This window comes from Paenibacillus algorifonticola, from assembly GCF_050481745.1.
Taxonomy (GTDB): domain Bacteria; phylum Bacillota; class Bacilli; order Paenibacillales; family Paenibacillaceae; genus Pristimantibacillus; species Pristimantibacillus algorifonticola_A.
The window spans coordinates 1-115,343 of sequence record NZ_JBCNGR010000033.1 but is presented as its reverse complement, the minus strand read 5'-3'; the positions used below and the strand labels follow the sequence as shown (position 1 = coordinate 115,343).

Here is a 115,343-nt window from a genome sequence, read left to right as displayed (position 1 = left end):
TTATTGTCCTTGCTGTCCTGTGGTTTGTTCAATATGATCCACCTCCGAATTTTGATTCAGATGACCCGCAATCATTTTTCCGAACTTTGCGTCAGTTACCGCCAGTACGACTCGGTCCAGCTTTCCTATAGCTTTTCCAAGTTGATCGCGGTCGAACGCTTCGGCGAGCTCTACCCCATAGGTGCTGCATTTATCTTGAAACTTTTTTTTCGTATTTGGAGATGCGTCACCTGCAATAATAACGAGATGCACCTCTCCCTTACGTACCGCCTTGAGCACGATTTCATCGCCAGTAACCAATTTTCCAGCCCGCATGGCCATGCCGAGCGAGGACAAGCCTTTATTCATCTTCATCGCTGACCCGCTCCTTTTCTGCCAGAAACTCTTCCTCTACCGCAATGAAATCCTGTTCAAGCTGGTCGTAAATGGCTACGCCAACAGGTTGCTTCAAAGCACGATCCAGTGCTTTTGTCTTTTTGGCCAGCTTAAAGCAGCTGACTTTCCCGCACAAATAGGCGCCCCGACCGGCTTTTTTGCCAGTAAGATCAATTAGAATCTCCTCATCAGGCGTTCTAACGACCCGAATAAGCTCTTTCTTCGGTTTCATTTCCTGGCAGGCTACGCATTTGCGCAGCGGCACTTTTCTCGGTCTCATCGCACATCCCCCCTTTACCCGTTGATGAACGCAGCCGATATATTAGTTAAGCCAGATCAATGGAAACCGAATCTTGCGGCATAACTGCCGTCATCGTTTTCGGACGACCGTACTCCTGCTCAGCTTGCGATTCACTCTTAATGTCGATTTTCCAGCCAGTCAGCTTCGCCGCTAGACGAGCGTTTTGCCCCTTAATCCCGATTGCAAGCGACAGCTGATAATCCGGTACAATAACACGGGCCATTTTTTCCTGCTCAAAAACGATAACTTCAAGCACTTTAGATGGGCTCAGCGCGTTCGCAACGTATTCTTCGACATTTTCAGACCAGCACACGATGTCGATCTTCTCGCCTTTCAGCTCGCTAACAATCGTCTGCACACGCATTCCTTTCGGACCTACGCATGATCCAACAGCGTCAACTTCGTCATTGCGCGAAAAAACGGCAATTTTCGAACGGAAGCCTGCTTCGCGCGCGACCGAGCGAATTTCAACGACTCCATCGTAAATTTCCGGAACTTCTAGCTCAAATAAACGCTTAAGCAGACCTGGATGCGTACGGGACAAAATAATTTGCGGACCCTTAGTCGTATTTTCTACTTTCGTAATATACGATTTCACGCGGTCTCCGTGCTTGAACTTATCGGTTGGCATTAGCTCTGTCAGCGGCATAACCGCTTCTACTTTACCCAAATCGATAAAAAGGTTGCGAACGTCCTGGCGCTGCACGATACCATTCACAATATCCTCTTCTTTGTCGATAAAAGCATTATAGATCAAGCCGCGTTCAGCCTCGCGAATACGCTGCGTCACGACCTGCTTCGCGGTTTGCGCTGCAATACGGCCAAAATCACGAGGCGTCACTTCAATGTCCGCCACATCATCGAGCTGGTAATGCGGATTCACTTCACGCGCCGCTTCTACTGTAATTTCCAAACGGGGATCAAGCACCTCGTCCGTCACCGTCTTGCGGGCATAAACTTTAATAACACCCGTATAGCGGTTAATATCGACACGCACATTTTGCGCAGCGTTGAAGTTCCGCTTATAGCTTGAAATCAGCGCTGCTTCGATCGCATCAATCAGCACTTCTTTGGCTATCCCTTTATCCCTCTCTATTTCCGATAATGCTTCAATAAAATCCATGCTCATTGGAACTCTGGTCCCCCCTTCAATAATAACAAACGTTGTTTTTTAAGGTGTTAAAAAACGATAGCGAGGCGTGCTCCCGCCACTTTAGAATAAGGAATGGCATGCTCTTTCTTGCCGACTTTGACTACAAGCTCTTCTCCATCGAATGAAATGAGATCACCTTCGAATTCCTTGGATGCGTTAATCGGCTCATAAGTCGTGATGTACACGTACTTGCCGACGGCTTTGCGCACATCTTCGGCTTTCTTAAGCGGCCTTTCGGCGCCAGGCGACGACACTTCAAGAAAATAAGCATCCGTTACCGGATCGTTCTTGTCCAGCTGTTCACTTAAAAATTCGCTAATACGGCCGCATTCGTCAATATCAATGCCGCCTTCCTTGTCTACTGAAACCCGGAGGAAGAAGTTGCTTCCTTCCTTGACGTACTCAATATCAACAAGTTCAAATCCATTTTCGCTTAGAAACGGTGTTACCATTTCTTCCACGACGGTTTTGATTTTGGAAATGCTCAAATTGCTGCTACCTCCCGTTCGGTCCTAACGATTGATTTGGCCTTTCAGACCCTTAAAGACCCGAAAACAAAACGTAAAGAGTGGGTTTCCCCACTCTTCTGCATCAAACGCTTATCAACATCATTGCCACGAAAATTATAACATAACCGCATAAGTAGTGACAAGAAAACTTTTCAAGTTGAAATGCTGTACAAATGCCGATATACCTCGTTTTAGAACAACGACAGCTGGTTCGATTCCGGCAATCCCCGGAAGCAGCCCATCCCGCTTAGCACCTCGACAATCGTTTTACTTGCCTTCGATCTTTGCTGGAAATCCTCAATCGACAGGTACTCGCCATCATTACGGGAAGCGGCAATATTGCGTGCGGCATTTTCGCCAATACCCGGAATCGCCGCAAACGGAGGCACGAGCGAATCGCCATCGACTTGAAATTTTGTCGCATCCGAACGGTACAAATCAATCGGTTTAAAAGAAAAGCCGCGCGCTGTCATCTCAAGCGCCATCTCGAGCAGCGAGATGCTCGCTTTCTCCTTAGGCAGCGCAGCAAAGCCTTTTTCTTCAATTTCAATCAGCTTGCGTTTGATCGCATCATATCCTTGGCACAAAATTTCAAGATCAAAATCCTCGGCGCGAACGGTAAAGTAAGTCGCATAATAAGCAATTGGATAATACAGCTTGAAGTAGGCTGTGCGCACCGCCGAAATAACATAGGCCGCGGCATGCGCCTTCGGAAACATATACTCTATGCGCAAGCAGGAGTCAATGTACCACTGCGGCACCTTGCAGCGTTTCATCTCTTCGATCCATTCGTCGGAAAGCCCCTTGCCCTTACGCACGCTCTCGGTAATTTTGAAGGCCAGACCCGCATCCATGCCCGCCTTGTAAATTAAATAAAGCATAATATCATCCCGGCAGCCGATAACGGTTTTGATATTGCAGGTGCCCTTTTTAATGAGCTCCTGCGCATTGCCTAGCCAAACGCCGGTTCCGTGCGACAAGCCGGAAATCTGCAGCAAATCGGCAAAAGAAGACGGCTGCGTCTCCTGAAGCATTTGCCGAACGAACTTCGTACCCATCTCTGGAACACCGTACGTGGCAACAGGTGTGCGAATTTTCTCCGGAGAAACATCAAGCGCTTTGGTTGAATTGAACATGCTCATCACTTTAGGATCGTTCATTGGGATCGTTGTTGGATCAACCTCAGTCAAATCCTGAAGCATCCGCATCATCGTCGGATCATCGTGTCCGAGTATATCGAGCTTGAGCAAATTCGTCTCAAAGGCATGATAATCAAAATGGGTCGTCTTCCATTCTGCATTTACGTCATCGGCTGGATATTGAACAGGTGTGACATCCTCTACCTCGATATAATCCGGCACAACGACGATACCGCCCGGATGCTGGCCCGTGCTGCGCTTAACGCCCGTAACACCGGCAGCCAGTCTGGAAAGCTCGGCACCGCGCCATTTTTTACCGTTCGCTTCTTCATATTTCTTGGCAAAGCCGAAGCCCGTTTTCTCCGCTACCGTACCAATCGTCCCAGCCCGGAATACCGCTTTTTCCCCGAACATGATCTTCGTGTAATTATGGGCAATCGGCTGGTATTCGCCAGAGAAGTTAAGATCGATATCGGGAACTTTATCGCCTTTGAAGCCAAGGAACGTTTCGAACGGAATGTCCTGGCCTTCGCCCTTTAGTGGCTCTCCGCATTTTGGACAAGTTTTGTCGGGAAGGTCAAAGCCGCTCGGTATGCTGCCATCAAGAAACCACTCGCTATGCTTGCACGCTGGATTTTTGCACATATAATGCGCTGGCAGAGGATTAACCTCGGATATGCCGAGAAACGTAGCTACGACGGAGGAACCAACCGAGCCCCTGGACCCGACCAAATAACCATCCTCATTCGATTTCTTCACCAACCGCTCGGAAATTAAATAGTTGGCAGCAAATCCGAATTTGATAATCGGCACGAGTTCTTTCTCCAGACGGTCTATGACGACTTGCGGCAGATCCTCGCCATAAAATCCTTTTGCTGTATTGTAGCAGGTGGTGCGGATTTCCTCCTCCGCTCCCTCCATAATCGGCGTAAACAGCTCTGGCGGAAACAGCTCAAACGGCTCAAAGCGTTCGGCGAGCTGCACCGTATTGGTCACAACAACCTCATACGCCCGCGCTTCTCCAAGGAATGCAAATTCCTTAAGCATCTCATCGGTCGTACGGAAGTGGGCATCCGGTTTGCGCATGTCTTTGAGCGGGCTAAAGCCCGTAATGCCATGAATGGCAATGTCACGGAACAGCTTATCCCGTGGATTCAAGTAATGGACGTTGCCTGTTGCAATAACCGGCTTGCCCAGCTCATCGGCAATTTGGCACACACGGCGGTGGGCTTGCTCGATTTCAGCACGGCTGCCAACGAGCCCTTTATCCACTAAATGCATGTAAAAATCAATCGGCTGAATTTCCAGCACATCATAGAACCGCGCGACTTCCACAGCTTCCTCATAGGACTTGTTCAGCACCGTTTCGTAAAACTCGCCTTTTTCACAGCCGGATATGACCAGCAGCCCTTCGCGCAGCTCCACAAGCTTCGTCCGCGGAATGCTGGCTACCCGCTTAAAATGCTCCGTGTGGGAAAGCGACACAAGCTTATATAAATTTTTCTTGCCGACCGCATTCAGCGCATAAATACAGCAGTGAAACGGGCGGCTGTTCGATAAATCGATACCGACATAATCATTTAATTGATGAAGGCCTGTCACATTGCGTTCTGCCGCATCGCCAATCAAGCCGAATAATACGCCGCCCAAGGCAATGGAGTCATCAATCGCCCGGTGATGGTTTTCCAGACTGATTTTGTATTTAGCTGACAGCGTATTGAGACGATGGTTTTTCAGGCTTGGATGCAAAAATCTCGCCAGCTCCAGCGTATCGAGGACCGGATTTTTAATTTCTGGCAGTCCCAGCGATTTGCAGTTAGCTTGCAAAAAACCAATATCAAAGCGGGCATTATGGGCAACGAGTACGGTATCGCCAATAAATTCAATAAATTCACGCAGCTTTGGTGCAAGCTCTGGCGCATCCTGCACCATTTCGTCGTTAATATTCGTCAACTGCTGAATATGATAAGGAATTTTTTCATGCGGATTAATGAAGGTCGCGAACGTCGCTATTTCTTTGCCATCTTTCATTTTCACGCCGGCAAGCTCGATAATTTTGTTATTAATGACCGAAAGTCCCGTCGTCTCGATATCGAAAACGATGTATTCGGAGCCAGCGAGCGGCTGCTCCCGCGGATTAAGCACCATCGGAACTGCATCATTTACCACGTTAGCCTCTAAGCCAAATAATAGCTGAATGCCGTTCTTTTTCGCAGCTTTCGCTGCTTCCGGGTAACATTGCACGTTGCTGTGGTCAGTGACCGCCATTGCTTTATGTCCCCATTTGGCTGCCATCTTTACATAAGCATCAATGGGAGCCACCGCATCCATCGCGCTCATCGTCGTATGCAGATGAAACTCTACCCGCTTCTCCTCCGCATTGTCTTTGCGGTCTGCGGGTGCATGAACCTCATGCAAATCATTCGGCATCATAACAAGCTCCGGCTCCTGCATAAAGCGGTCATATTCGACTCTGCCTCGCGCCTTCACCCATTTACCGTTGGACAATAGATCCAGCACTTTGACATCATCTTTTGTTTTGGCGAACATTTTCAGGGACAAGGAATCGGAGAAATCGGTCAAGTTGAAGGTAAAGAGCGTGCTTCCGTTGCGCAGCTCCTTCTTATCCAGACCGAATACGGCGCCCTGCACCGTTATTTTCTTCTCTTCCTCGCGAATGTTCATCAATGGAACCGGCTCTTCGCGAATGTCATATCCGACCGCCAATCTTGCCGGCGGCTCGCCATCATCGCCCAATTCCTCAGCTGCGGCGCTAGCCATAATTTGCTGAATGACCTCGCGTTCCTCCGCTACCCGCCGCTGCTCGAACTCTTCGTAAACTTCTGCTTTCGCTTCGCCAACGGCAAGCTTTACTTTGTAGCTTCGGCTGAATTGCCGCTCATAAAAGCGGGTAATTTCTTCATCCATCCGTTTTTTGCGCGCCAGCTCCAGCCCCATTTCGTCCAGCATCAGCAGCGTAATAACATCGCCTTCCGTCGTAATCGTCGCTTTGAGAAGCCAACCGTTAACTGAAGCGATTTCCTGCTGCGCCCACTCTTTGAACAGCGGCCAATATTCGCGAGCAAGCTCTTCTGAAGAAAGCTGCTCATCGTATATAAATTGGAAAGAGGTATCGGCAATATGGGCAAACTTTTGCTTAACCGCTTGGCATAATCCACTATAGGCCTTATAAGGAACCAAAGACGTTTTGCGTATGCAAAACGTCCACTTGCGGTTGTTTTTGGCGACTACAACCTGATCTATATAACCATCCTGAAAAAAGGATTGTATCATTTCCTGCGGTAATTCCGACTGCTGCAGCAGCAGCTCAAAGCGCTGCCTTTTGTTGTCGGTTTGGCTCATGATTTTATCCACTCCTAACGCTCGCTGGCTTATTTTCGGTATTGCTTGGGGAGAGATATGGATCGGCTCGGTTAAGGGGGATCGGCGCTGCGTGAAAGGTTTGGCTTACGATCGCCATTGCCCTTGGAATTGTTAGAATAAACCGCTCAGCGGTACAATTCCAAGGACAAAAGCGAACGCTCCGCTTCTCCAGCTCAAACCTTTCACTCCGCTTGCCCCTTAACCTCGCTCTCCCCCACCGCAAAAACCGTTGTATAAGCGCTCGCTAAACCAGCACTTCTCATAGAAGCAGGGAAATGGCTGATTCCATTTCCCTGCCTTGAAATTGCTTTGAAATTAGCATAACACATTAAAACTCAATGCAGAACAAAAAAATACAAATTAAAATTAAAGAAAAAACGAAAGATTCTGTTGCGTACAATGCTCTTCAATCATTCGAACGAAGATGCTCTGTTGCTACAGGAGCGCCCGCTCTAGTAAGCGCGAGCGAAAACGACTGTATGCTCGGCGGCGTCGCCGCAAACGAGGCAGGTACTCTTTTTCTCGGCAGGCTCGAATGGAATGTTGCGGCTTGTTGCTCCCGTCTCTTCCTTGACCTGCTTCTCGCATGCTTCCGAGCCACACCAGCCCGCAAGCACAAAGCCGCGCTGCTCCTCTTGCGATGCCTTCATTTCATCCAGCGTTTCTACCGAATAAAAATGATCCTCGCGGAACTGCTTCGCTTTCTCAAACATTTCATTATGGATTTGCACAAGCATCGCTTCTACTTCAGCGACAAGATTAGCCTGCTCGACTACCTTCTTCTCGCCGCTAATGCGGGATACGAGTACAACTTGTCCATTTTCCATATCACGTGGCCCCAGCTCCAGACGAAGCGGAATGCCGCGCATTTCATATTCATTGAACTTCCAGCCAGGGCTTACGTCCGAACGGTCATCCACCTTGACGCGAACACCCGCTTTTTTAAGCTCGGCATACAGCTCATCTACTCGGTGGGCGACTTGGTCGCGTGTTTTTGCTGGACCAATAGGGATCATAATCACTTGTGTTGGAGCGACTTTAGGCGGCAAAGCAAGACCACGATCGTCACCATGCACCATAATCATAGCACCAATGAGACGGGTACTCACACCCCATGAGGTCGTGTGGGCGAATTGCAGCTGATTTTCACGGTCCAAATATTTAATATCAAATGCTACCGCAAATTTCGTTCCTAAATAATGGGAAGTCCCCGCCTGCACGGCACGGCCATCCTTCATCATCGCTTCAATCGAATACGTATCTACAGCGCCCGCAAAACGCTCCGAAGGCGTCTTTTGTCCAACAACGACCGGAATTGCCAGGAATTCCTCAACAAAGTCACGGTAAATGCCCAGCATTTGCATCGTTTCTTGACGAGCTTCCTCTTCATTCTCATGCGCTGTATGGCCTTCCTGCCATAGAAACTCGCTTGTGCGCAGGAACGGCAGCGTGCGTTTCTCCCAGCGGACTACATTCGCCCATTGGTTAATGAGCAGCGGCAGGTCGCGGTAAGATTGAATCCATTTGGCGTACATATGCCCAAACATCGTCTCCGAGGTTGGACGAATAGCAAGGCGCTCCTCAAGCTTCTCGCCTGCTGCTTCCGTTACCCAAGGCAGCTCAGGATTAAAGCCCTCGACATGCTCCTTTTCCTTCTGGAAAAAGCTTTCTGGAATAAAGAGCGGGAAATACGCGTTGCGATGTCCGGTTTCTTTAAAGCGGCGGTCCAGATCACGTTGAATATTTTCCCATAGCTCATAACCTTCCGGGCGAAAAATAATACATCCGCGCACCGGCGAATAATCCATAAGCTCGGCTTTTTTAATGACATCAATATACCATTTCGAGAAATCCTCGCTTTGCGGCGTAATTTCCGAAACAAATTTTTTATCTTTAGACATAAAAGGTTAAGACTCCCCTCGCACCAATCGCAAAATATCGTTATAGGTTACTACCAGCATCAGCAGCATAATGAGCGCAAAGCCGACGAAATGAACCATGCTTTCCCGGTTTGGGTCAATCGGTCTTCCGCGCAGCGCCTCCAGCCCGAGAAAAATAAGTCTGCTTCCATCCAGTGCTGGAATGGGCAGCAGGTTGAAAATCCCCAAATACAAGCTCAGCATGGCGGTCCATCGCGTCAATTCGGCGATGCCCTGCTTGGCAATTTGACTGGTTACCTCTGCTGTACGCACAGGCCCGCCCAAATCATCCAGCTTAAAATCACCGGTTACGAGCTTCTTAAAGCCTTCAAAAATGATAACGGTCATCTGCTTCATCAGCTTGCCCGCACCCGTTACCGTTTCTGTAATCGTTGCCGAGCGCGTCTTGTAAGCAGCAGTGATACCGACTTTACCGACTCCTTGGTCATCCGGAGCTGGCGTCAGCTCGATCTTCTGCGCTACGCCGCCACGCACAATGTCCATTTGAATCGGCACGCCAGGCGAACCGCCAATAATCTCAATCATTTTATCATAATCCGTACCAATTGGCGTACCATTAATCGCTTGAATCATGTCGCCGCTTTGCAATTGGGCCTTTTCTGCCGGCATCCCCTTGCTAATCGAATCCACGAGCAAATTTTCCGGTGTACCCGCGAGTTGAATATAAGCGCCGCACAATACAAACGCAAGCACAAAATTCATAAACGGACCGGCAAAAATAGCCCGTGCCCGCGCAGCTACCGATTTGCTGCCAAACTGTCTGTCCAGCGGGGCAATTTGTGTTTCTTTGCCTTTGCTAATCATCAATGCTTGTGGATGCAGCGCAAAACGTTCCTTCTCGCCTTCAATGTCGAGCGTAACAAACAAATCCCTTTCCAGGTCGATCTGAGTCACTTCGCCGCGAATGACGCCGCTGCGCTCATCAAGACGGTCCAGGTACAATCTCGTTACCTTATCCCCTTTAAGCTTGATGGCAATTGTCTGCCCAGAGGCAACATCCACAATTTCCGGGTCCTCGCCTGCCATACGGACGAAGCCACCTGCCGGAACGAGGCGAATGGTAAATCGCGTCTCACCGCGCTTAATGGAAATGAGCTTAGGTCCAAAACCAATGGCAAATTCCCTAACCAATATCCCTGCTCGCTTGGCAAAATAATAGTGGCCCCATTCGTGGATAGTCACGATTACAAAAAACACGAGCACGGTTAATAAAACAATCTGAATCGTCTCCATATAGAGCCTCCTGTTCGTAACGGCCTGTACATAGATTATCATTATTCTCCTACCCGTTACAAGAGAACCGCGAGACAGCGCACAAGTTACACAGTAGCAGCCATTCTCCGTGCCCAGCTGTCGACTTCATCGATAGCTTCAAGAGTATCAACCACCGTTACTGGATGGCGAGTGAGCACCTCCTCAATCGTGCGCTCAATATCCAGAAATTCAATTTCGCCAGCAAGAAACCGGGCCACCGCTACTTCATTCGCTGCATTATATACCGTTGGCGCCGATTGTCCCGCTTTGCCGCATTCGAAAGCGAGACGCAGGCACGGATACCGTTCAAAGTCCATCTCTCGAAAATGAAGCTTGCCAATCGCAGCCAAATCTAGCCGACCGGTCGGCGTTGGATAGCGATGCGGATACGTTAGCGCATATTGAATCGGTACACGCATATCAGGCAGTCCAAGCTGCGCAATGACACTATGGTCAGTAAACTCCACATAAGAGTGAATGATACTCTCTGGATGAACAAGAACATGGATTTGATCATATGTAACATCAAACAGCCAATGGGCTTCAATAACTTCCAGCCCTTTATTAGCCATTGTGGCAGAATCGATTGTGATTTTAGCACCCATGGACCAATTAGGATGATTCAGCGCTTCCGCCACCGTAACGCCTTTCAATTGCTCGCGTGTGCGATCGCGGAATGAGCCACCTGAGGCAGTCAGCGTAAGCTGGTTAAGCGATCTGCGATCTTCTCCATTCAGGCACTGAAAAATAGCCGAATGCTCGCTGTCGATCGGTATAATCGAAACACCCTTCTGCCTTGCCCGTTCCATTACAATATGCCCCGCCGTTACGAGCGTCTCTTTATTCGCAAGGCCAATCATTTTGCCTGCTTCAATGGCAGCTAGCGTTGCAGGGAGCCCTCTGCTGCCCATAATCGCCGTAACGACAATATCGGCTTCCGTCTCTCCAGCAAGCTCAATTAAGCCCTGCTCGCCATAAATGACCCGAGTTCCCGCAGGCAGCGAAGAGGCAACCGCTTCAGCCGCTTCCTTCGTTGACAAGCAAACGATGGATGGCTTGAAGCGGATCGCCTGCTGAATCAGCAGGTCCGTATTGCTGCCCGCCGATAAGCCGACAACCTGAAAACGCTCCGGGTCGTTTGCAATAACATCCAGCGTTTGCGTGCCAATGGAGCCTGTTGAGCCAAGAATCGTTATTTTTTTCATCTCAATCTCCTCTGACACTCGGATTAGACATGTGCTTGTTGCATCTCTTACAAATTACATGGGGAGCAGACCAGAGAGCACGATCAACGGAAATACGATAATCCAGCTGTCGCAGCGGTCCAGAACACCACCATGTCCAGGCAATATGCGGCCTGTATCTTTGATATCACGTACTCGTTTGTAAGCGGATTGAATTAAATCGCCAAACTGTCCTGCTACAGCGGCAAGCAGCCCAATAAGCAGCGCTTTGCCAATTCCGATGACGTCGGGGAAGAAAAAAGCTCCGATAGCTGCAACAATAAGCGACAGCACAACGCCTCCGAGCGCCCCCTCAATCGTTTTATTCGGACTAATGGATGGCCAGAGCTTGTTTTTGCCAAAAGCCTTCCCGGCAAAATAGGCGCCAATGTCTGAGGACCATATGCAGCCAAGCAGCAAAAATGTCCAAAACAAGCCATGATCATCCATCTGTCTTACCGCATTCATCGCTCCAAAGCCCATGCCAACGTACAGCGCACCAAGCAGCATAAGCGCCGCATGATCGATTGTTGTTTTGTTTTTGGTCAAAACCGTTAAAGCAAGCAGCAAAAAGGCCAGCACCCACGTTACAAACATGAAGGATGGCGTTTCTACCCCAATTAAGTTCCATGGTAGCACAAAAAACAGCACACCCGCGTATCCGAGCAATGAAGCCGGATGAGCCCAAGCTTGGCCGTTCATCTTGACATATTCAGTAAAGCCTACCATCGCGAGCAATACGAGCAGACCAGCATATAGCCAGCTTCCCGCTACTGCAAGCGCAATAAAAAATGCGCCTGCTACTACTCCCGTCACTATTCGCTGTTTCAATGTATAGGTCACACTCCGTTATCGAAGCTTATAGTCCGCCATATCGCCGTGCGCGCCGCCCATACTCCTCAATCGCCTCTTCGAAATGGGTCTCTGAAAATTCAGGCCAATAGACGTCCGTAAACCACATTTCGCTATAGGCAAGCTGCCAAAGCATAAAATTGCTTAAACGCAATTCTCCGCTCGTGCGAATCAGCAGATCAGGATCCGGAAGGTCGCGGGTCAGTAAATGCGAACTCATCACATGATCATCTATTTGGTCACAGGTGAGCCGTCCTTCTTGCACATCCGCTGCGATCTCCTTGATCGCTTCAAGCATTTCCTTGCGGCTGCCATAGTTTAGCGCAAAAGTAAGTACGAGTCCCGTATTATTTGCCGTCTTGCTCATTGCTTCGTCCAACGCTTTTATCGTAAAGGACGGGAGATCCTCCCTGTGTCCCATGACGCGAACCTGAACATTTTTTTGCATCAAATCGTCTATTTCAATTTCTAAAAATTGCTGAGGGAGCTTCATTAAAAAATCAACTTCGTCTTTAGGCCTTTTCCAGTTTTCCGTCGAAAAAGCATAAAGCGTTAAATATTTAACGCCGAGCCGGTCTGCTGCCATCGTAATGCGTCTGACCGCTTTCATCCCGGAATGATGACCCGCTATTCGCGGTAATCCACGGTCTTTGGCCCAACGCCCGTTTCCATCCATAATAACAGCAACATGCTTAGGCACGTTGTCCAATCGTGGCGGCGCTGCCGGACGTGGGGACGATTTGCTAAATTTAGCCCAAAGTCGACTGATCATCTTCGTTCCTCCAACCCGGATTTAACAAGCGTAAACGGCTGCCACCGTACCTTATAGAAGATAGAAGACAGCTTGCGTTTCGCGATGATATATAAGGCATTTTAAAAAAATAAAAGTCTTATATTTAAACCAAACCCCACCTAACGGAGGGGCTTTAGTGAAATTATACTTCCATAATTTCTTTTTCTTTAGCTACCAATACTTTATCCACTTCTACGATAAAACGGTCAGTCAGCTTTTGAATGTCATCTTGATGACGACGGGACTCATCTTCTGAAATGTCCGTTTTCTCCAGCTTCTTCACATCATCATTCGCATCGCGACGGATGTTGCGGACAGCTACCTTCGCTTCTTCACCGAATCTTTTCGTCATTTTGACAAGATCGGTACGACGCTCCTCGGTCAGTGGTGGAATCGAAATACGAATCGTTGAGCCGTCATTAGCTGGCGTCAAACCAAGATCCGATTTCATAATCGCTTTTTCAATAGCAGCAAGAGAGGTTTTATCCCACGGCTGAATCATCAGCGTCCGGGAATCCGGCGTGTTAATGTTGGCCAGTTGTGCAACTGGTGTCAATGCGCCGTAATATTCAACTTGCACACGATCAAGCAAAGCTGCTGATGCGCGGCCTGCACGCAGGCTGGCCAAATCGCGGCGCAGTGCACCGATCGCTTTCTCCATACGTTCTTCGGCATTTTTCTTAATAGCTTGAGGCATTATTTCGCACTTCCTCTCACAATGGTGCCAATTTTCTCGCCCAGCACGACCCGCTTAATATTATCCTGCTCAGTTATTGCAAATACAACGAGCGGTATATTGTTGTCCATGCATAGCGAAGATGCTGTCGCATCCATAACACCAAGATTTTTATTTAATACTTCCATGTAAGTAAGCTCTTCAAACTTAACTGCAGTTGGATCTTTGAATGGATCAGCAGAGTATACGCCATCCACTTTGTTTTTAGCCATCAAAATCACTTCTGCTTCAATCTCAGCAGCACGCAAGGCAGCTGTTGTATCTGTTGAGAAGAACGGATTGCCTGTGCCAGCAGCGAAAATAACGACGCGTCCTTTCTCCAGATGGCGAATAGCACGACGTCTAATGTACGGCTCAGCGATTTGCTGCATTGCAATCGAGGATTGTACGCGGGTTGGCACTTCAATTTGTTCCAATGCATCCTGTAGAGCAAGAGAATTCATAACTGTAGCCAGCATACCCATGTAATCCGCCGTTGCGCGATCAATCCCTTTGGCAGTTCCTGCAATTCCGCGCCAAATATTACCGCCGCCTACAACAATGGCAACTTCAACACCGAATGCTACAACTTCCTTTACCTGCTCAGCAATAGAAGCAATTGTCGAAGCCTCAATACCGTAGCCATTGTTTCCTGCCAACGATTCGCCGCTAACTTTTAATACTATACGTTTAAACACGGGTTTTTCCAACGTCGCTTACCTCCATGAATGAATCTAAAGCTCTTAGATTGCATCCGGTTATCATAATATAAAGTTTCTCCGCTTACGAAAGCAGGCGAGGCGGACGCCCCGCCCCGCCTTTGCGATCGGTTTACAGTTTAGCTTGCGACATAACTTCTTCTACGAAGTTATCAACTTTTTTCTCAAGACCTTCGCCCAGTTCATAACGAACGAAACGACGGATTGAAATGTTTTCACCAATTTTGTTGATTTTATCGTTAAGAAGCTCGGAAATCGTCTGGTCTGGGTTTTTGATGAACGATTGCTCAAGCAAGCAATATTCTTCATAGTATTTGGAAATACGGCCTTCAACCATTTTATCAACGATTTTCTCAGGCTTGCCTTCGTTAAGTGCTTGTGCACGCAAAATTTCGCGTTCTTTTTCAAGCTCATCGCCAGGAACTTCTTCGCGGCGAACGAATTTAGGGTTTGCAGCAGCGATTTGCATCGCGATATCTCTTGCAAACTCACGGAATTGATCTGTTTTAGCAACGAAGTCTGTTTCACAGTTAACTTCAACTAGAACGCCAATACGGCCGCCAGCGTGAATGTAGGATTCAACAACGCCTTCTGTTGCGATACGACCAGCTTTGTTAGCTGCAGCAGCAAGGCCTTTCTCACGAAGGAATTCAATCGCTTTCGTGATATCGTTGTCTGTATGATCCAAAGCTTTTTTACAATCGAGCATTCCTGCTCCTGTTCTTTCGCGAAGTTCTTTTACTGCGCTCGCACTAACTGCCATTTTGAGCCCTCCTGAAGGTTTCGATTTATTTAATTAGGTATTCGTGAAAAAAGGGCGGTGAGAGGCTTTCACCTTCTGACCGCCCTTCGCCTAATAGCTTACGTTTATTGAATTAAGCAGTTGTTTGCTCACCTTGGTTAGCTTCAACAATTGCATCAGCCATCTTGGACGTAAGCAATTTAACCGCACGAATTGCATCATCATTACCAGGAATGACATAGTCAATTTCGTCTGGATCGCAGTTTGTATCAACGATACCTACGATAGGAATTCCAAGCTTGCGTGCTTCAGCAACAGCGATACGCTCTTTACGAGGATCGATGATGAACAAAGCGCTAGGCAACGATTTCATGCCTTTGATACCGCCAAGGAATTTTTCCAAACGGTCTTTTTCTTTGCGAAGAATAATAACTTCTTTCTTAGGAAGAACTTCGAAAGTGCCGTCCTCTTCCCATTTCTCCAAAGTTTTCAAACGGTCGATACGTTTTTGAATCGTTTGGAAGTTAGTCAGCGTACCGCCGAGCCAACGTTGGTTGATGTAGAAGTTGCCGCAACGCTCAGCTTCTTCCTTAACGGAATCTTGAGCTTGCTTCTTCGTGCCGACGAACAGCATAGTGCCGCCCTCTGCAGCGATCGAGCGAACGAAGTTATAAGCCTCGTCAACTTTTTTAACTGTTTTTTGCAAATCGATAATGTAAATTCCGTTTCTTTCAGTGAAGATATAACGATCCATCTTCGGGTTCCAACGACGAGTCTGATGACCGAAGTGTACCCCAGCTTCAAGTAGCTGTTTCATGGAAATAACCGCCATTTCTTCAACACCTCCTGATAATGGTTTTTTTGTAGTGCCCTCCGCCGACGTCATCTTTCGCTAAAACTTCCACTTAAGTAGAAGCACCGTTAACAAAATTAATCAGCGTGTGTTTTTAACACCGTCAATTAATATACCATAACTGCATGCCGTACGCAACAATCTCTGGGTGAAAATTACCGCTTTCCGCCATTTTATTGCGATTTAAAAGCTTTTACTTCCTCTGGTGTCATCGGCTGTGTCGTAATAGTTGTAATTACTCCCTCAAGCGAAGGGATCCCGGTAAACAAAAAATAACCGGCGCGAACCAGTTTCTTTTCTTGCTTCATTTTGCGGATAAATGCCGCTTTATCACTAATCAGCTGCTCCTTGGCCAACAGCTCAGACGCCGCAGTCAAATTCGTTCCTGCCTGTATGCGAACCATTTTGCGAATGGTATTCTCATCCGTGTCCGCAGCGGCTGAAGAATTATCCGTTGGCACTGCTGATGCCTTTGGGGAAGCTGGAGCGGAGGCTAGCGGAGCAGCGCTTTCAGAAGGCGTTTGTTTAGGCGAAGCGGTTGGTGAAGGCACTGCCGCTGCTTCGCTTTCTTCCTTTATGCTGCCCGTTGCCCGCTCCGCTTCAATAATCGCATCGACTTCACTTTGCGAATATATCTTTTCCTCTTGCCCAGCATCTGCATTGTCGCGGTTACTGAGCTTTTGCTGGCTGGATTCGCCAATCATCATCATTTGGAGCAATAATGCGCCGATAATAATGCCAAGGCCAAGCCCGGTTAAAAAAACGCGGTTTTTAAACACGGGCACCCTCCTCCTGTTTCGCAAGCTGAAGGATAAGCTGAACCTCGCCCTTGTTCATGTTCATTTTTTTGGCAATTGCCTCAATAGACTTGCCTTGCTGATGAAGCGCAAACAAATCGGCATAACGCTCTTGAATCGATTGCTTTACTGGCGAAGCCGGCTCTTCCGGCTCTTCCAGCTCTTCAGGCTCTTCCTGCAGCACAGCTGGAATGGGTGTAATGGGAACGTCAACCTTGACCGGTATCACCTGGGCAGCTTGTACCGCCACTGCGGAAGCCTTCTGCTGCTCAAATAGCTGCTCCATAGCGCTATATTTTCGCTCCAGCTCGGCTAAACGCTCCTCGCTGCGCTGTGCCTTGGCACGTGCTTCCTCTTGTGATTGCACGATAAGTGCAGTAAGCTCACGATTGTCCTGCTCCATGTTTTCCATAAACTGTTCCAGTGAAACTTCCATATTATTGACGGCTTGCGCGGCTGCGGGCTGTTTCCTTCTAGGCAAAAGCAACCCAAAAACAACGACTACTGCGCCAAGCAAAACGATGTATTGCCAGTTAGACATGCTTGCTCCCACCTGCCTTTAAAGCGAAATATCTACATGATGTCCCTTATAGGGATGTACAGGGGGATGGCTTTCTTCATGCTTGTCCTGCCCATCCTGTTTTTTGTGTTTGCCCTTGCGTTCATCAGATTGCTTGCTTGTTTCTTGATCCTGACGAACGTTCAGGCCTACGGAATGCTCAACTTCCGTATTTTTGTGGCGAATAAGCTCGGTCTGCGCAGCTTGCTGCTCGGCAAGCTTCGTCTGGTCCGACATCGGCTTATGATTCATATGGCTTTGAAGTCCGCTGGACTCCGGTGTGCGAGGAACCGATATTTGCAAATCAATAGGTTTGAAAGCCATCTTGTTACCTCCCTATTGGGTCAGCTTGCTCAAGTTTTTACGAACGGTAACTCACCTGTGATATATCTCCATCTAAATACTGAAAGGACACACGCTGCAGCGGGTCTTTAATATATTTCGTATATCGGCCGATTACAATTTTGATTCCGCCATAAATAATGTTATTGACGTCAACCCCAGCTTGCTCGCTATCTTCCAGCGTGCGCTCAATGTCCAAAATCCGTTCACGGAACTGCTCAACCTCTGTCAGCGACTGCCGTTTGGTTGCGCCTAGCTTAATGCGCATAGCCATTTTGTCATCTGTTAGCTGCCCAATTGCAGCCAATTGATCCAAAATTACAAGCGCTTTATCCGCCTTATCCATACTCTCGTTGTGCTGCTTGAGTTTTGTGCGCAATTCCAGCAGCTCCGAGCGATGCTCTGGCTTTACACCTACTTCAACTACTGTTGCAGTAGACATCGTATTGCCGATTGTTCGAGCTTTAACCCGCTCGCCCGCTTGAATAGTCCCGCCAACGATCAGCCCTTTGGCCCCTGAACAAATGACGTTTTTACCAGCGCGAACATTCGAATGCATAATGCTTTGCGATACGAGCACATCATCGCCGGCAATAACATTGCCGTCCTGGATAAAGGAGCATTTCACATTTTTCCCAGCTTTGACAAAACCTTTGTTGCCGGCCATAATGCCGCCTGATATTTCAATAGAGCCTTCAGCGTCCAAATCGGCGCCCTCAACTCCGCCAATGATGCGAATATCTCCGGCAGATTTGACGCGGAAGCCGCTAAGCACATTCCCTCGGATGACTACGGTACCGACAAAATCAATATTTCCTATTTTATAATCTACGTCGCCATTCACTTCGTAAATAGGAAATACATTGATTTTATCCTTATCCGTCATCGTAATAAGTCCGTCCAGTGCTGCATACATTGCGGTTTGCTCATTGTTCAGCACGACATTTTTTCCTATTTTAAAACGCGCAGCCTTGCCTTCTTTCGAAGCAACCTCATTCCCGGATACCGTCATGCCCGGTTCGCCAGCAACTGGTTCGACCAGTTCAGCAATCAGCTGGCCGCGCGTCACATTTTTCAACTGCGTCATTTCCTTAAAATCTACGGTGCCGTCCTCATTTTCAGCAGGGCGTCGTTCCTTGCTTTTCATATCGTAAATAAATTGAACAAAGCCGTCCTTGCCAACTTCAGCAGGCTTTCCTTCAGCAATCAAAGTTTGCTCTTTATAAAAAGCGAGCGGATTGTTACAAATGTTTTGAAGGACGCCGGGCACAATTCCAACGCTCACTCCACTACTTTGCACAAACTGCTCTAATTGTTCAACCGAGCATTCAAAATCATCCGTCAAACGTTTGAATGTCAAAAAGGCTGACATTTTATCTGCGGATATTTGAACGCTCATAATGGTATCCAATGATTGACCTTCCATTACACGCCTCCACTCTAGTACTGCATTAGTTGATCTTTATGCTTGGATAAAGCTCCTCTAAGACGTAAAATAGCTTTGGAATGGAGCTGCGAAATTCGTGACGGCGAGAGCGACATGACGTCTGCGATCTCACTTAAAGACAGCTCTTCATAATAAAAAAGGGAAACGACGATACGTTCCTTCTCCGTCAGCTTCTCTATTCCATTAACCAATGAATCTTTCAAATATACTTCATGGACTTTATGGTCAGGATTTTTTGCCCGTTCATCCACGAGAAGCGAAAGTCTTGTTTCCGATTCTTCCTCGCGAAGAGGATCCTCAAGTGAACATACAGTCGTTACCGCAATCTCTTGAAGCATCGTTGTAAACTCCTTTTCCGTTATGTTCAGGTAATTGCTAATTTCAGCATCGGAAACCGAGCGTAAATACTGTTGTTCCAGCTTTTGATAAGCCTCTTCCACTTTTTTCGCTTTCTCTCTCACGGACCGCGGTACCCAGTCGCCTTGACGGAGACCGTCAATAATTGCGCCGCGAATGCGCCAGGATGCATAGGTCTCAAACTGCAGCCCCCGGCAATAGTCAAACTTCTCTATTGCATCAATTAAACCCATAACGCCATTGCTGGCAAGGTCATCCTTGGATACGTTTTTAGGCAGGCCAATAGCCATACGATTGGTCACATAATCAACAAGCGGCAAATATTGCTCAATAAGCCGCTTCTTCGCTTCAATATCCCCTTCTTCTTTCCAAGCTTGCCACATCGGAATGTTTAAAGAAGCAATCATATTTTTCACCCTCCTGTCAGGTGACGTACTACTTTAGCCAGTTCTTCCGGTTCTTTGTTTTGCGCAGACACGAGCTGTGGCGGCGCTAATGGCCGAAACGGCTCGTGCTCTTGTTCCATTGACTGCTTGCTATCTGCCTCTACTTGCGCTGGGCGAATATCCAGTCCGTCTTTCAACAGCTGATTTAAATCTTCACTTTCATCCGGCGTAGTCAAATTAAACTGTGTTCCTATTCCATCTTCTTCTGCAGCTCCGTTATCCAGCAATGCTGGCGGCTTCAAAATAAACGTAAGCACTGCACGCAGTATAAACGCAATGACAACAAAGGCGATGAATGCATATACACTGCGCAGCAGTATGACTGTGACCGCATTTTTACCGAGTGAGAAAAGAATCGTTAATATAACACCCGTGAGTCCTAATCCGACATTCCATCGCCAATTTCCGATCATAATAATTCAAATCTCCTTTATTCCAAGCTGTACGCTGCGAATGAGTAACAGACCGCTTCCGCTGTCGAACTCAATGGTGCGACCATAATTGCCGCCCGTATCCTGTGCAAACACAGGAATTTTGAACTTGTTGACGATCTCAAGGCAAGATTCGACATTTCGCGGACCAATACGCATAGAGTCCGACTGACCTGAAAAGGCGAACATTTGAGCGCCGCCAGCCATTTTCGCTACAAGGCGATTTTGCTGTGCGCCCACGTGCTTCATCCGTTCAACAAGCTCAGGAATGGCCGTATCCGCATATTTCGCCAAATTAATCGTTGCCTCTCTTGCAATTTCAGAGGAAGGCAGCATAACATGGGCCATTCCGGCTACTTTATTAACCGGATCATAAAGCGTAAGTCCTACACAAGAACCAAGCCCTGTTGTTTTGAGGACGGAACCCTCCGTAGCAATATTTAAATCAGCCATTCCAACCTTAATCAAATTTTGCTGTATCATTCGACATTTACTCCCAGAGCGCGGAAAATTTTTGTGAATGATTCAGGGTCAGGTATGAGGAAGAAATGGCCTTCCAGGTCTTGGCAGTCTTCGAGAAATGTCGTCTCAATCAACAGCGCGGAATCGCCCATCTCGCCATATTGCAGCAAGCCGTAGCTTAAAATAGCTCCCGCCATGTCCAGTGCAACGGATGGAACCGATGGAGCCATCGCCAAATGAGTAAAATCAGCCAACGAAGACAGATACGAGCCGGTCAAAATATTTCCGATTTCGCATAAAGCCGAAAGCTCCATTTCGGAATAGCCGTTCTCATCATCATGAGGCAATGAAAGCAGCTGAGTCAGCAAGCGCTTCGCTGCGTCCTCCTGAATGATAAAAAACATATTGCCCGGCGCTTCGCCTTCCACTCTTAAAAACACCGCGATGACGACCTGCTCCATACCGCCTACGCGATCGGCAATTTCTTCGAAGGGCAGCAGGCTGACCTTCGGAACACCCATATCGACTGGCTTGTTAAGAAGACGAGACAATGCAGTAGCTGCATTGCCCGCGCCTATATTGCCGACTTCCTTTAGTACGTCAAGCTCAAAAGCTTCAAACTTGCTGAACTGTGCCACTTCTATCCCTCCAGTTGCATGAGCTGTTCGATCTCGTTTTTATTCAGCACCTCAACTAGATTTAGCATAATAAGCAGTCTGCTGTCCCCGAGCTTGGCAATACCGTGCAAGTACTTCGCTTTAACGCCGCCTACGATTTCCGGTGGAGAATCGATGTTGTCCGTATCGATATCTATGACATCATTCGCGGAATCGACAATAAATCCTACTTCAAGATCATCTACCGCTACTACTATAATTCGCGAATTATCTGTCGGTTCCTGCTCAGGTAGGCCAAAACGCCCACGAAGATCAACAACAGGCACGACCACACCGCGCAAATTCATAACGCCTTTAATAAAAGCGGCTGTTTTAGGCACGCGGGTAATCGGTGACATCCGCTCTATTGTTCTAACTTTATCTACTTCAATACCGTATTCCTCATCAGCTAGCGCAAAAACAATGACCTTCAATTCTTCTCCCATTGTGAAAACCTCCTATTTGATTAATGCGTTAGGATCAATAATTAATGCCACCTGGCCGTCACCTAAAATCGTCGCTCCAGAAATCGCCTCGATATTGGTCAAATATTTGCCAAGCGTTTTGAGCACGATCTCGTTTTGACCGATAAACTCATCGACGGTGACTGCCGCCCACTTTTCTCCCTTGCGCACCACTACAATTTCGGTTTCTTCCTCGGCGCTATCATTAAAGTCAGGTGTCTCAAGCACACGGCTCAGCGATACAAGAGGAATAACGGTATTGCGGAATTCAATCATTAAATTGCCATGAACGTTCAAAATTTGCGATCTACGGATAATGCTGGTCTCCACAATGGAGGATAGCGGAATCGCATATTTTTCCGAGCCCAGCTTGATCAGCATGGCCGAAATAATCGACAAAGTCAGCGGGAGCTGTACCGAGAATTTCGTTCCTCTGCCAAACGAAGAGTCAATGGTCACATTTCCGCCAAGCGACGTAATTTTGGAACGTACAACGTCCAGTCCTACACCGCGTCCAGAAATATCCGAGATTTTCTCAGCTGTACTAAAGCCAGCTGCAAAAATCAGCATATTGATTTCGTCGCTGGATAGCTTTTTCGCCTCATCTTCGGTAACGACGCCGTTTTTGATGGCCGTCTTCAGCACGCGCTCCTGGTTAATTCCACGTCCATCCTCTTCCACTTCAATGAACACATGGTTGCCGCTGTGGTAAGCACGCAGGAAAATGGTACCTACTTCTGACTTGCCTGCTGCAATACGTTCTTCCACCGTCTCGATGCCATGATCGACTGAGTTGCGGAGCAAGTGAACGAGCGGGTCGCCAATTTCATCAATAACGGTACGGTCAAGCTCTGTATCTGCGCCTGTAATGACCAAATCGATTTTTTTATCAAGCGACTTCGCCAAATCGCGAATCATGCGAGGGAAACGGTTGAATACCGAATCGACGGGAACCATGCGCAGCTTGAGTACGATATTTTGCAAATCCGTACTTACACGCGTCATATGCTCAACAGTTTCGGTCAAGTCATTGCGCTTAATTTCGCTTGAAAGCTGTTCTAGTCGAACGCGATCAATGAGCAGCTCGCTGAACAGATTCATCAGCGTATCCAGACGGTCGATATCAACGCGAATCGTCCGATTAACCGCTGCTGGCGCAGCAGGAGCAGGCGAGTCTTTACGAGGCGCAACCGCAGCAGGAGCTTTGGCTGCCTCTTCTTTTTTCTCGACGACTGTAATAGCTGCTGCAACCTCTTCCTTCGCTTTCTTCACTTCAGCCTCAGCTTGCTGATTCGCTGTTGGCGTGCTTAGCAGATGTAGCGATTCCTCATCCAGCAAAGTTATAACTGCCGTCTCCACTTCGGATACATTCATAATTTGCGTATGCAGTTCTTCCAGCTTCGTCTGTGTAATGGTAAATACAGTAAAGGAACGATCGAATTTTTCCTGTTCCAAATCCTGTACAGAAGGTTCCGATTTCACAATCTCTCCGTGTGCTTCCAGCAGGTTGAATACCATGTAGGCGCGAACCGCTTTCAGCAAACAGTCCTCGCGAATCGTTACATGAATATGATAAGCCTGATGTCCACTATCAATGGATTGTTTAATCACCGAAGTCTGGTACTCATCCAGCAGCAAAATAGGCTTGTCTGCACTCGTGGAATCATCTGCAGCTGCGGCCAATTGATCTGACTCCGATTGCTTATGCTCTCCGCTAAAAATCGATTGCAACGCGGACACAATTGATGTCACATCCGCTTTACCAGTACCACCGTTAACGACATCCTGCACCATCGCCTCCAGCGCATCAAGACCCTTGAAAAGCGTATCAAATATAAAGCTGTCCATCTTGAGCTTGCTATTGCGAACAAGATCAAGCACATTTTCCATTTCATGTGTCAAGGCAGCCAGATCCTCATATCCCATCGTAGCCGACATGCCTTTCAAAGTATGAGCCGAACGGAATATATTTTGAACAATTGATAGATCTTCCGGCTCGCCTTCCAGTCGCAATAAGTTTTCATTCAAGCTTTGAAGATGGTCGTTAGATTCGTCGATGAACATCGACAGATAGGCATTCATATCCATTGTATCGCACCTCCTGCTAGACTTGTGATTGCTTCAATCGTTATTTAAGTACACAGCTTTCTATACGTGCAGCGATTTGTTGCAGCGGGAGCACGGTCTTGACTGCTCCGCTTTCGTAGGCGCTGCGCGGCATGCCGTAAACGATACAGGTTTCCTCCGCCTCGCCTATAGAGGTTACTGCACCGCTCTCAACAAGCTGTTTAAGACCTTTCGTACCATCACTGCCCATTCCGGTCAGGATGACCGCGTGACGCTTAAGCTCCTTGAAAGGAACCAATGATTCATACATCACATCTACCGATGGACGATGTCCATTGCGCTGCGGCTGCTCTGTTAAATGAATATAATAACCGGAACTATCTTTGCCAAGCTCTAAATGATAGCCTCCGGGAGCAACATAGACAACGCCGGGATGAACCCGGTCGCCTTGAGCCGCTTCAACGACATGCAGCGCACTGAAGCTGTCGAGGCGCTGAGCCAGCGATTTCGTAAATTTCGGCGGCATATGCTGGACAACTAGGACAGGTGCGCCTAGATCGCCAGGCAAAGCGCTAATGACCGTATGCAAGGCACGCGGTCCTCCCGTTGAAGCGCCGATTGCGACAATATGCTGAAACGAAGTAGACTTCGGCAGCTCTTTTTTCGGCGGAGCGGGATCTTCCGTTTTTTTGCTCGCTTTAATCGGCGGAGCAGTTGGCTTATATGTAGAGGAAGGCGCCACCGCTTTGACTGCCGCTGGTTGTTCCGGCTTTTTAATCATACTAGACGGCTTTATTGGTGGCGTAACTTCCGGTTTCTTCTTCGCCATAGAAGGTGCAGCAAGCCGTGACGCTGCATTTGTTGTTGCTTCGGTTATTAGGGGCTTTTTAATATCTAGCGCCTTCACTTTTACCGGCGGGTCCATCTTCTCCTCAATGAATGAAGGCTTCCTCGCCAGTACAGCTGTTTTTAGCTTTTCTATCAATTGCTCGCCAACCTGGATAATATCATTCGTTGCAATGCCTGACGGCTTGCGTATAAAGTCAAAAGCTCCAAACTGCAATGCTTTGATCGTATCCCTCGTGTTATCCTCACTAATGCCAGACAGCATAATGACAGGCGTCGGGTTTTGTTTCATAATCTTTTGCAAAGCCTCAAGTCCATTCATTTCAGGCATTTCCAGATCGAGCGTTACAACATCGGGCTTCCATTTCTCCACCGCTTTTACAGCTTCGGCCCCATTGGTTGCAGTCGCTATTATTGAAAACATTGAATCCTTTAAAATTAAGTCACTAAAAATTTTTCTCATAAATGCAGAATCATCTACAATGAGTACACGATAAGGAGCCATCTTTTCCCCTCCCCTGATTAAAAGGACTATCTCGTTAGCTTGAATAATTTATGCAAAAATCCCTTTACACCGTTTTTAACATCAGATTCCGGCCTCTTGATTTCTAGAAAACGAACTGCAATTTCATGCATAGCCTTCGATGCTTCGCTGCTTGGATAAGCGATGGTGAAGGGAATCTGACGTTTTACCGCCTTGCCTACATGAACATCATCGGGTACGAGCCCGAGAAATGGCAAGGAGGCTTCTAGGAAGCGCTCGGCAGCCAAATTGATTTTATCTGCTGTCAAGCGGCCTTCCCGCTTGCTGTCTGCCCGATTGACGATAAGTCTGAAATCCGGATGGATGCCCATTGCTTTTACCATTTTAATTAAGGCATATGCATCGGTTATAGAAGTCGGCTCTGGCGTCGTTACAACGATGGTTTCCTGCGCTGCGGCGATAAATCTCGCCGTTTCCTTGGAAAGTCCAGCCCCAGTATCAAACACAATGACATCGTACAGCCCTTGAAGCTTTGAAACCTGCTCCGTGAACAACGTCAATTCTTTCTCTGACAGGTCCAGCAAATCTTTAATTCCAGATCCGCCTGCAATAAAGTGCAGTCCTTCGGGCCCTTCCTGAACGACATCCCAGATCGTTTTGTCCTGCTTGAACAAATGATATAAATGGTAGGAGGAGCGCACGCCCATGAGTATATCGATGTTCGCCATGCCAATATCAACATCAAAAACGAGAACCTTCTGACCAAGCTTCTGAAGCATCAGCGCAAAATTGAGACTAAAGTTGGACTTCCCAACACCGCCCTTGCCGCTGGTAACAGCTATAATGCGCGTTTCGCGCTTGCCGCCATCGCTGCTGCTTGCCTTCACCATATATCGCAGCGCTTCGGCTTGATCATTCATCGTCCGCTTCCCCCAGCAAGTCATTCATATAAGCAGCAGCGTTAAAGCGATCGATGTCATCCGGCACCGTCTGCCCTCTTGCCACATAAGTCGGCGTTAAACCGAACTTCATCACAAGGTTAAAAATAGAGCCGTATACCGCCGTTTCATCCTGCTTCGTAAACAATACCTTCTCGATGCCGTATTTCACAAAGTTTCCGGCTACTGACGTCATATCCTTCGTTTTGCCGGTAAGGCTCAGCACAAGCACCGTTTCATTGCGGTCATGCGATTGAAGCAGGCTGTTTACTTCTGATACATTCAGCTCATTGCGGAAGTTACGGCCAGCCGTATCCATATAGATGAGCTCTCTATCTTCGAGCTGCTTGAACGCCTTCGGCAAATCCATAGGAGAAAAAACAACCTCCAGCGGAATGTTTAAAATATTTGCGTACGTTCTAAGCTGGTCAACGGCAGCAATTCGGTACGTATCTGACGTAATGAAGCCTACTTTTTTGTTATGCTTAATCGTTTGATTAGCCGCAAGCTTAGCGATCGTCGTCGTTTTACCTACGCCCGTCGGGCCAACAAAATGAACGATTCTGGCCTGCTCATCGATCATGCCAGCAGCATATGGAGCCATCCATTCGAGCAGCTGCCGTTTGGCAAGCCCCCATACTTGCGTACGCGTCAATGGCTCCCTTTGCTGCCCTTCCTGCTCAGAGATGATCGCCATTAGCTGGTCAATCCACTCCACTTCGAGCTCCTGTTCTTGAAGGCGATCATGAAGTGCTTGAGCAGCTTCTGATAATGAGTTTCCCGCTTTTTGCGAAGAAAGCTGCAGAAGGGATTGCTTAATCCCTTTAATTTCATCCATCAGCTGATCGTTGACCGGAGAAGCCGACGCAACTGGCGCAGGCCTTGCCGGCGGCTCAACCGTAGCTGTAGCAGCGGCGGTTGCCGCTGCTGCACGCTGCTGCTTCTGCATCGTCTCCGTAATGGCAGCCATTACGGCACTGACATCATCTGGCGCCTTGCGCTTCTGCGGCGGATTTTCCGGAGCCGCTGCATTCGACTCAATAGCGGCAATAACTTCCATCTTCTTTTTGCGGAACATGCCCATAAAGCCGCCGACTTTAACTTCTTTCGTATTCAATATAACGGCATCCTTGCCAAGATCGCTTCTAATCATCGGCAGCGCCTCGGGAAGGGCATTTACGACATAACGTTTCACTCTCATAAATTCACCACCCCTACGCTCTGAACTTCAACGCTCGGTTCAAGCTCACTATAAGAAATGACCGGAACCTCCTGCATCGTCCGTTCCACAATCTGGCGCAAATACATGCGGATAGTAGGGGAAGTGAGTACAACAGGCTGTTGTCCAGACTGAATTTGCCGGGTAACCTGTTCATTCAGCTTGGAATAAATTTGTTGAGTGACGATCGGGTCAAGTGCAATGTAACTTCCCTGATCGGTTTGCTGCACTGACTCAGCGATTTTTTTCTCCATCGCCGGACCGACTGTAATCACTTTAAGCTTGTCTCCCGTTGCCGCAAACTGCTGGGTAATTTGCCTTGACAGCGCCTGTCTGACATATTCCGTCAGCACATCGGGATCTTTCGTGTAATGTCCATGATCGGCCAACGTTTCAAAAATGGTCACCAGATCGCGAATCGAAACTTTTTCACGAAGCAGCTTGGCAAGCACTTTTTGCAAATCGCCAATGGATAGTACAGAAGGAATGAGATCATCGATAAGCGCTGGATACGATTCCTTGACATTTTCAATAAGCGCCTTCGTCTCTTGACGGCCAAGCAATTCATGGGCATGACGCTTAATAATTTCTGTCAAATGCGTGGCGACAACCGAAGGCGGATCTACGACGGTATAACCCGACATTTCCGCTCTTTCCTTCATCTGCTCGTCAATCCAAATGGCTGGCAGTCCGAATGCCGGCTCTGTTGTTTCAATACCAAGTACCGATTCATCATCGAAGCCTGGGCTCATTGCTAAATAATGATTGAGCAGAAGCTCGCCTTTCGCAACGGTATTTCCTTTAATTTTAACGACGTATTCATTGGGTCTCAGTTGAATATTATCGCGGATCCGAATAACGGGAACGACAAGCCCCAGCTCAAGCGCGCATTGCCTTCTGATCATAATGATGCGATCCAGCAAATCGCCGCCCTGCTGCGTGTCTGCCAATGGAATCAGACCGTACCCAAATTCGAACTCGATTGGGTCCACCTGCAGCAAGCCAATGACACTTTCCGGATTACGAACCTCTTCAATTTGCTGCTCTTCCACAAGCATCTCCTCTTGCTCCACTTGCTTCTCCTGCAGCTTCTTCATTCTCCATGCGCCAAATGCGAGCAATGCCGCAAAGGGGAGCGTGCGCATAACGCCGATTGGCGAAACGAGTCCAAGCAAAGCTATTGTTCCTGCAACTATGTATAAAAGATTAGGGTATTTAAATAACTGTGCTGTCAAATCCTGTGCCAGATTGCCGTCCGATGCAGCTCTTGTAACGATTAAGCCTGCTGCTACCGAAATAAGCAATGCTGGAATTTGACTGACGAGACCATCCCCGATGGTTAAAATCGAATAGGTTTCGAGTGCCTCGGCAAAGGGAAAACCATGTACCGCCATCCCAATTATAAATCCGCCAACCAGGTTAATAATGAGAATGATAATGGATGCAATCGCATCCCCTTTTACAAACTTGCTGGCACCATCCATAGCTCCGTAGAAGTCTGCTTCTCTTTCAATCTTGGAACGCCGGTCCCGTGCCTGCTGCTCATTAATGAGTCCCGCATTTAAGTCGGCATCAATACTCATTTGCTTGCCGGGCATCGCATCGAGGGTAAACCTTGCTGCTACCTCGGCAACCCGCTCAGAACCCTTCGTAATTACGATGAACTGAACGACGACGAGAATAAGAAAGACGATAAACCCGATTGCGATTTGCCCGCCGCCCACCCATCTACCGAATGTTGAGACAACTTCCCCCGCTTCTGCATGCTGCAAAATGTTCCGGGTTGTAGAAACGTTGAGTGCTAATCGGAATAAGGTCGTAACAAGCAAAACTGCGGGAAAGATGGAAAACTCCAGCGCTTCCTTCGTATTCATCGCAATAAGCAATATCATTAAAGCGATGGAAATATTCAGAATAAGCAAAATATCCAGCAAAAGAATAGGGATGGGAATAACCATCATGAGCACGATGCCTATGATCCCGATTAACACGATAAGATCTTTTGGTTTCATGACGCTTCCTCCTCCCTTAAATTACGATGATTTGACGCGGCCTTTCAGCTTGTAAACGTATGCGAGCACCTCCGCCACAGCCTGGAACAAATCTGCCGGTATGGCATCTCCGATTTCGGCGCGTTCGTATAATGCTCTGGCAAGCGGCTTATTTTCCATCGTAATAACGCCGTGCTCTTTGGCGATTTCCCTAATGCGCAGCGCCACATGATCCATGCCTTTGGCAATAATAACGGGCGCCTCCATATTAGAGGAATCATATTTCAAGGCGATTGCAAAGTGCGTCGGGTTGGTAATGACGACATCTGCATTCGGAATTTGCTGCATCATCCGCTGGATGGCCATTCTCCGCTGCTTTTCTCGGATGCGGCCTTTAACGAGCGGATCACCTTCTGATTTCTTATGCTCGTCCTTAATGTCCTGCTTGGACATCTTCATGCTTTTCTCCTGCTCGTACTTCTGATACAAATAATCCGCAAAGGCGAGTATAACAAGTGCAGCGCCAATTTTGATCCCCATGCTGACCGTCAGGCCAGCTGCAAAGGCGAATATTTGCTCAACAGACAGGTCGGAAAGAGAAAGCAGCCGACTCCAATCGCTTGCAATCGTCTGGTATACGAGCACTCCAATAATCAGCAGCTTTAGCAGGCTTTTAAGCATTTCAACAATAGAACGCATAGAGAATATTTGTTTCAATCCTTGGAGCGGATTAAGCTTGCTGATCTTCATCTTAAGCGGCTCCCCTGTAAGCAAGAAGCCAAATTGCGCAACGTTACCGATAATGCCTACTAAAATAGCTACCGAGAATATAGGCAGTAAAAAAATGAGCATTTCGGTTACGAGCGTACCGAACAAGTTAAATACATTTTCAGACGTAAGCTCCATAAGCAGCCAATTTTCGAAAATATCATCAAACATATTCATAATTCGCTGCTTGTAAAAGCCGCCAAACATCGCAAAGCCAGCAAACGTAAACAGCAAAATCAAGGAGCTGGGAAAATCAGCCGATTTGGCTACCTGACCCTTCTTACGCGATTCCGAGCGTTTTTTGGGCGTCGCTTTCTCCGTCTTCTCTTGGCTGAACAGCTGCAGGTCGAGCTTTAAGCGGTACATTTGCACGATTACAGCCTCCTTTACCCGTCCGGCCCTTTGAAAATGGCGAATAGCTGCTCCAAGTTGTCAAACATGATGGCAATGAGCCGCTCATACAGACCACTTAGCCCCGGCATAAGCAGCACGAGCAAAATCATCCCGATAATAAGCTTAAGCGGTATCCCAATGACGAAAACATTGTATTGAGGCGCTGTTTTGGCTAAAAATGCCAGTCCGACATCCGTCAGAAACATGGCAATTACTAGTGGAGCTGCGACCTGTAAAGCTAGCAAAAACGTATTTCCAACGGCTTTCGTTAAAAACTCGCTAATGCTGCCACTGCTGATTCTCGCAAAAAAGTCTCCAGCAAGCGGCATCCATTTGTAACTGTCCATTAGCCCTCGAAGCAAGTAGTGATGCCCGTTCAAGGAGAAAAAAATGACAATAAGCATCATGTATTTAAAATTACCTAGCAATGGAACGGAAGTACCCGTCATTGGATTGACGACATTCGCCATTGCAAAACCAACTTGCAAATCCATTAATGCCCCTGCCGTCTGCACGACTACGAAAAACAAATACACCACGAAGCCGAATAGCAGGCCTATCAATATTTCCTGTACGACATAAAGCACGTAGCTGGCATCTGTCGCTACCGTCTGATTAATGCCGTACGTGAGATACACAATAAAAGAAATAAAAAAACCTAAACCGATTTTTGCAATATTCGGCATCATTTTCCCTGAAAACATCGGAGCTACGACGAAAAATGATGTAATTCGACAAAAAATCAACAAAAAAATAGGAAAACCTTGCTCGATAAGCTCCATCGCTGCGATTCACGCCTATCCGATATATTTATGCAGGTTGTTCAGCAGATTATAAGTGAAATCGACGATCGTATTTAGAATCCACGGCCCGAACAAAACAACGGATGCAAAAACCGCTACAATTTTCGGAACAAATGCTAAGGTTTGCTCTTGTATCTGGGTAGTCGCCTGAAAAATACTGACCAAGAGCCCAACAACGAGAGCAATAAGAAGCATTGGAGCACTGCTTTTTAGTACGGTAAATACAGCCTCGCTGGCCAGACCGATAATAAAATCGGCGCTCATTGAACATCCCCCCTATACAGTCGTCAGGTATTAAAGCTTAATAACAAGGATTTGACTATCAAATACCAGCCATCTACCATAACGAACAGCAAGAGCTTGAACGGCAATGAAATCATTACTGGCGGAAGCATCATCATCCCCATCGCCATTAACGTACTGGATACAATCATATCAATAACGAGGAACGGTATGAATATAAGGAAGCCCATTTGAAAAGCTGTCTTGATTTCGCTAATTGCATACGCCGGAACCAAAACGGTCAGTGGAATATCCTCATAAGTTTTCGGCTTTTCCGTCTTTGTGTAATCCATAAACAGCTTTAAATCCTTCTCTCTCGTCTGCTTGAACATAAACGCCTTCATCGGTACCGACGCTTTCTCGAAAGCTGCTGTTTGGGAAATTTCCCCTTTCAAATATGGCTGCAAAGCTACCTCATTTACTTGAGAGAAGGTAGGGGCCATAATAAAAAAGGTTAAAAACATAGCAAGGCCGATTAGTACCTGGTTCGGCGGCATCATCTGCGTACCGAGCGATGTCCGAACGAAGCTAAGCACGATAATGATGCGTGTAAAGCTGGTCATCAATACTAGAATAGCTGGTGCTATGCTTAGCACGGTAATCAGCAGCAAAATTGATAACGCGCTCGGGTTCGGCTGATCGCTGCCCGTGTTGCCAAAGTTAATTTCTACGTTCGGCAGCGGTTCAGCAAAAGCATGCGATTGAAATATTAAACCGGCTAACTGCACCGCAACAAGAGCTATCCACCATTTATTTTTCATGATCATCATTCAACCGTTCATTAGGGTTAGGGTCTTTGAGGAGTGCTTCGAGCTGCTGCTTGCGATCCGCCTGACGATTCATCTTGTCCTTAAGCACATTCTGAAACGAAGAAGCGTCGTTCCATTGTTCATCCTGCGGTTCCTGTTCGCCAGAGCCTTGACGAAAGCGTGATACTAAGCCCGTCAAAGCACTCGGCGACCAACCACCTTGCACTTGCCTCTCCATTGCCTCAATAATCGCCTCAGCTTGTTTTTCATCATCAATCTTGTCCAGCAGGGTAATGTTTTCTCCAACCCCTACAACATATAGACGGCCTGACAGTTCAACAACTTGAAGCGAATGATTTTGACCTAAGGAAATGCCCCCGAGCGAACGAAGCGAACGATTTGTTCCTCCGAACGCCCGGTTGCGCCGCGAGAGCCATTTAATAACTACAATGATTAGTCCAATAATAAGGAGTAGAGAAAAGATAACCCATACTACACTGCCTGCCATGTTGGACGAACTAGTATATGGCAATTCAGGCTGGCTCGTCTGAACTGCTTCCGCTAAGGCGGCAGCAGGCAGAACGGCCATTCCTGAAAACAATAAAAGCGTTACACGAGCTTTAAGTTTGACCATCGCATACAACCGTTAGCCTAACGTTTTCTTGATCGCTTCAATAACACGGTCCGCTTGGAAAGGTTTAACGATGAAATCTTTCGCTCCAGCTTGAATGGCATCAATAACCATTGCTTGCTGTCCCATTGCAGAGCACATAATAACTTTTGCATTCGGGTCGATTTTTTTAACTTCTTTCAATGCTGCAATGCCGTCCATCTCAGGCATCGTGATATCCATCGTAATCAGGTCCGGCTTAAGCTCCTTAAATTTCTCCACCGCTTGTGCGCCATCAGGTGCTTCACCAACTACTTCGTAGCCGTTTTTGGATAAAATATCGCGGATCATCATGCGCATAAATGCTGCGTCGTCTACGATTAGAATACGGTTTGCCATCTTTTTTCTTCCTCCTAGAATGCTATTGTAATTTTTGAATTCGGTCCCATTGGCTTACGATATCGGTTACACGTACGCCGAAGTTCTCATCGATAACGACAACTTCGCCTTTTGCGATCAGCTTATTGTTAACCAGAATGTCTACAGGCTCTCCAGCAAGCTTGTCCAGCTCGATAATAGACCCTTGCGACAATTCCAAAATATCTTTAATTTGCTTCTGGGTCCTTCCTAATTCTACGGTAACCTTCAGTGGTATGTCGAGCAGTAAATTGAGGTTCGTTTCTTCACCTTGAATATATGGAGCATTATTGAAATTAGCAAACTGCACAGGCTGAACATTCACATTGCGATTGGCTGCATGGCCATATGTATTCGGGCCAGGCGGCTGCATCATCGGCGTTTCATAATTTCCCGCTGGCGGTTGTTGTTCTTGCTTCTGCAATGACGGAGCCGTAGGCTGCGCAGGAGCACTTTGTGGCGGCACTGGAGCAACCGGTGGCGCTTCTACTACTGGCGGCGTTTCAACTGCAGCAGCAGTCTCCAAGGCCGTCTCTTCACCCATTAGAATAGCAACCATTTGCTTTGCAAAAGAAACAGGCAGTAGCTGCATAATTGTCGAATCTATCAAATCTCCAATTTTAAGCCGGAAGGATATTTTGATGAATACATCAACCGGTGGAAGATGCCCCATCCCTCCGCCGTTGTCTACATCGAGAATATCGATGCCGGGCGGCGAAATATTAACGAAACGATTGAAAATGGTCGACATCGACGTTGCAGATGACCCCATCATTTGATTCATCGCTTCCTGAACGGCACTGATATGAATTTCATTGAGCTCTTCATCTGTAGGATTACCTGCTCCGCCAAGCATCAAATCAGCAATAATTTGTGCATCTCTCGTCTTAATGACAAGCGAATTTATTCCTTGGAAGCCATCAACATATTGAACACTTACAGCAACATGAGGCTTTGGAAATTCATCAGCCAGCTGATCTCTGCGAATAAAGGTAACCTCTGGTGTCGTAATATCCACCTTCACGCCTAGCAATGTGGACAAGGCAGTTGCTGCGCTTCCGAACGTAATGTTCCCAATTTCACCAAGCGCATCCTGTTCCATAGCTGAGAGGAAATCTGATAACTGAACATCATCGGCAGATGGCTGTTCAGCATCCGTACTGCCAGAAGATTGATTTAGTAACGCATCAATTTCCTCCTGCGACAAATAATCTTTACTCGTCATATTCTTCTCCCGCTCCTTCGTTCACAACTTCATCAAGCTGAATAGCCAACCGATCTTTCACGGAGCCTGGACTGCCGATGAACTTCAATTTATCGCCTACCTTAATATGCAGGCCTTCCCCTACCGGCTTGCTGAGCGAAATGACATCTCCAACATTAAGACCCAGAAACTCCTGAATCGTTATGGAAGATTCACCAAGCTCGGCAACAATCGGCAGCTTCGCTTTGCTTACGCGCTGCTCCAGCATTTCAACTTCCTCTGGAATACGCTCCTTTTTCTGCGAAACGAACCAATGATGCGCCGACAAACGAGGCATAACGGGCTCAATGACAACGTGGGGAATACAAAGATTGATCATCCCCGTCGTTTCACCGATTTTCGTGCTTAAGGAAATAAGGGCGATCGTTTCATTCGGTGATACGATTTGCATAAATTGAGGATTCGTCTCGAGCGCTTCCAGTCGTGGAGATATATCAATGATCGTTTTCCACGCCTCTTGCAAACTCTCAAACGTCCGGCTAAAAATCTTTTCCATAATAATCGTTTCGATTTCAGTCAAGTTATTGATTTTGGAAGGCGCAACGCCTTGCCCGCCAAGCATGCGATCCAGCATCGCGTAAGCGATATTCGGATGTACCTCAAGCACCATGCGTCCCTCAAGCGGCTCTGCTTCAAAAATATTCAATATCGTCATCTTCGGAATCGAACGAATAAACTCATCATAAGGAAGCTGCTCGACCTGAACGACACTGATTTGAACGAAAGTACGAAGCTGCGCTGAGAAATAGGTTGTCAAATATCGCGCGAAGTTCTCGTGTATGCGAGTCAAGCTGCGAATATGATCCTTCGAAAATCGAACAGCGCGTTTGAAATCATACACTCTGACTTTTTTCGTTACTTCTTCCTTTTTTAAATCCTCGGCATCCATCTCGCCAGAATTAAGGGCCGCCAGCAGCGCATCTATCTCATTTTGCGATAAAACATCAACCAAATTTTCTCACCCCCTTCAAGGAATGTCGCCAACCAGCATTAAATGTTAGTCATAATAAAAGCTGTTATTTCTACCTTGACCAGCTTCTGCTTTTTATCCAAAATTGGATTAATTTCATTAAGCAGCTTCGATTCCAGCAGATCCTCGCCTTTAGAGCCATTCAGCTCTTCAGCCGTCATATCCGCAAGTGCCCGGTTAATAATAGGCTTAACTTCAATTTCGATGATTTTATCAAAATCTTCCTTCGTCTTCTTGCTGTCCAGCTGGAAAGCGAAGCTAACGACAACGACTTTGTTCGAATCTTTCAAGTTACGCTTAAATTCTTTAAGCTCAGACGTTACTTCTACACGTTCATCGGCGGTAAGATGCTTGACTTCAACCTCTTTGTTTGTTGAACCATCAGTTGTACTTCCCATAATTTTCGGCCACATAATCACAGCCACAACGGCAATTAATACAATCGACAACAGTATAGTTACTAACCATGGCATCATTTTTTTCATCTCTATGGACCCTCCGTCTGTTCACTCTTCTGGGCCGCCGCATATACGCCGATCGTACGAAGATAGTTCTGGATCAGCAGCAAAAGCTCCTCCGAGCTTTCTACCACTATGAATTTTTTACCAGTGGTCAAGGTAATAATGGTATCGGGCACTTCCTCCACCACTTCAATCAACAGAGCATTGATCATGAGCTTAGTACCATTAATACGAGTCACTGTAATCATAAACTGCCCCCTCACATCGCGGGGGAGGCACTATGGCCCCCCACCTGCGTTATGCCTAACGATTATCGTTTCAGGTTGACAACCTCTTGCAAAATTTCATCGGAAGTCGTGATAATACGCGAATTCGCTTGGAAACCGCGCTGAGCCACGATCATTTCTGTAAACTCGCCTGTCAGGTCAACGTTTGACATTTCAAGCTGTCCGGCCACGATTGCGCCTGTTCCAAGCTCTGCATCTCCAGCGACCGTTCTGTAAGCCTCAATGTCTCCATCTGGGTTAGCATTGTTGGTCATTCTGTACAAATTGCCTCCCATTTTCTCGAGTCCACTTGGGTTAATGACTTTGACTACACCGATCTGCGCGACTTCTTCTGTTGCATCCGCCGTAACACCTGTAATCGTCCCATCTTGCCCGATTGTGAAGGAGGTGACCTCTGCTGGCAAAGTAATAATGCCACCACCACTATCTAATACAAACAACCCGTTTGCGTTTACCAGCTGTCGGTTCGCATCGAGCACAAAGTTGCCGGCTCTTGTCAAAAATGATTCTTCACCATCTGCTGCGGTAACTAGAAAAAATCCATCGCCATCAATGCGAAGATCGGTCGGTTGGTTTGTAGTCATTGCGCTTCCTGGCGTATGAACGGTATCAATAGAAGCAATGCTGACCCCAAGTCCGATCTGCTTCGCATTCACCCCACCTTGCTCGCCTTCTACCGGAGCGGTAACACCTGCTGTTGTTTGGCTCAAAATATCGCTGAACATGACGCGGCCGCCTTTAAAGCCCACCGTATTAACGTTCGCAATATTGTTGCCGATGACATCCAGCTTCGTTTGGAAGCCGCGCATACCTGACACACCCGAGTACATTGATCTTAGCATAGTATTTAAGCCCTCCTAATTTAGGTTTATCCTTTTGGTTAGTTGGCTGCCTCTGTCGGTCAGCAGCCTGAAGAGCCTCCGTATTGGTCCGGCTCTAGCTTAAAATAACGGCGCTGTCTATTTGCGTGAATACATTGCTTTGCATTTGCTTGCCATCCATTGCAGTAACTACTGTACGGCTAGGCACATTTACGATCATCGCAATATCTTTAAAAACGATTAAAGAATCAATGGCGCCTTTCGATGCCGCTTCGTCCACAGCATTCACAATTTTCGTTAATGAATCCGCTTGAAGCTGAATGCCTCGCTGCTTCATCCGAACTTCAGCATGATGGCTGAATTTCAATACTTTCGAATCCAGCAAATCCTTAAATTCGCTAGGCTGCTGGGATTTTGGCCCCGCCGTCTTCGCATTGTTTAATGGCGAGGATTTCAGCGGAAAATAATGCCCAATCTTTACGCTGTCGCTCATGAGGTTTGTTCCTCCCCGCTGTCAGCAGCGGCTTCGCTATCAGGCGTTTCAGCATCACCAGCACTTTCAGCTGGAGCATCCGTTTCAGGCTCCTCCGTCTCTGCTGGAGTCTGCTCAGAAATTGTAACGATATCACTTACTTTAATCATCGTATTATCTTCAAACTTGGCATATAATACCCCGTCTGTTGCGACAATCGACTTCACAACATCCGTATACATGACGGTGCTTCCTTTATCATCAAGCTCCTGCCATGTTACACTCTTGCCAATCATTGTAGATGCACTGCCTATGTCCGAGTTCAGCTGTGTAAGCTGCTTATTCATATTCATCAGTTGCTCAACTGAGGTGAACTGCGCCATTTGGGCAATAAACTCTGTATTGCTCTGCGGGCTTAATGGATCCTGATTTTTAAGCTGTGTGACGAGCAATTCGAGAAATGCGTCCTTACTTAGTGATGTTTTATCATCCTCGGTCTTACCTGCTATTTTAACATTGGTCTGATCGTAATTCGGCCAGACCACTTTATTCGTAACGACTGCCAATTCCATCACCTCCATCCCGCAAATGGTTGCTCACGAGCATAATATCTCTTTAAACTGTAGCGTTAACCGCCCGTCCGTAGCCCATATCCTGAATGGCAATTTGCTCGATTACATCTGCTTCAAAAGCAGCATCATCCGCTCTGCTTCCGCCTTTGCCGTTGTTGTTTCGATTCGTAAATTGTTGATTGGAGCCTTGTCCCTGCCCGCCGTTAGCCAGCTCTGATGCAGCTTGCCCCTGGGTCACTTCAAGCTTGTCAATCGTTAAGCCCTGGGATTGCAATGCCAGTCTCAATTGCGACATTTGGTTGTCCAGCATATCTTTTGCCATAACCGTATCTGTATGGAAAAGCGCCGTCAATTGGCCATTTTGCATCGTGATCCGAACATCGACCTGGCCCAGCTGTTCAGGGAACAGCATGATTTTAGCTTCGTGCTTGCCATTTAATGAAGAAATATCAAACTTCTGCACGATAAGCCCCGTCATGGATTCCGCAAATTCGTCTGCTAATACGTAAGGCTGGGCGACTGCTCTCGCTGCCACGCTACTCGTTGCCTGCTTAAGCGAATGAGCAAAGTTTGCATTTAAATTGCCTGCCAGAACGGACTCATCATCGGCTGTATCGGCCGTTTCTTCAACCAATGTATCGGCTGATAAAGCTTCCGCTACTGCGCTTTTCAGGGCAATTGTATGCTGGGATTGCTGGTTCAAACGCTGAAGCCATGCAGCTGTTTGCTGTGGTGCAGCCTCGTCTGCTGCGGCTGGTTCAAATACTACTTGAACATTGCTCGGATTACGCTCGGCTGTGCCTGCTTCCTTCTGCTTTTGCAGCAGTTTCTGCAAAGCTTCCAGCTGCTGTCCAATCAGCTGCGATGGCTCCTGCTGCTGAACGCGTTTCGCAGATCCCTGCTCAAGCACATTAGCCAGCTGAATCAGCGCATTTTCCAAATCATGCTTCACAAGCGCAATTTGTGCTTTCACTGCCTCATGTCCATTGCCTGCATCTGCTGCTTGAACAACTTCCTCTGAGGATAGCTGCGCATCAGGCTGCTTCAAAGTGACAAGCGGAGAACCTAGCAACGCCAGTAAAGCCTGCATTTGCTCCAGCATCGCTTGCAAATCTGCCAATTGGGCTTGTGCAGCCTCATCCGTGTCCGCAGTATCCAACTCATCAATTTGCTCTAGCAGTCCATCAATAGCTGCAAGCAAATCCTGATTGTTCGTTTCCCCAAGCAAGCCAGCTGTATTGAGAGTAGTCATCCGAATCGTTCCGAGTGCTGCTGCATCCGTAGTGTTCGCAGCTGCTGCTGTACCTGCTCCCGCTTGGCCATTATTCAATTGACCATTCAGCGTTTGAGCAAAAGCCGCATCTCCCGTTCCCTTCGCTTGGGCATTTCCGCCAGTGGAAGGAGCCGCCGGCTGCGAAGCTGCTGGTGATGATAAAACATCCATTTAATTTCACCTCCTCTCTATTTACCCGCCATCAGCTTCGAAACGATTTGAGCTGTAACTTTATCATTCAATGTCGACATCTCGCCAACAATTTTGGATCTTGTTGTATCATCTACAGCATTCAAAATACGCAGCACCTTACTGGCACTTACGTCAGACATCGTCATCAGCAATTTGGCCGCACTTTTCGCATCCATAGCTGCAAATGTTGCTCCTAGCTGCGTCGAATCCAGTGTCGAAGACGTTGTAGTCGTTGTCGCTGTAGTTGACTGGGCATTTTTGAGCTGCGATTGCAGAGCCGCAATTTGCAAGTCTTTCGCCGAAACGGTATCCTTCAGCTTCAGCGTCGCATCAGCCGCTGTTTTTGGCGTCATTTTCTCCAAAATTTTCACACGATCATTTGGAGCCATCGCATCGAGTACAAGCACCATTTCATCAAGCGACATGCTTTCTAAAATGGGTGCGGCCTTATTCGGTGCAATTCGTGCATACATGCTGGCGAGCTCTTTAATTTTGGCCGTGTATGCCTCATCTTCAAGCGCCTGTGTTGCATTTGACTGCTTCAACTGCTCAATTTGGCTTTTCAAGCTGGCAATTTCTTTTTCCTGATCCGTTTTAAGAGTGGACGTCTCCGTCAGCTGACCCTCTTTCTCTGTCAGTTGAGCTTGCAGCTCGGAAATTTTACGAGTCATATTTTCTGCCTTGAGCGTTTCATCTGTGCTTTCACCGCCAGTTGACTGCGGATTCGGCAGCACATCTCTGAGCAATGGAATCGAATTTCCGACCGTGAGTGCCTGATTTCGCATATCGCTATTAAGAAGGATTAGCAATATGCCCAGCACAACAATCGTAAACAACACCGGGGTCATAAAAAACATGGCCCGCTCAAAACCACTATATCCTTGTTTCTCCACATCTGTATCTGCCACTGATTTCACTCCCTCTAGCCTTGCGCTGCAGCCGGATGTTTACGGCACGCTTACCATGAAACGGACAGTTGCCATTTCATCCAACTCGTTTTGCTCCTTAAGCTGCATCGCATACCGGAAACGTTCCTTCTCGTTATCCTTTGCCTTCAACCATACTTTCTCGTCCTGCATTTTATCCGATAGCTTGATCCGATTTTGCTCGACGACCTTTTGCGCCCGTTTCACTTCAAGCCGTTTAGCTTCAATACAGGAGTCCAAATAATCCACATATTGTTGAATGGTCTGAAGCTCAGCCAAAGAAACGCCGGATTGCGAAGACTGATGCTGCTTCTGCTCCCATTCTGCACGGCTTTCACGCAATTGCTCGACGGTCAGCTCGGCAGCCTGCAGCTCTCCAATGGAAGAGGACAGGATCCATTCTGCCTGCGTTTTTTCACTTGTCTTCAGATCAACGATTTTTTGGTAGGAATAACGAAATGCTCCCATTCAACGCTTCATCTCCTGTAAAAATCAATTATTAGCCGCTCCTGAGCTTCTTCCAAGGTGACTTTTTCATTTGTTTTTTGTCTCGTGAACTGATGAATCGAATCAATGAATTGCATCGCCAAATCAATTTCTTCATTAGAACCGCGTTGGTACGCCCCAATATTTATAAGGTCTTCCGAATCTTTATAAATAGATAATAGGCGCTTCAACTGATTAGCCGCATCCTGCTGCTCCTCCGTAATAATTTCTTTCATCACCCGGCTCACCGATTGCAAGACATCAATGGCTGGAAAATGTCCTTTATGCGCAAGATGCCTACTCAGAACGATATGGCCATCCAAAATCCCCCGGACTGCATCCGCAATAGGTTCGTTCATATCATCCCCATCTACTAGAACGGTGTAGAACGCGGTGATTGAGCCTTTTGGACCAGTTCCCGCTCGTTCTAGCAATTTCGGCAAATTCGCAAATACGGAAGGCGTATATCCTCTCGTTGCAGGTGGCTCGCCGATCGCCAGACCTACTTCACGAAGTGCCATAGCGTAACGCGTAACGGAGTCCATCATAAGCATGACGTTTAGACCACGATCGCGAAAATATTCAGCAATGGAGGTGGCGATCAGTGCCCCCTTCATTCGAATGAGTGCTGGCTGGTCCGAGGTAGCGACAATGACGACCGAACGGGCTAAGCCTTCAGGTCCCAAGTCCTTCTCAATGAACTCTAACACTTCACGGCCACGCTCGCCGATTAGTGCAATGACATTGACATCGGCTGAGGTGTTTCGGGCAATCATGCCGAGCAGGGTACTTTTCCCTACCCCGGATCCAGCAAATATACCTACACGCTGGCCTCTTCCAACAGTCAGCAAACCATCAATAGCTCTAACGCCAATGCCCAGCGGCTCCAGAACACGAGGACGCATAAGCGGATTGCTTGGTTCATTATGAGTAGAATAATGCTGCATTCGGCTTGGTAAAAAAGACCCATCAAGCGGCTGACCGAGGCCATCCAGCACTTTTCCAAGCAGCTCGGAGCCTACCTGCACGCTAAGCGGCTTGCCTGTTCCTACTACATCACAGCCTGAGCTGATGGAATGCAAATCGCCCAGCGGCATTAGAATCACTTTATTGTTCCGAAAGCCTACAACCTCAGCCTTTATCGGCTTTGCCGCTTTATTCGGATAGATGTAGCACACATCACCAATACTTGCATCTGGCCCTTCCGATTCAACGGTAAGACCGATGACCTGGGTGACCTTTCCATTCACACGTATGGGGTCAATTGCCTGCAAATGCTCGACATATTTGCCAGCCTGCAATGAACTATTGCTCATCAGCCTGTCCTCGCTCGTCCCTTGATTGATGAGCGAACTGGACCAGCTCGCGTTTTAATTCTGACAGCTGTGTATCGATTCGGGCATCAATGCTTCCGTATGCGGAACGAATAACGCAGCCAAAATCTTTAACCGTCGCATCTGGCAAAATTTGCAGCTCGGCTTGCGAGTCGACTGCCAAATTCAGCTCTTCTTGCGCAGCCTGGACGAAAGCCAACTGACCAGGTGCGACGCACAACGTAATAACACCTTGCTCGCGTCTTCTTGCAAGCGACTTTTTAATTAGTTCAATGACCATTTCTGGAGCTTGCTCCAGCTGTTGGCCGATTACCTTTTCCGCTACCGCGCAGCTTAGTTCCACCAGAAACGGTTCCGCTTCCTGAATGATCTGCTCACGCATCGTATAAGCGGAAGATAATATCGCATTCGCTTCGAACAGCTTTTGCTCCCATTCCTGCTTGGCCAGCATATTCGCTTGCTCAATGCCTTCCGCGAAACCACGTTCATAGCCTTCGCTGCGGGCTGCTTCTGTCGTCGCTTCATCCTCGAGCCTTTTTTCCAGCCACCAGGCTTCCACATTCGCTTCAGCCTCAGTCAGCATTTGCTCGCATTGAGCTCCCGTTTCCCGCAATCGTTCTTCTGCAAACTGCCTGGCATCAGCAATAATTTGATCCCGCAGCGTAATCGTTTCTTCATCAGGCTGTTCTTCCTCTGGAGCTTCAGCTTCACCATTCGCATCTGCTGCAAGTGCTGCATGCTTGTTCTTCCAGTAAAGCTCTCTTAGTTGATCGATAGAAACAACGCTTGTGGATTTTATCAAATTAGACAATGATATCATCTCCTCCGCCACGGGCGATAATGATTTCACCTGATTCCTCTAATCTGCGAATCGTTGCGACAATACGGGTCTGCGCCTCCTCTACATCACGCAATCGGACTGGACCCATAAACTCCATTTCTTCCTTGAAGGTTTCCGCCATGCGCTTCGACATGTTTTGGAAGATGGCATCCCGCACTTCTTCGCTAGCGACTTTAAGCGCAAGCTGCAAATCCGAATTTTCGATATCGCGGATAATCCGCTGAATCGAACGATTGTCGATGTTGACGATATCTTCGAAGACGAACATCCGTTTCTTGATTTCTTCTGCAAGTTCAGGATCTTGAATTTCCAGAGAATCGAGAATGGTACGTTCCGTACCGCGGTCAACACCGTTCAAAATTTGAACGATAGAGTCGATACCGCCAGCATTTGTGTAATCTTGAGTAACGGTAGCCGAAAGCTTCTGCTCAAGCACTCGTTCCACCTGAGAAATGACCTCCGGTGAAGTGCTGTCCATAAGCGCAATCCTTCTCGCGACTTCGGCCTGCTTCTCTTGTGGAAGAGAGGACAAAATGTGCGAAGATTGCTCCGATTGGAGATAGGACAACACGAGCGCAATCGTTTGAGAGTTCTCGTTTTGAATAAAGTTGAGTATTTGCATCGGCTCTGCTTTGCGGGCAAAGTCGAATGGCCGCACTTGCAAAGTAGCAGTCAATCGATTTATTACTTCCGCCGCTTTGCTCTCGCCCAGCGCCTTCTCCAAAATATCTCTGGCATACGTAATACCGCCTTGGGAAATATATTCCTGAGCTACACAGATTTGATTGAACTCTCCTAAAATCGTTTCACGCTCTGAGCTGTCCACTTTACGCACATTGGCAATTTCAAGAGTTAACTGTTCAATTTCATCTTCTCTTAAATGTTTAAAAATTTGAGCTGACACTTCGGGACCTAGTGTAATTAGCAGTATTGCTGCTTTCTGCCTTCCGGTTAGCCCATTCATCGATTTACTCATGCAAACGACCTCTATTCATCGACAAGCCAAGTCCGAAGTAAATTAACAAATTCATCCGGCTTGCGTTTGGCGAGTGTCTCAAGATTTTTACGTGCTTGGCTGTCATTGCTTAAGCTATCGAAATCAAGGGTAGGATATTCTACAGCCGTAGATGCTACAACTGCTTCCTGTGCTTCAGCTGCTGCTGCTGCTGCCGCTTGCTGTCTGCGTCTGCGAACGAGCAAAATGATCAAACCGGCAATAATCGCAAGTGCTGCTGCTCCAATTCCGATTGCCCATCCCATTGATAAGCCGCCAATCGTGTTTGTAGCGGTGCTTTCAGCAAATGTTTGCCCAATAAGTGAAACCTTTTTGTTGATTAAATCGTCATTATTAACATCTTGACCTGAATCGGCAAGCTGTGCACGTACCAAACCTGTCAAGAAGGTCGTAATCTCTGTACGAGATTCTGGAGTGAGTCGACTTGCTTCAACACCGATGCTAATGGATAGATCTTTAATTACGAAAGGTCCTGAAATCGTGGTACGATTAATTCTTCCAAAATCGTAATTAATAGTAGAAGAGCTTTCTTCCGAGGTAGAGTTTCCAGAGCTATCTGTTGCAGTATAGCCCGGCACATCCGTTTCTCCCGTTCCTGCTACACCGCCTGCACTGGAGCTGCCACCTGTAGAAGAACTGGTCTGATCGGACTGGCTAACAATAATTCCATTATTATTATTGTCAGGCAGCGGCACAACCTGCTGTTCCTCTGTCTTCTTATTATCGAAGTTCAAGCTGCTTCCGATGCTGATAACTAGATTTTCGGAACCGACAATCGGTCCCAGAAACTGTTGAATGTTCTTTTTCAATTCCGCTTCATATTTGCGTTGAATTTGGAATTGGCTGTCTACTGCTTCTGTTGTACCTGCAATCGTGCCCCCCGCTTCGGAGGATACCAGCTCGCCCTGCGGACCAGAGATGGTGATGCTGTCCACTGTCGTACCTGGAACTGCCGATTTTACCAGATTGTAATAACCGTCAATTTCCTTTTGAGTTGGACGATAGCCAGCCATAAATTCCAAGGAGATGGCAGCCGTTGCTTTGTCTTTCTCTTCAGGAGTTAGAAACACACTTTCTTCTGGCAAGTTCACAAGCACTTTAGAGCTTTTCACGCCTTGCATGCGATTCAGCAATTGTTGGATCTCGCCGTTCAAGGCGCTTAAATATTTGACATTAAATTCATTTTCTGTTGTCCCGAAGGTCGAAGAGCTTTTTGTAAAGGCCTCAAAACCGATTGAACCGTTCTGTACAAGACCAAGTGAGCCGATTGTTACTTTTGTGCGTTCCGCTACAGCACTTGGTACCGAAATACTAGTTCCGCCGCTCCCTAGCTCATAAGGGATACCATTGCTATCCAGGTAGTTCATAATGGCTGCTGAGTCTGTTGTATCCAAATTTTGAAAAGCCAATTCATAATCCGTTCTTGTAAAAATGACAGTAAGAAGAATTATAGATAACAACAGTACGCCTACAGAAGCCCCCAAGCCTATTTTTTGTTTTTTTCCCATTTGACTCCAGAATTGCGAAATTCTCAGTCTAAATTGGGCGATTTTCTCGTTCACCTTGTCACCTCACCCAAATTCTTTGCCAGGTTTTTTATCGTTCATTATACCTGCATCCGCATGATTTCTTGATATGCCTCTACAACCTTGTTGCGGATTTGTGAGGTTAGTTGAAGACTAAGCTGCGCTCTTTCGCCAGCAATCATGACCTGAGAAACATCAACTTCACCAATTAAAAACTTATCGTTAAGCGTATGTACATTTTGTTCCTGGGCGCTAACGCCCTCAATTGCGTTATTTAAAAACTGGCTAAATGTTTTTGTAAGTTCTGCCGGAGTAGCTTGCTCTACAGGTGCAGCTGTCATCGTCTTTAAAGGCTGCAACTGGTTCATTGATGAAATGGCTTGAATCACTATATTCCTCCTCGGCTATTGTTTAATGGTTGCTGCTACTTCCCAATTTCCAATGCTTTTACAAACATCGCTTTAGAAGAATTAATGGCTGTTACGTTCGCTTCATAAGAACGCGAAGCCGAAATCATATCAACCATCTCTTTCGCGACGTCTACATTCGGCATATTTACATAGCCGTTTGAATCGGCATCAGGATGGGTAGGATTATATACAAGCTTCGTTGGGGCTGTGTCATCAATGATTTTGGCAACCTTTACCCCGCCAGTTGTTGTACTTTTTCCCATTTTGGCATTCAGCGCATTGGAAAAGCTTGATTTCAACGGCTCCAAAACGACCATTTTCCGTTTATAAGGCACGAATTGTCCATTCTCATAGCCGGCACGCGTCGTTTCCGCATTCGCAATATTTGAAGAAATAACATCCATTCGCAGGCGCTGTGCGGTTAGAGCAGAGGCGCTCGCATCAAATCCGCTGGAAATTTTCACTCTTTAACCTCTCCCTTCTATTGCGGTTCGCATCATTTTGATTTCATGATTGACTTGCTGCAGATAAGCGTTATAGCTCAGCTGATTTTTCGCAAGCAACGACATTTCTCGATCAATATCCACATTATTCTCATTATTGTTCATGGCGGTGTCTTTATCGCTTATGACTTGAGGCGTAGGATTGACCGGCCCACCTATAGGAATATGCCTTGCATTCGTAAGCTTTCCTTTCAGCTTAGGTGAGCTATTACCCATTTGTTGTTCCAAAAGCTGCTCGAATTCGACTTCTGACCGTTTAAAATGCGGAGTATCCACATTGGCTATGTTATTCGAAATGACATTTTGCCGCATTTCTGCTGCATGAACTGCCCCCTCTAGCCTTTGAAATGAAGATCCGCTTAATAAGTTCACTTTATTATCACCACTTTCGATAATTAAAAGATCCTAATATAAGGTATTCAACACACTTCGTAGCATTCCTGCTTTGTTCGACATTAAATTATTAAAAAAATGAGATCATGCTGTCGATATTTGCCGACATGTTTATATTCAACAATTCTCCAAATTATTACAATAAGAAAAAAGCCCTATCTTTAAAATAAGATAGGGCTTTTTTAGTCGTTTAGACTCATATTTTATGATTTAATTTTTTCCAACTCTTGAAGAAGCTGGTGATTTAATATCTTAATGTAAGTTCCCTTCATTCCGAGTGATCTAGTCTCAATGACCCCCGCACTTTCTAATTTCCTTAGGGCATTTACGATTACAGACCTAGTAATACCGACCCTGTCAGCAATTTTGGAGGCTACAAGCAGCCCCTCTTTTCCTTCCAATTGCTCAAAAATATGCTCGACTGCCTCAAGCTCGCTGAACGATAACGAACCAATAGCAACCGACACGACAGCGCGACTGCGTGCCTCATGCTCAATTTCTACCGAACGCTCGCGTAAAATTTCCATGCCGACAATCGTAGACCCATATTCTGCAAGCACTAAATCATCATCGTCAAAAGCTCCTTGGTGCCGTGTCAAAATTAGCGTGCCTAAGCGATCTCCGCCACCGGTTATCGGGACGACCGTCATAATTTCCTGCTGCCCTAGGGACGGGAATGTCTCATAAACGCCAGCATACGGCGCCACATTCGTGACCGATTCTGTCATTTCAAGAAATTGCTCGTTGCTTTCCTGCGGGAATCGCAGCTCTTCTGCCGACATGGAACGCAGCGAGTCATGATCATGCGGATTCACAGCCGCACAACCGAGCACCTTTCCCCTGCGGCTTACGACAAATACACTCGTTTGAATGGTGCTGGTCAGCACCTCCGCCATTTCTCTGAAAATAAGCGGCTTGCCAGCCGCCCGCTGCAGCAGGCGGTTTAGCGTCCTTGTTTTTGTTAATAACGTCATGCCATTGCCTCCTAAAACTCATACCAACTACAATATATATTGACTCAAATCTTTATTTTGCGCAATGCTTCCCAGCTTTTCACGGACATATTCCGGTGTGATCAGCATGTGATCCAGCGTAATATCCGGAGCTTCGAAGGAAAGATCCTCAAGCAGTTTTTCCAAAATCGTATGCAGCCTTCTCGCTCCGATATTTTCAGTATTCCGATTCACTTCTGCGGCAATGGATGCCAGCTCATGAATGGCCTCATCTGAAAATTCAATTTCAATGCCTTCGGTTTGCAGCAGTGCTGTGTATTGCTTAGTCAGCGCGTTTTTCGGCTCCTTCAAAATGCTTACAAAATCATCAAGCGTGAGCGATGTAAGCTCCACCCGAATCGGAAAACGGCCTTGCAGCTCGGGAATCAAATCGGATGGCTTGGCGATATGGAAAGCACCTGCGGCAATAAAGAGCACATAATCCGTTTTTACCGGACCATATTTGGTCATAACCGTCGAGCCTTCAACGATTGGCAAAATATCACGCTGCACGCCTTCACGCGAAACGTCTGGGCCATTTCCACGCGAGGAGCTCGCAATTTTGTCAATTTCATCGATAAAAATAATGCCTGACTGTTCCGCACGTGTAACCGATTCCGAAATCACATCATCCATATTGATCAGCTTGTTTGCTTCTTCCTGAATCAGCACTTTACGCGCTTCCTTAACCGGCAGCTTGCGCCGCTTCGTTTTTTTCGGCATCAGCTGTCCGAACAGCTCCTGCATATTCATGCCCATGCCTTCGGGGCCCTGGCCGCCTGCGAGCATGTCCAGCATATTCGGTGCAGCATCTTCAACCTCAACCTCGACCATTTCATTTTCCAGCTTGCCAGCAGCAAGATCAGCCTGCACCTGAGCCCGTTTCTGCACAATCGTCTGATCCTGCTCCGGCTCTTCAGCTTGCAGATTATCGTTTTGCTGGTTGCCAAAAAGCATCTCGAACGGATTTTTTTGCGTCTTTTCCTTTACTTTGGAAGGAACAAGCAGCGTCACCAGCAATTCGTTTGCCAGCTTCTCCGCTTTATCTTTAACCTGCTCGGTTTTTTCCGTTTTCACCATGCGGATCGCTGTTTCAACCAAATCGCGAACCATGGATTCAACGTCACGACCTACGTAACCTACCTCGGTGAATTTCGTTGCTTCCAGCTTTACGAAAGGCGCTTTTACGAGCTTCGCCAATCTGCGGGCAATTTCTGTTTTACCAACGCCTGTAGGACCGATCATTAAAATATTTTTCGGCACGACCTCATCACGCAACGCTTCATCAAGCTGACTTCTGCGATAACGATTGCGCAAGGCGATTGCGACCGAACGTTTCGCAGGCTTTTGACCGACAATATACTTATCCAGCTCCGCTACGATCTCTCTTGGTGTTAACGCTGCATTTGCCATATTAATCTCCTCCGCTTAAGAGCCGATTTCTTCGACAATAATATTGTGATTCGTGTAGACACAAATATCTGCTGCAATTTCTAGCGCCGAACGTGCCATTTCCTTCGCATCCAGATGAGTGGCATGGCGCTTGAGCGCTCTAGCTGCGGACAAAGCAAAGCTGCCGCCCGAGCCAATGGCTAAGAGGCCGTCATCCGGCTCAATAATTTCGCCATTTCCTGAAATCAGCAAAAGTCCCGTCTGATCCATAACCAGCATCATCGCTTCCAGCTTGCGCAGCACGCGATCCGAGCGCCATTCCTTCGCCAGCTCTACAGCCGAGCGCTGCAAATTACCATGATGCTCCTCAAGCTTCGCCTCGAACTTCTCAAAAAGCGTAATCGCATCAGCAACCGAGCCGGCAAAACCCGCAACGACTTGCCCGCGATACAAGCGGCGTACCTTTTTCGCTTTATTTTTCATCACCATGCTGTTCCCGAACGTTACTTGACCATCCCCTGCAATCGCGCCTTTTCCCTCGTGACGGACTGCGCAAATCGTCGTTGCATGAAATTCCATTTCCATCTCTTCGCCTCCTCTATGCAAATGTGCCTGTACTGATCCAAACCTTTAAAAATAGCTGCATGACCGTAATTAGTTGTTTACCAAATGGGTGAAATGCTCCTGCTTAAATTTCTCAACACCAGCAAGCGCACGGTTCGCAATCGCTTCATTCTTTTCCTTCTTGCTCTTCAAGCGTTTCTCAAGCGGCGGGAACAATCCGAAATTCGCATTCATAGGCTGAAAATGTTTGAAATCCGCCGTCGTAATATACTGCGCCATACTGCCCAGCGTCGTGTCTCCAGGAAGCACAAGCGGCTCAAGATTGCGTGCAAGACGAGCGGCGTTGAATCCGGCGATTAAACCGGAAGCCGCTGATTCCACATAACCTTCAACACCCGTCATCTGGCCAGCAAAAAATAATGTAGGACGATTTTTAAGCTGATAGGTCGGCTCGAGCAAGCGTGGCGAATTGATGAACGTATTGCGGTGCATAACACCGAAACGCACAAACTCGGCATTTTCAAGTCCTGGAATAAGCGAAAATACCCGCTTCTGCTCTCCCCATTTCAAATGAGTTTGAAACCCAACCAGGTTATACAGCGTGCCAGCCGCATTGTCCTGTCGCAATTGAATAACGGCATGAGGCAGCTTGCCCGTATGGGGGTTCACAAGTCCAACTGGCTTCATCGGTCCAAAAAGCACTGTTTGCTTGCCGCGGCTTGCAATAACTTCAATTGGCATACAGCCCTCAAAATATACTTCCTTTTCAAAATCTTTTATTTCCGCTTTCTCGGCATTAACGAGTGCATCATGGAAAACTTCGAATTCCTCTTCCGTCATCGGGCAGTTCAAATAAGCGGCTTCGCCTTTATCATAGCGGGAAGCGAGATAAACCTTGCTCATATCGATAGAATCTTTCTCCACAATCGGTGCAGCAGCATCGTAAAAGTAGAAATATTCCTCACCCAGCAGCTCGCGCACTTGCGCGGACAAGGCCGGAGCCGTGAGTGGGCCGGTCGCAATAATGACGATTCCGTCCGTTGGAATTTCCGTTACTTCCTCATTGCGGACTTCAACGAGCGGATGCTCGTGCAGAAGGCGCGTTACTTCACCGGAAAACCCGTCCCGGTCAACAGCAAGCGCACCGCCTGCTGGAACTGCATGACGATCCGCGCAGCCAAGAATGAGCGAATCCAGCTGGCGCATTTCCTCTTTTAGCACGCCTACGGCATTTGCGAGTCCATTGGCACGCAAGCTGTTGCTGCATACGAGCTCGGCAAACTGATTCGTATGATGGGCTGGGGTTTTCGTCTCGGGCCGCATTTCATAGAGTACGACAGGTACGCCTTGGGATGCGATTTGCCAAGCGGCCTCGCTGCCGGCCAGGCCAGCCCCGATAACGGTTACTTTTGGATAGGATGATGATGACAATGAACTTACCTCCAAATCATAATACGCGCTTCGCGCAAATAAATATCATTTTTTTTGTGAAATTGCGGGTCAAACCTACAGGAAGGATAAAACACAGCTGTCCTCCCTATTCAGGGAGGACCGGGTCCACTCACATGTGGAGCTGTGCACAGCATCGTAGATGCCGCTTTATGCTTCTTCCTGTTCTTCATCCTGCAGCTCTTCGGAATAATCGCATGTAGGACATTGCAGCTTTGCTCCGCTGCGATTTCGTTTTTCTACGAGCATGCTTTCGCATTTCGGACATGGCTTGCCTGAAGGCTTATCCCATGAAACATAATCACAAGCTGGATACGTATCACAGCCGTAGAAAATCCGGCCCTTTTTACTTCTCCGTTCAATAATTTTGCCTTCCTCGCATTTCGGGCAAGGCACGCCGATATCCTTAACGATCGGTTTCGTATTGCGGCAATCCGGAAAGCCGGAGCAAGCGAGAAACTTGCCGAAGCGTCCCATTTTATAAACCAAATGCCGGCCGCATTTTTCGCAAATTTCATCGGAAACCTCATCTTGAATTTCGATTTCCTTCATTTCCTCTTCCGCTACTTCCAAACGCTTCTCGAACGAGTCGTAGAAGGTCGCAAGCACTTTGACCCAATCCTGCGAGCCTTCCTCCACATGGTCGAGATCCCCTTCCATGTTAGCTGTAAATTCAGCATTGAGAATTTCCGGGAAAAACTCTTCCATCAACTGAATAACAAGGTCGCCAAGCTCAGTCGGCATAAATTTCTTCTCTTCTATCGCAACGTATCCGCGCTTCTGAATCGTTTCCAGCGTTGGCGCATACGTACTTGGCCGCCCTATGCCGAGCTCCTCAAGCGTTTTCACGAGCCTGGCCTCCGTAAATCGCGGCGGCGGCTGTGTAAAATGCTGTTTAGGCTCAATAGCTTCCGCAGGAATCATATCCCCTACTTCAATTGGCGGCAGGAATTTATGCTCCTCCTCTGCTCCATCATCATTGCCTTCCACATATACTTTCATAAATCCGGCAAACTTGACCTTCGATCCATTCGCACGGAACTTCACATCGCCAGATATCATATCGACGGTCATCGTATCGAGAATGGCTGAAGACATTTGGCTGGATACGAAGCGTTCCCATACCAGTTTGTACAACCGGAACTGATCCCGGCTGAGGAAGGGCTTCATCGTATCCGGATCACGCATAATAGCCGTCGGCCTGATCGCTTCATGCGCATCTTGGGCATTGCTGTTCTTTTTGGCATAAATGCGAAGCTGCTCTGGCATATAAGGAGCGCCGTAGCGCTGCGTAATGTATTCCTTTGCTTCTTCCTGCGCAATCGGGGATATACGAGTGGAATCCGTTCTCATATATGTAATTAGACCGACCGTGCCTTCCTTGCCTAGCTCTACACCTTCATAAAGCTGCTGGGCAACGGACATCGTCTTAGACGCCCTGAAACCAAGCTTACGGGCGGCTTCCTGCTGCAGGGAGCTTGTAATGAAAGGAGGTGCAGGATTGCGCAAACGCTCCTTTTCCTTCACTTCCGCTACTTTAAAATCGGAGCCGCTTTCCATCGCATCCAGCACGGCTTGCATTTCCTGCTCGTTGCCGAGCTCGCGCTTCTCGCCGCCGATGGAATGGTATTTGGCCTCAAATGGGACACCGTTTTGCGATACCTTTGCCGTAATCGACCAATATTCTTCCGGCACAAATTCATCGATTTCATTTTCACGGTCAATAATCAGCTTGACGCATACCGATTGAACACGGCCAGCAGAAAGGCCCTTCTTGACCTTTTTCCACAGAAGCGGACTGATTTTGTAGCCGACAAGACGATCTAGAATACGCCTTGCCTGCTGCGCATTAACCAAATCCATATTGATTTTGCGCGGCGTCTTAAAAGCATCCTTAACCGCTTGCTTCGTTATTTCATTAAATACAACGCGGCAAGTATCCGAGGCATCCAGCTCTAAATAATGAGCCAAATGCCATGCAATAGCTTCCCCTTCGCGATCCGGGTCAGCCGCCAGATAAACATGCTTCACTTTTTTGCTGGCGCTTTTGAGTTCTTTCAGTACGCTGCCTTTGCCGCGAATCGTAATATATTTTGGATTGAAATCATTTTCAACTTCGACGCCAATCTGACTTTTTGGCAAATCGCGAATATGGCCCATGGAAGCCTTAACAATATATTTGCTGCCTAAATACTTCCCTATTGTTTTCGCTTTGGCTGGTGATTCGACGATAACTAATGAGTCTGCCACGTTAGGCGCCCCCCTCTCTACTGCTTACTACAATGCTATATATAGCGATCCAGACTGCTGCTCGATCCTACGTTTTATACATAAATTTATCAGAAGAGCGCTTAAATGTCCAAAAGGAACAGCTATCAGCTGGTGTAATTCATTAATGGATAATGGACGCTCTCGCAGCAGTGCGATAATTTTTCGTTCATCAGCGGACAATTCCTTGTCCGATTGGCGCTGTGAAAAGGCAGAAGTATTCGACTGTTTCAGCCGTTCATCGCCAAGCCACGTGTACTCTTCAAAAATATGCTCGGCCGCGCTAACCAGCTTTGCTCCTTGGCGAATAAGCGAATTAGGCCCTTCACTTTTAGGTGAAGAAATCGGGCCCGGCACAGCGAATAAATCACGGTTCATGTCCAGCGCTTGCGCTGCTGTAATCAAAGAACCGCTGCCAATCGCACCCTCTATGACGAGCGTGCCAAGGGAAAGTCCTGCGATAATCCGATTGCGCAGCGGAAACATGCCTGGATGCAGCGGTGTGCCGATTGGCGTTTCCGAGAGCAATAGCCCCTCTTCCGCTATTTGGCGGTACAAAGTTCTATTCTCTGAAGGATAACAACAATCTACGGCGCATGCAAGCACAGCTATCGTGCTGCCAACTCCTCGCAGAGCCGCTTCATGCGCCTTGCTATCGATTCCACGGGCTAAACCGCTCGCAATAGTCATCCCGCCTGCTGAAAGCTGCTCAGAGAGCATAGAAGCAGTATGACGGCCATATGCGGTAGGATTGCGCGTTCCGACGATTGCTATAATTGGACGCTTCAACAGCTCCAGACGGCCAAGCGCATACAGCACCCAAGGCGGCTGCGGAATTTGCAGCAAATAGTTGGGATAGGCTTCATCAAACGGTGTAATGACACTAGCTCCAAGCTGAACGGCCTTTTCATAGGAAGAGCCTGAAGCAACAAGTCCTTGCCCTACTCGCTTAACAGCCGACCGTGCCTGCAGGGTGCTAAAACCAGCCTTAACATAGGCTGCTTCATCCTGACCGCTGCCCTCTCGCCAAGCGCCGCTCCCTACTGCCTTCTGAATCGTGCGCCAGCCAATGCCTGGCACTTCGCTAAGCATCATTATGATTTGCCTGCATTCATCATGATCACGTTCCATATCGTTCGGCCTCCATTATAATGAGGCACGCCCTTACATTCTTTCCTATTGTGCGTTACATGGCTGAAGAATGCAAGTCGCCCTCTCATCTTCATAAAAAAAAAGCAACCTTTCAGCTCCCGCTAACGGGAATCGAAAGGTTGCTTACCTTTTTCAAAGCTTTATTATTTTGCAACAGTTGTGCATTTTTCCAACAGGCCTTGCTCTTCAAGCACTGATACGAGCGTGGAGCCCATATCCGAAGGAGTAGGCGCTACTTTAATTCCGCATGCTTCAAGCGTAGCGATTTTTTCAGCAGCTGTTCCTTTACCTCCGGAAATGATTGCGCCAGCATGGCCCATACGCTTGCCCGGAGGCGCTGTTGCGCCGCCGATAAAGCCTACAACCGGCTTTTTCATATTGGCTTTAACCCATTCTGCCGCTTCTTCTTCTGCTGTACCGCCAATTTCACCGATCATAATAACCGCGTAAGTATCAGGGTCATCATTGAAACGGCTCAAAATGTCGATAAACTCGGAGCCTTTCACTGGGTCGCCGCCAATACCGACTGCAGAGGATTGTCCAATGCCGCGAGTCGTCAATTGGTGAACCGCCTCGTAAGTCAATGTTCCCGAGCGGGAAACAACGCCTACATGGCCTTTCGTGTGAATGTAGCCTGGCATAATGCCGATTTTACATTCGTCTGGTGTAATAACACCTGGACAGTTAGGTCCGATCAAAATCGATTTGCTGCCTTCCATATAACGCTTAACTTTGACCATATCTAGTACCGGAATACCTTCCGTAATACAGATAACAAGTTCAAGTCCAGCGTCAACGGCTTCTAGAATAGAATCAGCTGCAAATGCTGGCGGCACATAAATAACCGAAGCTGTAGCGCCAGTCGCTTTTACTGCCTGCTCAACAGTGTTAAACACTGGAAGCGATACCGTTGAACCGTTTTCAAGAGTGATATCAACGTTAGTTCCGCCTTTACCCGGCGTTACTCCGCCTACCATTTGCGTACCGTAATCGAGTGCGCCTTTCGCGTGAAACAAGCCAGTTGCGCCCGTAATCCCTTGCGTAATCACTTTTGTATCTTTGTTTACCAAAATGCTCATCGAATCTCACATCCCCGTCCATGAATTCATACGCGTATTTATTTCACGAGAGCGACAATTTTTTGTGCGCCGTCTGACATAGAGTCCGCTGCTACGATGTTCAGTCCCGACTCGTTCAGCATTTTTTTACCCAATTCAACGTTTGTGCCTTCCAGTCTTACGACAAGCGGACGATCGAGGCCAATTTCCTTCGCGGCCGCAATAACGCCATCCGCAATAACGTCACAACGCATAATGCCGCCAAAAATATTAACGAAAATCCCTTTAACATTTTCATCGGACAAAATGATTTTGAACGCTTCTGTTACTTTCTCTTTCGTTGCACCGCCGCCTACGTCCAGGAAGTTCGCCGGGTCGCCGCCATAATATTTGATAATATCCATTGTCGCCATAGCAAGGCCTGCGCCATTAACCATGCAGCCAATGTTGCCATCAAGGGCAATGTAGCTGAGATCGTATTTGGAAGCTTCGATTTCTTTCGCATCTTCCTCTTCCAGATCGCGCAAAGCGACAATATCCTTATGACGGTATAGGGCATTGGAGTCAAAATTCAGCTTCGCATCCAGCGCCATTACTTCACCATCGCCAGTTACGACAAGTGGATTGATCTCGGCAATAGAACAATCTTTCTCTACGAAAGCGTTGTACAACGAAATCATGAATTTAACAGCTTTGTTGACGAGTGCAGTTGGAATGTTGATTGCATAAGCGAGCTTACGCGCTTGGAATACTTGCAGTCCCACAGCTGGATCAACGATTTCCTTGAAAATTTTCTCAGGGGAATGCTCGGCAACTTCTTCAATTTCCGTGCCGCCTTCCTCTGAAGCCATAATGACGACGCGGCCTGTGCCACGGTCAAGAACAGCACCGATATAATATTCTTTCTTGATGTCACAGCCCTGCTCAATAAGAAGGCGCTTAACTTCTTTGCCTTCTGGGCCAGTTTGATGCGTAACGAGCACTTTTCCAAGGATTTCTCCTGCATATGCGCGAACTTCATCCAAGCTTTTTGCGACTTTAACACCGCCAGCTTTACCACGGCCGCCCGCGTGGATTTGTGCTTTTACAACAACAACTTTCGTACCAAGCTCTTCTGCTGCTGCAACCGCTTCATCAACGGTGAACGCAACTTTGCCCTCAGGCACAACTACACCATACTGTTTCAATAACGCCTTGCCTTGATACTCATGGATATTCATTGTTGAAATCCTCCATTTCATAGACCGAAATCAGTCGTATGTACACAAACATCTATTATCATAGCATTTTTCCTCAGGTGTTACCTTATATTCATGCAAGAATACTTCGGCTTTTTTGATATGGATTCAATCTCAATTTGAGATTAAACGCCACAATTCGCTAATTTACTGCCTTTTACTCGCATCCATCCCCCTTTCGTTCAATATTCAATATTTGACAAAAATGGACAGTGCCCATTATGATTAGTTTGTACCAAACATTCGTTTGCTACTCCATAAGAGCAACAATTTTGGCATTTCACTAAAATCATAACCGCGATATACAGGACGTAAGGAAGCACCTTCATCCCACTAATTGGAGGTGCTTTTTTTATATGTTCAGCTTAATGCAAAGCGCGACCGTATATGGTGTCGAAGGCAAAGAAATTGCAGTGGAGGTCGATATTGCAAGCGGCCTGCCGCAAATTGCGGTAGTCGGTCTGCCAGACCCCGCTGTGCGCGAATCCGTCGAACGAGTACGGGCTGCTATTAAAAATAGCGGCTTCACCTTCCCCATGGAGCGTATTACCGTGAACCTCGCCCCTGCCGATTTGCGAAAGGAAGGCACCGCATTCGACCTTGCCATAGCTGCTGGCATTTTGGCGGCTAGCGGACAATTAAATGCGACCCTCTTTCATAACACGATGATGCTGGGCGAGCTGTCGCTTAACGGCTCTATTAGGCCGGTTACGGGCGTGCTTGCGATGATCGAACAGGCTAAAAAATCGGGTATCCGCCGCGTGCTGCTGCCGCTCGCCAACGCTCCGGAGGCTGCCTGGATAGCCGGCATGGAGCTTTTTGCGATCGCGCATTTAATGGATTTGCGTCCACAGGATAGCGAGGGGCTGGAGGCAATTCGCTACACGCCATCACAACAGAATGACGACAAGAGCTATTCAGGGCTGCTGGCTAAAAATAAACCTGTGCTTGCGCCTGAATGCGGCGACTACAGCGATGTTATCGGTCAGCAGCTGGCCAAGCGTGCGCTTGTTATTGCTGCGGCAGGTCGGCATAATGTGCTGTTTTCAGGCCCGCCAGGCACAGGAAAAACGATGATGATTCGCAGGCTGCCAACCATTCTCCCGCCTCTGACCGAACAGGAAGCGATTGAAGTGACCAAAATATACAGTGCTGCCGGCAAGCTGTCTACGGATAATCAAGGACTGATTGCTGCTGCCCCTTTCCGCGCCCCGCATCATACGATTTCTGCAGGCGGGCTCGTAGGCGGCGGCTCTGTGCCAAAGCCTGGCGAAGTGACGCTCGCCCATCATGGCGTGCTGTATTTGGACGAGCTGCCTGAGTTTTCTCGGCAAACACTTGAGGTGCTCAGGCAGCCGTTGGAAGATGGAATTGTGACGATTGCCCGCACTAGCGCCGTCTTCCATTTCCCAGCGCGAATGATTTTAGCTGTGTCCTTTAACCCCTGCCCTTGCGGATTTTCAGGGCATGAAACAACAGATAAACGGTGTACCTGCACCGATGCCGTAATTGCTCGCTATAAATCCAAGCTGTCCGGTCCGCTTCTCGATCGGATCGATATCCAGCTTGAGGTTCCGCAGCCCATTGATCTCGGCAGTTCGATAACGGATAGCAGCCGAAAACCTCTGTCTTCTGAAGCGATGGGCCGCCTGGTCGTAGCAGCTCGGGAGCGGCAGAAAGCACGTTTTGCCAAGCTAAAAATCGAGGGCGATGCAAGCTTATCTGGCTCATCCCTGCACCGGGCGATGCTGATTCGACAGGATGCTGCGGAGCTGCTCGGTCACGCGCTGCAGATGCTCCCTATCAGCATGCGTGCCCATGACCGCATTATGCGCCTTTCGCGAACGGTAGCTGATGTTGAAGGCAGCCAATATATCGAGGCCGAGCACATAGCAGAAGCTATCCAATATCGAAAGCTAAACTTATAAGCAATTCAAAATAGGATTTTAAACAAGTAATCAATCAAACGACAAAAGGAGCATCACCGCCTATGCGCAGTGATGCCCCTTTCATTTTTAGCAGGATGGCTTTCGACTTCTAATCAATGGGACTCACACACCCCTTTAAATGTTCTCAATTCAACCATATACCGCTAAAATGCCGCTATTATATGCTTCAGCTCGCTGATTGCATCATCATGCTCCAGCGTAATTGCAATGACATCAAAGCGTATGCTCCGTTCCAGCTGCCGAGTCAGCTTCAAGTAAACTTGCGCTGTTTCCGCTACTTGTTTTTGCTTGCGCCAGTCAACCGACTCCGCGGCTGTGCCGAAACGTCCGCCTGTCCGGCGTGTGCGCACCTCGACAAATACCAGCTTGTCTTCCCCGCACACAATGAGATCCAGCTCGCCCGATCGGCAGCGCCAGTTTCGCTCCTCAATCGTATAGCCGGCATCCAGCAAGTAGGCTTCTGCAGCAGCTTCCCCAAGCTTTCCAGTCCATTTGCGCTTGTCAGAACGTTTGCCGATAGCCAGATCAGGCTTTCTTCTATTACTCATTCAAATCCCTCGCCTTACGATCCGAGCGATAAACAAAGCTGAGTATTTCTGCTACCAGCGTATAGAGCTCAGGTGGAATCGTCTGATCGATATCAAGCTTTGAGAGCACTTCTACAAGCGAAGCATCCTCCTGCATCGGAATGCCGTTTTCCTTCGCCTTTTCTATTAGCTGCTCTGCTAGATAGCCTTTGCCTTTCGCAACGACGACAGGCGCTGTTCCGACGCCCGGCTCGTATTTGAGCGCAACCGCCCGCCGTATCGGTTCAGGTTTGTTGTTCTTGTTCTCTTCTGCGCTCATGCCTTCAGGTCCACCCCTTTATAACGGCCGGAAAGAAACGTCCTTGGGGCAGTAATATGTCCTTCTGCAGCTCCTTCTGCAGCTCCTTCTGCAGCATGGTCATCATTTTCTGCGATCGGAGAGGTTCGCAGCGACAGCAGCTGGTAGCCCGCCTGATTCAAGCTGTCTGCCACTTCCGCTCGGGAAGACTTCGCAAGACCATCCATCGCCGGATGATTATTCCACAGCGTCAAGCTTACAATTTTGTCCACGACATGGACGTCTACTACCGTATCTCCTAACGTTTTCATCGATAAATCAAACAGCAGCCGGCAATTATCCGCATCAAGCTCTCCCTTTCGGCCTCGCCGCGTTTGAATATGGACCGATGCCGTCTGATTGCCGTCATCTCCCTTAAAAGGAACGAAAACGGTGAGATGGCTGAAAAGAGCGCCATTGCGCTCAGGCGACATTAGCAGCTGCTGGCCTGTAATATGCTGCACTAGCTGCTGCGCCGTCTCTTTGAGTGCGGCGGGCGCGTCATCGAAGGTTGAAAGCGCGAGAAGTACGCTTTTCAAAGATTCCTGCACATTCTGTTTATTATCTTGAGCAAGAGCAGGCAATGGCTCCCCTTTGTGCCCTTGCAGCGTATTCGCCCCAAAATCGGCTTTCAGCATGTCAGCGCCAAGTTTACCGCCTTCAGGCAGCTTGTCGCTCGCCGCTGCTGCCTGCTGGTGCGCTTGGGCAGCTGCTAAAGGCCGCTCAGCTGCTCCAGATCGCTCTTGCAGCTGAACGGGGCTTGCATTGCGCCCAGACGCGTTTTCACCGCGCAGCGCCTGTTCTGCGCCGTTACGGGTCTGATTGGCGGCACCCTGCTCTGCTTCTGCTGCTTGTTGCTCCGTCGAGCCTGCCGCTGGCTGTGCCTGAATGCCGAGCAGTTGCTTTCCGAGCTGCTGCTCGTGATCAACACCGAGCCACTTCATCATCTGGCCGAGCCAGTTGGCCGGACTGGCATCCGCCTTGCCCGCCGCTCCTGCTGTCGCAGCGGCGGCACCCGTTCCCGCAGCAGCATCGCCTTTGCTCGCTGCCACACCCGCTTCAGCCCCGCTCGTCTTCGCGGGCTGTCCACTGCCTGCTGTCTCCGCCGCTCTCGCCGCGGCAGCTCCCGCTTCTGCTCCGCGCGGCTGCAGCGCATTCGCGCGCCCGGCTTCGCCAGCGGCGGCTCCCGGCTTCTCGCCGCCGCCAAGCCCCCGCAGCAGCTCTGCGCCTTCGCCGAGCAGCGCTTGCAGCTTGCCCAGCTGCTGCGCCAGCTGGGCCTCCTTCCCGCCCGCCTGCGCCTGCCCGCTGGCGGCTTCCTTGCCGCCGGCTGCAGCAGCAGACGACGCCAGCTGGCTCAGCTGGTCCAGCAGCTCATGCGCCGCTGGACCAAACATCACCTGCTGCAGCGCACTAATCGTCGCTGCTGCCACAGGCAAACCGCGCTTGAATGCCGAGGCTGCCGCCTGCATCCATTGCTCCGTATTCGCGCCTGACGGCATAGCTGCCGCCGCTTGCTGAAACATCTGCGCGGCATCCTTGTTCAGCGGGATGCCTTCTTGATTTAAGTTCTTTATGATTTGCGCCGCCCATTTCTGGTCGGGCAAAGCAAACTGCTTAAGCAGGTCCTTGATCGACTGCTCCGGCAGCTCGGCGAGCGCAGCATCTATTTGCTTGAGCATAATAAGGCCGCCTTCCGCCTGCGCACCAACCTGAAGCATCGCTGCTTGACCTGCGGCCAACGGCACCTCAAGGGTCGCCCTTATCTGCACGCCGTTGATTTGCACGATTGCCTCATTGTTGTCCGATACCTGCAGCACCAGGGCGCGTACCGTCTGTCCCGGCTTCAGCTCAGCTGAACGTATATCCGTTCCCGACGCTTCGCCCAGCATGCTTCTCATCATTTGTCCAATATTCATTGCCATCGCTCCCGTTTTACGATGAAATTCAGCTTACGCCCGTCAGGCATCATCCTGCTTCGCTATCAAAACATGCTTTATTACCTTTATCGGCTAGTCGCCTTCGTATGATGAATCAGCTTTTTCGCCGCTGGCTCAATCTACTCGTTTTAACCCTCATTATACAAAAAAAGACGGCGCATACGCTGCACCAACAGCACGCCGTCTTACTTTATTTATCTAAAATAATTGCTGCTGCTCCGCAAATATTTTCCCAAGAAAGGTTTTGCGATGCAGCGGGCTCGCCCCATACTCTAGCAGCCGCTCGCGATGCAGCTTCGTCGGGTAGCCCTTATGTACAGCTATGCCGTATTCTGGGTACAGCTGCTCCCATTCATCCACACATAAACGATCGCGCGTTACTTTGGCCAAAATCGATGCAGCAGCAATCGTCTGGCTGTTGGCATCCCCTTTGATGATCGCAAGCTGCGGCTTTGGCACATCCACTTTCTCTGCATCAATGAGCAAATAATCAGGCTCTATCGCCAATGATTCGATGGAAAGCTTCATCGCAAGCCTAGCCGCCTGCTTAATATTAATGCGGTCAATTTCAGCAGCGTCTACACGGATAACCGACCACGCGATACACTTTTCGATAATGATGTCATAAAGCTGATCCCGCTTTTTCTCCGAGAGCTTCTTGGAATCATTTACCCCTTTAATGACCAGATCAGGGGGCAAAATGACAGCAGCAGCGACGACATCGCCGAACAGACAGCCCCGGCCAACCTCATCCACACCGGCAATCGCCCGGCTGCCTTCGCTCCACAGCTTACGTTCATACTCCAGCATGTTCGCCTATCCCCCGCTTCAAATCCTCAGGCCTCTAAGGACACTCATACAATCAAAAATCTAGCTATTTTGCTTCCAAGGTGCTTCAAGCGAAATATGGCCGAACTTGCCTGCACGCAGCTCCCGCAAAATAATGCCCGAAACCTTCTCCAGATCAACACGCGCTCCGCTTTGCAGACAACCCCGCTTGCGTCCGATTTCCTCCATCACCTTGACGATTTCATCAGACTCGTTCGTATCCGGCTGTTCCATCGTCAACTCGAAGCGCTCTTTTACACTGTTCCAGTAACGGTCAACCAATTCCTTCAAAGCAAAAAACGCAATATCCTCAATGTTCAAAACCTGCTCGCGAATCGCACCTGTCATCGCAAGGCGATAGCCGACAAGCTCATCCTCAAACTTCGGCCACAAAATGCCCGGCGTATCAAGCAGCTCCATATCCTTACCAGCTTTTATCCACTGCTGGCCTTTGGTTACCCCTGGACGATCGCCAGTTAGCGCAATATTGCGACCTGCCAGGCGGTTGATCAGCGTCGATTTCCCTACATTCGGAATGCCGACGATGAGACCGCGCACCGCTCTTGGATTAATGCCCTTGGCGATTTGACGGTCAATTTTTTCCTGCAGCAGCTCTTTTGCTTTAACCGGAACCTCGTTTACCCGCGTTCCTGTTGAAGAATCGACCGCAATACACTCATGGCCTTCTCCCTTAAAATACGTAATCCATTGCTCCGTCACCTTAGCATCTGCCAGGTCCGACTTGTTGAGCACGATCAGCCGCGGCTTGCTTCCTAAAATTTCATCAACAATCGGGTTGCGGCTGGACATTGGAATACGTGCATCAAGCAGCTCGATCGTTACATCAATCAGCTTGAGCTTGTCTTGTATTTGTCGTTTCGCCCGCGTCATATGACCGGGGAACCATTGAATCGTCAACTTCTCACCTCATTCAAATGCCAATTAATGCTTAATAAAGCTCAGCTTGTTCAGCGGCCAGAAAATCACTTCCGCCCGTCCTACAAGCTCTTTATTCGAAATATAACCAAGGGCACGGCTGTCCTGGCTGTTGCTGCGATTGTCGCCCATTGCGAAAATCGTATCCTCCGGCACAGTCGCTTCCGTTATTCGCTCATTAGGGAAATCTGATTCATTATTATAAAGCTGACCATTTGCCTGAGCCTGTTTAATGGCCTCCGCAATGTATGGCTCTTCCAATTTCACATCATTAATGAAGACGTCATCGCCTTGAACCTTAATTGTATCTCCTGGCAGCCCAATGACGCGTTTAATAAAATCTCTGCCTTGTTCCGGAACATGGAACACGACAACCTCGCCTCTGTCAGGCTCTCGGAATTTGTACAATATTTTATTCACAATAAGACGCTCGCCAGTTTCAAAGTTTGGATGCATGGACTCGCCTTCAACCATGAACGGTGCAAACAGAAAACTGCGAATAATGACGACCAGCACGACAGCTATAGCAAGCGCTTTGATCCACTCTACTGTTTCTTTCATCGCTTTTGCTTTTTGGTTAGGCGCCGCTTTGTCAGACTCAGCAGATGGAGTAGCCGTTTCGGCGCTATCTGATGTGATTTCAGTTACATTTTCATCATTACGTGATTGCTGGTCCATAAAAACGCCTTCTTTCCATCCTCGAATTCATACTTGCAGACAAGCTGTAAGAATAACGAAAGGGAGCTTGTTTAACCAAGCCCCCTCTTGTCTATTCGACTTAACGAATTTCTTTAATTCTAGCTGCTTTACCACGAAGGTTACGTAGGTAGTACAGTTTAGCGCGACGTACTTTACCACGACGTGCCACATCGATACGATCGATTTTAGGCGAGTTCAACGGGTAAGTTCTTTCGACGCCAACACCGTAGGAAATTTTACGTACTGTAAAAGTTTCGCTAATACCGCCGCCACGACGTTTAATTACAACGCCTTCAAATAGCTGGATCCGCTCGCGGGATCCCTCGATAACTTTAACGTATACTTTCAACGTGTCACCGGGACGAAAGTTAGGAAGGTCTTTGCGAAGCTGCTCTTGCGTAATCGCTTGTACGAGATTCATCTTGGATTCACTCCTTCCACCATAGACGTTCTTAATAGCTCTCCAACTTCCCATTTGAAATTGGGTCATTACCATTAGCGGACCGTCCGATTAATACGAACAACATTTGAAATCATACCATATTCAAACCCAAATTTCAACATCTTTTTCCGGGCTTGCCAACATTATCGCTTAAGACTGCTGTTTGTCCAAAGAAGCAAGCCATTTACGCTCCTTCGCGGTCAATTCGGCCTTCTCCAGCAGGTCAGGACGTCTATCCCGTGTGCGAAGCAGCGATTGCTCGCGGCGCCATGCCTCGATGCGGCTATGGTGGCCGGAAACAAGCACCTCCGGCACCTCCATATCACGAAATACGGCGGGTCTTGTATAATGCGGATGCTCCAGCAGGCCTGTGCTGTATGAGTCTGTAACTGCCGAAGTTTCATTGCCAAGAACGCCGGGAAGCAGGCGTGCTACGCTGTCGATAACAACCATCGCAGGAAGCTCCCCTCCAGTCAGCACATAGTCGCCAATCGAAAGCTCATCCGTTACTAAATGCTCGCGTATACGCTCGTCATAGCCCTCATAATGGCCGCAAATCATAATCAGATGCTCTTCCTTCGCCAGCTCCTCTGCCTTCTGCTGGGTGAAGGTTTCCCCCTGTGGACACATTAAAATCACACGGGGACGAGCCCCTGTTCCGACCTGCTCGATTAAGTGCTCAACCGCCGAAAATACAGGCTCTGCTTTAAGCACCATGCCTCCTCCTCCGCCATACGGATAGTCGTCTACCGTATTATGCTTATTGCCGGAGTATGCGCGAAAATTAATGGCATTCAGTGCTACGATGCCTTTTTCCTGTGCCTTTCCAAGAATGCTAGCTCCAAACACGCCATCGAACATTTCAGGGAAGAGCGTAAGCACATCTACTATCACGCTAAATCAACCCTTCCATCAGATGAACGGTTACAGTCTTCTGCGCAATGTCTACGTTCAGCAATACTTCATCAATAACGGGAATTAGCACTTGGCTTCCTTTTCCTTTAGGACGGTCGACGACCCATACATCATTAGCGCCTGGCCGCAAAATTTCAGAAATGATGCCCAGCTCCTCGCCCTCGTCTGTTACGACGCGACAGCCGATAATTTCGTGGAAATAATATTCCCCTTCATCCAGCTTCCCAAGCTGCTCCTCTGCTACCTTCAGCAGCCAGCCTTTGTACTTCTCCACTTCATTAATATCATTATATCCCTTAAGCTTAATAATATAATTGCCCTTATGCTCACGGGAGCCCGCAATCTCTACTTCCAGCTTCGTGCCGTGCTCCTCATGTATCATAACGAGCTTATTGCCTACTGCAAAACGCAGATCTCCAAAATCGGTCTGGGACAGCACCTTGAGCTCGCCGCGCAGACCATGTGTATTAACGATTTTGCCAACTGTAAACCATTTGCCGCTCATTATTCATGTATCCTTTCTTTCGTGTTTTCTTTTATTATGATCAGGATTTTGCATAAATCAATGAAGCGCAGAACGCCGATAAGCGTTTGATCCGCCATTCAAGGCCATTTATGCAAAATCCTCATGATACACGCATAAACGGCTGACGCCGGCCCAAAAAAAGGCGGCAGCAGCCGTTTTGCGTAAAAACAGAAAATATCCATTATGAATATCATCCTGCTTTTATGTTTGAAAAAGGGTTAGGATAAACAACCCTAACCCTCTCCGAATACGTTTTACGATATGATGTCCACGATAACCCGCTTCTCTGATTTGACAGCTGCGGAGGTTACAACCGTACGCATCGCTTTCGCGATGCGGCCTTGCTTGCCGATAATTTTACCGACATCCTCCGCATGAACCGACAGCTCATATACGATGCCGCGGTCATCGTCTCTTTCCTTCACGCTTACGTCTTCCGGATGATCCACTAACGCCTTTGCTATGACAAGAATCAATTCTTTCATTATAAAGGCCCTCCGCTGTTCAACAGTTATTTCTGTTGCTTAAGCTCATGGAACTTTTTCATTACGCCTGCTTTGGAAAGCAAGTCGCGAGCTGTATCCGAAGCTTGCGCTCCGTTTTGCAGCCATTTCAAAGCTTTTTCTTCGTTGATGGATACTTGAGCCGGTTGTGCAACCGGGTTATAAGTACCGATCTCCTCGATAAAGCGACCGTCGCGCGGCGAACGGGAGTTAGAAACAACTACGCGATAAAAAGGGGCTTTGTGAGCACCCATACGTTTCAAACGAATACGTACTGCCATGTGAAATTCACCTCCTTCAATTAATAAACCTATTTGCTATTTAAAACGGAAACTTCATGCCTTTGCCCAGCATGCCTTTAAGGCCCTTCTTGCCGCCCTTAAGGCCTTTAGGCCCCATCATGGACGAAAACTGCTTCATCATTTTGCGCATGTCATCAAACTGCTTGATCAGTCGATTGACTTCGGCAACCGACGTTCCGCTTCCGGCAGCAACCCGTTTCCGGCGACTGTGGTTGAGAATTTCCGGCTTCGTCTTTTCTTCCTTCGTCATCGAGCGCACAATCGCCTCAATACGGCCAATTTGCTTCTCATCGATTTTCATGTCTTTAAGGCCTTTGACCTTGCCCATCCCTGGTAGCATATCCATCAGCTGATCAATCGGCCCCAAATTCCGCACCTGCGCCATTTGCTCCAGAAAATCATCAAATGTAAACTCAGCCGTGCGCATCTTGCGCTCCATTTCGGCAGCTTTGTCTGCATCAATATTCATCTGAGCCTTCTCGATAAGAGAAAGCATGTCGCCCATGCCGAGAATCCGCGATGCCATCCGGTCTGGATAGAACGGCTCAAGCGAATCGATCTTCTCGCCCATAGCAGCAAACTTGATTGGCTGGCCTGTTACAGCTTTAACGGATAATGCCGCACCACCACGGGTATCGCCATCTAGCTTCGTCAAAACAACACCAGTGAGCTCAAGCTGCTCATGGAAGCTTTGTGCTACGTTAACTGCATCTTGACCTGTCATGGAGTCAACAACGAGCAGCACTTCATCAGGCTTAACCAGCTGATGAATTTGCTTCAGCTCGTCCATCAGCGTTTCGTCAATATGAAGCCGGCCCGCTGTATCAATAATGACATAATCATTATGATTATCTTTCGCATGCTGCAAGCCTTGCTTCGCAATTTCTACCGGAGAAGCTTGATCGCCAAGCGAAAACACCGGAGCATTGATTTGCTCGCCGAGCACTTGCAGCTGCTTGATTGCAGCTGGACGATAAATATCGCAGGCTACTAGCAAAGGCTTATGATTGCTCTTCTGTAGAAGCTTGGCAAGCTTGCCGGACGTTGTTGTTTTACCTGCGCCCTGCAAACCGACCATCATAATAACCGTTGGTGGTTTATTCGCTTTCGCCAGCTTGCTTTGCGTACCGCCCATCAGCTCGGTCAGTTCTTTATTAACGATGTTAATAATGACCATGCCTGGAGTGAAGCTTTTCTCCACTTCCTGACCAATAGCCTGTTCCTTTACTTTGGCGATAAAATCTTTGACGACTTTAAAGTTAACGTCTGCCTCCAGCAGCGCAAGACGCACTTCACGCATCGCCTCGTTTACATCAGCATCGGACACTTTGCCTTTGCCCTTCAGCTTGCTAAAAACGTTTTGCAATCGGCTTGACAAGCTTTCAAATGCCGCCATGATCCATCACCTCCGTTATTTCCTTACCTGTTGTTCGTCGTTATTAATTGCTCGATTATATCTAGAATTCCCTGCTTGGCATCCGTTCCAAGGGAAAGCTTCGTTACGCTATTTCCCAGATGTTCGGCAAGCTGCTGCAGCGCTTCATGCTTCTCCAGCAAGCGAAGCTTGCCTTCGTAGCTTTCAAGCACCTGTACCGCGCGCTTGACATGCTCATAAACCGCCTGCCTGCTAATGCCGGATTCCGCTGCAATTTCCCCAAGCGAGAAATCATCGTGAAAATAATATTTAAGTGAAGTCCTCTGCTTCTCAGTGAGCAGGGGCTCATAAAAGTCAAACAATAAATTAATTCGGGTCGTCTTCGCAAGGGCGTCTGGTTCACTAGCATTCATAACCTTTGCTCCTTCCCGTCAAGGGTAAATCCTTTACACCTAAGCAACGTCTCTTATCTTACACGATTGAAGCAGGCACTGTCAAGCTTTAAACCTTGTCATCCCTAGCTGAATGCATTTCAGGCCAAGCGTAAACGGCCGAAAGCCGTCCTCTGGCGGTAAAGCTAACGTTTCGCGGTGAAAAATAAGCAGAGTATAAGGGAGAAACTTATACATTCTTATATTTTCAAAAAGCTGATTTACTGCTGCGTTTCCGCCTCTTCCGATCCCTCTTGATCTTTAATAAGGCCCGCAAACAAGGCATGTACAAACTGCTCCGAATCAAACTGTTGCAAATCCGTCATCTTCTCGCCTAAGCCTACCAGCTTCACAGGCAAATTCAGTTCATTGCGGATAGCGATGACGATGCCGCCTTTAGCTGTGCCATCAAGCTTCGTCAATACAAGTCCGGTTACGCCGCTTTTCTCGCCGAACAGCTTCGCTTGGCTGAGTGCATTTTGGCCAGTAGTCGCATCGAGCACCAGCAGCACCTCATGAGGCGCATCTGGAATTTCACGCTGAATGACGCGGAAAATTTTATTGAGCTCTTCCATCAGATTAGACTTGTTTTGCAGCCTTCCCGCTGTGTCGCAAAGCAAAATATCTACGCCCCGCTGCTTCGCTGCCTGCACCGCATCAAACATGACGGCTGCCGGATCGGAGCCGGACTGCTGCTTAATGACATCAACGCCTACGCGCTGGCCCCATACCTCCAGCTGCTCAATGGCACCGGCGCGGAACGTATCGCCCGCCGCCAGAAGGACGCTTTTGCCCTCATTTTTATACTTGTAGGCCAGCTTGCCAATCGTCGTCGTTTTGCCAACGCCATTGACGCCAACGAACAAAATAACGGTAATGCCGCTTCCCGACATGCGAAGCGCTGTTTTCTCGTTGTCATCACCTTTCAGCAGCTCAACGAGCTTCTCCGACAATACCGGCTGCAAATCCGCCGCATCTTCGATTTTGCGTTTTTTCACTTCCGCGCGCAGCTCGTCAATCAGCTTCATTACGGTATTGACGCCTACATCGGCGCCAATCAAAATTTCCTCAAGCTCCTCGTAAAACTCCTCGTCAATCTTTTTCCGGCGCGTAATGAGCTCTTCTACTTTTTCGACAAACGCTGTGCGGGTTTTGGATAACCCTTCTTTAAATATCGTCGTGACCGCTTCCGTCTTGGAAGCGATGCTTTCCTTCAATCTTTTGAAAAAACTCATCGCGATTGCTCCTCCGTCTTCGTAACTATGCTATATTATTTCCTCATTCTTAGTGCAGCATGCTACGCGGTAGCTTGCTCCTCTTCTTCCTCCAGACGCACCGATACGAGCTTCGATACGCCGCCTTCCTCCATCGTTACGCCATACAGCACATCGGCTTCTTCCATCGTGCCTTTGCGGTGGGTAACGACGATAAACTGCGTGAGCTCGGAAAATTCACGCAAATATTGGGCAAACCTCGATACATTCGCTTCATCAAGCGCTGCCTCTACCTCATCCAATACGCAGAAAGGGACTGGCTTCACCTGCAAAATAGCAAACAGCAGCGCAATTGCCGTAAGCGCCCGCTCACCGCCGGAGAGAAGCTGCAAGTTTTGCAGTTTCTTGCCTGGCGGCTGCGCTACAATGTCGATCCCCGTATCAAGCACGCGATCCGGCTCAACTAGAACAAGATCTGCCCGGCCGCCGCCGAACAGCTTTGCAAATACGATGCTGAAGTGGCCTCTGATTGCTTCAAAGGTCGTTTTGAACCGTTTCGACATTTCATCGTCCATCTCGCGAATTACTTGATAAAGCGTCGTCTTGGCTTCCACCAGATCATCCTTCTGTTCCGATAAAAACTCATAACGCTCCTTGACGCGCTCATACTCGTCAATAGCGCCCAGATTCACATCGCCTAGCATCGTAATTTGGCGTTTCAAATCACGAACCAGATTTTGCGTGCCAATGACATCTTCAGGCACAGGGTATTGCTCTCTCGCCAGTTCAATGCTCAGCTCATATTCCTCGCTGAGCTTGCGCAGCAAATTGTCCAGCTCCACATCAAGGCGATTGGCGGCGATTTCATTTTGACGCAGCTGCTCCTCGATTTGCCGGAGCTGCGTACGCTGCTCCTTCGTCTCGCTTTCGCCCTCTTCCAGCTCACGGATTCGATCCGCCCTTGCCGAACGCTGCAAATCCGTCTGCTCCGAGCATTCCTGCTTCTTAAGCTTCAAGTGATTAAGCTGCTCCACCTGCTGCACGCTCTCCTCAGCATGGCGAGTGATCTCCTCTTCCTGCTGTGCAAGCAGCGAGCGGACATTGCCAAGCTCCTGCTTCGCCCTTACAATATCAGCCCGAACACGGGCGGCTTGGTCCTCAAACGACTGCTTTTCTTGATCCGTCTTGGCTGAGCTGATTTTCAAATCCGTTAGTTGGCCCTGGAGCGCTTCCTTCGCGGTTTCACTTGCTTTGCGGCGTTCCTCAGCAAGCTTGATCGCCTCCTGCAGCCTAGCCTCGTCTGTTACCAGCTTCTCAAGCTTCGCTTGCGCTTCCTCAGATGTAGCCTGCATCGTTTGCTGCTCTGCCAAATGGCTGCTGCGATCAGCGGAATACAGCTGCTCCTGCTCATTAAGCTGCTTTTCTTCAGAGGCCAGCTGCTGGAGCTCTGCCCGTACCTGCTGCTCGTCAATACGCGATTGCTCCGAACGCGAACGCAGCTCCTCCATATTTTGCGATCGGATTGATTGCTCCTTGCGAAGGTCGCTAAGCTTGTCGCGCAGCTGCTTCATCGTTGCCTCAGCTGCCGTAATTTCCTCATCCAGCCCTTCAATTTGCCGCTGCCGTCCAAGCAAGCTTGCCCCTTTTTTCTGCAAGCTTCCGCCTGTCATCGAGCCCCCGGCATTTACAACATCGCCCTCTAGCGTTACAACCCGGTAGCGATATTGACATTTAGAGGCAATGCGGTTTGCCTGCTCCAAATTTTCAGCAAGCAATACATTGCCGAGCAAATTTTGAATAATAGACTTATATTGCGGATCGCACGAGACAAGATCGGCAGCAACTCCTACAAAACCTTCTGCATTTTCTGCCAGTCGTTTGTCATGCTCCGGCACTTGCCTTGCGCGAATGACATCGAGAGGCAGGAAGGTAGCTCGGCCCAACTGCCGCTGCTTCAAAAATGCAATCGCTGCGCGTGCTGTTTTCTCATCCTCCATGACCACATGCTGAAGCGCACCGCCAAGCGCTGTTTCAACCGCTACCTCGATTCGCTCTGGCACGCGTACCAGTTCGGCAACCGCGCCATGAACGCCACTAATGCCGCCTGAAGTGCGGCGCGACGCCTTGAGCACTTCCCGAACGCCGTGCATAAAGCCATCGAGTGCATCCTGCATTTCTTTCATCGTATCGCGACGGGAAATGCTGGCGTCGATTTTTTGCTCCCATTTGCGAATAGCTGCAGCCGCTTCATCTACATACTGCCCGGTCTGCTTCGCTTTTTCAGCCTCATCTATGTATTTGTTGCGGGCGGCATTAATATCTTTCAAAATCGCTTCCAGCTGTGCTTCCAGCTGCGCACGTCTAGCTCCACTTTTCCGCTTCTGCTCTTTCCACTTCAGCTCATCCTCGCCAAGACGCTCCATTCGCCGTCCAACAGCTTCCTTCTGCTGCTGGGCATAACGAATTTCGTTGCGCAGCTCCGCCATTGCGCTAAGCACTTCAAGCAGCTCGCCCTTCAGCGTCTCCTCGGCATCCGGAGCAGCTCCGCCAACAACGCCAATAAGACGGTCTTCCTCCTCCGCCAGCTTCGACTTCAAATCTGCAAGCTGCAGCTCCAGAGCAGCCGCACGGCTGCGGAATTCCGCCTCTTCCTGCATCAGCGTGCCGATGCGGGCATCCTGAGACGCAGCGGATTCCTCAAGCTGCAGCTTGTTATGCTCCAAATTGCGTTTGCGTTCCTTCAAAACCTCGCCGTAGCCTTCGCATTTTTCATAATCCTCGCTGTATTGCAGCATCGCTTCATGCAGGCGGTCGAGCTTCTCCTCTATTTCACGCAGCGCAAGGCGATCCTTCTCCAAATGCGCATCATGCTTGCTCACAACCGTTGACAGCTCCAGCTCACTTTGCTTGAGCACCTCCAGCTTGGCATTTGCCTCCGACCAAGATTTATGGACCGAATCAATGTTGTGAACGTACATGGAAATTTCTTTCGTCCGCAGCTGCTCCCGCAGCGCTTTATAATGAATCGCTTTCTCCGATTGTTCCTTGAGCGGCCCTACCTGGTCTTCGAGCTCAGTAACCAAATCGTGTATGCGCAGCAGGTTCTGCTCCGTCTCATCAAGCTTCTTCTGCGCTTCCCGCTTGCGCGATTTATATTTAACGATACCGGAAGCCTCTTCAAAAATACCACGGCGATCCTCAGACCTTGTGCTTAGTATTTCCTCAATACGGCCTTGTCCGATAATCGAATAAGCTTCCTTGCCGATTCCCGTATCCATAAACAGCTCCGTAATATCCTTGAGCCGGCATGATTGCTTGTTAATCATATATTCACTGTCACCGCTGCGATGGACACGGCGGGTTACTGTCACCTCATTGTACTCCAGTGGCAGTGCTCCATCCGTATTGTCGAGCGTCAGCGACACTTCGCCATAATTGACTGCTTTGCGCGCATCGCTTCCGGCGAAAATAATATCTTCCATTTTGCCGCCGCGAAGGCTTTTGGCGCTTTGCTCGCCGAGCACCCAGCGGATGCCGTCGGAAATATTGCTTTTGCCGCTGCCGTTAGGGCCAACCACTGCCGTAATCCCCGTAACGAACTCCATCTCCGTCTTATCGGCAAACGATTTAAAACCTGCTAGTTCAATACGCTTAAGGAACATAAATTGTCTTTCACCTCACCCGCTATTGTACCACAAAATCCAGACGCCGGATAACCTCACTTTATGCTCTCTGCTGCTATAGCCGAGTTCTCTCCTTCTAGTCAAAGTGAAACACCTGTCGCCGTCCTTTGGTGCGTGGCACGTTTTATTCCGAGAAATAGAAGCAATGGGCAGAAAAAGATTTTCTGTTTTTATTTCAGGCGTTTTTGGGCATGGACACCTCCGTACTAAAAACCTGGTTAAATCAATCAGCACTCTACCTGCCTTATTCTTTGCTCGCTACCTTGATAGCAAGGGATATGAAAATACAACGTCGAATAAAAGTAATTGATTGGTAACTTCACATTTTTCCCTTCATGAAAACGAACATAGCACATAGAAAAATGACTTATAGTTAGCCTAGACAAGCGAGTAGAACATAACCAACAAAGAGGAGGAGTCGCTTTAATGACACCAGCGCTGCAATCAATTATCGAGCATTATTTCCCTCTAGATATTGTACAAACTGAACCCGTGCCCTTTGGGTTAACTAATACAACCTGTTTTGTAATAGTAAACGACCAAAAATACGTAGCACGTCATTATGACCTTTATACGAAGACCTCAGAAAGCTTGCACTTAGAAATGGAAGTGACAGCATTTCTATTGCGCTCAGCGCTTCCCTTTAATATCCCGTCGTTTCTGCCCACGCGAAATGGAGACTTGTCTGTGACGTTATCAGACGGATCATTAGGCGCACTCGTAACCTTTATTCAAGGAACCGCTCCGCCGATTCAAATACCTGATGATGCTTACTTATTTGGCAGCGTCGTCGGTGAAGTTAGTGCAAGGCTGAAAAAATATGAACAACCAAAGAATTTTAAATATAATGGAACTCCGTTTACTAGCTTGTATCAGCTACATCCTCTTGCGACGGCAGAAATTACAGCTTCTTTCTGGAAACAACCGCCTTTTCCCGTTACAGACGAGCAAAAACATTATTATAGCGAAGCACTGATTTCAGTTGAATCAAATCGTGAGGCTTTATTATCCTTACCTTTGCAAATGGTACATCACGACTTATTAGTATTCAATTTATTATCCGTAGACCGCTGCATTACGGGAGTCTTGGACTTTGATTTCCTCGCGATTGATATCTCATTTTTGGAATTTGTAATTAGCCTCAACCATGTGCTCCAAATGTCTGGCGGCTCCCTTGAAATGGCGGCAGCGTTTATTGAAGGATATGTATCATTTCGAACCTTGTCATCTGAGGAATTGAGCCAACTACGTACGTTAACCCGTTTGTACCATATTGCGGTTCTACACATATATATTGGACAATTCAGGGCAGGAAAGGACATTTCTTATGCCTTTTCCTACATTGCGAATCAACTAATTGAGCGGGATAACTGGTTGGAGCATAACGAGGACCAACTAAAAGGGTTAATAGCAACGTACACATAGTCATATTTAAAAAAGAGGCTGCCGGGATTTATTAATATCCCAGTAGCCCCTTCCTATAGCTTCCTCTTTACGGCTGAGCGGAAAGGGAGTGCCACGCTTCTTCCGCTGCGCGCTGCTCCGCTTCCTTCTTCGTCCGACCGCTGCCGCTGCCGCATCTGGCATCACCCAAAATCACTTCCACGACAAACTCGCGATCATGCGCCGGTCCGCGCTCCTCGGTAATCCGGTATTCTACCGTACCTAGCCCATGATGCTGGGCGCGCTCCTGCAGCTTGGATTTGAAATCCTTCACGAGCAGGCCGTAATCGTTCGATTCGATGAATGGAAACACATGCTCTTCAAGAAAAGCACGGGCCCGATCCATACCCGCATCGAGAAAAATCGCACCGACAAATGCTTCAAACAAATCCGCCAGCAGTGCCGGCCTCTGTCTGCCGCCCAGCTGCTCTTCACCCCGTCCCAGCAGGACGTAGGCGCCAAGAGCGAGCCGTTCCGCAAAAAGGGCAAGTGACGGTTCACATACGACCGAGGCGCGCATGCGCGTAAGTTCGCCCTCCGGCCGACGTGGATAAGAGCGAAACAGAAATTCTGAGACGAGCAGCTGCAATACCGCATCGCCCAAAAACTCCAAACGCTCATTATGCTCGATTGTGCCATGTTTATGCTCATTTACATACGACGTATGCGTGAAAGCTTGCTTCAGCAGCCTATGTTGTTTGAAGCGTAGCCCCAGACGCGACTGCAGCTCGCTTAGAGAATCATGCTTCATAAACTTTCATCACGATCGTCGCATTATGACCGCCAAAACCGAAGGAGTTGGACATTGCGATACGAACATCCGCTTTGCGCGGCTCATTCGGCACATAATCCAAATCACATTCCGGATCCTGGTTGTCTAAGTTAATCGTTGGTGCAATGATACCGTTTTGCAGCGTCAAGCCTAAAATAACCGCTTCCACTCCGCCGGCTGCGCCAAGCAAATGTCCCGTCATCGACTTCGTCGAGCTGACTGCCAGCTTATAAGCATGGTCGCCAAATGCTTTCTTAATCGCTTTCGTCTCCGAACGGTCGCCTACTGGCGTTGAAGTACCGTGCGCATTAATATAATCGATTTCTTCTGGAGCAAGTCCAGCATCTTTGAGCGCTTTCACCATACAGCGTGCTGCGCCGTCCGGATCAGGCTCTGTCATATGATGCGCATCGCCGCTCATGCCATAGCCAATAATTTCAGCGTAGATCCGAGCTCCACGTTTTTGGGCATGCTCGAGGGATTCCAATACAAGCACGCCTGCACCCTCGCCCATAACGAAACCATCGCGGTCAATATCGAAAGGACGGCTTGCTTTGCTTGGCTCATCATTGCGAACGGACATAGCGCGCATAGAGCAGAAGCCAGCCATTCCCGTTGGACGGATAGTCGCCTCAGCACCGCCGCACAGCATGACATCAGCGTCGCCGCGCATAATCATTTTATAAGAATCACCAATGGAATGCGTGCCTGTCGCACAAGCGGTAACCGCTGTGCTGTTCGGGCCTTTCGCGCCTGTCAGCATGGATACTTGACCAGATGCCATATTGGCGATCATCATTGGAATAAAAAACGGGCTGACGCGCTTTGGACCTTTCTCCAGCAAAATATTATGCTGATCCTCCCAAGTGCCCAGGCCGCCAATACCGGAACCAATCATAACGCCAACGCGTTCTTCATCAGCGTTTTCACCGATTTTCAAATCTGCATCCTTAACCGCCAATTGGCTGGCTACCGCAGCGAACTGCACGAAGCGATCCATACGGCGCGCTTCCTTCTTGTCCAATCCGAAATCCTCCGGATTGAAGTTTTTGATTTCTGCGGCAATGTAGGTTGGGTATTCCGAAAAATCGAACGCTTCCACAACGGACACACCAGACTTGCCTGCGAGCAAATTGCCCCAAAACTCCTCAAGCTCATATCCGAGGGAAGTCATAACTCCCATACCTGTAACGACAACTCTTTGCTTCATTTCGATTCACCTCTATGAACTGCAATATAGATAACACGCTGCTGCGCTGTATCTTTTATATATAAATAGCTCTTACGCTCATTTATTCGTCTTCATAATCACATGCCCTAGATGGAGAGAAGTCCCGTTTGTGACAACGGGACCCAGGCTTCCTTAGTTAAGAGATTGTATGTATTTAACAACTTCTCCTACTGTTGTGATTTTCTCTGCATCTTCATCAGAGATCTCCATATCGAACTCGTCTTCAAGCTCCATGACCAATTCCACGACATCGAGCGAGTCAGCGCCGAGGTCATCTTTAAATGAAGCTTCAAGCGTTACTTCCGCTTCGTCTACACCTAGGCGGTCTACAACGATACGTTTTACGCGATCTATTACTTCGGACATCCGGTTCACCTCCTCCTTGGTATTATACGAGAATTAAAACTAAAATGCCATACGTAACCGTTTTAATTCCCGGCAAAGCCCTAGCGGCCCTGTATTACATGTACATGCCACCATCTACATGAACGGTTTGACCCGTCATATAGCCTGCTGCATCAGACGCCAGAAAACGTACAGCTGCTGCAATATCCTCAGGGCTGCCAAGGCGCGCAAGCGGAATTTGACCGGAAAGCGATTCCTTCATTTCTGCTGGAAGCTTGTCCGTCATTTCAGTCTGAATGAAGCCAGGAGCGACGCAGTTGACTGTAATGCCACGCGAAGCCAGTTCCTTCGCGCTAGCTTTCGTAAGGCCAATAACGCCAGCCTTAGCGGCAACATAGTTCGCTTGTCCAGGATTACCAAGCACCCCAACGACGGATGAAATATTAATAATGCGGCCTGAACGCTGCTTCATCATTGGACGAGTAACCGCCTTGATGCCATTGAAAACGCCCTTCAAGTTCGTCTCAATAACTTGGTCAAATTCCTCTTCCTTCATACGCATGATCAGGTTATCTCTTGTAATTCCGGCATTATTTACCAGAATATCAATAGCACCGAACTGCTCCAGCACATCCTTGACCATAGCCTCGAATTCAGCCGTATTGCCTACATTTGCCTGCAGTACAATTGCACGGCGCCCGAGTGCCTCTACAGCTTGAGCAGTCTCAGCGGCTGCTGCCTCGCTGCCCGAATAGTTAATGGCAACATCGGCCCCGGCTTCTGCCAGCGCGATCGCAATCGCTCTGCCAATCCCTCGGGAAGCGCCTGTTACAAGCGCCTTCTTGCCTTCCAAATTCGCGAACATGATAAAACCTCCCCTATTCGGCTGCTTGCAAAGCATCCAGAGCTGCGATGCTGTTAAGCGAAATCACCTTGACGGATTTATCGATTTTTTTGATCAAGCCGGCAAGCACCGTGCCTGAGCCGATTTCCATGAAAGTATCTACGCCTTCCGCGATTAAATAACGAACGCTGTCTTCCCACAGTACAGGGGAGTAGACTTGCTCGACCAGCAGTCCGCGAAGTTCCGCCGCATCCGTCACTGCACTAGCTGTTACGTTAGCTACAACAGGCACAGCTGCATCGCTCATGTTTACGCCAGCCAATACGCCAGCAAGCTGCTGGGCAGCAGGCTTCATAAGCGAAGAATGGAAGGGACCGCTTACCTCAAGTGGAATGACCCGCTTGAAGCCAGCTTCCTTGCCGCGTTCAACAATGGCCGCAACGCCTGCCGCCGAACCTGAAACGACGATCTGCCCGGGGCAGTTCACGTTCGCAAGCTCAACAATATGGCCTTCTTCCGTTACCGTACGGCAAAGCTCGGCAAGCGCCTCGCGCTCTGCGCCAAGTACAGCTGCCATTGCGCCATGTCCGCCAGGTACCGCCTGCTCCATAAAGAGACCACGGGAACGTACCGTACGAACGGCGTCCTCAAAGGACAAGACGCCCGATGCTACTAGCGCGCTATACTCCCCAAGGCTGTGGCCCGCTACATAGTCTGCTTTCAAACCGCGGCCTTCTAGTGCTTGCAATAGCGCGACGCTTACCGTAAGCAGCGCAGGCTGCGTATTCGCCGTCTGCTTTAGCGAATCTTCCGGCCCGTCAAAAATAATCTCGCTCAGCTTGAAGCCAAGCGCATTGTCTGCCTGTTCAAAAACCTGGCGCGAGCGCGCGAACGCTTCATAAACATCTTTGCCCATCCCTACAGCCTGAGCGCCTTGTCCTGGAAATACAAAAGCGGTTTTACCCATCCTGCAATCCCTCCGTTACCAAATCAATACAGAAGCTCCCCAAGTCAATCCGCCGCCAAAGCCGACGAATACGAGAGCGTCTCCTTCTTTCACACGATTTTGCTCAACCGCTTCCGCCAACGCAACCGGAATCGATGCTGCCGACATATTGCCGTAGTTGTTCAAATTAATCATGCATTTCTCTTCAGACAAATTCAAACGGTTAAGCGCCGATTGAATGATTCGGATATTCGCCTGATGCGGAATTAGCAGATCGATTTGATCCTTCGTCATATCCGCTTTGTGAAGCGCTTCCTCTGCTGCGCTGCCCATAATGCGCACCGCAAATTTAAACACATCATTGCCAGCCATATGGATAAAATGCTGCCGTGATGCGACACTTTCCTCCGAAGCTGGCATGCGGGAACCACCGCCGCTTACTTTCAGCAGCTCGCCGCCGCCTCCATCCGCTCCGAGTTGGAAGGACTTGAAGCCTCTGCCTTCTGGCACCTCACCAAGCACTACCGCTCCCGCACCGTCGCCAAACAAAATGCATGTATTGCGGTCCGTGTAGTCCGTAATGCGCGAAAGCGTCTCTGCTCCAACAACAAGCACATGCTTATACAAGCCGGAAGAAATCATGCTCGTTGCTGTCGCAAGGCCATAAATAAAGCCCGAGCAAGCTGCCGAAAGATCGAATGCTGCCGCCTGCTTGGCTCCAAGCTTCTCTTGAAGCAGACAGGAGGTCGATGGAAAAGCCATGTCTGGCGTTATCGTTGCCACGATAATGAGGTCGATATCCTCTACCGTAAGTCCCGCAGCTGCAATTGCAGCTTTGGAGGCCTCATAAGCGAGATCCGAAGTTGCTTCTTCGGGTGCAGCCATCCGGCGCTCGCTAATCCCAGTACGGGTAACGATCCATTCATCATTTGTTTCAACCATTTGTTCCAGCTGCTGATTCGTTATAATACGTTCAGGCACATATTTGCCTGTACCAATAATGCCTACAGGATGCAAATTCACCACAACACACTCACTTCCCGCTTATTTCCGCTGCGATTGATTCAGTCAGCTTGCCTTGAATGGCAATTCGCGCCTGGCGAATCGCGCTTTTGACAGCTACCTCGTCAGAGGAGCCATGACATTTCATGACGAGTCCGTTCAAGCCAAGCAGCGGTGCGCTACCATGTTCTTTATAGTCCATTTTGCTTTTGAGCTTTCGCAGCTTCGGCAGCATGATTGCTGCGGCGAGCTTCGTAAGCAGCGTTTCGCCAAAAGCGTCTTTGATAAAGCCGAACAGGGAGCCTGCCGTGCCTTCCATCGCCTTCAGCATAATATTCCCGGCAAAGCCGTCGCAAATGAGGACATCACAGCTGCGGCTAAGCACATCTCTCGCTTCAACATTTCCGATAAAATGAATCGGCGCCTGTTCAAGCAGATCATACGCTGCCTTAGTCAGTTCATTGCCCTTGCGTGCTTCCGTTCCAACGTTGAGCAGCCCGACACGCGGCTTTTCCATTCCATGTACTTTGGAGCGATAAATGCTCCCCATAATAGCGTATTGCAATAAATGCTCTGGCTTCGCGTCCATATTAGCGCCCAAATCGAGCGCCAGCATACCGACATCATCCATCGTTGGGAGCATTGGCGCGAGTGCCGGACGCTCAATGCCATCCAGACGGCCGACAACGAGCAGTCCTGTCGTCATTAATGCTCCTGTATTCCCGGCAGACAGCATCGCGTCTGCGCGTTTTTCACGGACGAGCTGGCCCGCAACGACCATGGAGGCTCCTTTTTTACGCCTAACGGCCTTTACCGGCTCATCATCTGGACCGATGACCTCATCGGCATGACACAGACTAATATTGGCTGGCTTATCGCCACCCATCAGCTGTTCAATGACGGCAGTATCTCCGACCAGTACAAGCTCCGTATCCGGCCACTCATGCGCGGCTTCAAGCACGCCCTTCACAATGAGGCCAGGCGCATTATCTCCGCCCATAGCATCAATGGCTATCCGCATGTTCGTCCCCTCCTTCATTCTCCGCCTCCCCCGCGGAGCGGAAAATCACAAAATTCCCTTGAAAAACCATTTCTTCACCGACATACGTGAAAATTTCGACCTTTGCTTTGGAGCGTTCGCCGGAAATAGACCTCACATAGGCTTTCGCTATGCATTTTTCATCTAATTTTACTGGGCGAATGAACCGAATGTCCGCCGTTACCGTTAAAGCGATGGGATTGTCGATAATGGCGACGGCCAGCGAATTGGCTTGGGCAAAAACATGATGGCCCCGGGCAATGCCGGTTCGCGAGAACACATGCTCCTCTCGTATTTCAAAGATCGAAATTCCGCTTTTATCCAGCTGCAGATCAACAATATCACCTATCACTTCATGAAGCGGCAATGACCGTACCGTATCGTACGAACGCTCCGCCATCAGCTTCAGCCGCTCGCGCAGTTCGGGAATACCAAGTTCCATCCGATCCAGGCGGATCGTTTGGATGCTTACCTTTAAATGCCTAGTAAGCTCCCGGTCTGTCATGAACGGATTTTCCTCCATAAGTTTGGCAAGCAGCTGATGCCGCTGCCGTTTGGGCATTCGTTCGATCGTCGGCACCACCTTGGACTGGCGTGAGCAGGCACAAAAACAGCCCTTTTCACCAATCATATATTTTATAAAAACGTCGGCCCAACAGACCAACATCTACTATTATCACCTGGTACTAAACTTCTCTATAAAAAAAGCCTCTGTAAGCAGCGAAGCAAGCCTTGACGGCTACTTCCACCTAATTAAAGGCGACTTCGTCCCGTGACGAAACGAAAAACGCTGCTATAAGGAGCTAAACGTGTGCAAAAAAACAGCACCTCACCAAGCGATGAAGTGCCATTGTGAGATCCCGGAAATTATTGAGCAATAATTTCTTTCGTTTTGTAGTATCCGCACACTTTGCATACGTGATGAGCCAATTTCAGCTCTCCGCATTGCTCGCATTTTACCATACCTGGCACAGCCAGCTTAAAGTGAGTGCGACGTTTGTCGCGGCGAGTTTTGGACGTTCTTCTTTGAGGTACTGCCATGTTTAACACCTCCTTCACAATATTCGCGAAGCGATACACTATTGATCCTTGAACAAATCCTTCAATGCTGCAAAACGATGGTCAAGCTTCTCGTTGTTGCAACTGCATGTCTGTTCATTTAAGTTCTGTCCGCATGTGTGACAAAGTCCTTTACAATCGCTCTTGCAAAGCGGGGCAAACGGCATAAACAGTTGAAGCGCCTCTTCCACATAAGGCTGCAAATTCAATCTTTCACCGGATACCGCAATGAAGTCGCTGTCGTCATCCTCTTCCTGCTCATCCTCGTCTTGGCCACGTTTCGGCGCAGGCTCAAACTGCTCGGAGAAAGGAATAACTGTATGCTCCTGAACGGCTTCCAGGCATCTGGAGCAAGCAAGCTCCCAATCGATCGTCATTTGACCATCAACCAAAATCGACCCTGCATTTCCTTCTACCTCAAGCGCTACATGGAGCGGACCTGTGTGAATCACATCAGCCCGTCCTTCAAATAGAGGGGCAACATCAATGGATTCATTGATTGTATGCTTCAACCTCTTGGACATCGTTTCTTCTACATGAAACTGCATATTATCACCTCAAACAAACAAAATTTATTATAGCTATTTTATAAGGGTTTTGTCAACATTTTCACAGAGGAATAGCTATTTCCCACTTTCAACGTTTGAAAATGAGGGCTCTGATTTTATCTTAATCATAGCTGTGCTATTCTTGAAACATAAGAATTTATAAGTTTCACAACTATAAATAGGCTTATATTTCTCGGACTGAAATGTGCCGCGCCGACCAAGGACGGAAGGCAGCCGTTTTACCTTGTAATGCAACCATTTTACAATTAAGGAGCACGGTTATATGCGTACGGTAGGATTAATTGTTGAATATAATCCGTTTCATAACGGCCATCGCTATCATTTGCAGCAGTCGCTGCTGGCAAGCGGTTCTGACGCCGTTGTCGCTGTCATGAGCGGGCATTTTCTTCAGCGCGGCGAGCCAGCCGTAATGGACAAATGGAGCCGTACAGAGGCCGCGCTGCGCGGAGGCTGCGATCTCGTCATTGAGCTTCCTGTAGCCTACGCAACACAGGCAGCAGAATGGTTCTCCTACGGCGCTGTTGCGCTTCTGGAGGCAACAGGCGTCGTCGATGGCTTCTGCTTCGGAACGGAAAGCGGCGATTTGGCTCCGCTTATCGATGCCGCCTCCGTCATCGCGCAGGAGCCGCACGCTTTCTCCTTGCAGCTAAAGGAGCTGCTTGCTACGGGGATGAGCTACCCGAGCGCCTACAGCAGCGCTGTAGCCGCTTATTTGAGCAGCATAGGCAAGTCGGAGGCTGCCGCTTTTCCTTTTGCCATGCCCAACCATACGCTGGGGCTGCATTATTTGATTGCCCTTGCGCGTCTTGGCGGGCGAATGGAGCCTTTTACGATTCGTCGTGAGAAAGCCGCTTACAACCAGGAGGACGTAACGGACAGCGCCATTGCCAGCGCTACAGCCATACGCAAGCAGCTTCTGCTGGAACGGCAGCTTGCAGGCATTAAACCATTCGTGCCAGACACAACCTATGACGTATTGACGCGCGAATGGGATGCAGGGCGTAGTCCCGTAAGCTGGGACAGCTTCACTTCGCCGCTGCTGCATGCTATCGTCACCCGTTCAGCAGAGCAGCTGGCCGAGCTGCATGAAATAACCGAGGGGCTTGAACACCGCATTCGCAAAACATTGCCTCGCCTAAAGGAGCTTCAGATGGAGCACTTGCTTGCCGAGCTCAAAACGAAACGCTACACCCGAACGAAGCTGCAGCGGTCTCTGCTTTCGATCTTGCTTGGACATGCCAAGTCGGATTTCACACCGGACAAGCTGCGCAGCGGGCTGCAATATATTCGCGTGCTTGGTTTTAGCGAAAAAGGCAAAGGGCTACTGCGAAAAATGCGCACGACCGCAACCTTGCCCGTCCTCTTAAGCGCGTCGGCAGCCGAGCAGCCCTACCGTTATTTAGAGCTTGATACGCAAGCTACTGCTGCCTATATGCTTGCTAATACAAGAAGCCAGCAGCCGGGCGCCTTATTTCGCGACTATTATGCCAAGCCAATCATGCTCTAATTCAAACGGCCTATTTTTCGCTGACATACTGCTCAATGACCTGCTTAGCCTCGCTAAGACTATTCACGCTGACGACTTTCATGCTCGCCTTGATGTCCTTCGCCTTGTCCGCAGCCTCCTTGTAGTTCTCGGACGGGGCGAGAAACAGCTCAGCCCCCTCGCGGCTCGCCGCAATGACCTTGAACGCGATTCCGCCAATTTCTCCGACCGTCCCGTCCGCTGCGATTGTACCTGTTCCGGCAATAATCGCGCCACCCGTCAAATCCTGCTTGCCGAGCAGCAAATCAAGCGACTGCAGAGCAAACATCAGCCCCGCCGAGGGGCCGCCAATGGCTCCTGCATTAATTTGCAGCTTAAAGCGGCTGTCATCCGGCTGCAGGCTGCGAAGCTCAGCAAGCTGTATACCGCCAAGCGCGCCAGGAAGCTTATCCAACGTTAAAGGAGCCTCATACGCCCCCAGCCTCATCGCAACGTCTTGCTCTGCTCCGCCCCGCTTCACGGTAAATACGACCTCATCGCCCGACTTGTAGGCACCAAGCTCGGTGACGATTTGCTTGGCATCCGCAAAGGGCTTGCCGCCTTTTAACGAAATGAGGATATCTCCCGGCTTCCAACCGCTGCCATCACTGCCCTGAAGCACATCCGACACCGCAATGCTGTCAACCACTGATTGATAGGAAAGATGCGCGAAGCGGTACGCGGCTTCAATAGCTTGATTTTGCGAGCCTTGCATGACGACGGTCATTCGCTCAGCATATTCCTGCTCCGTATAACCGCGTAATATCGATGAGCGGCTGTATGTCGCGATATCCTTATCCCATGCCGAAGAGAGGGTTTCCCACCAATTCGCATCCGAGAGCCTAACAGCTGTCATAAGAAAAGCGCCCTCTTCTGGCGTCGAATTGGGCGATGGGCTTGAAGAAGGCTTCACCGCTGCATCGCTATCCCGCTCCTCTACTAAACGCACCATCGGCTTCGTCGGGGCAGCAAGTCCGGGCTCGTACATGACATAGGGGGTTGGTGCGTACAACAGCAAATACATGAATAAAGCGGTCGCCAGCATAATAAAACCTAGCTGCCTTACTCCAGACGATTTCAAGGACAACTTGCGCCCCTCCGTTCCTCATAAAGCTTCTTTATCCCATCTAACAACGGTCTAACGGGCCAAGCGAGTGCATACATATCGTACAAGCCGCTATACTAGCTGCCCTTCGCAATCTCCCAACGCTCTCAAGCAACCGTTCCCTACGATACGATGACCTGAAATGGAGTTGATCGTCCAGTGGCTAAAACCTTGCTCGCAGCGCTAGCATCCATTCTGCTGGTCGGAGCTGTTATTTACCAGTCCGAGGCAGCCTTTCAAGCTTCCCTTCAAGGGCTGACCTTATGGTGGAATATTGTTTTTCCCGGGCTGCTGCCGTTTCTCGTCCTATTTGAGCTCATTACCGCCTTTGGCCTCGTTCATGGAATTGGCGTGCTGCTCCAGCCGCTCATGCGCCGATTGTTCCGCCTTCCTGGAGAGGCTGCACTGCCCTTGCTGTTCGGCTGGCTATCCGGCTTTCCCGCTGGTGCTGAAACGACGGCCGTGCTTCGCAGGCATGGGCATGTTACGCTCCAGGAAGGCCAGCGGCTGCTCGCCTTTTCACATATGCCGAATCCCATCTTCATGCTTGTCGTTCTCGGCGCAGGCTTTATGCATCAGCCGGAGCTGGGGCTGCTCATCGCAGCAGCCGTCTGGCTGGCTGCGCTTTGGACAGCCTGGCTGCTGCTGCTGACCAGCAGGTCCGAGGCTATGCCGGCCCGCGCCGCCCAGGTGCAGGAAGGCCGCTTAATTGAGCGGGCGGCCAAGGCCATCACCGCCGCGCGGGAAAGCGACGGCCGCGGCTTCGGGCGGGCGCTCGGCGAAGCCGTATCCGGCGGCGTGCAGAAGCTGATGCTGATTGGCGGCCTGATCATTTTCACCGCCGTCATCGCCCGGCTTATGCAGCCGCTTTGGCTGTTTATCAGCTCAGGAAGCTGGTGGGAAGCGCTCTTCCTGCCCGCGCTGCTCGAAAGCCATATCGGCACCTACACAGCTGCCGTATTGGAAGCACCGAACCTGGCACCTGTGCTGAGCACCGCAATCACCGCCGCGATACTCGCATGGAGCGGCATCAGCGGGCTGCTGCAGGCAGGCTATTCAACGAGCGGCACAGATCTTAAGCTGCTCCCGCTCGCTGGCGCCAAGCTGCTTCATGCCGGGCATGCCGCTTGGTTCGTTGTGCTCTTGTGGAAGCCGGCGCAGCTGCTGCTTGCCAGCGCCCCTTTTGATTTTTTGCGGCAAGCCGCTAGCGCGCTGCCAGCTGTTTCAACAAACGGGGCGTGGATGAACAGCCCTTTTCCGGACTATTTTCACGCGCAGCAATTCCCTAATCTATGGCCCTATACGTTGGCTGCATCAGCACTGCTCGTACTGCTGCTCGCAGCACTGTATATGCTGGCACGAAGAGAGGCTGAAACACCTAAATAATGCCTGGTTCCAACTATGGATATAGCTTAGCTAAGCCGAGCAGCTTCTACTGCTTCGACTTGTACTTCTCAGTCAGGCGTTTCTCCACCGCAGGCGGAACAAGCTCAGACACCGCACCTTGAAACTGCGCGATCTCTTTGACGATGCTGGAGCTGAGATAGGAGTATTTCGGATCGGTCATCATAAAAATTGTATCAATATCCTCATCTAGCAGCCGGTTCGTCGATGCCAGCGTAAGCTCGTATTCAAAATCCGTCACGGAACGAATGCCTCGTACAATCACGTTGGCGTTGCGGGACTTCATGAAACGCACAAGCAGATCGCGGAAGCTTTCTACCGAAACATTTTTCAAGTCCGATGTCAGCTCGGTAATCATTTCCTTGCGCTCCTCCAGGCTGAACAGCGGATTTTTGATCGTATTATTAAGTACAGCTACTATTAAATGGTCGAACTGCTTCGCCGAACGGCGGATAATATCCAAATGCCCAAAAGTGACAGGGTCAAAGCTTCCAGGGTATACGGCTACGCGAATCTGGTCATTCGTCTGCATCGTTAAGTCCTCCATTTTGAGTAACATTTGGCTCGTAGCGATAAATCGTTACCGCCGTATCGCCGTATTTGTTTTTTTTCAGTTGAAAAAAGCCGCTCCACTGCTCCTCATAGCTATGGGCTGCGTCGTGTTCAACGACAATCGTTGCCCCTTCTTCAAGCATGCCGTGGTCAGCCATGTAAGTCATGAGCTTGTCCGCCGTTATGATTCGGTATGGCGGGTCCAAAAAAACAAGCGAGAAAGCGATTCCACGCTTTTCCAGCAATTTCAATGCCCGCTCCGCATCGTTGCGGTAAATTTCCGCTTCCTGCCCCATGCCGGCCGCCTGCGTATTGTGGCGAATGATGTCGATGCTATTTTTCTCCTGATCGATAAAAATCGTCCGCTCGGCCCCTCTGCTCCAAGCCTCTATGCCAAGCCCTCCGGTTCCAGCAAACAAATCCAGCGCAACGCCCCCGTCAAAAAAAGGCCCAATCATGCTGAAAATCGCTTCCTTCACCTTATCGGTCGTAGGTCTTGTGTTGTTGCCAGGCACCGCCTTCAGCGGTCGTCCCTTGGCTGCGCCCGCAATGACTCTCACTGCCAAATGCCCCCTTTATTCGCTATCCTCGCCTATCGTACCATAATTGCCATGGGATGATAAAGAGGAGTTGCGGTCACAGCAGAACGTTCTATATGATCGACCTTAAAATAAAAAAAAGAGGGGTTGCCCCCTCTTAAATGGTCGTATCCTCATATTCACTTACATCGAAAAACAAGATTTTATCAAAAATAACGTAATCTGTCCGGCTGAGGAACGGTCCTTTATTCCATGTTTTATTGAAGGAGTATTTTTCTTTGCCTACTCCGGCATCCTTCGCATCATACCAATCGATGAAGGCATTTACTTCTGCCATCGTAAGATCGTATTCTTTCTCAAGACCATTAGTCATCGTGATCACTAGAATAGCACGGTTGTTCTGCAATGTTTGTGCTGAAGCTTCAAATGAGCAGGAGCAGTCCACATTATTTCTTACCGCCACAATTTGATAGAAATAAGTCGTATTTTTCACAACGCTCGCATCCAAATAGGAAGTGCCGGAAACGCCTGATGCAATCGTCGTATAAGCCCCACCGCTAGCAGTTGTTCTGTTTACCTTATAAGTAACTCCATTCGTCACGTTCTCCCATGTTAGCTGAATGCCGTCTGTTCCAGCAACCGCTTGGATGCTTTGGCTTGCTACAGGTGTTCCGAATAGATCCCACTCATAAACATGAGCTATTTTTTCCTCTTCATGGTCTTTGTTAATAAGTTCTACCTTTTTTATATTTTCATATGGTGTTGGAAATGCAGTATTCACACCATTTCGGTTCAAATTAGTAATCTCATAACTTGTGCCATTTGTATCAATAAACTTCATCTTTAAAGTTCCTAAATTGTTTTGTGTTTTTAAGTAGTAAGAATCAATTCTCTTAGCTTCCGAAAATTCGTACCAGACGATGTCAAAACTTTTTGTACTATCACGGCCAATCTCATTATATGAATTTCCAGTCTCAACATTATCATTCATTGCCAGTGTCGTGATTGGTACAGTATCTTGATTGTCATTTGCGCCCCGACTCAATTTCACACAGTTCAGCAGACCATTATCCGTTGGCACCGCTGCAAACGCACTCTTTTCAAAAACAAAAAACGATACCACAAAGCTTAATACAAGCAAACTTTTTGTAATATTAATGAATAAACCCTTCACATGACCATCTCCCGCTGTTTTATAAGGTCATTTTATTGCTTAATTACATAAAAAAACAGTCTGTTTAAATAAAAATATTCATATTACACTGAGGAGTTATATGGAATTTTCCTCTATTCTATCTATTCATCCTTCCACATATCGCCAAAACATAACTTTTGTAGTATATTGGTGTCGAAACAATGATAAAGGGAGCGGACACCTTGCAAACGAGAAAAACATTTTACAAAAAGATTAGTTATGGCCTATTAACAGCGGTCGCTATTAGCGTTCTGAGCGGGTGCTCCTCGGATGAAGCGGCTCCTGCATCACCAAGCCCTACAGCGAAGATTGAGACTTCGGCATCTCCTTCACCGGAAACCGAGGCAACTGCCGCACCAACCTCCAAGCCTGAAAAGGACTTGGACGTAAGCGAGCAGCTTACGCTTGGCTATATTAACTCCTACTACAACGAAACCGATGTAGAGGCCAGAAAGAAATTTGCCCAGGAGTATATGCATCCTGATGTTCAAAGCATATTTGCATTTGCCGCATCTGCGGTTAATGATGAGAAGGATCATTTTTTAAATCCGAAAGTTGTGGAAACGGTTGATTATGAAAAAGACGGCACGAAAGGCTCCTTGACCTTGGTCAAAGGAGACGGGGATAAGGAGTTTATCGGCCTTATTATAGATGATAAATTCAGCTTTGGATTCATTTCAACCGCAACTAGCGATGATATGAAAGCCGCTTTTGAAGGGGTTCGCACGCAATTCAAGTAAATTTCAGTATAGGAGTCGTTACAATTGAAACGAAAAAAGCTGTTATTCAATCAGACCCGATTTATCATTGTCGTTGCCCTAGCGGGCAGTATGGTTGGAATTATTTACACGGGGAATAAAGATAAGCAAATAGCGGATGAAGTGCCGTCTCCCCCTTCAATAACAACAAGTTTGGAGCAGCTGACATCCCTCTCCTCCTCGCCTGAAGTGCAGCTGCCTGAATACGAAATAACGGAAGAACGTATGGATGACTCTGGTATTTGGCATGTTACGCTCGGTACGCTAACCGCCAATCAACAAGAGCTGAAAAAGCTTGTGCAGCATGCATGCTCAATCGCGCTCACTAAATCGCAGATCGTCAACTCTGTGTTTATTGATGTCGTCCAGAACGATAATTCTTCCTCTAAGCTCGCTACCGGTAAAATGGCATTAACGAGTACAGGCGAAGCCCAAACCGGATCGAAAAAGCTGGAAGTCGCATTCCAACTTAACAGTTAATTTATATTATTTCGTAGGTGAAAAGTAATATGGATGCTGGTGACGGTACTCCGCAATCAGGTGCTAATTTGATTTTGTCATTCGGGGCTTTAATCGGAGCCACTAATCCTGAGCTGGAAACCAATGAAAGCGGAGATATTTTTGAGGAGCTAGGTTTGATGGAAAGCAATGTTGATATGTATAACTTGAATAAATCTGCCGAGCGCAATGGCATTACATACACCATTAAATCCTTAAAAGAAACAGGTATATGGTTTATGGCTCAGAATGCTTCTGTAAAATAAAACACAAAAAAATCGAGCGCCCCTTTCGGGACGCTCTATTCATGGGAGAGGAGAAACCGGACGAAGAGCTTATGGGGAACGTAAGTCTTCTCCGCGGTTGTCTACGACATCTTGCGACGTCGATAATTTTATTTTGTCCGTTTTGCGGACGTTTATACCTTCACGACAAGAAAAAGGTGGAAAGTCGGCCAAAAAGCTTTGGACATCCTGTATAATTGATGGTAAGAATTAAAAAAACTTACACCAATTTAAAGGGGATGCACCATGGACTTTGTGGCAATTGACTTTGAAACCGCCAACTCCAATCGCTCCAGCGCCTGCGCGATCGGCATCGTCGAGGTGCAGGGTGGCAAAATCGTTTTCGAGCAGGTTTGGCTCATTAATCCGCAGCAGCATTTTGACCGGATGAACATCGAAATTCACGGCATCACTCCGGCTATGGTGGCGGATAGCCCTACTTTTTCCGAGCTATGGCCTATACTTGACCCATTATTAAAAAATAAACAGGTAGTAGCGCATAATGCTTCCTTCGATATGAGCGTCCTGCGTTATTGCCTAGATGATGCGGCTCTGCCTTATCCGGCATTTCATTATTATTGCACCTACCAGCTTAGCAAAAAACTGCTGCCGGACATGCCCTCCTACCGATTGAACGTATTAGCTGGCTATTATCAAATACCGTTAAATCACCATGATGCACTTGATGATGCGAGAGCGGCAGCGTTAATTTTAGTAAGACTGCTGGAGCGTGAGCAGCAGCCAAGTCCTACCGAGCTTGCGCTCAACAAGGGCTATAAAATCGGCAAAATGCATGCTCGCGGTTATTCGCCCTTCTCAACAACAGCTGCTAAAAGCAAGAAGCAACCAAAGCCTGCCGCCTCTGCCAGCGCTAAACGTGCTGCAGCTAGTCATCATTCAAATGAGGTACATTCATTATAACGACCCTGATAGTGCTCCAGCCTTACTCCCAGCTGTCATATCTCAAGCCTTCAATGATCTGCGGTCGTTTCGTAATGCCCGCAGCGGCTTGCAGGGCAATCTTGCCTTTGCCGCTCTTCACCAGCTCAAATAGCTGCTCCGTATGGAATACGCCGCCTGGCAGTCCGCCTTCATACACTGCGGTGGCAACAGCGGTCGCCACTTTAGCGGTCGCTGCCGCCTCATGGGAACCATCCACCAAATATTGAACATGCTTCTTCGCACCATTTTTCGTTCCCCAGCCATCTACTTTAACCGCATAGCCGTCTGAGCCAAAACGCATCATCCCAAAGCTGCTCACAGCAGCAGAGCGAATCCATTTGACCTTCAGCAGCCGGAATAATCCCGTTGCGCGTATCCATGCAACCAAGCGGGTGACCGCACCTGAATCGAAGCAAAGCCTTGTTGATACGGTTGGCACTTTCAGCGTTCTTGGCAGCGACTGCTGATCGGAGAACGGGAAGCGGTAAGCCATACGGCTGCCCAACTCCTTGCCAAAGTCGGTGCGCTTGCCGCCGCTAAAGCTGACCGTCTGCGTGCTGCCGGCATTTTCAACAATGGAAAATGCACGGCCAATACTGTCGACCGTCCACTCTATCGCCGCCTTGCCATGCTGATCGCCCAGTCCCAGCATAATTGCGATATCTACGCTATCCAGCTGATCAAGCTCCTGCTGTGCCTTGCGTGCAAGCAAATTCGTTACACCTGGCGCCAGCCCGACGCTAAGCACTGCTGTCGCCTGCGCCTGTGCAGCTTCCTCTGTATGCTTCTCTAAGCTGGTCAGGAAAGGGCCATACGCCGAAATATCTACATAATGCGTGCCACTCCGCAGACAAGCGTGCACAAAGGCATCATCCGTCTGATCCATGCACATGACCACGAGCTTCACTCGTTCGAAATCCATCTCTTGCTTCCAGTTGGTTAAATTAAATGCCATGGGTTTCACCTGGCCACCCGTCTGGTCCGCGAAATACTTCGCTCGCTCTAGGCTTCTGCCCGCCGCATACACTTTTCCTGGAAACTTTGCTCCGAGCTGCTTGCTTATATCTCCGCCCACATGGCCATAGCCGCCTATAACAACGATGTCTTGTTTCATTTGTCCTGCCTCTTCTCTACTATGTTGCGCTCGCCATCTGCTTTAACAGCAAACCATCCTGTAATAAGGTAGGAACCGAAAAATTTCGAAACATGTCTAAAGCCTACTTCCCAAAGCAGCTCTTCCACCTGCTCTGGCGGCACGGGGTCTGATTCGGCGCCAAGGGAGGCGGCAAATCGCTCCCAATCCTCAAGCGGAATGCCATTATCCAGCATGTGGCTTTGCCAAGCGCTCATTTGCACGGCAAAAGCTTCTTCCTGGCGATCACAGCTTATTGCAGCAATCAATAACGGTGCTCCCGGCTTCAAACGCTCGGCTATATTGCGCAGCAGCGCCCTTTTCTGATCCAGCCCCTTTATAAAATGCAGGACCAGCAGGGAAGTCGCTGCATCGTACAGCTTGTCCTTCGGCAGCTCGTCTGCCGTTCCCTCACGCAGCGTTACTCCCGCTTCTAATCGCTCCATTCGGATGCGCTGCTCTGCTATCGCCAGCATGCGCGCAGACGGATCAACCCCGGTAAAGCGCCACCCTGGATGCGCACCGCCGAGCGTCACAATCTCCTGCCCGCCGCCTGCGCCAACGACTAATATGTCCTGTTCCCTCTCAGGGCCAAGCATCACGTTCATTAAGCGGTCCGTCATATCATACAGCATGAAATAGCCGGGTATTTTCAAAGATATCGTTCGTCCATAGCCCTCCACTCGGGGATCATTCCAACTCATTGCCTTCTGTTGCTGCAGCTGCTTCCCATTCATCGGTACAGCTCTCCCTTCATCTTCTGTATATGGTCCACCCTTTTCAATTTGGCGGGTATTCTGTAAAATGTAGCCTGTAATTAATGTTAATTATATCGGGTCGCCTCAAAATCACTATCCCATAAATGTGGGTAATCAGGAGAGCTGGAATGAACAAGCAAAGAGAAGGTGTACGGAAACAGCTCGCCAAATTAGAGGAAGCTAACCTCCGCTCCAGCGAATACAGGGAGAGGCTGCTTGCAGAGCTGCGAACGACGCTGCCTTTTACAGCCGCATGCTGTACGCTCGTCGATCCGCATACGATGCTGTCTACTGGCGCAGTTACGGAGGAAGGCGTAGAGGCCATTCATCATTTATTGTTTGAATATGAATATTTACGAGAGGATTTCAACTCGTATGAGGAGCTTGCCAAGCTTGCGGAGCCCGTTGCTACATTAAGCGGTGCAACCGAGGGCGATTTAAGCCGCAGCCTCAAATATATGAAGGTGCTGCAGCCTGCCGGCTTTGGAGATGAGCTGCGGGCAGCACTTACGGTGGATGGAGCTTGCTGGGGGTATTTGACGTTATTTCGGCTGCTCAATGAGCCGTTTTTTCAAGAAGAGGAGCGCTTATATATCGCTTCCTTAGTGCCGAGCATGGCCCGCACCTTGAAAAAAGCCCGCTTGCTGCTGCCAGATGGCGAGGGCGCTGCCTTTCATGACGATCCTGGCATTCTCATATTGTCCGAGCAGTTGCTGCCACTATCAAGCAATGAAGCTGCAAACAGCTGGCTGTCGGAGCTTCGGGGGTGGGAGTATATGGATGAGCAGACTCTGCCTAGACCGGTGCGAGCTGTATGCTCGAGAGCTTTGGCTGCCAATGCCACGGACAAGGAACCACAGGCCGCTGCAAAAGTATGTATTCGGATTCCTGATGGTCCTTACTTATCGCTGCGGGCAAGCAAGCTCCAGGCTGCTGATCGCTCGGTGCAGCTTGCGGTTTGGTTCGAGCTTGCGAAGCCCAGCGATATTTTGCCAATCATTACCGAAGCTTACGCGCTGACTTCGCGCGAGAAGCAGCTGGTCGAACGGTTATGGCGAGGCCTATCCACGAAGGAACTGGCCAGTTCCCTGCATATTTCCTCGTATACGGTGCAGGATCATCTCAAATCTATTTTTGCCAAAACGGAAGTGTCCAGCCGCAGAGAGCTGATTTGGAAGCTTTTTTCCCGTTATAATCTTTATACGAACGAATGAAAAAGAAGGCAGCTTGCCGCTTACGATTCGACTGTCTGCCTCTGAATGCCAAGCGGGGTAGGCAGCCGGTCGAGGCTGTAGCTGTTTTTTTCATTCTGATAGGCAACAAGCTTTTGATCGCCTGTATTCTCGGCCCAATCCTTCAGTTGTTCCCGTTCGCCCTGATAGTCATAAAATGGGATGCTAAATCCGCACGCTGTCGTCACCTTATGAATATCGAGCACAATTATTTGCCTAGCACCTGGCAGCAGTTCGAACCTCCCAATCAGCTCACTCCAGCGCTCGGTTCCTGGCAATACTACGTTTCCTGTGCCGAATAACCTCATAATAACGGGCTTTCCCTCCATGGCTACAAACATAATCGTCATCCTGCCATTTTCCAGCACATGCGCACTCGTTTCGTTGCCGCTCCCTGTCAAATCAAGATAAGCGACCTCCTGGCTCGACAATATGCGAAAAGTATCGTAGCCTTTCGGAGATATATTAACATGGCCCTCCGCCGTCAGCGGAGCCGATCCTACAAAAAACATATGCTGCCGCCCGATAAACTCCTCATGCTCTGGCAATAATTTTTCAAATGCTTTCCCCATTATGTTCAATCCCTTCTGATGTAACTATATCCCTATTATATCCCAACTATAGCAGACGGAAAAATGAATGATGCTGAGGAGGGATCTTGCAGCGAGAGCCGCTTCACCCTTTCCACATCTCTTGTTCCGCTGTATAGTTATAGAGTACTGATCAGCTTGCTATACGAAGAAGATGCTGCAGCACCAAATAGAAGGAGAGATAACAATGACCGCCCTTACCTTGCTTGATGCTTTGAAACAAAGACGCGCAGTGCGCAATTATTTGCCGCAGGAAGTAGAGGAAGCGAAAATCGCTGCTTTGCTGGAAGCTGCTACGCTCGCCCCTAACGACCGCCTGCGGGAGCCTTGGCATTTTTATGTCGTTCGCGGCGAAGCGAAGCAGCGTTATGAGCAATTGGCGCGCACCTATCTGGAGGAGCGTTTTCCAACCAAGCCGCATTTAGTAAAAGAATCGATTAAAGTGCTGGAAACGACGCCCCTTGCCATTGTCGTAACGGCCGATATCATTGAAGGGGACGAAGCTTCCTCCAAGGACAATGAATATGCCGCAGCCTGCGCTATTCACTCCATGTGGCTGACCGCCGAAACGCTGGGACTTGGACTTGTATGGCGTACACGCGGCATCGGCCTCGTTCATGACGAGCGGATGTTTGCCTTTATTGGGTCGCCGGAGGGCAAAAAAATAATCGGAACCCTTTTCATCGGATACCCGCAAGGTGAAGCTCCTGCTACTGCGCGCAAGCCTTATTCAGAGAAAACAACCTGGCTGTAACACTTAATTTTGCGCAGCTCCTATTTTCATGCAACCTGCTAAAGATTGCTTCGTATGATAAGGGATGAGTTCCTTATGGTAGGAGGTGCGCAGATTTTATGAATACTTTCGGAAGAGGCTGTCTGTATATTATTTTCGGCTTCGTGCTGTTGTTTATTTTCGCTTTTGTTGCTGGCAGAACCATTCACATTCCGTGGTTTATAACGATTCCGCTGATTGTGCTTGCTTTCTGGGCAGCCTCCCAGCGTAAAAAATAGCTGCCTTGCCCTTATATAATCGTCACGGTGCGTGTGCTCGGTTCCCATTCGATTTTTTTATTCAGGGAAGCAGCCAGCGCACGCATCGTTACATACCCCGTTCCTCCATCCAGCAGCGACTCCAGCACTTGGCCATTCACCGTTACTTTTGAACCCGTCCAGCCAATTGTTCCGCCGAGGCGGCTGCCGAGCGCTCTCGCTGGCACCCATACGGTGCCGGCACGCTCATAACCGATCACCTCCACCATCCCTCCTTGCAAAATCGGCACCGTCTTCGCGCCCTGAAATACAGTTGTTTTTACAGCCGCCGCAGCCTCGTCATCATACTGCCGAAGTCCATTGCTGTTTATGATGGCGATCAGCTTGGCTGCATACGCCGGATCGGTTGCATAGCCGCAGGCCAGCAGCATTTGCGCCTGTTCCTCTGGCGTCTTCGCAAGCCTTACCCGATCATAGCGCGCTTTCATAAACAGCAGATCCTGATCCTTCATAAAATGATAGACACTGCTGTATGCACGAAAGGCCGCGCTCGTATTTATATTTCGGCCATCGACATGCTCCCATGTTCCTTTGACAACAGCTTGGCCCTGCCAGTAGGCATTGGGCGAAGCTCCCAAGACTTTAATGCCCCCTAAATTGTACCAGGAATGAATGACACCTCCGGTTTCCAATATATACTGCGCCAGCCGTACAGATGGCAGCATCGGTGAGCCCTCGCGCCGTACTTGTATGACGGCAGGCGCCAATGCTGCAATAAATTGCTGTCTTGTCATAGCCACCATCGCTCCTTCCCCCTTCTTTTTCGCAAGTTGTTTAATCGTCAAGTTGTCCATCAATTATGGCTTATGCAGCAAAGCTGTTTTGCGGCACGGCCACCGCACACACTCCCACGCTCCGTGTATAAAGCAAAGCGTCCTCGATTAGTACCGCTTGCCTATTGCCGCGCATTCTGCATGCTTCTAGTCATACGCCGCTTTTACTAGCCATTAGGTCATTGTCTATGAATGTGAGGTCCATCGTGAATACATTATAGTCAAGCGCGTATCCGCTAACGATTTCTCCTCATGCTACTCACGAGAAAGGAAGGAAACAAGTGGCCAAATCACTTAAGCGCAAGCGACATCTAACGTCCGCCAAACGCAAGAAACACAGCTCTTCCAATAAAACGCTGCTGGCCAAACGCCGTAAACGCAAAGCCATCAAACCGCGCGCCAAGCGGCGGGCCGAACGCAGAAAGAAAAACAACGGCGGTCTTCGAAAAACAAAAAATCGTGCCTCCACCAGCCTATCGCAACACGTCAAACAGACTCGTCAAGCAGAAGAGCACCCTCCTGCCGAAAAGGTTCTTGATCCGCAGCCATGGACCGCACAGGGCATAAATCTTGTCGGCTTTATTCATGCGGAAATGGGCATTGGCGAATCGGCCAGACTTGCGGCAAGAGCGATTGAACGAGCCGAGATTCCTTTCGGCATTTTAAACTTTCCGCTTCAGGTCGCCACCCGGATGTCGGATATGAGCTGGGACCATAAAAAAACAGAAGACCGCTCCTTTAACACGAACCTGTTTCATATGAATGCAGATTATATGGCTCAGGCGATGGACCATTTTGGGCGCAGCCTGTTCCACAACCGCTACAATATTGGCTACTGGCACTGGGAGCTCCCGGATTTTCCGGAAGAGTTCGTTCCAGCGTTCAAGCTGGTGCAGGAGGTGTGGGTATCGAGCCGCTTCGTGCTTGATTCGGTCGTGCAGAAATCTCCTGTCCCTGTCGTCATCATTCCTCATGGCGTGGAGGTTGAAACTTCTCCTGAGGTGACGAGGGAATCACTTGGGCTGCCAGAGGACCGCTTCCTGTTCACAATGATGTACGATGTGCAAAGCTATACGCATCGCAAAAATCCGCAAGCCGTCGTAGAAGCATTCCGGCTCGCTTTTCCAAAAAATGATCCAACGGTCGGGCTCGTACTCAAGGTCAACAATACGAATTTCCGCCCGGAGGATATAGAACCGCTTCATCAGCTCGCTGCCGAGCACAACAATATTTTTATTATTGATCATATTTTCTCTCGCATGGAAGTCAACTCACTGCTGAGTGTCACGGATTGTTTTGTCTCGCTGCATCGCGCTGAGGGCTTTGGACTGGGCCTAGCAGAAGCGATGTATTTAGGAAAACCGGTCATTGGCACGAACTGGTCCGGAAATACTGACTTTATGAACGAGACCAACTCCTGTCCCGTCAATTACGAGCTGGTGCAGGTCGGTACCGATTGGGGACCGTATCAGGGGTATCAAACTTGGGCTGAGCCTGATGTGCATCACGCCGCTTTGTATATGCAAAGGCTTATAAAAGAGCCGGAGTGGCGTGAAGCCATTGCAGCGCAGGGGCAGCATACGATTCACACTTCCTTTTCGCCGCAGGCGGTTGGCGGCATGATCCGTGCACGCCTGACCGAGCTTACGCTTCTCTAACTTTAAAATCACACGAAACACGGACTGCCTCTGGCGTAAATGCTGGGGCAGTTTGCTTTTTCCAGCAGCTCTGTGCCACTTTTGCTTGGCAATAGCATAAGAGCAACGTAAAAACACCCTCTACACCTTTATCAGACAGCAGTAAAGTCACCGTCCGATTTTCCGTCTAGAGGGTATTAGCCAAAAAACAATCCAAGCGTAAGCATATGCTGTTCCCAACAGACGTGGTCATCCTACATGCAGCCTAACCTAATTCCGCCCGCCAGTAGCTTAGCAAATCCTGCATCGTCTGCTCAAAAGGAATTTCCGGCCGCCAGCCTGTACGATGATGAAATTTAGAATAATCGCCGATCAGCTCGGGCACATCCGCAGGCCGCAGCCGTGCCGGATCTTCCTGAATCGAAATGGTGCTGCTGCTAAGGCCGACCAGCGTCTGCAGCATCTCGCCAATCGCCCGGGAGCTTCCCGACGCAATATTGTACACTTCTCCAGGCTCGCACTTTTCAATAGCCAAGTGGTACGCTCGCACAACATCGCGCACATCGGTAAAGTCGCGCTTTGCCTCCAAATTGCCTACATATAGAACGGGCGTCTTCAGTCCCCGCTCGATTTCGACAATTTGCTTCGCAAAGTTGGAGGTTACGAACTGCTCGCCGCGCCGCGGTCCTGTATGGTTGAAAGTTCGCATGCAGACAATATGCATCCCATAGCTGCGATAATATTGGTAACCTAAATAATTTTGCGTAATTTTGCTGACGGCATAGGGACTGAGCGGACGCAGTGGTGTCGTTTCCTTTATCGGAATATCCTGCTTATCCACTTGGCCATATTCCTCGCTGGAGCAGGCGATCAGCAGCTTGCAGTTAATTCCTGCCTTTCGTACCGCTTCCAGCAAATGAATTTGCCCGGCAATATTGTTGTAGATTGTCGCGAGCGGCGATTCCCACGACTTTGGCACGAAGCTTTGCGCTGCCAGATGAAAAATCATGTCCGGCTTAACGTCAGCTATCATTTTTTCCACATCTGCTTCATTAGTCAGCTCGCATTCATACAGCCTCACAGCAGGCAGCAAATGAGCGATATGCTTAATGCTGCTGGTCTTTCTGACGGTGCCGGACACTTCCATTTGATGCGCCAGCAAGTATTCTGCCAAATGGCTTCCGGCAAAGCCGGTTATGCCTGTAATCAATGCTTTCACGGCATGCCTCCCTCCCGCTCAGCATCCATCGCGGCTATCGCTTGTTTAACCGCCTGCTCCTGCGTTTTATGACAAATCAGCAGTCCTTCGTCCGTCGATACGACGATCAGATTATCAATGCCAATGACCATTACCCGCTGCTTCTCCGCGTAAACAATGCTATTGCTCGTGCCTGTCGGATAGATTTTTCCGAGCAAAATATTCCCATCGCTATCCACTCCGAATATGCGTTCAAGCGACGTCCACACGCCAACATCGTCCCATGTAAAAGCAATCGGCAGCGTATACAGTCGTTCCAGCTTTTCTATAAGTGCATAATCGATAGAAAGCTTTGGCAGCTGCACATAAGCATGAGCCAACTGCTCTCCTTCAAGCTCAAAAACGCGCCACATCTCCGGCTGGTACAGCTGCATGTAGCCTGCAATAGTCGACGGCTTCCATATAAAAATGCCGCTGTTCCAGTACATATTCGGTATCGCGATCAGTTCCTCCGCCCGCGAGAGCGTCGGCTTCTCGATAAAAGCTTTTACCGTCTTTATGTCTGGCCCATATTTGCCATCTTCATGCTCATCCGCTTCAATATAGCCGTATCCCGTCTCTGCCCTTGTTGGCACAATCCCCATCGTTACGACAACGCCTTCATCCCGAGCCGCCAATTCCGCTGCTCGCAGCGCCTCTATCAGCTCGGCAGCATCTGGAATATACTGATCCGAAGGAGCCGTTACAATAACATCATTTAATCCCCGTTTCTGAAAAAAACTCGCCGTCAGCGCAATGCAAGGGGCCGTATCCCGCTGCTCTGGCTCAATAATGAGCTGATCTTCACTGAGCTGCGGCAACTGCTCCCGAACAAGCGGCAAATAGTTGCGGCTGACTGCTACATATACATCCTCCTCCGGCAAGCAGCTGCGAAAACGGCTGTACGTTTCCTGCAGCATGGTAGCCTCGCCGGATGTTAAGGAAAGGAACTGCTTCGGCTTTGCCGTCGTGCTTCTCGGCCAAAAGCGCGTCCCTTTCCCCCCCGCCATAATGACCGCCTTCATGCCGGTTCACCCCAAAATAAATGGCTTTCTATTATACATGTGCGTGTAGCCAATATGCAGCTCCTTCCTACCATAGCCGGCCCCGAAAGTATAGAATAGTATCGTCTCTTCAACATCGTATGCTTTGCTAGAGCTTTCATAGTGGACGAATTGCCTGCCCTTGCCGCAAATCGGGCATTTATCGCCGCCTGTATTGCATTTGAAGAAGCAGGAGGGCCATTCTCACAGCAGAACCTATCATTTTAGAAAATATACGATTATCCTTGGACAAATACCGTTGCTCTCTCTCTCTATCAACATATGATGTGGTATACGATTGAAAGGAGATGAATCAATTATGGGTGAAACAGGATTAACTGGCCTAACAGGACTTACTGGCGCTACTGGCGCTACTGGTGCTACTGGAGCTACTGGCCCTACCGGACCAACAGGACCTACTGGACCTACTGGACCTACAGGATTAACTGGCCCTGGTTCTGCTGTTGTAGGTATCCAGGGTGCTGTTCCGACTTCTATCACTGCTGCTGATACAGCTGTTGTTGCTGCTACTCTAATTGTTCCGGTAACGGCTACTTCCAACCAAGTGATTATTGAAGGTACCGTTAATGTATCCCTTAACTTTACTGCTCTTCTGGTTGTAGCGCTCAACCCGACAATTACAGTAGACCTGCTGCAAGACGGCGTCACTGTTGCTACAGTAGCAAGCTCCGACTTGCTTGCAATCACGCTGCTTGGATTGTTCTCTTTGGACAGAGTAATTCCGATCACTTACTTCAACGGCGGCCTGGCTGCAGGCAGTCACACGTACGAGCTGCAAGTTACAGTATCAGGGGTCGTCATCACGACAGGTACTACAGCTGACATCACTTACTCGTCGCTTACTGCTACAATTGGCACTATCCCTTCCTAAGCGCTGCTGCGTCCATTACAGCAAAACAACCGTCCCTCACGGGACGGTTACATAAAATCGCTTTACGAAAAAGCTATACGATTGACATTAGCTTCCCTGTTTAATTATGAGGAGAACGGGTTTGAATAACGCTAGCTGCCACCGATTAAGCCTGAATCGGGGCCTCCCCTTTGATAATTGAATTAGCCATATGGCCAAAATCAAGCGCAGCCTTGCCCATTTCCGCTGCTATCGCATCCGCAAGGATTACAGCCGCAATGCCTGCTGACACTAAAGCCAGATCAAAGTTTTGCCCTCTGATCTCCCCCATCACCCGGTCCACATCATGGATTCCCTGAACCTGCTCAACAGCTCCCGCAACCACCACGCCGCTCTCAGCGAGCACTTTGGCGAGCGGCTGCGCCAAATTCCCAACAACAAGCACTCTTCGTCCTTTCATCAGGCGGGACAAATGGCCGTCTTGAAACAAACGATAATTAACGAGCGAATCTGTCAGCACTTTACTGCGAAAATCAATGCCATACGATTGAAAAACGGCCGTAGCCAGCCGTTGGTAGTTCGGCTGCCGCAGCTTGGGAATGCCTACAATGTCAGCCCGCTTTACCGCTGCCAGCAAGCGGTCGCGTGCAGCAATGTCCGGCACCTTCACTCCGGCATACTCTAAAAACCCGCCCTCCTGGCGAATCTGTTCAGTCGGCAGCACACTTTCCTGTGCCAGCGTCAACAGCTCACCATCACCAAGACGGACGACAGATAGCGGCTTGCGCTGCTCCAGCGCTTCCAGCAATTTCCCTGCCACCTGCTCAGCTGTCAAAAGGTGGACGACGCGTTCTCCTAGCGCAGCGATGCCCGATGCGATGACCTGTGCTACGGATGTATCTGGAAGCACATGAGTTTCCGGCAGCTGCTCGTCGATGATGGCATCACCGCCTTCGTAGCGCCCGATTTTCAGCCCTTTCTCGTAGCCAGCCTTCTCAGCTAGCTCCCAGCCATGCGAGTGATCTGTTTTTTCTCCCTCTGCCTGCTTGCTTCCATCTTCATAGCCTTTACTGTAGCCTTCCTGATGACCGATTTGATAACCATCCTGATAGGGTATGATGGCCGCCTGTGGCTTGTCGGGCTTTGCCGAACGATTTTTACTCTTTGAAACGGTACGCCTCTTCCGCCGCTTAATCGGAATGCTGGAGGCTTTGCGCCTTCTTGCTTTTTTCATGCTGAACACCTCCTGCTTTGGTGCAAAATTTGGATTTGGTCAAGGTGAAACGGCTGTCGCCGGCCTTTGGCGGCGAGGCGCATTTCATTCCGAGTAATATAGAGAAAGGATAGCTTAGAAAGGACAGCTTTAAGATATCCTTTCCTATATTTTAAATAAACTGCTGCGGATCCACACCCCACTTGTCTGTAAACAGCTTCCGATTACGGGCAAGCAGACGCTCTACCGCATCCTGTCCCTCTTGTTTAAAGCTTGCGCTGCCATGATGATAAACGAATGTATCCTTAGCCATCAGCAGTCGGTAGCCTGCTTGCCGCGCACGATAGCAATAGTCATCATCCTCATAATGACCGGGCGAGAAACGCTCATCCAGCAGACCAATTCGGTCCATCAGCTCCCGCGAAAACAACAGGCAAAAGCCAACCAATCGGCTGACCTCCTCATAATTGCCTCCCGCCTCTGCGGCGAGCTGCCTCGCCATCTCCATATAATTGCCGCGCATCTCGATTTGCTGCTTGCCACTTACAAAGTTGGACATCGGCCCCGCGATGCCAACCTGCTTGCCGCTTGATAAAGCCTGCCTAAGCTTGCCAAGCCAACCAGGCGCAACCAGCACGTCATTGTTCAGCAGCAGCAGCTGCTCCCCGCGGGCCAGACGAAGCCCCCAATTGCAGGCGGCGGGAAAGCCCTGATTGCTCGGCAAGCCGACAAATGTAATATGCTGCTCACGTAAATAGTCGATTGTGCCATCCGTTGAGCCATTATCCACGACAATTAGCTCATAGGCTTCCGGTGTACTGCTGCGAATGGAATAAATCGCCTCCTGCAGCAGCGGCAAGCGGTTGTAGGTTGGAATAATAATACTGGTCAGCATTTATTCCCCTCCTCCGCCAGCACTTTTGCGTTCCCTTACTCCGTCCGTATATTGCAGGCGAGCATTTCCCGCGTTCATCATCCACGCCAGCGCTTCCAGATGGTCGCCCACAATAAGCCTCGCTACCTGATTGCCCATGCCTACATTTCCCGGACGCAGCCGATTATGTCGAATGACATCCACCATGCTCGCTGTACCAACCTTGAGGCCATATCGGAGTGCAATCGCCTGCGCCTTTGGCGGAACGGCCAGATGCGCTGCTCCAATCGCCTCAATCGCTTTACGGGAGAGCGCATGTGGAACGGCAGTCAAGGAATTAACGGTAAGATCGGGCCGATTCACCGAGCGGTTAATGAATTCCTTCAGCATCATAACTTCATCTCTTCCCGAAAAATTCCCCATATAGGAAGATAAATTATTGAGCACCATATCCGTCCCTCCAGCGACTGCTTCAATAAAAGGCAGCAATTGCTCCGCAGCAACCGGAATATCTGCATCGACGAACAATACGATATCCGAAACCGTTGTTCTTGCGCCCACCGCCCGTCCCACATCATGACCGAGTGCTCCGGCGTAATGAATGAGCACAGCTTTGCTGCTTTCCCGAACTTTGCTGGCCGTCGTGTCGGTCGAGCCGTTCACCACAACGACGATTTCATTTAGAGGAAGCCTCTCCAATTGCCCAATCATGGAAGCCATGGATTCCTCTTCATTCATCGCCATCACTACCACCGCCACCGTCCGGTTAGTTGGCAGCAGCACCCAATTTGGCGCTGGGCTTCCCGTAGCGGCAAAATATCCCTCTATGAAGGCCTTCATACAGGCCAAATATGCTGATTTAGAAGCTGCCCCGCCCGCCGCAAGACAGTAGCTATGCCATAACCGCTGCAAGTGCTGCAGCTCATCGGCTGGCTCAGGCTCCTGTCTCGTCGTTAAGCCCGCTGCGAGACCTCCGTTTCGCGCTTTTGCACACAGCCCTCGGATGATTGCAGGCTGCAGCGCCCACCCGCGCCTCGCCTTCGCCTGGCTTCCGCGCTGTCTGCGCCCGCGGCCCCCTGAGCGTCTGGCTGTGCGGCGGCGAATGCCGCCTTGTGAGCTGCGCGGGGTTCTTCTCCCCGCACGACCGCTTTTTCTACTGCGGCTTCTCAACCTTTCCACCTCGCATCCATTGGGAATTATTCGTTTATGTTGTCATTGTATGTAGGGGAAATGCGCGCGTAACGGCGGCTGTACGTCTATAAAGAGGAGAAATGTGCGCTTTGACTTGGCGCAACTGCCCTATCCTATCTGGCAAGCTGCACATAGGATAGTGTAGTTATGCTTCTATTTTGCAAGGCAGGAGGATGTTATGGACTGGACGTTTCACAACCCGAAATTTATTGCAGATGCAGCACCTGAGCTTCCTGCAAGCTTTATCGCAGGCGGAGCTTGGTCCGGGCATCGAAAATTCGCTTATGATCTTGTCCGTTTTGCTCGCCCAAGCCTAATTGTGGAGCTAGGTACGCTATACGGCACATCCTATTTCAGCTTTTGCCAAGCGATTAAAGATGCTCAATTGAAAAGCTTATGCTATGCGGTGGATACGTGGATGGGCGATGCCCATACCGGAGCTTACGGTACGCTTGATGATTCGATGTACGCTGCGGTCAATGCCGTAAGCGCTCGTGAATTCCCTGGCATCGGAACACCGCTGCGCGGCACCTTTGACCAGGCGCTGGCTGCCTTTCCCGACGGTTCCATTCAACTATTGCATATTGACGGCTATCATGCATACGAAGCCGTTCTGCACGATTACACGACTTGGCTTCCGAAGCTTGCGGAGGGCGGCATCATTTTATTTCATGACACCGTTGTTCGGCTCGCGGATTTTGGTGTTTACCGGCTTTGGGCGGAGCTTTCGACAATGCCTCATTTGCATTTCGAGCATTCCAACGGTTTAGGGGTTCTGTTCCCTAAAGGCTGCCCTGCCAAATTCCGGCCGATCATTGGGCGGCAGCAGGAGCTTGCCGATCATTACGGTTAGAGATGGAAGCATATTTTGCAATTCTAGCATTATGCAGCGCGTATAACGATAGGCCAAGCGCGCTGCATGATTCGGATTGAAGGAGGCGATCCCTATCTATACTATCCCTCAGCAGTTTTATGAAAAAACGAGAGATTGGGCGCAGCAAGCGGCTGTCCCTCCCGATCTGCTTTCCTATTACTATCAGGTCATTTACCCAGCTGAAACGCTGACGCTTCCTGCGGGCAAAGGCATCGACCAGCCCCGCTGGGTGACGACTTCTGCCTTTGACGAAGCTTTTCTGGCCTCCATTCCTGGCGGACGACTGGTGACGAGCAACGCTTATGTCGTTACGCCGGACAATAAGCGGCTGCGTGATGTCGAGCTCGACTGCCCGCTCATTGATTTCTCGGAGCTGCCGGAGCCTCAGCACTTCAAGGGAACGGTCGCCACGCTCATTTGGGGCTGGAATATGCCTCATATTAATGCCTGTACGCAAAACATTTTTGGACACTGGTTTTTCGACCTGCTGCCCAGGCTCCATTTGCTGGAGAAAAGCGGCATTTCAATTGACAAATATGTCATTGGCAAGCTGTTTCACCCTTTTCATTATGAATCGCTCGCCATGCTCGGCATTCCGCTCCATAAGTGCATTCAGGTCGAGGATGCGGACTTCCATCTGCTCGCCGACCGCCTAATCGTGCCAGCGGTGCCGCTGATGGTCGGCAAATGTCCGCCGTGGGCATCGCATTTCATGGCTAAGCGGCTTAAAGCTGACCGGGGTGTGAAAGCCAAAAAGGGCTTTGAGCGTCTCTATATTACCCGCAAGGATGCCGCGGCCCGCTTTGTCACCAACGAGGACGAGGTTCTCCGTTATCTCAAGAGCAAGGGCTTCAGGGAAATCGTGCTCACTCCGCTCTCTACCGCAGAGAAAATTGCGATTTTCTCGTCAGCGCAGCATATTGTGGCCCCCTTCGGGAGCGGGAGCATCAACATCGCTTTTTGCGAGCCGGGCGCAGCTCTTTTTGAGCTTGCTCCTTCCACCTTCGTTGACCCTTATTTCTGGAAGCTATGCGCACATGCTGGCGTAGACTATTATGAAATCGTATGCGAGGTGGAGCAGCCACCCAAGCCCTTCGTTGGAACGGACAATATTGTCGTTAATATAAATAAGCTTGAACATGTGCTGAAGCTCGCAGGCATTTAAACCCGCTGCGGGCCTGTACATTGCTCCTGGTGCGAATAACTGCCCGCTCGCCGACATATATTGAATTCGCAAGCGCAACATTTTTCATATTTCACGGAGCAACGGCTGGCATCCTTCCTGATAGGCAGGAGACAGCATCGTCGCCAGCAGGAGGTTTGTAACAATGCGGATTCTTGTATGGTCTGTCCATTTTTCCATCGGCGGTGGAATGAGGCTGCTCCATAATTTGATTTCAGCTATGGCCAGGCAGCCGGATGTCGAACAGATCAGACTCGTCCTCTCGCCCGATTCCCTCATACGAAATGTTGCAGAACTACGGGCATTAGACAAGGTTGAGATGGTATCCACCCAACACAGCATCGATTCCGACCAAAATTCCTATCTGCTTGTCGGCATAGACGTCGTCTATTATTATTGGCCGCACACCCACCCCTATCACGCTCTTGACCGTCCAACTGTCTGTACCTTTCATGATACGACGATGTTTGATTATGTACCTCCATTTATGGATGGCGAGCAGCTTAAGGGCCACTGGATTTTATCAAAAAAATGGCTGGATCACGTCACGTCCGTTGTCGTTTCTTCTGAGCATGTGAAAAATCGACTCATTGCCCATTTCGGCGCCCGCCATCACTTGGCAACTGTCGTGCCCCATGCCATCACACCAATTGCCGCACAATATTCAAGCCAAGTCTCTCCAGCCACCGCTGCCCGTATTCCGTCCAAATACATCATTTATCCATCCAATACGTCGCCGCATAAAAACCATAATAATCTACTCGAAGCCTTGTCCCACTGGAAGGGGCGCACAAAATGCCCGCTAGTGCTCACCGGCTATTTAACCGAAACGCTGCGGCAGCCGTTTCCGGATTGCACACCGCAGCATAGTTGGATTCCAACGCTCATCTCCACCATTCGCCGAACAGGACTTGTCGTCAATCGTGATCTTTACCCGCTCGGCTTTGTAGGGGATGAGGATATTCCCGCGCTCATTAAAAATGCTTGGGCTCTCATTATGCCCAGCCTTTCGGAAGGTGGCGGGAGCTACCCGGTCGAAGAAGCGCTTCGCCTCGGTACCCCGGTGCTCTGTTCGGACATTCCGGTCATGCGGGAGCATTTGGCGCGGCATAGTGCCAAAATCGCCTGGTTCAACCCCCACAGCCCTGATTCCATCGTTCAAGCGCTAGAAGATATGACTGGAAATTATGATGAATACAAAAATGCCGCCGTAGCGGGCATTCATGATCCAGCTGAAAGCTGGGATGATGTGGCAAAACGTTATTTAAACGTTTTTCGCGATACGTATTGGCGGTATTACGGCAAGCTGCTGCCTTAGTCGGCAGCTGCTTGCACCTCTTCAATGATGTTTGCATAATCTCCTGCGACATCCAGCCATCTCCTGTTCAACGCGTCGCTAAGCGCGGCCTGCTGACGTGGGACAACCTCTTCTCCCTCCCGTGACAGCCGTCCAATAGCGTCCGCCATCTCCAGGATATTATGCGGGTGAAAGGTTGCGAAGCAGCTCATGTCGCTAATAACCTCCTGCACCACTTCCAGCCTTCCGAAGGCGACCGGCGTATTCATCAGCAGCGACTCCAGTATTGGAAAAGGACAACTGCCCTCGAACAGTGTTGGGACAATTGTGCCTGCGGCATAACGGTATAGGGAAGGCAAATCTGCCGAAGCTATGCGCCCGATAAACACGATTGAGCTGCGAATATCCGGATCGGCAATTTCGCTCAGCGCTGCTAATATTTCCTGCTGCCGCGGGCGATTTCCAAGATCGTCTGTAAAAACAAGCTTCATCCCGGATGCTCTTCCTGCTTCCGTCTGCTTGAACAGCGAAAAGGCTTTGATGAGGCCCTCATGATTTTTATGCAGCCTTATAACCGACGGGAAGGTCAAATATGGACCATCCAGTTTGTAGGCGCCGCGGAACTTCTCCTCGCTATGCGTTTGAAAGACCGCATATTCCTCATGCGGTGCTGCAAAGCGCACAACAGCCGTTTTGTGGACAGCCAGCTTGAGAAACTCCAATCCCTCATGATTGCGCGTAAACTCCGAAGCGAAGACTACCTTCGCCGCTTTCTCCGTCACCTTTTGTGCTACAGAATGGATATATTGGTAATGCTGGGTATACGCGCTGTACAGCTCTGGCAAATGCAAATATACGAGATCATGCAGACAAACCATATAAGGTTTTTCCAAATATTGGGCGAGTGCCATCCCTACATACGGCACAATCCATATATCCGCAGGCACGGTGCGGTTCACCGTATCCATGCTGTCTGTTCGGTGCAGTTTCAAGCGATCGCCATAAGCCGTGCGCAGCGGGGCGTAAACAGCCGCAGCCTCGGCATAATTTGCTTCCGTTGTCGCCACATGAAGGGTGAAATCATGCTCCAGTGCAAGCAAGCCTTCCGACAAGCGGACGATGAAACGGCCAATGCCTTCGCCATCCATCGCAATTTGCACCCCAAAGCAAAGGAACATGCCAATTTGCCGACTGTTTACACGGGCTGCACTCGCTGCAAGCGGAGGCAAATAAGCCGTTTTAATGAGCAGGCCGAACTCCTCCGACATGACAAGGCTCGCTATCCATGCGCGGCGCAGCAGTCCTTGCTTCAAGGCCGTCGTGTATCGTCCTACTTTATTGCTATCCGGCGCCCGATTGAGCATTTGCACGTGAATGCCATGAATAAAATCCAAATCCGCAGCGGGGAACAAATGCTGAATCAGATGGGCAGTCGTATTCGTTTCTCCAGAAGGCACGCGGGAAAAAATAGCTTCTGCCTCTGCGCTCTGAAGAAGAGCCGCAGCAATAACCGCCCGAGGCGTACCATGGGCCAAATGGCTGCGATGTCCGTTAAAGCCTTCGCTATCCGGTTCGCGCTGGAGTACCTGTCGATACAGCTCCCATATAAAATCATCATCCCCCAGCCGGAATACCCGGCGCAGCAGCTCTACAATTGGTGCCCCTGCGGGCAATCCGTGCCGGAAGGCCGCATTATTCGCTTTTAATTGCTCTGTATCTATTGGTGCTGGAGGCGGCTCGACCGGTGCCGGCGGCTCGACTGCAAGCTGTAACTGATCGGTTGCCTTCTGCCTATTCCTGCTTTTTTTCGAGCCGCGCAGTTTCCTGCCGCCCCGCTTGCCTTTGCGTCTTCCTGTCCTTGCTACTTTTCCAGCTCGCGCCTGCTTGCCGCGTTTTCTTCGCGATATGCGGCTATGCGAGCCGCGCTTCGCTGTTCCTTGTTTACGAGCTCTTTTGCGTTTCATATCACGCCTCCAATCGCTCTGCCTTCTCCATAGCGTATTGTCCCGCTGATAAAAAGCAACGGCACATGCCCCCGCCTGCTAGGGATTTCAACTATATTTGAAAAAATGGACGACTGCCCGGCTGCGAGTGAAGCAATTTTTCGGCCTTTGAATATGATGGGAGTAGCTGCATCACCCCCTTATTTTATTGTTGAAGGAGCCTATACGGCATGAATGCTGTTTCAGCGAATCCTTATCGTACCCTTGTTGTTGGAGCCGGCGGACATGCCAAAGTCGTCGTTGATATTCTTCGTACCAGCCGGACATATGAGGTTATTGGCTGCATCGGCCGCGAGCAAGGCGGGCAGGTCTTGAATGTCCCCGTGCTTGGCGACGATTCCCTGCTTCCTCTGCTGCTGGAGCAGGGTGTACGCCATGCTTTTATCGCGATTGGCGATAATGCGACGCGGCTGCGGCTCGCCAACCATGTGCAAAGCCTCGGCTTTGAGCTGATTAATGCCATAAGCCCGTTAGCTTACATCGCTCCCAGCGCCACGCTCGGCTGCGGCATTGCGGTTATGCCGGGAGGCATCATCCAGCCGGATGCTCGAATTGGCTCCCTCACTATTATTAACACGGCTGCCACAGTTGACCATGATTGCATCATTGGCGAGGCTTGCCATCTGGCGCCTGGCTCCACACTGTCCGGCGGCGTAACGGTCGGCGACGGCTCTTTTCTTGGAACAGGCACTGTCGTCATCGACGGCATTCGCATTGGAGCAGGCTGCATGATTGGCGCCGGTGCCGCCGTCATTCGGAATATTCCGGATCAAACGCTTGCCGTTGGCGTTCCTGCTACAGTGAAGCGTCTTTTGAACCAAGAGTGAACGTAACACGGAGGAGGCATAAAGTTGGGCGACAAATTTTATCCGGTTGCCGTTCCTATTTTTAATGGAAATGAGAAAAAATACGTCATGGATTGCCTGGATTCCACCTGGATTTCCTCAACAGGCAAATATATTCATGCGTTCGAGGAAGCTTTCGCCGACTATTGCGGGACGAAATTCGCTGTCTCCTGCAGCAATGGCACAACCGCTCTGCATTTAGCTCTGCTGGCTCACCGGGTAGGCCCTGGTGATGAGGTCATCGTCCCGACGCTGACTTTTATCGCTACGGCCAATGCCGTCACGTATTGCGGAGCCACTCCCGTCTTCGTTGACAGCGAGCCGGATACGTGGAACATGGATCCCGAGCTGCTGGAGGGGCTGATTACTCCTCGCACGAAGGGGATCATTCCCGTCCATCTGTACGGGCATCCTGCCAATATGGATGCTATATCGGAAGTTGCAGAGCGGCATGGGTTGTTTGTGCTGGAGGACGCTGCGGAAGCGCCCGGCGCAGAATACAAGGGCAAGCGGACCGGCTCGCTGGGCCATACGGGAACGTTCAGCCTATTCGGCAACAAAATCATTACGACCGGCGAAGGCGGCATGATTACGACCAATGACGAGCAGCTTGCCCGCAAAATGCAGCTTCTGCGCGGACAGGGCATCGATCCCGCCCGCAAATATTGGTTTCCTGTCATTGGCTACAACTATCGCCTGACGAACTTGCAAGCGGCGGTTGGCTGCGCACAGATGGAGAACATCGACTGGCATGTCGGCGAACGGATACGCGTCGCCTCGCTTTACCGCAAGCAGCTCGAAGGAAACAGCGCCTTTACGCTGCCTTCGGAGCAGCTATGGGCGAAAAACGTTTATTGGATGTTCAGCATCCTGCTGAACGGTTATAACGAAGAACAGCGCGGCGCTTTTATGGAACGTCTGAAAGAACGCGGCATTGAAACGCGGCCGTTCTTCTATCCGATGCATGTGCTTCCGCCGTATCAAGGCATGCAGCGCAACGAGGAATTCCCCGTCGCAAACCGCATAGCGGCGCAAGGACTGAATGTGCCGACCTACGGCGGCTTGAATGAACAGGACATCGCCTACATTTGCGATTGCCTGCGGGAAAGCCTGCTATAAAGCGGCTGATTGTTGGCCCCCCTTTTCAGTCTTCATCCATGCTGCTCCAAGACAATAAGCTTCCGGCTCCACGCTATTGGTGGGGACGGAAGCTTATTCGGGCTGATGGGTATGGGGCTACCCTTTTATACTATAGCGGCTTGTTTACTTGGGTTCGCTCGTACCTTAGTAAGTTTTCTTTATTCGTCACTGGTTTTCCCACCATTTATAGGTCTGGAGTTTCACCTCTTTAAGGTTGAGAAAATTATGATTCAAACGTAGTTCTTTCTTGAAACTGCTCTACGTCGCGTTGAATTATGTTTAAATTTCTCCATGTTCATGGTTATTAATCTCCTTGATATGATCCTGTTAGTGCAGTTGTCGCAACTCGTATGGAGTGGTTTTATTTTACCTCACTTTTCAGGGTCATTTCCCTTACAAAAAAAAGCATACTCCATATTTTCATTTAAGTGGAATATGCCTTTCAATTTTAGTTGTTTTAGATTAAATCAATAAAGCATGAAAATTATAATTGATCCGGATTTGGTTTGAAAAAATATTTAAATAAGTAAAATTCATGCAGTTACAATAGATAGAAAACTTGCTAAAACTCTAGAGGGCAACATCTTGGTATCCTACCCTAGCGACTTCTTCATCGATTAGACGAATGCCAACCCCATTTTCCATGTCCCATTTACAGTCAAACGTTAGTCCAATATATCTAGCCTCAAATCGTCTCGCAGAAGGTACATAAATCCCTACTAGCCTAATATTTCCAAAAAGTTCGTCGATGTCTTCAATTAATGGGTAATTCTCATTGTATGAAACATCATATCCAAGCTCAAACCGTTTTTGTTTATAATAATCTAATATCGGTTGCAAAATACTTTGTTGAAGATGCCCCCAGTTTTCTATTAAAGAATTATACGAAGCATACTGTTTCTCACTAAATTCACCATCGTCATCTCCGTCTACCATCAAAGCAATATTGGCTTCTGTTCCACAAAATTCAATGGTAGTATTCCTGCTCCACATATAATCATATTCAAGAGTTCACCGAAAACCACATCATTTATTTTCACTTTGAGAAAGCTCCTTTCTAATTATTTGTAAATCCACCCGGCTTAAATGCTCTTGCGTTTATCTCTCCTACGCCACCTAGATGTCCGAACTTGCTATTAATTTCTGATGGCACAAGTTGTATCGTTTACCCGTCATTTACTTCGTACCATGTTAACCGCGGGTACAAGATTGTCACCCATCTTCTTAATCGTCATAGCATTCTGAAGCTTCTTCCAACCAGTAGCTGCTGCATCCTTAATATCCAATACATTACGTATCAATTTCGCTTTAACCACATCTGCGGCATTCCCAATCCAGCCCGTCAGCTACCAATTGCTTTCGTGAGACGTGAATCCATTATACCACCGGTTAAACCGCCAATTCCCATATCCAGCGCCATTGTGCCAAAACTAAGGCCTTTGCCTTCCATCGTCTGACGAATGACACTCTCGAACCCACTCTACACTGCACCAAACGCCATACATCCACCTAGATTCGCCATCGGTCCGAACGGGCCAAACACCGCCCCAGATATCGCCCCAATGACCGTCTCTCGGAAGGCAGTTGACACATACGTGCCCATATCGCTGACCTCACCGCGGGCAATATCGGACACTGCTTGGCTCACAACAGCAGTGGTACTGCAATGGCTGCTCCAGCCAGTACCATTCCTTTTCTGCATCATTAAGTTCTCCCTTTTGTGCCTTTTGCCATGCATGTGCAATATCAGGATCAGCTTGAAAATATAATTCTTCGTAGGGTTTACCACGAACAGATAACTGTTTAGTATCTAAGAATAAGTGCCTTTTCATTTTTAATATCTGTTCTTCTGTTAATCCTGTATTTTTAGCAACAATTGCGATGTCATCAAGCCCTGATTTTCTAATCTCAATGTACTTCCGCTCAAGGAATGCTTGAAATCCATCTTCAGGCACTGTGATATGCTTTTTCATTTCAACAGGATCTGTTATAAAATCAGATTTGCCCGTCCCCTCAGCCTCATTCTTCAAACGATCCGCCAATTCCTTCTTACCAGCCTCGGATTCGCTAAAGATATCCTTATGATGCTGTGACGGACTGGAAGGTACAGAATCAGGACTATTATGAAGTTTAACATTTCCTCCAGGACCCGCAGGAACAAGATCATCGCCCACCTTCTTAATCGTCAAGGCATTCTGAAGCTTTTTCCAGCCTGTAGTTGCTGCATCCTTTATATCCAATGCATCACGTATCAGTTTCGCTTTAACCGCATCTGCCGCATTCCCAATCCAGCCCGTCATTTTATTCAGCGAATCGCCAAATGCGTTGCCTAAGGTCTTCACAATTTTTGCATTTGCAATCTTGCTACCAATTGCTTTCGTGAGCCGTGAATCCATTATACCACC

Annotated in this window: 117 protein-coding genes and 3 pseudogenes; 18 read left to right on the top strand and 102 right to left on the bottom strand. The window is 49.0% G+C overall.

Annotated features, from left to right (window positions below; translation table 11 throughout):
• The 59 genes from ABEW34_RS24240 to sucC form a co-directional block, all read right to left on the bottom strand.
• Entirely contained in the window at positions 1-348 is a 348-nt protein-coding gene (locus ABEW34_RS24240) for a L7Ae/L30e/S12e/Gadd45 family ribosomal protein (protein ID WP_056039066.1), read from the bottom strand.
• A complete protein-coding gene (gene rnpM, locus ABEW34_RS24235; protein ID WP_046230754.1) occupies positions 341-655 on the bottom strand; it encodes an RNase P modulator RnpM in 315 nt (104 codons plus the stop codon). The genes ABEW34_RS24240 and rnpM overlap by 8 nt, the downstream gene beginning before the upstream one ends.
• Before the next feature lie 46 nt (positions 656-701).
• A complete protein-coding gene (gene nusA, locus ABEW34_RS24230) occupies positions 702-1,805 on the bottom strand; it encodes a transcription termination factor NusA (RefSeq protein ID WP_046230753.1) in 1,104 nt (367 codons plus the stop codon).
• Positions 1,806-1,855: 50 nt separating this feature from the next.
• The gene (gene rimP / locus ABEW34_RS24225; protein WP_430162129.1) at positions 1,856-2,317 is read right to left on the bottom strand and encodes a ribosome maturation factor RimP; all 462 of its coding nucleotides are present in this window, start codon (positions 2,315-2,317) and stop codon (positions 1,856-1,858) included.
• A gap of 212 nt (positions 2,318-2,529) precedes the next feature.
• Entirely contained in the window at positions 2,530-6,840 is a 4,311-nt protein-coding gene (locus ABEW34_RS24220) for a PolC-type DNA polymerase III (protein WP_430162127.1), read from the bottom strand.
• Between the two features lie 473 nt (positions 6,841-7,313).
• Positions 7,314-8,762 carry a proline--tRNA ligase gene (gene proS / locus ABEW34_RS24215; RefSeq protein WP_430162125.1) on the bottom strand — a complete coding sequence of 483 codons (1,449 nt, stop codon included), beginning with the start codon at positions 8,760-8,762 and terminating at the stop codon, positions 7,314-7,316.
• A 6-nt stretch (positions 8,763-8,768) separates the two neighbouring features.
• Positions 8,769-10,034, bottom strand: coding sequence for an RIP metalloprotease RseP (rseP, locus tag ABEW34_RS24210; RefSeq protein ID WP_430162123.1), 1,266 nt, complete (start codon positions 10,032-10,034; stop codon positions 8,769-8,771).
• An 86-nt stretch (positions 10,035-10,120) separates the two neighbouring features.
• Complete coding sequence (locus tag ABEW34_RS24205) at positions 10,121-11,260, bottom strand: 1-deoxy-D-xylulose-5-phosphate reductoisomerase (protein ID WP_430162121.1); 1,140 nt, start codon at positions 11,258-11,260, stop codon at positions 10,121-10,123.
• A 54-nt stretch (positions 11,261-11,314) separates the two neighbouring features.
• Entirely contained in the window at positions 11,315-12,109 is a 795-nt protein-coding gene (locus ABEW34_RS24200) for a phosphatidate cytidylyltransferase (RefSeq protein WP_430162119.1), read from the bottom strand.
• A 28-nt stretch (positions 12,110-12,137) separates the two neighbouring features.
• The gene (locus ABEW34_RS24195) at positions 12,138-12,902 is read right to left on the bottom strand and encodes an isoprenyl transferase (protein ID WP_430162117.1); all 765 of its coding nucleotides are present in this window, start codon (positions 12,900-12,902) and stop codon (positions 12,138-12,140) included.
• A 163-nt stretch (positions 12,903-13,065) separates the two neighbouring features.
• Positions 13,066-13,620, bottom strand: a complete 555-nt coding sequence (gene frr / locus ABEW34_RS24190) for a ribosome recycling factor (protein ID WP_056038169.1) — start codon at positions 13,618-13,620, stop codon at positions 13,066-13,068.
• On the bottom strand, positions 13,620-14,348 hold the full coding sequence (gene pyrH / locus ABEW34_RS24185) for a UMP kinase (RefSeq protein ID WP_046230744.1): 729 nt from the start codon (positions 14,346-14,348) through the stop codon (positions 13,620-13,622). Before pyrH ends, frr begins: the two co-directional genes overlap by 1 nt.
• Positions 14,349-14,469: 121 nt before the next feature.
• Positions 14,470-15,120 carry a translation elongation factor Ts gene (tsf, locus tag ABEW34_RS24180; RefSeq protein ID WP_430162114.1) on the bottom strand — a complete coding sequence of 217 codons (651 nt, stop codon included), beginning with the start codon at positions 15,118-15,120 and terminating at the stop codon, positions 14,470-14,472.
• A 112-nt stretch (positions 15,121-15,232) separates the two neighbouring features.
• Entirely contained in the window at positions 15,233-15,931 is a 699-nt protein-coding gene (rpsB, locus tag ABEW34_RS24175) for a 30S ribosomal protein S2 (protein WP_046230742.1), read from the bottom strand.
• A 194-nt stretch (positions 15,932-16,125) separates the two neighbouring features.
• Entirely contained in the window at positions 16,126-16,731 is a 606-nt protein-coding gene (locus ABEW34_RS24170; RefSeq protein WP_430162111.1) for a hypothetical protein, read from the bottom strand.
• Complete coding sequence (locus tag ABEW34_RS24165) at positions 16,724-17,290, bottom strand: DUF6115 domain-containing protein (protein WP_430162110.1); 567 nt, start codon at positions 17,288-17,290, stop codon at positions 16,724-16,726. The genes ABEW34_RS24170 and ABEW34_RS24165 overlap by 8 nt, the downstream gene beginning before the upstream one ends.
• An 18-nt stretch (positions 17,291-17,308) precedes the next feature.
• Entirely contained in the window at positions 17,309-17,632 is a 324-nt protein-coding gene (locus ABEW34_RS24160; RefSeq protein WP_430162108.1) for a hypothetical protein, read from the bottom strand.
• 37 nt (positions 17,633-17,669) lie between these two features.
• Complete coding sequence (locus ABEW34_RS24155; RefSeq protein WP_430162106.1) at positions 17,670-19,076, bottom strand: DUF342 domain-containing protein; 1,407 nt, start codon at positions 19,074-19,076, stop codon at positions 17,670-17,672.
• A gap of 14 nt (positions 19,077-19,090) precedes the next feature.
• On the bottom strand, positions 19,091-19,861 hold the full coding sequence (locus tag ABEW34_RS24150; RefSeq protein ID WP_046230737.1) for a FliA/WhiG family RNA polymerase sigma factor: 771 nt from the start codon (positions 19,859-19,861) through the stop codon (positions 19,091-19,093).
• 5 nt (positions 19,862-19,866) lie between these two features.
• Complete coding sequence (locus tag ABEW34_RS24145) at positions 19,867-20,313, bottom strand: hypothetical protein (RefSeq protein ID WP_430162103.1); 447 nt, start codon at positions 20,311-20,313, stop codon at positions 19,867-19,869.
• A gap of 6 nt (positions 20,314-20,319) precedes the next feature.
• Entirely contained in the window at positions 20,320-20,814 is a 495-nt protein-coding gene (locus ABEW34_RS24140) for a chemotaxis protein CheD (protein WP_099520662.1), read from the bottom strand.
• Positions 20,811-21,431, bottom strand: a complete 621-nt coding sequence (locus tag ABEW34_RS24135) for a chemotaxis protein CheC (RefSeq protein WP_046230734.1) — start codon at positions 21,429-21,431, stop codon at positions 20,811-20,813. Before ABEW34_RS24135 ends, ABEW34_RS24140 begins: the two co-directional genes overlap by 4 nt.
• Before the next feature lie 2 nt (positions 21,432-21,433).
• Entirely contained in the window at positions 21,434-21,895 is a 462-nt protein-coding gene (locus ABEW34_RS24130; RefSeq protein ID WP_056038192.1) for a chemotaxis protein CheW, read from the bottom strand.
• Positions 21,896-21,907: 12 nt separating this feature from the next.
• Positions 21,908-24,001, bottom strand: a complete 2,094-nt coding sequence (locus tag ABEW34_RS24125) for a chemotaxis protein CheW (RefSeq protein WP_430162100.1) — start codon at positions 23,999-24,001, stop codon at positions 21,908-21,910.
• Positions 24,002-24,041: 40 nt separating this feature from the next.
• Positions 24,042-25,331 carry a chemotaxis-specific protein-glutamate methyltransferase CheB gene (gene cheB / locus ABEW34_RS24120; protein ID WP_430162098.1) on the bottom strand — a complete coding sequence of 430 codons (1,290 nt, stop codon included), beginning with the start codon at positions 25,329-25,331 and terminating at the stop codon, positions 24,042-24,044.
• A 26-nt stretch (positions 25,332-25,357) separates the two neighbouring features.
• Positions 25,358-26,230 (bottom strand): MinD/ParA family protein, encoded by an 873-nt coding sequence (locus tag ABEW34_RS24115; protein WP_430162096.1) that lies wholly within the window; start codon positions 26,228-26,230, stop codon positions 25,358-25,360.
• Positions 26,223-27,449 carry a flagellar biosynthesis protein FlhF gene (gene flhF / locus ABEW34_RS24110; RefSeq protein WP_430162094.1) on the bottom strand — a complete coding sequence of 409 codons (1,227 nt, stop codon included), beginning with the start codon at positions 27,447-27,449 and terminating at the stop codon, positions 26,223-26,225. Before flhF ends, ABEW34_RS24115 begins: the two co-directional genes overlap by 8 nt.
• Entirely contained in the window at positions 27,446-29,479 is a 2,034-nt protein-coding gene (gene flhA, locus ABEW34_RS24105) for a flagellar biosynthesis protein FlhA (protein ID WP_430162092.1), read from the bottom strand. The genes flhF and flhA overlap by 4 nt, the downstream gene beginning before the upstream one ends.
• A 21-nt stretch (positions 29,480-29,500) precedes the next feature.
• Positions 29,501-30,592: a flagellar biosynthesis protein FlhB gene (flhB, locus tag ABEW34_RS24100; RefSeq protein WP_056039068.1), complete on the bottom strand. Its 1,092-nt coding sequence runs from the start codon at positions 30,590-30,592 to the stop codon at positions 29,501-29,503.
• Between the two features lie 20 nt (positions 30,593-30,612).
• Positions 30,613-31,401 carry a flagellar biosynthetic protein FliR gene (gene fliR / locus ABEW34_RS24095; RefSeq protein WP_430162090.1) on the bottom strand — a complete coding sequence of 263 codons (789 nt, stop codon included), beginning with the start codon at positions 31,399-31,401 and terminating at the stop codon, positions 30,613-30,615.
• Positions 31,402-31,416: 15 nt separating this feature from the next.
• Complete coding sequence (fliQ, locus tag ABEW34_RS24090) at positions 31,417-31,686, bottom strand: flagellar biosynthesis protein FliQ (RefSeq protein ID WP_056038213.1); 270 nt, start codon at positions 31,684-31,686, stop codon at positions 31,417-31,419.
• Between the two features lie 23 nt (positions 31,687-31,709).
• A complete protein-coding gene (fliP, locus tag ABEW34_RS24085; RefSeq protein ID WP_430162087.1) occupies positions 31,710-32,465 on the bottom strand; it encodes a flagellar type III secretion system pore protein FliP in 756 nt (251 codons plus the stop codon).
• Entirely contained in the window at positions 32,455-33,087 is a 633-nt protein-coding gene (locus ABEW34_RS24080; RefSeq protein WP_430162085.1) for a flagellar biosynthetic protein FliO, read from the bottom strand. Before ABEW34_RS24080 ends, fliP begins: the two co-directional genes overlap by 11 nt.
• Before the next feature lie 12 nt (positions 33,088-33,099).
• Positions 33,100-33,462, bottom strand: coding sequence for a response regulator (locus ABEW34_RS24075; protein WP_046230724.1), 363 nt, complete (start codon positions 33,460-33,462; stop codon positions 33,100-33,102).
• Positions 33,463-33,484: 22 nt separating this feature from the next.
• Entirely contained in the window at positions 33,485-34,705 is a 1,221-nt protein-coding gene (fliY, locus tag ABEW34_RS24070; RefSeq protein WP_430162082.1) for a flagellar motor switch phosphatase FliY, read from the bottom strand.
• On the bottom strand, positions 34,695-35,696 hold the full coding sequence (fliM, locus tag ABEW34_RS24065; protein WP_099520671.1) for a flagellar motor switch protein FliM: 1,002 nt from the start codon (positions 35,694-35,696) through the stop codon (positions 34,695-34,697). Before fliM ends, fliY begins: the two co-directional genes overlap by 11 nt.
• A gap of 38 nt (positions 35,697-35,734) precedes the next feature.
• Positions 35,735-36,199 (bottom strand): flagellar basal body-associated FliL family protein, encoded by a 465-nt coding sequence (locus tag ABEW34_RS24060; RefSeq protein WP_430162080.1) that lies wholly within the window; start codon positions 36,197-36,199, stop codon positions 35,735-35,737.
• Positions 36,200-36,201: 2 nt separating this feature from the next.
• Positions 36,202-36,423, bottom strand: a complete 222-nt coding sequence (locus tag ABEW34_RS24055; RefSeq protein ID WP_056038226.1) for a flagellar FlbD family protein — start codon at positions 36,421-36,423, stop codon at positions 36,202-36,204.
• 62 nt (positions 36,424-36,485) lie between these two features.
• Entirely contained in the window at positions 36,486-37,304 is an 819-nt protein-coding gene (gene flgG / locus ABEW34_RS24050; RefSeq protein WP_056038230.1) for a flagellar basal body rod protein FlgG, read from the bottom strand.
• A gap of 94 nt (positions 37,305-37,398) precedes the next feature.
• Entirely contained in the window at positions 37,399-37,776 is a 378-nt protein-coding gene (locus tag ABEW34_RS24045) for a TIGR02530 family flagellar biosynthesis protein (RefSeq protein WP_430162077.1), read from the bottom strand.
• Positions 37,773-38,321: a flagellar hook capping FlgD N-terminal domain-containing protein gene (locus ABEW34_RS24040; RefSeq protein WP_430162075.1), complete on the bottom strand. Its 549-nt coding sequence runs from the start codon at positions 38,319-38,321 to the stop codon at positions 37,773-37,775. The genes ABEW34_RS24045 and ABEW34_RS24040 overlap by 4 nt, the downstream gene beginning before the upstream one ends.
• A gap of 49 nt (positions 38,322-38,370) precedes the next feature.
• Positions 38,371-39,771: a flagellar hook-length control protein FliK gene (locus tag ABEW34_RS24035; RefSeq protein ID WP_430162073.1), complete on the bottom strand. Its 1,401-nt coding sequence runs from the start codon at positions 39,769-39,771 to the stop codon at positions 38,371-38,373.
• Positions 39,772-39,788: 17 nt separating this feature from the next.
• Complete coding sequence (locus ABEW34_RS24030) at positions 39,789-40,700, bottom strand: MotE family protein (RefSeq protein ID WP_430162071.1); 912 nt, start codon at positions 40,698-40,700, stop codon at positions 39,789-39,791.
• 39 nt (positions 40,701-40,739) lie between these two features.
• Positions 40,740-41,186 carry a flagellar export protein FliJ gene (fliJ, locus tag ABEW34_RS24025; RefSeq protein WP_056038243.1) on the bottom strand — a complete coding sequence of 149 codons (447 nt, stop codon included), beginning with the start codon at positions 41,184-41,186 and terminating at the stop codon, positions 40,740-40,742.
• An 8-nt stretch (positions 41,187-41,194) separates the two neighbouring features.
• On the bottom strand, positions 41,195-42,520 hold the full coding sequence (gene fliI / locus ABEW34_RS24020) for a flagellar protein export ATPase FliI (protein ID WP_056038246.1): 1,326 nt from the start codon (positions 42,518-42,520) through the stop codon (positions 41,195-41,197).
• Complete coding sequence (locus ABEW34_RS24015) at positions 42,510-43,358, bottom strand: FliH/SctL family protein (RefSeq protein WP_348272610.1); 849 nt, start codon at positions 43,356-43,358, stop codon at positions 42,510-42,512. Before ABEW34_RS24015 ends, fliI begins: the two co-directional genes overlap by 11 nt.
• Complete coding sequence (gene fliG, locus ABEW34_RS24010; protein WP_099520679.1) at positions 43,342-44,355, bottom strand: flagellar motor switch protein FliG; 1,014 nt, start codon at positions 44,353-44,355, stop codon at positions 43,342-43,344. Before fliG ends, ABEW34_RS24015 begins: the two co-directional genes overlap by 17 nt.
• Positions 44,356-44,366: 11 nt before the next feature.
• Complete coding sequence (gene fliF, locus ABEW34_RS24005; RefSeq protein ID WP_430162068.1) at positions 44,367-45,956, bottom strand: flagellar basal-body MS-ring/collar protein FliF; 1,590 nt, start codon at positions 45,954-45,956, stop codon at positions 44,367-44,369.
• Positions 45,957-46,000: 44 nt separating this feature from the next.
• Positions 46,001-46,309 carry a flagellar hook-basal body complex protein FliE gene (gene fliE / locus ABEW34_RS24000; protein ID WP_430162066.1) on the bottom strand — a complete coding sequence of 103 codons (309 nt, stop codon included), beginning with the start codon at positions 46,307-46,309 and terminating at the stop codon, positions 46,001-46,003.
• A gap of 35 nt (positions 46,310-46,344) precedes the next feature.
• On the bottom strand, positions 46,345-46,794 hold the full coding sequence (flgC, locus tag ABEW34_RS23995) for a flagellar basal body rod protein FlgC (protein WP_056038258.1): 450 nt from the start codon (positions 46,792-46,794) through the stop codon (positions 46,345-46,347).
• A gap of 3 nt (positions 46,795-46,797) precedes the next feature.
• Complete coding sequence (gene flgB, locus ABEW34_RS23990; RefSeq protein WP_430162064.1) at positions 46,798-47,205, bottom strand: flagellar basal body rod protein FlgB; 408 nt, start codon at positions 47,203-47,205, stop codon at positions 46,798-46,800.
• A 224-nt stretch (positions 47,206-47,429) separates the two neighbouring features.
• Positions 47,430-48,200, bottom strand: a complete 771-nt coding sequence (gene codY, locus ABEW34_RS23985; protein ID WP_056038264.1) for a GTP-sensing pleiotropic transcriptional regulator CodY — start codon at positions 48,198-48,200, stop codon at positions 47,430-47,432.
• Positions 48,201-48,227: 27 nt separating this feature from the next.
• Entirely contained in the window at positions 48,228-49,631 is a 1,404-nt protein-coding gene (gene hslU / locus ABEW34_RS23980) for an ATP-dependent protease ATPase subunit HslU (protein ID WP_430162062.1), read from the bottom strand.
• Positions 49,632-49,646: 15 nt separating this feature from the next.
• A complete protein-coding gene (gene hslV, locus ABEW34_RS23975; protein WP_056038270.1) occupies positions 49,647-50,195 on the bottom strand; it encodes an ATP-dependent protease subunit HslV in 549 nt (182 codons plus the stop codon).
• Positions 50,196-50,264: 69 nt separating this feature from the next.
• Positions 50,265-51,605, bottom strand: coding sequence for an FADH(2)-oxidizing methylenetetrahydrofolate--tRNA-(uracil(54)-C(5))-methyltransferase TrmFO (trmFO, locus tag ABEW34_RS23970; protein WP_430162060.1), 1,341 nt, complete (start codon positions 51,603-51,605; stop codon positions 50,265-50,267).
• A 168-nt stretch (positions 51,606-51,773) separates the two neighbouring features.
• Positions 51,774-53,873, bottom strand: coding sequence for a type I DNA topoisomerase (gene topA, locus ABEW34_RS23965; RefSeq protein ID WP_430162058.1), 2,100 nt, complete (start codon positions 53,871-53,873; stop codon positions 51,774-51,776).
• Positions 53,874-53,900: 27 nt separating this feature from the next.
• On the bottom strand, positions 53,901-55,022 hold the full coding sequence (gene dprA, locus ABEW34_RS23960; protein WP_430162056.1) for a DNA-processing protein DprA: 1,122 nt from the start codon (positions 55,020-55,022) through the stop codon (positions 53,901-53,903).
• Positions 55,023-55,186: 164 nt separating this feature from the next.
• Positions 55,187-56,122 carry a succinate--CoA ligase subunit alpha gene (sucD, locus tag ABEW34_RS23955; protein ID WP_056038283.1) on the bottom strand — a complete coding sequence of 312 codons (936 nt, stop codon included), beginning with the start codon at positions 56,120-56,122 and terminating at the stop codon, positions 55,187-55,189.
• 38 nt (positions 56,123-56,160) lie between these two features.
• Complete coding sequence (gene sucC / locus ABEW34_RS23950; RefSeq protein ID WP_430162054.1) at positions 56,161-57,321, bottom strand: ADP-forming succinate--CoA ligase subunit beta; 1,161 nt, start codon at positions 57,319-57,321, stop codon at positions 56,161-56,163.
• Between the two features lie 374 nt (positions 57,322-57,695).
• Here sucC and ABEW34_RS23945 point away from each other — a divergent pair, with 374 nt between their 5' ends.
• Entirely contained in the window at positions 57,696-59,267 is a 1,572-nt protein-coding gene (locus ABEW34_RS23945; protein ID WP_430162052.1) for a YifB family Mg chelatase-like AAA ATPase, read from the top strand.
• 164 nt (positions 59,268-59,431) lie between these two features.
• Here the strand turns inward: ABEW34_RS23945 and ABEW34_RS23940 are convergent, their stop codons facing one another.
• The 15 genes from ABEW34_RS23940 to smc all read right to left on the bottom strand — a co-directional run bounded on the left by ABEW34_RS23940 (position 59,432) and on the right by smc (position 73,922).
• Positions 59,432-59,836: a YraN family protein gene (locus tag ABEW34_RS23940; protein WP_430162050.1), complete on the bottom strand. Its 405-nt coding sequence runs from the start codon at positions 59,834-59,836 to the stop codon at positions 59,432-59,434.
• Positions 59,829-60,134 carry an EscU/YscU/HrcU family type III secretion system export apparatus switch protein gene (locus ABEW34_RS23935; protein WP_099520688.1) on the bottom strand — a complete coding sequence of 102 codons (306 nt, stop codon included), beginning with the start codon at positions 60,132-60,134 and terminating at the stop codon, positions 59,829-59,831. The genes ABEW34_RS23940 and ABEW34_RS23935 overlap by 8 nt, the downstream gene beginning before the upstream one ends.
• Positions 60,131-62,068, bottom strand: a complete 1,938-nt coding sequence (locus tag ABEW34_RS23930) for a hypothetical protein (protein WP_430162048.1) — start codon at positions 62,066-62,068, stop codon at positions 60,131-60,133. Before ABEW34_RS23930 ends, ABEW34_RS23935 begins: the two co-directional genes overlap by 4 nt.
• A gap of 219 nt (positions 62,069-62,287) precedes the next feature.
• Positions 62,288-62,899 (bottom strand): ribonuclease HII, encoded by a 612-nt coding sequence (locus ABEW34_RS23925; RefSeq protein WP_430162046.1) that lies wholly within the window; start codon positions 62,897-62,899, stop codon positions 62,288-62,290.
• Between the two features lie 60 nt (positions 62,900-62,959).
• Positions 62,960-63,835, bottom strand: coding sequence for a ribosome biogenesis GTPase YlqF (gene ylqF, locus ABEW34_RS23920; protein WP_430162044.1), 876 nt, complete (start codon positions 63,833-63,835; stop codon positions 62,960-62,962).
• Between the two features lie 24 nt (positions 63,836-63,859).
• Positions 63,860-64,531 carry a signal peptidase I gene (gene lepB / locus ABEW34_RS23915; RefSeq protein WP_430162042.1) on the bottom strand — a complete coding sequence of 224 codons (672 nt, stop codon included), beginning with the start codon at positions 64,529-64,531 and terminating at the stop codon, positions 63,860-63,862.
• Between the two features lie 100 nt (positions 64,532-64,631).
• Complete coding sequence (gene rplS, locus ABEW34_RS23910) at positions 64,632-64,973, bottom strand: 50S ribosomal protein L19 (RefSeq protein ID WP_056039073.1); 342 nt, start codon at positions 64,971-64,973, stop codon at positions 64,632-64,634.
• 171 nt (positions 64,974-65,144) lie between these two features.
• Positions 65,145-65,888, bottom strand: a complete 744-nt coding sequence (trmD, locus tag ABEW34_RS23905) for a tRNA (guanosine(37)-N1)-methyltransferase TrmD (RefSeq protein ID WP_430162039.1) — start codon at positions 65,886-65,888, stop codon at positions 65,145-65,147.
• 1 nt (position 65,889) lies between these two features.
• Entirely contained in the window at positions 65,890-66,414 is a 525-nt protein-coding gene (rimM, locus tag ABEW34_RS23900; protein WP_430162037.1) for a ribosome maturation factor RimM, read from the bottom strand.
• A 275-nt stretch (positions 66,415-66,689) separates the two neighbouring features.
• Positions 66,690-66,920, bottom strand: a complete 231-nt coding sequence (locus ABEW34_RS23895) for a KH domain-containing protein (RefSeq protein WP_046230689.1) — start codon at positions 66,918-66,920, stop codon at positions 66,690-66,692.
• Between the two features lie 26 nt (positions 66,921-66,946).
• The gene (gene rpsP / locus ABEW34_RS23890; protein WP_046230688.1) at positions 66,947-67,219 is read right to left on the bottom strand and encodes a 30S ribosomal protein S16; all 273 of its coding nucleotides are present in this window, start codon (positions 67,217-67,219) and stop codon (positions 66,947-66,949) included.
• A gap of 40 nt (positions 67,220-67,259) precedes the next feature.
• The gene (gene ffh / locus ABEW34_RS23885; RefSeq protein WP_430162034.1) at positions 67,260-68,636 is read right to left on the bottom strand and encodes a signal recognition particle protein; all 1,377 of its coding nucleotides are present in this window, start codon (positions 68,634-68,636) and stop codon (positions 67,260-67,262) included.
• Between the two features lie 23 nt (positions 68,637-68,659).
• Positions 68,660-69,028 (bottom strand): YlxM family DNA-binding protein, encoded by a 369-nt coding sequence (gene ylxM / locus ABEW34_RS23880; RefSeq protein WP_430162032.1) that lies wholly within the window; start codon positions 69,026-69,028, stop codon positions 68,660-68,662.
• Between the two features lie 239 nt (positions 69,029-69,267).
• On the bottom strand, positions 69,268-70,281 hold the full coding sequence (ftsY, locus tag ABEW34_RS23875; RefSeq protein WP_430162030.1) for a signal recognition particle-docking protein FtsY: 1,014 nt from the start codon (positions 70,279-70,281) through the stop codon (positions 69,268-69,270).
• Between the two features lie 62 nt (positions 70,282-70,343).
• Positions 70,344-73,922 (bottom strand): chromosome segregation protein SMC, encoded by a 3,579-nt coding sequence (gene smc / locus ABEW34_RS23870; RefSeq protein WP_430162028.1) that lies wholly within the window; start codon positions 73,920-73,922, stop codon positions 70,344-70,346.
• Between the two features lie 447 nt (positions 73,923-74,369).
• Between smc and ABEW34_RS23865 the strand changes: the two genes are divergently transcribed.
• On the top strand, positions 74,370-75,368 hold the full coding sequence (locus tag ABEW34_RS23865; protein ID WP_430162026.1) for a phosphotransferase enzyme family protein: 999 nt from the start codon (positions 74,370-74,372) through the stop codon (positions 75,366-75,368).
• Between the two features lie 67 nt (positions 75,369-75,435).
• Here ABEW34_RS23865 and rnc read toward each other — a convergent pair whose 3' ends face one another.
• The 10 genes from rnc to ABEW34_RS23815 form a co-directional block, all read right to left on the bottom strand.
• Positions 75,436-76,137: a ribonuclease III gene (rnc, locus tag ABEW34_RS23860; protein WP_056038330.1), complete on the bottom strand. Its 702-nt coding sequence runs from the start codon at positions 76,135-76,137 to the stop codon at positions 75,436-75,438.
• Positions 76,127-77,368, bottom strand: a complete 1,242-nt coding sequence (gene fabF / locus ABEW34_RS23855) for a beta-ketoacyl-ACP synthase II (protein ID WP_056038332.1) — start codon at positions 77,366-77,368, stop codon at positions 76,127-76,129. Before fabF ends, rnc begins: the two co-directional genes overlap by 11 nt.
• Before the next feature lie 153 nt (positions 77,369-77,521).
• The gene (acpP, locus tag ABEW34_RS23850) at positions 77,522-77,755 is read right to left on the bottom strand and encodes an acyl carrier protein (RefSeq protein WP_046230681.1); all 234 of its coding nucleotides are present in this window, start codon (positions 77,753-77,755) and stop codon (positions 77,522-77,524) included.
• Positions 77,756-77,849: 94 nt separating this feature from the next.
• The gene (gene fabG / locus ABEW34_RS23845; protein WP_430162023.1) at positions 77,850-78,599 is read right to left on the bottom strand and encodes a 3-oxoacyl-[acyl-carrier-protein] reductase; all 750 of its coding nucleotides are present in this window, start codon (positions 78,597-78,599) and stop codon (positions 77,850-77,852) included.
• 13 nt (positions 78,600-78,612) lie between these two features.
• Positions 78,613-79,545, bottom strand: coding sequence for an ACP S-malonyltransferase (gene fabD, locus ABEW34_RS23840; RefSeq protein ID WP_430162021.1), 933 nt, complete (start codon positions 79,543-79,545; stop codon positions 78,613-78,615).
• A 15-nt stretch (positions 79,546-79,560) separates the two neighbouring features.
• On the bottom strand, positions 79,561-80,547 hold the full coding sequence (locus ABEW34_RS23835; RefSeq protein WP_430162191.1) for a beta-ketoacyl-ACP synthase III: 987 nt from the start codon (positions 80,545-80,547) through the stop codon (positions 79,561-79,563).
• 10 nt (positions 80,548-80,557) lie between these two features.
• Complete coding sequence (gene plsX / locus ABEW34_RS23830; protein ID WP_430162019.1) at positions 80,558-81,547, bottom strand: phosphate acyltransferase PlsX; 990 nt, start codon at positions 81,545-81,547, stop codon at positions 80,558-80,560.
• Positions 81,531-82,127 (bottom strand): transcription factor FapR, encoded by a 597-nt coding sequence (gene fapR / locus ABEW34_RS23825; protein ID WP_430162189.1) that lies wholly within the window; start codon positions 82,125-82,127, stop codon positions 81,531-81,533. The genes plsX and fapR overlap by 17 nt, the downstream gene beginning before the upstream one ends.
• A 305-nt stretch (positions 82,128-82,432) precedes the next feature.
• A complete protein-coding gene (gene rpmF / locus ABEW34_RS23820) occupies positions 82,433-82,606 on the bottom strand; it encodes a 50S ribosomal protein L32 (RefSeq protein WP_042160385.1) in 174 nt (57 codons plus the stop codon).
• 38 nt (positions 82,607-82,644) lie between these two features.
• Positions 82,645-83,172, bottom strand: a complete 528-nt coding sequence (locus ABEW34_RS23815) for a YceD family protein (RefSeq protein WP_056038343.1) — start codon at positions 83,170-83,172, stop codon at positions 82,645-82,647.
• 283 nt (positions 83,173-83,455) lie between these two features.
• Between ABEW34_RS23815 and ABEW34_RS23810 the strand changes: the two genes are divergently transcribed.
• Positions 83,456-84,700 carry a nucleotidyltransferase gene (locus ABEW34_RS23810; RefSeq protein WP_430162016.1) on the top strand — a complete coding sequence of 415 codons (1,245 nt, stop codon included), beginning with the start codon at positions 83,456-83,458 and terminating at the stop codon, positions 84,698-84,700.
• A 10-nt stretch (positions 84,701-84,710) separates the two neighbouring features.
• Here ABEW34_RS23810 and ABEW34_RS23805 read toward each other — a convergent pair whose 3' ends face one another.
• Complete coding sequence (locus ABEW34_RS23805) at positions 84,711-85,805, bottom strand: YlbL family protein (RefSeq protein ID WP_430162014.1); 1,095 nt, start codon at positions 85,803-85,805, stop codon at positions 84,711-84,713.
• A gap of 177 nt (positions 85,806-85,982) precedes the next feature.
• Between ABEW34_RS23805 and ABEW34_RS23800 the strand changes: the two genes are divergently transcribed.
• Entirely contained in the window at positions 85,983-87,209 is a 1,227-nt protein-coding gene (locus tag ABEW34_RS23800) for a nucleoside recognition domain-containing protein (protein ID WP_430162013.1), read from the top strand.
• A 46-nt stretch (positions 87,210-87,255) separates the two neighbouring features.
• On the opposite strand, the gene coaD is transcribed toward ABEW34_RS23800, so the two are convergent.
• The 3 genes from coaD to ABEW34_RS23785 form a co-directional block, all read right to left on the bottom strand.
• Positions 87,256-87,759, bottom strand: a complete 504-nt coding sequence (gene coaD, locus ABEW34_RS23795) for a pantetheine-phosphate adenylyltransferase (protein WP_430162011.1) — start codon at positions 87,757-87,759, stop codon at positions 87,256-87,258.
• Positions 87,746-88,339 carry a 16S rRNA (guanine(966)-N(2))-methyltransferase RsmD gene (gene rsmD / locus ABEW34_RS23790; protein WP_430162009.1) on the bottom strand — a complete coding sequence of 198 codons (594 nt, stop codon included), beginning with the start codon at positions 88,337-88,339 and terminating at the stop codon, positions 87,746-87,748. Before rsmD ends, coaD begins: the two co-directional genes overlap by 14 nt.
• Positions 88,340-88,475: 136 nt before the next feature.
• Positions 88,476-89,492, bottom strand: a complete 1,017-nt coding sequence (locus ABEW34_RS23785; protein WP_430162007.1) for a hypothetical protein — start codon at positions 89,490-89,492, stop codon at positions 88,476-88,478.
• Positions 89,493-89,695: 203 nt separating this feature from the next.
• On the opposite strand from ABEW34_RS23785, the gene ABEW34_RS23780 reads away from it, so the two are divergent.
• The 4 genes from ABEW34_RS23780 to ABEW34_RS23765 all read left to right on the top strand — a co-directional run bounded on the left by ABEW34_RS23780 (position 89,696) and on the right by ABEW34_RS23765 (position 91,974).
• A complete protein-coding gene (locus ABEW34_RS23780) occupies positions 89,696-90,253 on the top strand; it encodes a hypothetical protein (protein ID WP_430162005.1) in 558 nt (185 codons plus the stop codon).
• 24 nt (positions 90,254-90,277) lie between these two features.
• Positions 90,278-90,751, top strand: a complete 474-nt coding sequence (locus ABEW34_RS23775) for a hypothetical protein (RefSeq protein WP_430162003.1) — start codon at positions 90,278-90,280, stop codon at positions 90,749-90,751.
• Between the two features lie 29 nt (positions 90,752-90,780).
• The gene (locus ABEW34_RS23770; RefSeq protein ID WP_430162001.1) at positions 90,781-91,035 is read left to right on the top strand and encodes a hypothetical protein; all 255 of its coding nucleotides are present in this window, start codon (positions 90,781-90,783) and stop codon (positions 91,033-91,035) included.
• Between the two features lie 264 nt (positions 91,036-91,299).
• Positions 91,300-91,974, top strand: coding sequence for a 3'-5' exonuclease (locus tag ABEW34_RS23765; protein WP_430161999.1), 675 nt, complete (start codon positions 91,300-91,302; stop codon positions 91,972-91,974).
• Positions 91,975-91,996: 22 nt separating this feature from the next.
• On the opposite strand, the gene ABEW34_RS23760 is transcribed toward ABEW34_RS23765, so the two are convergent.
• Together ABEW34_RS23760 and ABEW34_RS23755 are read right to left on the bottom strand one after the other, a co-directional pair.
• On the bottom strand, positions 91,997-93,109 hold the full coding sequence (locus tag ABEW34_RS23760; RefSeq protein ID WP_430161997.1) for a saccharopine dehydrogenase family protein: 1,113 nt from the start codon (positions 93,107-93,109) through the stop codon (positions 91,997-91,999).
• A complete protein-coding gene (locus tag ABEW34_RS23755) occupies positions 93,106-93,864 on the bottom strand; it encodes a class I SAM-dependent methyltransferase (protein ID WP_430161995.1) in 759 nt (252 codons plus the stop codon). Before ABEW34_RS23755 ends, ABEW34_RS23760 begins: the two co-directional genes overlap by 4 nt.
• Before the next feature lie 149 nt (positions 93,865-94,013).
• Here ABEW34_RS23755 and ABEW34_RS23750 point away from each other — a divergent pair, with 149 nt between their 5' ends.
• Entirely contained in the window at positions 94,014-95,099 is a 1,086-nt protein-coding gene (locus ABEW34_RS23750) for a helix-turn-helix transcriptional regulator (RefSeq protein ID WP_430161993.1), read from the top strand.
• A 20-nt stretch (positions 95,100-95,119) separates the two neighbouring features.
• On the opposite strand, the gene ABEW34_RS23745 is transcribed toward ABEW34_RS23750, so the two are convergent.
• Positions 95,120-95,689 carry a pyridoxamine 5'-phosphate oxidase family protein gene (locus ABEW34_RS23745; protein ID WP_430161991.1) on the bottom strand — a complete coding sequence of 190 codons (570 nt, stop codon included), beginning with the start codon at positions 95,687-95,689 and terminating at the stop codon, positions 95,120-95,122.
• A gap of 205 nt (positions 95,690-95,894) precedes the next feature.
• On the opposite strand from ABEW34_RS23745, the gene ABEW34_RS23740 reads away from it, so the two are divergent.
• Both ABEW34_RS23740 and ABEW34_RS23735 read left to right on the top strand, forming a co-directional pair.
• Entirely contained in the window at positions 95,895-96,461 is a 567-nt protein-coding gene (locus tag ABEW34_RS23740; protein ID WP_430161989.1) for a nitroreductase family protein, read from the top strand.
• A 98-nt stretch (positions 96,462-96,559) separates the two neighbouring features.
• Entirely contained in the window at positions 96,560-96,718 is a 159-nt protein-coding gene (locus ABEW34_RS23735) for a hypothetical protein (RefSeq protein ID WP_172455654.1), read from the top strand.
• 11 nt (positions 96,719-96,729) lie between these two features.
• Here ABEW34_RS23735 and ABEW34_RS23730 read toward each other — a convergent pair whose 3' ends face one another.
• Positions 96,730-97,500 carry a glucosaminidase domain-containing protein gene (locus tag ABEW34_RS23730; protein ID WP_430161987.1) on the bottom strand — a complete coding sequence of 257 codons (771 nt, stop codon included), beginning with the start codon at positions 97,498-97,500 and terminating at the stop codon, positions 96,730-96,732.
• 311 nt (positions 97,501-97,811) lie between these two features.
• Here ABEW34_RS23730 and ABEW34_RS23725 point away from each other — a divergent pair, with 311 nt between their 5' ends.
• Entirely contained in the window at positions 97,812-99,188 is a 1,377-nt protein-coding gene (locus ABEW34_RS23725; protein ID WP_430161985.1) for a glycosyltransferase family 4 protein, read from the top strand.
• A gap of 244 nt (positions 99,189-99,432) precedes the next feature.
• Here the strand turns inward: ABEW34_RS23725 and ABEW34_RS23720 are convergent, their stop codons facing one another.
• Positions 99,433-100,386, bottom strand: a complete 954-nt coding sequence (locus ABEW34_RS23720; RefSeq protein ID WP_430161983.1) for a GDP-mannose 4,6-dehydratase — start codon at positions 100,384-100,386, stop codon at positions 99,433-99,435.
• On the bottom strand, positions 100,383-101,429 hold the full coding sequence (locus ABEW34_RS23715) for a mannose-1-phosphate guanylyltransferase (RefSeq protein ID WP_430161982.1): 1,047 nt from the start codon (positions 101,427-101,429) through the stop codon (positions 100,383-100,385). The genes ABEW34_RS23720 and ABEW34_RS23715 overlap by 4 nt, the downstream gene beginning before the upstream one ends.
• 337 nt (positions 101,430-101,766) lie before the next feature.
• Here ABEW34_RS23715 and ABEW34_RS23710 point away from each other — a divergent pair, with 337 nt between their 5' ends.
• Positions 101,767-102,339, top strand: a complete 573-nt coding sequence (locus ABEW34_RS23710; protein WP_430161980.1) for a hypothetical protein — start codon at positions 101,767-101,769, stop codon at positions 102,337-102,339.
• 145 nt (positions 102,340-102,484) lie between these two features.
• On the opposite strand, the gene ABEW34_RS23705 is transcribed toward ABEW34_RS23710, so the two are convergent.
• From ABEW34_RS23705 to ABEW34_RS23695, 3 genes are all read right to left on the bottom strand, one after another.
• Positions 102,485-103,552 (bottom strand): GT-D fold domain-containing glycosyltransferase, encoded by a 1,068-nt coding sequence (locus ABEW34_RS23705; RefSeq protein ID WP_430161978.1) that lies wholly within the window; start codon positions 103,550-103,552, stop codon positions 102,485-102,487.
• A gap of 151 nt (positions 103,553-103,703) precedes the next feature.
• The gene (locus tag ABEW34_RS23700; protein ID WP_430161976.1) at positions 103,704-104,426 is read right to left on the bottom strand and encodes a glycosyltransferase family 2 protein; all 723 of its coding nucleotides are present in this window, start codon (positions 104,424-104,426) and stop codon (positions 103,704-103,706) included.
• Complete coding sequence (locus ABEW34_RS23695) at positions 104,427-105,575, bottom strand: glycosyltransferase (RefSeq protein WP_430161974.1); 1,149 nt, start codon at positions 105,573-105,575, stop codon at positions 104,427-104,429. It lies immediately after the preceding gene.
• A gap of 199 nt (positions 105,576-105,774) precedes the next feature.
• On the opposite strand from ABEW34_RS23695, the gene ABEW34_RS23690 reads away from it, so the two are divergent.
• The 3 genes from ABEW34_RS23690 to ABEW34_RS23680 all read left to right on the top strand — a co-directional run bounded on the left by ABEW34_RS23690 (position 105,775) and on the right by ABEW34_RS23680 (position 108,971).
• Complete coding sequence (locus ABEW34_RS23690; protein WP_430161972.1) at positions 105,775-106,449, top strand: class I SAM-dependent methyltransferase; 675 nt, start codon at positions 105,775-105,777, stop codon at positions 106,447-106,449.
• 76 nt (positions 106,450-106,525) lie between these two features.
• Positions 106,526-107,635, top strand: coding sequence for a glycosyltransferase family 61 protein (locus ABEW34_RS23685; protein WP_430161970.1), 1,110 nt, complete (start codon positions 106,526-106,528; stop codon positions 107,633-107,635).
• 163 nt (positions 107,636-107,798) lie between these two features.
• Positions 107,799-108,971, top strand: a complete 1,173-nt coding sequence (locus ABEW34_RS23680; protein ID WP_430161968.1) for a glycosyltransferase family 4 protein — start codon at positions 107,799-107,801, stop codon at positions 108,969-108,971.
• On the opposite strand, the gene ABEW34_RS23675 is transcribed toward ABEW34_RS23680, so the two are convergent.
• On the bottom strand, positions 108,968-110,914 hold the full coding sequence (locus ABEW34_RS23675; protein ID WP_430161966.1) for a DUF4214 domain-containing protein: 1,947 nt from the start codon (positions 110,912-110,914) through the stop codon (positions 108,968-108,970). The two genes, ABEW34_RS23680 and ABEW34_RS23675, sit on opposite strands and share 4 nt — an antisense overlap.
• Positions 110,915-111,123: 209 nt before the next feature.
• Between ABEW34_RS23675 and ABEW34_RS23670 the strand changes: the two genes are divergently transcribed.
• On the top strand, positions 111,124-111,780 hold the full coding sequence (locus ABEW34_RS23670; RefSeq protein ID WP_430161964.1) for an acetyltransferase: 657 nt from the start codon (positions 111,124-111,126) through the stop codon (positions 111,778-111,780).
• 24 nt (positions 111,781-111,804) lie between these two features.
• Positions 111,805-112,917: a DegT/DnrJ/EryC1/StrS family aminotransferase gene (locus tag ABEW34_RS23665; protein WP_430161962.1), complete on the top strand. Its 1,113-nt coding sequence runs from the start codon at positions 111,805-111,807 to the stop codon at positions 112,915-112,917.
• 591 nt (positions 112,918-113,508) lie between these two features.
• Here the strand turns inward: ABEW34_RS23665 and ABEW34_RS23660 are convergent.
• The 4 genes and pseudogenes from ABEW34_RS23660 to ABEW34_RS23645 all read right to left on the bottom strand — a co-directional run.
• Positions 113,509-113,978 (bottom strand): annotated as a pseudogene (locus tag ABEW34_RS23660) (DUF6985 domain-containing protein).
• A gap of 17 nt (positions 113,979-113,995) precedes the next feature.
• Positions 113,996-114,136: pseudogene (locus ABEW34_RS23655) on the bottom strand (HNH endonuclease); the annotation flags it as partial.
• 282 nt (positions 114,137-114,418) lie between these two features.
• On the bottom strand, positions 114,419-114,541 hold the full coding sequence (locus ABEW34_RS23650; protein WP_430161960.1) for a hypothetical protein: 123 nt from the start codon (positions 114,539-114,541) through the stop codon (positions 114,419-114,421).
• A gap of 10 nt (positions 114,542-114,551) precedes the next feature.
• A pseudogene (locus tag ABEW34_RS23645) lies at positions 114,552-115,343 on the bottom strand (hypothetical protein); the annotation flags it as partial.

Bases quoted from the DNA above. Each gene is read 5' to 3' on its own strand.
- ABEW34_RS24240 (WP_056039066.1), bottom strand. From the start codon at position 348: ATGAATAAAGGCTTGTCCTCGCTCGGCATGGCCATGCGGGCTGGAAAA.
- rnpM (WP_046230754.1), bottom strand. From the start codon at position 655: ATGAGACCGAGAAAAGTGCCGCTGCGCAAATGCGTAGCCTGCCAGGAA.
- nusA (WP_046230753.1), bottom strand. From the start codon at position 1,805: ATGAGCATGGATTTTATTGAAGCATTATCGGAAATAGAGAGGGATAAA.
- ABEW34_RS24220 (WP_430162127.1), bottom strand. From the start codon at position 6,840: ATGAGCCAAACCGACAACAAAAGGCAGCGCTTTGAGCTGCTGCTGCAG.
- proS (WP_430162125.1), bottom strand. From the start codon at position 8,762: ATGTCTAAAGATAAAAAATTTGTTTCGGAAATTACGCCGCAAAGCGAG.
- rseP (WP_430162123.1), bottom strand. From the start codon at position 10,034: ATGGAGACGATTCAGATTGTTTTATTAACCGTGCTCGTGTTTTTTGTA.
- ABEW34_RS24205 (WP_430162121.1), bottom strand. From the start codon at position 11,260: ATGAAAAAAATAACGATTCTTGGCTCAACAGGCTCCATTGGCACGCAA.
- ABEW34_RS24195 (WP_430162117.1), bottom strand. From the start codon at position 12,902: ATGATCAGTCGACTTTGGGCTAAATTTAGCAAATCGTCCCCACGTCCG.
- frr (WP_056038169.1), bottom strand. From the start codon at position 13,620: ATGCCTCAAGCTATTAAGAAAAATGCCGAAGAACGTATGGAGAAAGCG.
- tsf (WP_430162114.1), bottom strand. From the start codon at position 15,120: ATGGCAGTTAGTGCGAGCGCAGTAAAAGAACTTCGCGAAAGAACAGGA.
- rpsB (WP_046230742.1), bottom strand. From the start codon at position 15,931: ATGGCGGTTATTTCCATGAAACAGCTACTTGAAGCTGGGGTACACTTC.
- ABEW34_RS24165 (WP_430162110.1), bottom strand. From the start codon at position 17,290: ATGTCTAACTGGCAATACATCGTTTTGCTTGGCGCAGTAGTCGTTGTT.
- ABEW34_RS24160 (WP_430162108.1), bottom strand. From the start codon at position 17,632: ATGGCTTTCAAACCTATTGATTTGCAAATATCGGTTCCTCGCACACCG.
- ABEW34_RS24155 (WP_430162106.1), bottom strand. From the start codon at position 19,076: ATGGAAGGTCAATCATTGGATACCATTATGAGCGTTCAAATATCCGCA.
- ABEW34_RS24150 (WP_046230737.1), bottom strand. From the start codon at position 19,861: ATGATTGCTTCTTTAAACATTCCGATGTGGCAAGCTTGGAAAGAAGAA.
- ABEW34_RS24145 (WP_430162103.1), bottom strand. From the start codon at position 20,313: ATGATCGGAAATTGGCGATGGAATGTCGGATTAGGACTCACGGGTGTT.
- ABEW34_RS24140 (WP_099520662.1), bottom strand. From the start codon at position 20,814: ATGATACAGCAAAATTTGATTAAGGTTGGAATGGCTGATTTAAATATT.
- ABEW34_RS24130 (WP_056038192.1), bottom strand. From the start codon at position 21,895: ATGGGAGAAGAATTGAAGGTCATTGTTTTTGCGCTAGCTGATGAGGAA.
- ABEW34_RS24125 (WP_430162100.1), bottom strand. From the start codon at position 24,001: ATGGATATGAATGCCTATCTGTCGATGTTCATCGACGAATCTAACGAC.
- cheB (WP_430162098.1), bottom strand. From the start codon at position 25,331: ATGGCTCCTTATCGTGTACTCATTGTAGATGATTCTGCATTTATGAGA.
- ABEW34_RS24115 (WP_430162096.1), bottom strand. From the start codon at position 26,230: ATGAATGATCAAGCCGAAGCGCTGCGATATATGGTGAAGGCAAGCAGC.
- flhF (WP_430162094.1), bottom strand. From the start codon at position 27,449: ATGAGAGTGAAACGTTATGTCGTAAATGCCCTTCCCGAGGCGCTGCCG.
- flhA (WP_430162092.1), bottom strand. From the start codon at position 29,479: ATGAAACCAAAAGATCTTATCGTGTTAATCGGGATCATAGGCATCGTG.
- flhB (WP_056039068.1), bottom strand. From the start codon at position 30,592: ATGTACCGCTTAAAGCTCGACCTGCAGCTGTTCAGCCAAGAGAAGACG.
- fliR (WP_430162090.1), bottom strand. From the start codon at position 31,401: ATGGAGCTTATCGAGCAAGGTTTTCCTATTTTTTTGTTGATTTTTTGT.
- fliQ (WP_056038213.1), bottom strand. From the start codon at position 31,686: ATGAGCGCCGATTTTATTATCGGTCTGGCCAGCGAGGCTGTATTTACC.
- fliP (WP_430162087.1), bottom strand. From the start codon at position 32,465: ATGAAAAATAAATGGTGGATAGCTCTTGTTGCGGTGCAGTTAGCCGGT.
- ABEW34_RS24080 (WP_430162085.1), bottom strand. From the start codon at position 33,087: ATGGTCAAACTTAAAGCTCGTGTAACGCTTTTATTGTTTTCAGGAATG.
- ABEW34_RS24075 (WP_046230724.1), bottom strand. From the start codon at position 33,462: ATGGCAAACCGTATTCTAATCGTAGACGACGCAGCATTTATGCGCATG.
- fliY (WP_430162082.1), bottom strand. From the start codon at position 34,705: ATGACGAGTAAAGATTATTTGTCGCAGGAGGAAATTGATGCGTTACTA.
- ABEW34_RS24060 (WP_430162080.1), bottom strand. From the start codon at position 36,199: ATGAAAAAAATGATGCCATGGTTAGTAACTATACTGTTGTCGATTGTA.
- ABEW34_RS24055 (WP_056038226.1), bottom strand. From the start codon at position 36,423: ATGATTACAGTGACTCGTATTAATGGTACTAAGCTCATGATCAATGCT.
- flgG (WP_056038230.1), bottom strand. From the start codon at position 37,304: ATGCTAAGATCAATGTACTCGGGTGTGTCAGGTATGCGCGGCTTCCAA.
- ABEW34_RS24045 (WP_430162077.1), bottom strand. From the start codon at position 37,776: ATGAGCGACAGCGTAAAGATTGGGCATTATTTTCCGCTGAAATCCTCG.
- ABEW34_RS24035 (WP_430162073.1), bottom strand. From the start codon at position 39,771: ATGGATGTTTTATCATCACCAGCAGCTTCGCAGCCGGCGGCTCCTTCC.
- fliJ (WP_056038243.1), bottom strand. From the start codon at position 41,186: ATGGGAGCATTTCGTTATTCCTACCAAAAAATCGTTGATCTGAAGACA.
- fliI (WP_056038246.1), bottom strand. From the start codon at position 42,520: ATGAGCAATAGTTCATTGCAGGCTGGCAAATATGTCGAGCATTTGCAG.
- ABEW34_RS24015 (WP_348272610.1), bottom strand. From the start codon at position 43,358: ATGATATCATTGTCTAATTTGATAAAATCCACAAGCGTTGTTTCTATC.
- fliG (WP_099520679.1), bottom strand. From the start codon at position 44,355: ATGAGTAAATCGATGAATGGGCTAACCGGAAGGCAGAAAGCAGCAATA.
- codY (WP_056038264.1), bottom strand. From the start codon at position 48,200: ATGACGTTATTAACAAAAACAAGGACGCTAAACCGCCTGCTGCAGCGG.
- hslU (WP_430162062.1), bottom strand. From the start codon at position 49,631: ATGGCAAATGCAGCGTTAACACCAAGAGAGATCGTAGCGGAGCTGGAT.
- hslV (WP_056038270.1), bottom strand. From the start codon at position 50,195: ATGGAAATGGAATTTCATGCAACGACGATTTGCGCAGTCCGTCACGAG.
- dprA (WP_430162056.1), bottom strand. From the start codon at position 55,022: ATGGAACGTGATCATGATGAATGCAGGCAAATCATAATGATGCTTAGC.
- sucD (WP_056038283.1), bottom strand. From the start codon at position 56,122: ATGAGCATTTTGGTAAACAAAGATACAAAAGTGATTACGCAAGGGATT.
- sucC (WP_430162054.1), bottom strand. From the start codon at position 57,321: ATGAATATCCATGAGTATCAAGGCAAGGCGTTATTGAAACAGTATGGT.
- ABEW34_RS23945 (WP_430162052.1), top strand. From the start codon at position 57,696: ATGTTCAGCTTAATGCAAAGCGCGACCGTATATGGTGTCGAAGGCAAA.
- ABEW34_RS23940 (WP_430162050.1), bottom strand. From the start codon at position 59,836: ATGAGTAATAGAAGAAAGCCTGATCTGGCTATCGGCAAACGTTCTGAC.
- ABEW34_RS23935 (WP_099520688.1), bottom strand. From the start codon at position 60,134: ATGAGCGCAGAAGAGAACAAGAACAACAAACCTGAACCGATACGGCGG.
- ABEW34_RS23930 (WP_430162048.1), bottom strand. From the start codon at position 62,068: ATGAATATTGGACAAATGATGAGAAGCATGCTGGGCGAAGCGTCGGGA.
- ABEW34_RS23925 (WP_430162046.1), bottom strand. From the start codon at position 62,899: ATGCTGGAGTATGAACGTAAGCTGTGGAGCGAAGGCAGCCGGGCGATT.
- lepB (WP_430162042.1), bottom strand. From the start codon at position 64,531: ATGGACCAGCAATCACGTAATGATGAAAATGTAACTGAAATCACATCA.
- rplS (WP_056039073.1), bottom strand. From the start codon at position 64,973: ATGAATCTCGTACAAGCGATTACGCAAGAGCAGCTTCGCAAAGACCTT.
- rimM (WP_430162037.1), bottom strand. From the start codon at position 66,414: ATGAGCGGCAAATGGTTTACAGTTGGCAAAATCGTTAATACACATGGT.
- ABEW34_RS23895 (WP_046230689.1), bottom strand. From the start codon at position 66,920: ATGAAAGAATTGATTCTTGTCATAGCAAAGGCGTTAGTGGATCATCCG.
- rpsP (WP_046230688.1), bottom strand. From the start codon at position 67,219: ATGGCAGTACGTATTCGTTTGAAACGTATGGGTGCTCACAAAGCCCCT.
- ffh (WP_430162034.1), bottom strand. From the start codon at position 68,636: ATGGCGGCATTTGAAAGCTTGTCAAGCCGATTGCAAAACGTTTTTAGC.
- ylxM (WP_430162032.1), bottom strand. From the start codon at position 69,028: ATGAATGCTAGTGAACCAGACGCCCTTGCGAAGACGACCCGAATTAAT.
- ftsY (WP_430162030.1), bottom strand. From the start codon at position 70,281: ATGAGTTTTTTCAAAAGATTGAAGGAAAGCATCGCTTCCAAGACGGAA.
- smc (WP_430162028.1), bottom strand. From the start codon at position 73,922: ATGTTCCTTAAGCGTATTGAACTAGCAGGTTTTAAATCGTTTGCCGAT.
- ABEW34_RS23865 (WP_430162026.1), top strand. From the start codon at position 74,370: ATGACACCAGCGCTGCAATCAATTATCGAGCATTATTTCCCTCTAGAT.
- rnc (WP_056038330.1), bottom strand. From the start codon at position 76,137: ATGAAGCATGATTCTCTAAGCGAGCTGCAGTCGCGTCTGGGGCTACGC.
- fabF (WP_056038332.1), bottom strand. From the start codon at position 77,368: ATGAAGCAAAGAGTTGTCGTTACAGGTATGGGAGTTATGACTTCCCTC.
- acpP (WP_046230681.1), bottom strand. From the start codon at position 77,755: ATGTCCGAAGTAATAGATCGCGTAAAACGTATCGTTGTAGACCGCCTA.
- fabG (WP_430162023.1), bottom strand. From the start codon at position 78,599: ATGTTCGCGAATTTGGAAGGCAAGAAGGCGCTTGTAACAGGCGCTTCC.
- fabD (WP_430162021.1), bottom strand. From the start codon at position 79,545: ATGGGTAAAACCGCTTTTGTATTTCCAGGACAAGGCGCTCAGGCTGTA.
- plsX (WP_430162019.1), bottom strand. From the start codon at position 81,547: ATGCGGATAGCCATTGATGCTATGGGCGGAGATAATGCGCCTGGCCTC.
- fapR (WP_430162189.1), bottom strand. From the start codon at position 82,127: ATGCCCAAACGGCAGCGGCATCAGCTGCTTGCCAAACTTATGGAGGAA.
- rpmF (WP_042160385.1), bottom strand. From the start codon at position 82,606: ATGGCAGTACCTCAAAGAAGAACGTCCAAAACTCGCCGCGACAAACGT.
- ABEW34_RS23815 (WP_056038343.1), bottom strand. From the start codon at position 83,172: ATGCAGTTTCATGTAGAAGAAACGATGTCCAAGAGGTTGAAGCATACA.
- ABEW34_RS23810 (WP_430162016.1), top strand. From the start codon at position 83,456: ATGCGTACGGTAGGATTAATTGTTGAATATAATCCGTTTCATAACGGC.
- coaD (WP_430162011.1), bottom strand. From the start codon at position 87,759: ATGCAGACGAATGACCAGATTCGCGTAGCCGTATACCCTGGAAGCTTT.
- ABEW34_RS23770 (WP_430162001.1), top strand. From the start codon at position 90,781: ATGGATGCTGGTGACGGTACTCCGCAATCAGGTGCTAATTTGATTTTG.
- ABEW34_RS23765 (WP_430161999.1), top strand. From the start codon at position 91,300: ATGGACTTTGTGGCAATTGACTTTGAAACCGCCAACTCCAATCGCTCC.
- ABEW34_RS23760 (WP_430161997.1), bottom strand. From the start codon at position 93,109: ATGAAACAAGACATCGTTGTTATAGGCGGCTATGGCCATGTGGGCGGA.
- ABEW34_RS23755 (WP_430161995.1), bottom strand. From the start codon at position 93,864: ATGAATGGGAAGCAGCTGCAGCAACAGAAGGCAATGAGTTGGAATGAT.
- ABEW34_RS23750 (WP_430161993.1), top strand. From the start codon at position 94,014: ATGAACAAGCAAAGAGAAGGTGTACGGAAACAGCTCGCCAAATTAGAG.
- ABEW34_RS23745 (WP_430161991.1), bottom strand. From the start codon at position 95,689: ATGGGGAAAGCATTTGAAAAATTATTGCCAGAGCATGAGGAGTTTATC.
- ABEW34_RS23740 (WP_430161989.1), top strand. From the start codon at position 95,895: ATGACCGCCCTTACCTTGCTTGATGCTTTGAAACAAAGACGCGCAGTG.
- ABEW34_RS23735 (WP_172455654.1), top strand. From the start codon at position 96,560: ATGAATACTTTCGGAAGAGGCTGTCTGTATATTATTTTCGGCTTCGTG.
- ABEW34_RS23730 (WP_430161987.1), bottom strand. From the start codon at position 97,500: ATGGTGGCTATGACAAGACAGCAATTTATTGCAGCATTGGCGCCTGCC.
- ABEW34_RS23715 (WP_430161982.1), bottom strand. From the start codon at position 101,429: ATGAAGGCGGTCATTATGGCGGGGGGGAAAGGGACGCGCTTTTGGCCG.
- ABEW34_RS23710 (WP_430161980.1), top strand. From the start codon at position 101,767: ATGGGTGAAACAGGATTAACTGGCCTAACAGGACTTACTGGCGCTACT.
- ABEW34_RS23705 (WP_430161978.1), bottom strand. From the start codon at position 103,552: ATGAAAAAAGCAAGAAGGCGCAAAGCCTCCAGCATTCCGATTAAGCGG.
- ABEW34_RS23700 (WP_430161976.1), bottom strand. From the start codon at position 104,426: ATGCTGACCAGTATTATTATTCCAACCTACAACCGCTTGCCGCTGCTG.
- ABEW34_RS23690 (WP_430161972.1), top strand. From the start codon at position 105,775: ATGGACTGGACGTTTCACAACCCGAAATTTATTGCAGATGCAGCACCT.
- ABEW34_RS23680 (WP_430161968.1), top strand. From the start codon at position 107,799: ATGCGGATTCTTGTATGGTCTGTCCATTTTTCCATCGGCGGTGGAATG.
- ABEW34_RS23675 (WP_430161966.1), bottom strand. From the start codon at position 110,914: ATGAAACGCAAAAGAGCTCGTAAACAAGGAACAGCGAAGCGCGGCTCG.
- ABEW34_RS23670 (WP_430161964.1), top strand. From the start codon at position 111,124: ATGAATGCTGTTTCAGCGAATCCTTATCGTACCCTTGTTGTTGGAGCC.
- ABEW34_RS23650 (WP_430161960.1), bottom strand. From the start codon at position 114,541: ATGGGCACGTATGTGTCAACTGCCTTCCGAGAGACGGTCATTGGGGCG.